The 110722-nt window shown below is 70.1% G+C and carries 107 protein-coding genes, 2 tRNA genes and 2 pseudogenes (1 of these 111 running past the window's edge); 49 read left to right on the top strand and 62 right to left on the bottom strand.

Going from position 1 to position 110722, the window contains the following annotated elements:
- Both MET2598_RS0113655 and MET2598_RS0113650 read right to left on the bottom strand, forming a co-directional pair.
- On the bottom strand, nucleotides 1-273 hold the beginning of the coding sequence (locus MET2598_RS0113655) for an amylo-alpha-1,6-glucosidase (protein WP_012335026.1). The gene continues 2022 nt to the left of window position 1, outside the view; only the first 273 of its 2295 coding nucleotides appear in the window; it begins with the start codon at nucleotides 271-273; its stop codon lies beyond the left edge, outside the window.
- A gap of 256 nt (nucleotides 274-529) precedes the next feature.
- Nucleotides 530-1660, bottom strand: coding sequence for a glycosyltransferase family 4 protein (locus MET2598_RS0113650; RefSeq protein ID WP_018261204.1), 1131 nt, complete (start codon nucleotides 1658-1660; stop codon nucleotides 530-532).
- A gap of 358 nt (nucleotides 1661-2018) precedes the next feature.
- On the opposite strand from MET2598_RS0113650, the gene rpmI reads away from it, so the two are divergent.
- The 6 genes from rpmI to MET2598_RS0113620 all read left to right on the top strand — a co-directional run bounded on the left by rpmI (nucleotide 2019) and on the right by MET2598_RS0113620 (nucleotide 8468).
- Nucleotides 2019-2219, top strand: coding sequence for a 50S ribosomal protein L35 (rpmI, locus tag MET2598_RS0113645; RefSeq protein WP_012335024.1), 201 nt, complete (start codon nucleotides 2019-2021; stop codon nucleotides 2217-2219).
- Nucleotides 2220-2271: 52 nt separating this feature from the next.
- On the top strand, nucleotides 2272-2649 hold the full coding sequence (rplT, locus tag MET2598_RS0113640; protein ID WP_012335023.1) for a 50S ribosomal protein L20: 378 nt from the start codon (nucleotides 2272-2274) through the stop codon (nucleotides 2647-2649).
- Between the two features lie 272 nt (nucleotides 2650-2921).
- Nucleotides 2922-4004: a phenylalanine--tRNA ligase subunit alpha gene (pheS, locus tag MET2598_RS0113635; protein ID WP_018261203.1), complete on the top strand. Its 1083-nt coding sequence runs from the start codon at nucleotides 2922-2924 to the stop codon at nucleotides 4002-4004.
- Nucleotides 4005-4083: 79 nt separating this feature from the next.
- Nucleotides 4084-6510: a phenylalanine--tRNA ligase subunit beta gene (gene pheT, locus MET2598_RS0113630; protein ID WP_018261202.1), complete on the top strand. Its 2427-nt coding sequence runs from the start codon at nucleotides 4084-4086 to the stop codon at nucleotides 6508-6510.
- Between the two features lie 74 nt (nucleotides 6511-6584).
- Nucleotides 6585-7223 (top strand): VOC family protein, encoded by a 639-nt coding sequence (locus tag MET2598_RS0113625; protein ID WP_012335020.1) that lies wholly within the window; start codon nucleotides 6585-6587, stop codon nucleotides 7221-7223.
- A gap of 852 nt (nucleotides 7224-8075) precedes the next feature.
- A complete protein-coding gene (locus tag MET2598_RS0113620) occupies nucleotides 8076-8468 on the top strand; it encodes a DUF4267 domain-containing protein (RefSeq protein WP_018261200.1) in 393 nt (130 codons plus the stop codon).
- 419 nt (nucleotides 8469-8887) lie between these two features.
- Here the strand turns inward: MET2598_RS0113620 and MET2598_RS43745 are convergent, their stop codons facing one another.
- Nucleotides 8888-9148 carry a DUF6538 domain-containing protein gene (locus MET2598_RS43745; protein WP_442919009.1) on the bottom strand — a complete coding sequence of 87 codons (261 nt, stop codon included), beginning with the start codon at nucleotides 9146-9148 and terminating at the stop codon, nucleotides 8888-8890.
- A gap of 995 nt (nucleotides 9149-10143) precedes the next feature.
- On the opposite strand from MET2598_RS43745, the gene MET2598_RS0113610 reads away from it, so the two are divergent.
- From MET2598_RS0113610 to MET2598_RS0113590, 6 genes are all read left to right on the top strand, one after another.
- On the top strand, nucleotides 10144-10458 hold the full coding sequence (locus tag MET2598_RS0113610) for a hypothetical protein (protein WP_018261198.1): 315 nt from the start codon (nucleotides 10144-10146) through the stop codon (nucleotides 10456-10458).
- A gap of 1560 nt (nucleotides 10459-12018) precedes the next feature.
- The gene (locus tag MET2598_RS39135) at nucleotides 12019-12399 is read left to right on the top strand and encodes a response regulator (protein WP_084673842.1); all 381 of its coding nucleotides are present in this window, start codon (nucleotides 12019-12021) and stop codon (nucleotides 12397-12399) included.
- A gap of 86 nt (nucleotides 12400-12485) precedes the next feature.
- Nucleotides 12486-12947: a Rha family transcriptional regulator gene (locus tag MET2598_RS39130; protein ID WP_084673841.1), complete on the top strand. Its 462-nt coding sequence runs from the start codon at nucleotides 12486-12488 to the stop codon at nucleotides 12945-12947.
- 123 nt (nucleotides 12948-13070) lie between these two features.
- Complete coding sequence (locus MET2598_RS0113600) at nucleotides 13071-13634, top strand: recombinase family protein (protein WP_018261196.1); 564 nt, start codon at nucleotides 13071-13073, stop codon at nucleotides 13632-13634.
- A 191-nt stretch (nucleotides 13635-13825) separates the two neighbouring features.
- Complete coding sequence (locus MET2598_RS0113595; protein WP_018261195.1) at nucleotides 13826-14383, top strand: hypothetical protein; 558 nt, start codon at nucleotides 13826-13828, stop codon at nucleotides 14381-14383.
- Nucleotides 14380-15081, top strand: a complete 702-nt coding sequence (locus MET2598_RS0113590; RefSeq protein ID WP_084673840.1) for a ParB N-terminal domain-containing protein — start codon at nucleotides 14380-14382, stop codon at nucleotides 15079-15081. The genes MET2598_RS0113595 and MET2598_RS0113590 overlap by 4 nt, the downstream gene beginning before the upstream one ends.
- A 763-nt stretch (nucleotides 15082-15844) precedes the next feature.
- Here MET2598_RS0113590 and MET2598_RS0113580 read toward each other — a convergent pair.
- The 5 genes from MET2598_RS0113580 to MET2598_RS0113565 all read right to left on the bottom strand — a co-directional run bounded on the left by MET2598_RS0113580 (nucleotide 15845) and on the right by MET2598_RS0113565 (nucleotide 18337).
- Nucleotides 15845-16054 carry a hypothetical protein gene (locus MET2598_RS0113580; protein WP_036270776.1) on the bottom strand — a complete coding sequence of 70 codons (210 nt, stop codon included), beginning with the start codon at nucleotides 16052-16054 and terminating at the stop codon, nucleotides 15845-15847.
- Nucleotides 16055-16102: 48 nt separating this feature from the next.
- On the bottom strand, nucleotides 16103-17317 hold the full coding sequence (locus tag MET2598_RS39125; RefSeq protein ID WP_157182150.1) for a tyrosine-type recombinase/integrase: 1215 nt from the start codon (nucleotides 17315-17317) through the stop codon (nucleotides 16103-16105).
- A 69-nt stretch (nucleotides 17318-17386) separates the two neighbouring features.
- Entirely contained in the window at nucleotides 17387-17743 is a 357-nt protein-coding gene (locus tag MET2598_RS41070; RefSeq protein ID WP_157182149.1) for a DUF6538 domain-containing protein, read from the bottom strand.
- An 82-nt stretch (nucleotides 17744-17825) separates the two neighbouring features.
- Nucleotides 17826-17910, bottom strand: a tRNA-Leu gene (locus MET2598_RS0113570).
- A gap of 121 nt (nucleotides 17911-18031) precedes the next feature.
- Complete coding sequence (locus MET2598_RS0113565) at nucleotides 18032-18337, bottom strand: FliM/FliN family flagellar motor switch protein (protein WP_012335018.1); 306 nt, start codon at nucleotides 18335-18337, stop codon at nucleotides 18032-18034.
- Between the two features lie 56 nt (nucleotides 18338-18393).
- Between MET2598_RS0113565 and lipB the strand changes: the two genes are divergently transcribed.
- Nucleotides 18394-19101: a lipoyl(octanoyl) transferase LipB gene (gene lipB, locus MET2598_RS0113560; protein ID WP_012335017.1), complete on the top strand. Its 708-nt coding sequence runs from the start codon at nucleotides 18394-18396 to the stop codon at nucleotides 19099-19101.
- Between the two features lie 63 nt (nucleotides 19102-19164).
- On the opposite strand, the gene MET2598_RS0113555 is transcribed toward lipB, so the two are convergent.
- Nucleotides 19165-19404 (bottom strand): hypothetical protein, encoded by a 240-nt coding sequence (locus MET2598_RS0113555; RefSeq protein ID WP_012335016.1) that lies wholly within the window; start codon nucleotides 19402-19404, stop codon nucleotides 19165-19167.
- A 186-nt stretch (nucleotides 19405-19590) separates the two neighbouring features.
- Between MET2598_RS0113555 and MET2598_RS0113550 the strand changes: the two genes are divergently transcribed.
- Nucleotides 19591-20205 (top strand): DUF1643 domain-containing protein, encoded by a 615-nt coding sequence (locus MET2598_RS0113550; protein ID WP_018261190.1) that lies wholly within the window; start codon nucleotides 19591-19593, stop codon nucleotides 20203-20205.
- Between the two features lie 7 nt (nucleotides 20206-20212).
- Here the strand turns inward: MET2598_RS0113550 and MET2598_RS0113545 are convergent, their stop codons facing one another.
- From MET2598_RS0113545 to MET2598_RS0113535, 3 genes are all read right to left on the bottom strand, one after another.
- Nucleotides 20213-21460 carry a L,D-transpeptidase family protein gene (locus MET2598_RS0113545; RefSeq protein WP_018261189.1) on the bottom strand — a complete coding sequence of 416 codons (1248 nt, stop codon included), beginning with the start codon at nucleotides 21458-21460 and terminating at the stop codon, nucleotides 20213-20215.
- A gap of 76 nt (nucleotides 21461-21536) precedes the next feature.
- Entirely contained in the window at nucleotides 21537-22241 is a 705-nt protein-coding gene (locus tag MET2598_RS0113540) for a haloacid dehalogenase type II (protein ID WP_018261188.1), read from the bottom strand.
- Between the two features lie 98 nt (nucleotides 22242-22339).
- Complete coding sequence (locus MET2598_RS0113535) at nucleotides 22340-23158, bottom strand: hypothetical protein (RefSeq protein WP_026190708.1); 819 nt, start codon at nucleotides 23156-23158, stop codon at nucleotides 22340-22342.
- 212 nt (nucleotides 23159-23370) lie between these two features.
- On the opposite strand from MET2598_RS0113535, the gene MET2598_RS0113530 reads away from it, so the two are divergent.
- The 3 genes from MET2598_RS0113530 to MET2598_RS38115 all read left to right on the top strand — a co-directional run bounded on the left by MET2598_RS0113530 (nucleotide 23371) and on the right by MET2598_RS38115 (nucleotide 28824).
- Complete coding sequence (locus MET2598_RS0113530) at nucleotides 23371-23970, top strand: superoxide dismutase (protein ID WP_012335011.1); 600 nt, start codon at nucleotides 23371-23373, stop codon at nucleotides 23968-23970.
- Between the two features lie 741 nt (nucleotides 23971-24711).
- Nucleotides 24712-27024: a glycosyltransferase gene (locus MET2598_RS38120; RefSeq protein WP_084673838.1), complete on the top strand. Its 2313-nt coding sequence runs from the start codon at nucleotides 24712-24714 to the stop codon at nucleotides 27022-27024.
- Between the two features lie 12 nt (nucleotides 27025-27036).
- On the top strand, nucleotides 27037-28824 hold the full coding sequence (locus MET2598_RS38115; RefSeq protein WP_198293014.1) for a glycosyltransferase: 1788 nt from the start codon (nucleotides 27037-27039) through the stop codon (nucleotides 28822-28824).
- Between the two features lie 169 nt (nucleotides 28825-28993).
- On the opposite strand, the gene MET2598_RS0113510 is transcribed toward MET2598_RS38115, so the two are convergent.
- Complete coding sequence (locus tag MET2598_RS0113510) at nucleotides 28994-29863, bottom strand: ChbG/HpnK family deacetylase (RefSeq protein WP_026190707.1); 870 nt, start codon at nucleotides 29861-29863, stop codon at nucleotides 28994-28996.
- A 94-nt stretch (nucleotides 29864-29957) separates the two neighbouring features.
- Here MET2598_RS0113510 and MET2598_RS0113505 point away from each other — a divergent pair, with 94 nt between their 5' ends.
- From MET2598_RS0113505 to MET2598_RS0113495, 3 genes are all read left to right on the top strand, one after another.
- Nucleotides 29958-30977 carry a glycosyltransferase family 2 protein gene (locus tag MET2598_RS0113505; protein ID WP_012335009.1) on the top strand — a complete coding sequence of 340 codons (1020 nt, stop codon included), beginning with the start codon at nucleotides 29958-29960 and terminating at the stop codon, nucleotides 30975-30977.
- Between the two features lie 43 nt (nucleotides 30978-31020).
- A complete protein-coding gene (gene murJ, locus MET2598_RS0113500) occupies nucleotides 31021-32550 on the top strand; it encodes a murein biosynthesis integral membrane protein MurJ (RefSeq protein ID WP_012335008.1) in 1530 nt (509 codons plus the stop codon).
- A gap of 303 nt (nucleotides 32551-32853) precedes the next feature.
- A complete protein-coding gene (locus tag MET2598_RS0113495; RefSeq protein WP_012335007.1) occupies nucleotides 32854-33765 on the top strand; it encodes a hypothetical protein in 912 nt (303 codons plus the stop codon).
- A gap of 196 nt (nucleotides 33766-33961) precedes the next feature.
- Here the strand turns inward: MET2598_RS0113495 and MET2598_RS0113490 are convergent, their stop codons facing one another.
- The 3 genes from MET2598_RS0113490 to MET2598_RS0113480 all read right to left on the bottom strand — a co-directional run bounded on the left by MET2598_RS0113490 (nucleotide 33962) and on the right by MET2598_RS0113480 (nucleotide 36814).
- Nucleotides 33962-34414, bottom strand: coding sequence for an RrF2 family transcriptional regulator (locus tag MET2598_RS0113490; RefSeq protein ID WP_012335006.1), 453 nt, complete (start codon nucleotides 34412-34414; stop codon nucleotides 33962-33964).
- A 74-nt stretch (nucleotides 34415-34488) separates the two neighbouring features.
- Nucleotides 34489-35313: an NADPH-dependent oxidoreductase gene (locus MET2598_RS0113485; protein WP_018261183.1), complete on the bottom strand. Its 825-nt coding sequence runs from the start codon at nucleotides 35311-35313 to the stop codon at nucleotides 34489-34491.
- A 175-nt stretch (nucleotides 35314-35488) separates the two neighbouring features.
- Nucleotides 35489-36814: an LLM class flavin-dependent oxidoreductase gene (locus MET2598_RS0113480; protein ID WP_026190706.1), complete on the bottom strand. Its 1326-nt coding sequence runs from the start codon at nucleotides 36812-36814 to the stop codon at nucleotides 35489-35491.
- 399 nt (nucleotides 36815-37213) lie between these two features.
- Here MET2598_RS0113480 and MET2598_RS42750 point away from each other — a divergent pair, with 399 nt between their 5' ends.
- Nucleotides 37214-37738, top strand: coding sequence for a hypothetical protein (locus tag MET2598_RS42750; RefSeq protein ID WP_083784735.1), 525 nt, complete (start codon nucleotides 37214-37216; stop codon nucleotides 37736-37738).
- Nucleotides 37739-37805: 67 nt separating this feature from the next.
- Here the strand turns inward: MET2598_RS42750 and MET2598_RS36440 are convergent, their stop codons facing one another.
- Nucleotides 37806-38075 carry a hypothetical protein gene (locus MET2598_RS36440; protein ID WP_018261179.1) on the bottom strand — a complete coding sequence of 90 codons (270 nt, stop codon included), beginning with the start codon at nucleotides 38073-38075 and terminating at the stop codon, nucleotides 37806-37808.
- 213 nt (nucleotides 38076-38288) lie between these two features.
- Between MET2598_RS36440 and MET2598_RS0113455 the strand changes: the two genes are divergently transcribed.
- The 5 genes from MET2598_RS0113455 (at nucleotide 38289) to MET2598_RS0113435 (ending at nucleotide 44889) form a co-directional block, all read left to right on the top strand.
- The gene (locus tag MET2598_RS0113455; protein ID WP_018261177.1) at nucleotides 38289-40910 is read left to right on the top strand and encodes an ATP-binding protein; all 2622 of its coding nucleotides are present in this window, start codon (nucleotides 38289-38291) and stop codon (nucleotides 40908-40910) included.
- Entirely contained in the window at nucleotides 40907-41299 is a 393-nt protein-coding gene (locus tag MET2598_RS0113450; RefSeq protein WP_012335002.1) for a response regulator, read from the top strand. Before MET2598_RS0113455 ends, MET2598_RS0113450 begins: the two co-directional genes overlap by 4 nt.
- Complete coding sequence (locus tag MET2598_RS0113445) at nucleotides 41296-42561, top strand: adenylate/guanylate cyclase domain-containing protein (protein ID WP_012335001.1); 1266 nt, start codon at nucleotides 41296-41298, stop codon at nucleotides 42559-42561. The genes MET2598_RS0113450 and MET2598_RS0113445 overlap by 4 nt, the downstream gene beginning before the upstream one ends.
- A gap of 245 nt (nucleotides 42562-42806) precedes the next feature.
- Nucleotides 42807-43790 (top strand): ABC transporter substrate-binding protein, encoded by a 984-nt coding sequence (locus MET2598_RS0113440; protein ID WP_012335000.1) that lies wholly within the window; start codon nucleotides 42807-42809, stop codon nucleotides 43788-43790.
- 55 nt (nucleotides 43791-43845) lie between these two features.
- Nucleotides 43846-44889 carry an ABC transporter substrate-binding protein gene (locus tag MET2598_RS0113435; RefSeq protein ID WP_157182146.1) on the top strand — a complete coding sequence of 348 codons (1044 nt, stop codon included), beginning with the start codon at nucleotides 43846-43848 and terminating at the stop codon, nucleotides 44887-44889.
- A gap of 326 nt (nucleotides 44890-45215) precedes the next feature.
- On the opposite strand, the gene MET2598_RS0113425 is transcribed toward MET2598_RS0113435, so the two are convergent.
- The 4 genes from MET2598_RS0113425 to MET2598_RS0113410 form a co-directional block, all read right to left on the bottom strand.
- Nucleotides 45216-47009 (bottom strand): PAS domain-containing protein, encoded by a 1794-nt coding sequence (locus tag MET2598_RS0113425; RefSeq protein WP_018261174.1) that lies wholly within the window; start codon nucleotides 47007-47009, stop codon nucleotides 45216-45218.
- A gap of 223 nt (nucleotides 47010-47232) precedes the next feature.
- Nucleotides 47233-47934, bottom strand: a complete 702-nt coding sequence (trmB, locus tag MET2598_RS0113420) for a tRNA (guanosine(46)-N7)-methyltransferase TrmB (protein WP_012334998.1) — start codon at nucleotides 47932-47934, stop codon at nucleotides 47233-47235.
- Nucleotides 47935-47985: 51 nt separating this feature from the next.
- Entirely contained in the window at nucleotides 47986-49164 is a 1179-nt protein-coding gene (gene metK / locus MET2598_RS0113415; RefSeq protein WP_012334997.1) for a methionine adenosyltransferase, read from the bottom strand.
- Nucleotides 49165-49258: 94 nt separating this feature from the next.
- A complete protein-coding gene (locus MET2598_RS0113410) occupies nucleotides 49259-49708 on the bottom strand; it encodes a helix-turn-helix domain-containing protein (protein ID WP_012334996.1) in 450 nt (149 codons plus the stop codon).
- 933 nt (nucleotides 49709-50641) lie between these two features.
- Between MET2598_RS0113410 and MET2598_RS0113405 the strand changes: the two genes are divergently transcribed.
- The 3 genes from MET2598_RS0113405 to MET2598_RS0113395 all read left to right on the top strand — a co-directional run bounded on the left by MET2598_RS0113405 (nucleotide 50642) and on the right by MET2598_RS0113395 (nucleotide 53571).
- Complete coding sequence (locus MET2598_RS0113405; RefSeq protein WP_018261173.1) at nucleotides 50642-51481, top strand: hypothetical protein; 840 nt, start codon at nucleotides 50642-50644, stop codon at nucleotides 51479-51481.
- Nucleotides 51482-51486: 5 nt separating this feature from the next.
- Nucleotides 51487-53025: a M48 family metalloprotease gene (locus MET2598_RS0113400; protein WP_018261172.1), complete on the top strand. Its 1539-nt coding sequence runs from the start codon at nucleotides 51487-51489 to the stop codon at nucleotides 53023-53025.
- Nucleotides 53026-53142: 117 nt separating this feature from the next.
- Nucleotides 53143-53571, top strand: a complete 429-nt coding sequence (locus tag MET2598_RS0113395; RefSeq protein ID WP_012334993.1) for a hypothetical protein — start codon at nucleotides 53143-53145, stop codon at nucleotides 53569-53571.
- Nucleotides 53572-53649: 78 nt separating this feature from the next.
- Here the strand turns inward: MET2598_RS0113395 and MET2598_RS0113390 are convergent, their stop codons facing one another.
- The 4 genes from MET2598_RS0113390 to MET2598_RS0113375 form a co-directional block, all read right to left on the bottom strand.
- Nucleotides 53650-54375, bottom strand: coding sequence for an aspartate/glutamate racemase family protein (locus MET2598_RS0113390; protein ID WP_018261171.1), 726 nt, complete (start codon nucleotides 54373-54375; stop codon nucleotides 53650-53652).
- A gap of 13 nt (nucleotides 54376-54388) precedes the next feature.
- Nucleotides 54389-55162: a ferredoxin--NADP reductase gene (locus tag MET2598_RS0113385; protein WP_012334991.1), complete on the bottom strand. Its 774-nt coding sequence runs from the start codon at nucleotides 55160-55162 to the stop codon at nucleotides 54389-54391.
- Nucleotides 55163-55366: 204 nt separating this feature from the next.
- On the bottom strand, nucleotides 55367-56095 hold the full coding sequence (gene phbB / locus MET2598_RS0113380) for an acetoacetyl-CoA reductase (protein ID WP_018261169.1): 729 nt from the start codon (nucleotides 56093-56095) through the stop codon (nucleotides 55367-55369).
- Between the two features lie 175 nt (nucleotides 56096-56270).
- Complete coding sequence (locus tag MET2598_RS0113375) at nucleotides 56271-57452, bottom strand: acetyl-CoA C-acetyltransferase (RefSeq protein WP_026190704.1); 1182 nt, start codon at nucleotides 57450-57452, stop codon at nucleotides 56271-56273.
- Nucleotides 57453-57706: 254 nt separating this feature from the next.
- On the opposite strand from MET2598_RS0113375, the gene phaR reads away from it, so the two are divergent.
- Entirely contained in the window at nucleotides 57707-58306 is a 600-nt protein-coding gene (gene phaR, locus MET2598_RS0113370) for a polyhydroxyalkanoate synthesis repressor PhaR (RefSeq protein WP_012334988.1), read from the top strand.
- A 65-nt stretch (nucleotides 58307-58371) separates the two neighbouring features.
- Entirely contained in the window at nucleotides 58372-58590 is a 219-nt protein-coding gene (locus tag MET2598_RS0113365; protein WP_012334987.1) for a hypothetical protein, read from the top strand.
- A gap of 202 nt (nucleotides 58591-58792) precedes the next feature.
- Here the strand turns inward: MET2598_RS0113365 and rpmF are convergent, their stop codons facing one another.
- Nucleotides 58793-58978: a 50S ribosomal protein L32 gene (gene rpmF / locus MET2598_RS0113360; protein WP_012334986.1), complete on the bottom strand. Its 186-nt coding sequence runs from the start codon at nucleotides 58976-58978 to the stop codon at nucleotides 58793-58795.
- 225 nt (nucleotides 58979-59203) lie between these two features.
- Here rpmF and MET2598_RS0113355 point away from each other — a divergent pair, with 225 nt between their 5' ends.
- The 4 genes from MET2598_RS0113355 to MET2598_RS0113340 all read left to right on the top strand — a co-directional run bounded on the left by MET2598_RS0113355 (nucleotide 59204) and on the right by MET2598_RS0113340 (nucleotide 62036).
- Nucleotides 59204-59650 carry a ComEA family DNA-binding protein gene (locus tag MET2598_RS0113355; RefSeq protein ID WP_018261168.1) on the top strand — a complete coding sequence of 149 codons (447 nt, stop codon included), beginning with the start codon at nucleotides 59204-59206 and terminating at the stop codon, nucleotides 59648-59650.
- Between the two features lie 90 nt (nucleotides 59651-59740).
- Nucleotides 59741-60355 (top strand): ribonuclease D, encoded by a 615-nt coding sequence (locus MET2598_RS0113350; RefSeq protein WP_012334984.1) that lies wholly within the window; start codon nucleotides 59741-59743, stop codon nucleotides 60353-60355.
- Nucleotides 60356-60474: 119 nt separating this feature from the next.
- The gene (lptC, locus tag MET2598_RS0113345) at nucleotides 60475-61197 is read left to right on the top strand and encodes an LPS export ABC transporter periplasmic protein LptC (RefSeq protein WP_018261167.1); all 723 of its coding nucleotides are present in this window, start codon (nucleotides 60475-60477) and stop codon (nucleotides 61195-61197) included.
- Entirely contained in the window at nucleotides 61194-62036 is an 843-nt protein-coding gene (locus MET2598_RS0113340) for an LptA/OstA family protein (RefSeq protein WP_018261166.1), read from the top strand. The genes lptC and MET2598_RS0113340 overlap by 4 nt, the downstream gene beginning before the upstream one ends.
- Nucleotides 62037-62209: 173 nt before the next feature.
- Here the strand turns inward: MET2598_RS0113340 and tam are convergent, their stop codons facing one another.
- The 4 genes from tam to MET2598_RS0113320 all read right to left on the bottom strand — a co-directional run bounded on the left by tam (nucleotide 62210) and on the right by MET2598_RS0113320 (nucleotide 64985).
- Complete coding sequence (gene tam, locus MET2598_RS0113335) at nucleotides 62210-62983, bottom strand: trans-aconitate 2-methyltransferase (protein ID WP_018261165.1); 774 nt, start codon at nucleotides 62981-62983, stop codon at nucleotides 62210-62212.
- Nucleotides 62984-63129: 146 nt separating this feature from the next.
- Nucleotides 63130-63567: a hypothetical protein gene (locus tag MET2598_RS0113330; protein ID WP_018261164.1), complete on the bottom strand. Its 438-nt coding sequence runs from the start codon at nucleotides 63565-63567 to the stop codon at nucleotides 63130-63132.
- A 133-nt stretch (nucleotides 63568-63700) separates the two neighbouring features.
- Complete coding sequence (locus MET2598_RS0113325; RefSeq protein WP_012334979.1) at nucleotides 63701-64114, bottom strand: DUF1236 domain-containing protein; 414 nt, start codon at nucleotides 64112-64114, stop codon at nucleotides 63701-63703.
- Nucleotides 64115-64265: 151 nt separating this feature from the next.
- A complete protein-coding gene (locus tag MET2598_RS0113320) occupies nucleotides 64266-64985 on the bottom strand; it encodes a sigma-70 family RNA polymerase sigma factor (RefSeq protein WP_018261163.1) in 720 nt (239 codons plus the stop codon).
- Between the two features lie 182 nt (nucleotides 64986-65167).
- Here MET2598_RS0113320 and MET2598_RS0113315 point away from each other — a divergent pair, with 182 nt between their 5' ends.
- Both MET2598_RS0113315 and MET2598_RS0113310 read left to right on the top strand, forming a co-directional pair.
- The gene (locus MET2598_RS0113315; RefSeq protein ID WP_018261162.1) at nucleotides 65168-65845 is read left to right on the top strand and encodes an HD domain-containing protein; all 678 of its coding nucleotides are present in this window, start codon (nucleotides 65168-65170) and stop codon (nucleotides 65843-65845) included.
- A gap of 117 nt (nucleotides 65846-65962) precedes the next feature.
- Nucleotides 65963-66181, top strand: coding sequence for a hypothetical protein (locus tag MET2598_RS0113310; RefSeq protein WP_018261161.1), 219 nt, complete (start codon nucleotides 65963-65965; stop codon nucleotides 66179-66181).
- 44 nt (nucleotides 66182-66225) lie between these two features.
- Here MET2598_RS0113310 and MET2598_RS0113305 read toward each other — a convergent pair whose 3' ends face one another.
- Nucleotides 66226-67017 carry a class II glutamine amidotransferase gene (locus MET2598_RS0113305; RefSeq protein WP_026190702.1) on the bottom strand — a complete coding sequence of 264 codons (792 nt, stop codon included), beginning with the start codon at nucleotides 67015-67017 and terminating at the stop codon, nucleotides 66226-66228.
- 251 nt (nucleotides 67018-67268) lie between these two features.
- Here MET2598_RS0113305 and oxlT point away from each other — a divergent pair, with 251 nt between their 5' ends.
- Complete coding sequence (gene oxlT / locus MET2598_RS0113300) at nucleotides 67269-68558, top strand: oxalate/formate MFS antiporter (protein ID WP_012333088.1); 1290 nt, start codon at nucleotides 67269-67271, stop codon at nucleotides 68556-68558.
- Nucleotides 68559-68730: 172 nt separating this feature from the next.
- On the opposite strand, the gene MET2598_RS0113295 is transcribed toward oxlT, so the two are convergent.
- The 8 genes from MET2598_RS0113295 to hisC all read right to left on the bottom strand — a co-directional run bounded on the left by MET2598_RS0113295 (nucleotide 68731) and on the right by hisC (nucleotide 77990).
- Entirely contained in the window at nucleotides 68731-68952 is a 222-nt protein-coding gene (locus MET2598_RS0113295; RefSeq protein WP_012334974.1) for a hypothetical protein, read from the bottom strand.
- Between the two features lie 224 nt (nucleotides 68953-69176).
- Nucleotides 69177-70025 carry a 23S rRNA (adenine(2030)-N(6))-methyltransferase RlmJ gene (locus MET2598_RS0113290; protein ID WP_018261159.1) on the bottom strand — a complete coding sequence of 283 codons (849 nt, stop codon included), beginning with the start codon at nucleotides 70023-70025 and terminating at the stop codon, nucleotides 69177-69179.
- A gap of 9 nt (nucleotides 70026-70034) precedes the next feature.
- Entirely contained in the window at nucleotides 70035-71318 is a 1284-nt protein-coding gene (locus tag MET2598_RS0113285; RefSeq protein ID WP_018261158.1) for a 2-oxo acid dehydrogenase subunit E2, read from the bottom strand.
- A 170-nt stretch (nucleotides 71319-71488) separates the two neighbouring features.
- Nucleotides 71489-74182, bottom strand: coding sequence for an alpha-ketoglutarate dehydrogenase (mdeB, locus tag MET2598_RS0113280; protein ID WP_018261157.1), 2694 nt, complete (start codon nucleotides 74180-74182; stop codon nucleotides 71489-71491).
- An 87-nt stretch (nucleotides 74183-74269) separates the two neighbouring features.
- Entirely contained in the window at nucleotides 74270-74533 is a 264-nt protein-coding gene (locus MET2598_RS0113275) for a hypothetical protein (protein WP_018261156.1), read from the bottom strand.
- Nucleotides 74534-74597: 64 nt separating this feature from the next.
- Entirely contained in the window at nucleotides 74598-75785 is a 1188-nt protein-coding gene (locus MET2598_RS0113270; RefSeq protein ID WP_012334969.1) for a patatin-like phospholipase family protein, read from the bottom strand.
- 176 nt (nucleotides 75786-75961) lie between these two features.
- Nucleotides 75962-76885: a prephenate/arogenate dehydrogenase family protein gene (locus MET2598_RS0113265; protein ID WP_018261155.1), complete on the bottom strand. Its 924-nt coding sequence runs from the start codon at nucleotides 76883-76885 to the stop codon at nucleotides 75962-75964.
- Nucleotides 76878-77990: a histidinol-phosphate transaminase gene (gene hisC / locus MET2598_RS0113260; protein ID WP_018261154.1), complete on the bottom strand. Its 1113-nt coding sequence runs from the start codon at nucleotides 77988-77990 to the stop codon at nucleotides 76878-76880. Before hisC ends, MET2598_RS0113265 begins: the two co-directional genes overlap by 8 nt.
- 207 nt (nucleotides 77991-78197) lie before the next feature.
- Between hisC and MET2598_RS0113255 the strand changes: the two genes are divergently transcribed.
- Together MET2598_RS0113255 and MET2598_RS0113250 are read left to right on the top strand one after the other, a co-directional pair.
- Nucleotides 78198-78500, top strand: coding sequence for a ribbon-helix-helix domain-containing protein (locus MET2598_RS0113255; protein WP_012334966.1), 303 nt, complete (start codon nucleotides 78198-78200; stop codon nucleotides 78498-78500).
- Between the two features lie 133 nt (nucleotides 78501-78633).
- On the top strand, nucleotides 78634-79530 hold the full coding sequence (locus MET2598_RS0113250; RefSeq protein WP_012334965.1) for a LysR family transcriptional regulator: 897 nt from the start codon (nucleotides 78634-78636) through the stop codon (nucleotides 79528-79530).
- A gap of 10 nt (nucleotides 79531-79540) precedes the next feature.
- Here MET2598_RS0113250 and MET2598_RS0113245 read toward each other — a convergent pair whose 3' ends face one another.
- The 7 genes from MET2598_RS0113245 to MET2598_RS0113215 all read right to left on the bottom strand — a co-directional run bounded on the left by MET2598_RS0113245 (nucleotide 79541) and on the right by MET2598_RS0113215 (nucleotide 86467).
- The gene (locus tag MET2598_RS0113245) at nucleotides 79541-80113 is read right to left on the bottom strand and encodes a phenolic acid decarboxylase (protein WP_330218345.1); all 573 of its coding nucleotides are present in this window, start codon (nucleotides 80111-80113) and stop codon (nucleotides 79541-79543) included.
- 189 nt (nucleotides 80114-80302) lie between these two features.
- Entirely contained in the window at nucleotides 80303-81871 is a 1569-nt protein-coding gene (locus tag MET2598_RS0113240; protein WP_018261152.1) for a GMC family oxidoreductase, read from the bottom strand.
- Between the two features lie 90 nt (nucleotides 81872-81961).
- Complete coding sequence (locus MET2598_RS0113235) at nucleotides 81962-82510, bottom strand: hypothetical protein (protein WP_018261151.1); 549 nt, start codon at nucleotides 82508-82510, stop codon at nucleotides 81962-81964.
- A gap of 40 nt (nucleotides 82511-82550) precedes the next feature.
- Entirely contained in the window at nucleotides 82551-82946 is a 396-nt protein-coding gene (locus MET2598_RS0113230) for a VOC family protein (RefSeq protein WP_012334961.1), read from the bottom strand.
- A 264-nt stretch (nucleotides 82947-83210) separates the two neighbouring features.
- Nucleotides 83211-84080, bottom strand: a complete 870-nt coding sequence (gene uraD / locus MET2598_RS0113225) for a 2-oxo-4-hydroxy-4-carboxy-5-ureidoimidazoline decarboxylase (protein WP_018261150.1) — start codon at nucleotides 84078-84080, stop codon at nucleotides 83211-83213.
- The gene (pucL, locus tag MET2598_RS0113220; RefSeq protein WP_018261149.1) at nucleotides 84077-84916 is read right to left on the bottom strand and encodes a factor-independent urate hydroxylase; all 840 of its coding nucleotides are present in this window, start codon (nucleotides 84914-84916) and stop codon (nucleotides 84077-84079) included. Before pucL ends, uraD begins: the two co-directional genes overlap by 4 nt.
- A gap of 150 nt (nucleotides 84917-85066) precedes the next feature.
- Nucleotides 85067-86467: a nucleobase:cation symporter-2 family protein gene (locus tag MET2598_RS0113215; RefSeq protein WP_018261148.1), complete on the bottom strand. Its 1401-nt coding sequence runs from the start codon at nucleotides 86465-86467 to the stop codon at nucleotides 85067-85069.
- Between the two features lie 160 nt (nucleotides 86468-86627).
- Between MET2598_RS0113215 and rnhA the strand changes: the two genes are divergently transcribed.
- Nucleotides 86628-87293 carry a ribonuclease HI gene (gene rnhA, locus MET2598_RS0113210; protein ID WP_018261147.1) on the top strand — a complete coding sequence of 222 codons (666 nt, stop codon included), beginning with the start codon at nucleotides 86628-86630 and terminating at the stop codon, nucleotides 87291-87293.
- 107 nt (nucleotides 87294-87400) lie between these two features.
- On the opposite strand, the gene MET2598_RS0113205 is transcribed toward rnhA, so the two are convergent.
- Both MET2598_RS0113205 and MET2598_RS0113200 read right to left on the bottom strand, forming a co-directional pair.
- Nucleotides 87401-88480, bottom strand: a complete 1080-nt coding sequence (locus MET2598_RS0113205) for a tartrate dehydrogenase (RefSeq protein WP_018261146.1) — start codon at nucleotides 88478-88480, stop codon at nucleotides 87401-87403.
- 73 nt (nucleotides 88481-88553) lie between these two features.
- Entirely contained in the window at nucleotides 88554-90374 is a 1821-nt protein-coding gene (locus MET2598_RS0113200; protein WP_018261145.1) for a chloride channel protein, read from the bottom strand.
- Nucleotides 90375-90568: 194 nt separating this feature from the next.
- Here MET2598_RS0113200 and MET2598_RS0113195 point away from each other — a divergent pair.
- A tRNA-His gene (locus tag MET2598_RS0113195) sits at nucleotides 90569-90645 on the top strand.
- Nucleotides 90646-91364: 719 nt separating this feature from the next.
- A complete protein-coding gene (locus MET2598_RS0113190; RefSeq protein WP_018261144.1) occupies nucleotides 91365-91703 on the top strand; it encodes a hypothetical protein in 339 nt (112 codons plus the stop codon).
- A 508-nt stretch (nucleotides 91704-92211) separates the two neighbouring features.
- On the opposite strand, the gene MET2598_RS0113185 is transcribed toward MET2598_RS0113190, so the two are convergent.
- A complete protein-coding gene (locus MET2598_RS0113185) occupies nucleotides 92212-93174 on the bottom strand; it encodes a PhnA protein (protein ID WP_018261143.1) in 963 nt (320 codons plus the stop codon).
- 190 nt (nucleotides 93175-93364) lie between these two features.
- Between MET2598_RS0113185 and MET2598_RS0113180 the strand changes: the two genes are divergently transcribed.
- Nucleotides 93365-94300 (top strand): YihY/virulence factor BrkB family protein, encoded by a 936-nt coding sequence (locus MET2598_RS0113180; protein WP_018261142.1) that lies wholly within the window; start codon nucleotides 93365-93367, stop codon nucleotides 94298-94300.
- Between the two features lie 413 nt (nucleotides 94301-94713).
- Here MET2598_RS0113180 and MET2598_RS0113175 read toward each other — a convergent pair whose 3' ends face one another.
- Nucleotides 94714-94911, bottom strand: a complete 198-nt coding sequence (locus MET2598_RS0113175) for a hypothetical protein (RefSeq protein ID WP_018261141.1) — start codon at nucleotides 94909-94911, stop codon at nucleotides 94714-94716.
- A gap of 34 nt (nucleotides 94912-94945) precedes the next feature.
- On the bottom strand, nucleotides 94946-95833 hold the full coding sequence (locus tag MET2598_RS36435; protein WP_442918993.1) for a spermidine synthase: 888 nt from the start codon (nucleotides 95831-95833) through the stop codon (nucleotides 94946-94948).
- A 29-nt stretch (nucleotides 95834-95862) separates the two neighbouring features.
- Here MET2598_RS36435 and MET2598_RS0113165 point away from each other — a divergent pair, with 29 nt between their 5' ends.
- The gene (locus MET2598_RS0113165) at nucleotides 95863-96066 is read left to right on the top strand and encodes a hypothetical protein (protein WP_018261139.1); all 204 of its coding nucleotides are present in this window, start codon (nucleotides 95863-95865) and stop codon (nucleotides 96064-96066) included.
- A gap of 32 nt (nucleotides 96067-96098) precedes the next feature.
- Complete coding sequence (locus tag MET2598_RS0113160) at nucleotides 96099-97607, top strand: ATPase domain-containing protein (RefSeq protein ID WP_018261138.1); 1509 nt, start codon at nucleotides 96099-96101, stop codon at nucleotides 97605-97607.
- A gap of 51 nt (nucleotides 97608-97658) precedes the next feature.
- On the opposite strand, the gene MET2598_RS0113155 is transcribed toward MET2598_RS0113160, so the two are convergent.
- Complete coding sequence (locus MET2598_RS0113155) at nucleotides 97659-98729, bottom strand: IS630 family transposase (protein WP_036270370.1); 1071 nt, start codon at nucleotides 98727-98729, stop codon at nucleotides 97659-97661.
- A gap of 272 nt (nucleotides 98730-99001) precedes the next feature.
- On the opposite strand from MET2598_RS0113155, the gene MET2598_RS36430 reads away from it, so the two are divergent.
- Nucleotides 99002-99733: a sensor histidine kinase gene (locus tag MET2598_RS36430; RefSeq protein WP_018261136.1), complete on the top strand. Its 732-nt coding sequence runs from the start codon at nucleotides 99002-99004 to the stop codon at nucleotides 99731-99733.
- Here MET2598_RS36430 and MET2598_RS36425 read toward each other — a convergent pair.
- The 5 genes and pseudogenes from MET2598_RS36425 to MET2598_RS0113140 all read right to left on the bottom strand — a co-directional run bounded on the left by MET2598_RS36425 (nucleotide 99725) and on the right by MET2598_RS0113140 (nucleotide 103034).
- Nucleotides 99725-100537: pseudogene (locus MET2598_RS36425) on the bottom strand (IS5 family transposase). The gene MET2598_RS36430 and the pseudogene MET2598_RS36425 sit on opposite strands and share 9 nt — an antisense overlap.
- Before the next feature lie 471 nt (nucleotides 100538-101008).
- Nucleotides 101009-101263: a hypothetical protein gene (locus MET2598_RS41055; protein ID WP_157182144.1), complete on the bottom strand. Its 255-nt coding sequence runs from the start codon at nucleotides 101261-101263 to the stop codon at nucleotides 101009-101011.
- A 96-nt stretch (nucleotides 101264-101359) separates the two neighbouring features.
- Nucleotides 101360-101881 carry a hypothetical protein gene (locus MET2598_RS41050; RefSeq protein WP_157182143.1) on the bottom strand — a complete coding sequence of 174 codons (522 nt, stop codon included), beginning with the start codon at nucleotides 101879-101881 and terminating at the stop codon, nucleotides 101360-101362.
- Between the two features lie 95 nt (nucleotides 101882-101976).
- A complete protein-coding gene (locus tag MET2598_RS41045) occupies nucleotides 101977-102390 on the bottom strand; it encodes a hypothetical protein (RefSeq protein ID WP_157182142.1) in 414 nt (137 codons plus the stop codon).
- A 455-nt stretch (nucleotides 102391-102845) separates the two neighbouring features.
- The gene (locus MET2598_RS0113140; RefSeq protein ID WP_018261133.1) at nucleotides 102846-103034 is read right to left on the bottom strand and encodes a hypothetical protein; all 189 of its coding nucleotides are present in this window, start codon (nucleotides 103032-103034) and stop codon (nucleotides 102846-102848) included.
- A gap of 131 nt (nucleotides 103035-103165) precedes the next feature.
- On the opposite strand from MET2598_RS0113140, the gene MET2598_RS41040 reads away from it, so the two are divergent.
- Entirely contained in the window at nucleotides 103166-103693 is a 528-nt protein-coding gene (locus MET2598_RS41040; protein ID WP_157182141.1) for a hypothetical protein, read from the top strand.
- Nucleotides 103694-103840: 147 nt separating this feature from the next.
- Here the strand turns inward: MET2598_RS41040 and MET2598_RS41035 are convergent.
- From MET2598_RS41035 to MET2598_RS0113115, 4 genes and pseudogenes are all read right to left on the bottom strand, one after another.
- A pseudogene (locus tag MET2598_RS41035) lies at nucleotides 103841-104089 on the bottom strand (IS3 family transposase); the annotation flags it as partial.
- A 248-nt stretch (nucleotides 104090-104337) separates the two neighbouring features.
- Complete coding sequence (locus MET2598_RS0113125; protein WP_026190699.1) at nucleotides 104338-105597, bottom strand: extracellular catalytic domain type 1 short-chain-length polyhydroxyalkanoate depolymerase; 1260 nt, start codon at nucleotides 105595-105597, stop codon at nucleotides 104338-104340.
- A gap of 65 nt (nucleotides 105598-105662) precedes the next feature.
- Nucleotides 105663-106082 carry a CopG family transcriptional regulator gene (locus MET2598_RS0113120; protein WP_018261130.1) on the bottom strand — a complete coding sequence of 140 codons (420 nt, stop codon included), beginning with the start codon at nucleotides 106080-106082 and terminating at the stop codon, nucleotides 105663-105665.
- 111 nt (nucleotides 106083-106193) lie between these two features.
- Nucleotides 106194-107057, bottom strand: a complete 864-nt coding sequence (locus tag MET2598_RS0113115) for a transglutaminase family protein (protein ID WP_018261129.1) — start codon at nucleotides 107055-107057, stop codon at nucleotides 106194-106196.
- Between the two features lie 1067 nt (nucleotides 107058-108124).
- Between MET2598_RS0113115 and MET2598_RS0113110 the strand changes: the two genes are divergently transcribed.
- Complete coding sequence (locus tag MET2598_RS0113110; RefSeq protein ID WP_018261128.1) at nucleotides 108125-109882, top strand: adenylate/guanylate cyclase domain-containing protein; 1758 nt, start codon at nucleotides 108125-108127, stop codon at nucleotides 109880-109882.
- Nucleotides 109883-110227: 345 nt separating this feature from the next.
- Here the strand turns inward: MET2598_RS0113110 and MET2598_RS39115 are convergent, their stop codons facing one another.
- Nucleotides 110228-110569: a hypothetical protein gene (locus MET2598_RS39115; RefSeq protein WP_442918992.1), complete on the bottom strand. Its 342-nt coding sequence runs from the start codon at nucleotides 110567-110569 to the stop codon at nucleotides 110228-110230.
- Nucleotides 110570-110722 lie beyond the last annotated feature (153 nt).

The raw sequence follows: 110722 nt of genomic DNA, 5'->3' as shown, positions 1-110722 counted from the left end.
CTGGATCACCGAGCCGAGCAGGAGCGGGCGCTGGCCCTCCACCGTGAGCTGGAGGCGCGACAGGAACCGGGTGTCCTGGAAGTACAGGCCCTCGGGCCCGGGGAAGACCCCGATGTCGCCGTAGCTGTCCAGCACCGCGAACGCGTCGCCGTGCTTGAGAGAGCGCAGGGGCCGCTCGACCAGGGAGGTCTGGGCCTCGATGTGGTACTGGGGCAGGGGCTCGTCGTCGGGGACGCCGGGAAAGGGGCTCCTCTCCTGCACGGTCGCGGCCATCGGGGCGGGTCTCCAGGTCTCGAGGGCAGGACGCGTCGGGCGCGCGGCCCGAATCACTGCGCCCCCATAGGCCCGCCAATGTGGGCCATCCTGCGGCTCGCGCCAGGGGCAGGAGGCCGCGAGGCGGCTTTCCCGACCTGGGCCCCCGGCTCAGACGCCGTCCGGACGATCACGTCCGGACGGCGATCACACGCACGAAGGCCCGGCCTCCGCGGGAAGGCCGGGCCTTTCGCCGTCCCGTGCGGGACGGATCGGGTCAGAGCGGCCAGAGGCCGGCCGGCTTCGCCCCGTGCACGCCGTTCGCGGCGCCCGCCCCGATCTCGGGGCGCCGCCCCGGCAGCTTGATCGCCGCCGCGTCGGCGGCGAGCAGCGACTCGTAGGCGTTGAGGTAGGTGTTGGCCATCACGGTCGCGGTGAAGCGCGTGTCGAAGTAGCGGCGCACCGCCTGGCGGCTCATGCCCTTCACGGTCTCGACGGCGGCCACGGCCTCGTCCATGGACTCGACCAGGACGCCCGACACGCCGTCCTTGATGACTTCCGGCACCGAGCCGTTGCGCCACGCGATCACCGGCGTGCCCGCCGACATCGCCTCGATCATCACCAAGCCGAACGGCTCCGGCCAGTCGATCGGGAACGCGAGCGCCAGGGCGTTGCCGAGAAACTCGTGCTTCTGGTCCTCGTTGATCTCACCGATATACTCGATGAGCGGGTGATGGGTCATCGGCTCGATGACCTCGTCCCAGTATTCCTGGTCGGCCTTGTCGACCTTGGCGGCGATCTTGAGCTTGACGCCGGCGCGCTTGGCCATCTCGATGGCGCGGTCGGGGCGCTTCTCGGGCGAGATGCGGCCCAGGAAGGCGAGGTAGCCGCCGTCCCTCGGCGCGGCCGAGAAGCGGCAGTTCTCCGTCGGCAGGCCGTGATGGATCGTCGCCAGCCAGTTGGCGTTCGACGGCATCGGGCCGCGCTGGTGGTCGGAGATCGACACGAGCGGCATGCCCGTGAAGGTCCGGTAGACCGGCATGAAGTCCGGCACGTCGAGGCGCCCGTGCAGGGTCGTGACGCACTTGTGGTTCAGGTCCTCGAACAGCGGATACTGCAGGAGGTCGATGTGGAAGTGGATGATGTCGAATTCGTCCGCCCGCCGGCGCAGGTGGTAGAGCATGGCGAGGTGGCTCGCCACGTGGTCGCGGATGCCGGCGAGGCGCAGGCCCTCGGGGGCGCAGGCGACCAGCTTGGCGCTCGTCTCCGAGTCGCCGCTCGCGAACAGGGTCACGTCGTGGCCCTGGCGCACCAGCTCCTCCGTCAGCCACGAGACCACACGCTCGGTGCCTCCGTAGAACTTGGGCGGCACGGCCTCTGCGAGGGGGGCGATCTGGGCTATGCGCACGACGAATTCTCCTGAGACGCCAATCGTTGGCGGGATCAAGCACGATCGGGCCTGAGCGGGACATGAACAGAACCGCGACGCCACGCTTATGGTTCCGGTGCGTCGCACAAGACGAGGGGCGGCGCGGCGTCGTCCCCGCTGCGCACAGGGCGCCCCGGGTCCCTGCCGCCCGGCGCGGGCGCCGCGGCGCCCGGCAAGCCGTGATTGCGGGCCGGGATCGGCTGTGCTAGAGCGCGCGCCTCGACCGAACCGCCCGGCCGTGAGGGCTGCCGTGGCGGTTCGCTTCGCTCCACGCAACCGATGCGCGTGACGGTCGGGCTCCTCCGGAGCCCGGTCCCCGCGCGTTCAGGAGAGCCAAATGCCCAAGCTCAAGACCAAGTCGGGCGCCAAGAAGCGCTTCAAGATCACCGGGACCGGCAAGGTCCTGTACGCCCAGGCCGGCAAGCGCCACGGGATGATCAAGCGGACCACGAAGCAGATCCGCAACCTGCGCGGCACGACCACCCTGTTCGAGGGCGACGCCGCCAACGTGAAGAAGTTCTTCCTGCCGAACGGCTGAGAGCTTCCGAGCCGCGATCCGTCTGTTTCGTAGAATTGTTCAGGAGATCATCATGGCACGCGTCAAGCGCGGCGTAACGAGTCACGCCAAGCACAAGAAGGTGCTGAAGGCCGCCAAGGGCTATTACGGCCGGCGCAAGAACACGATCCGCATCGCCAAGCAGGCGGTGGAGAAGGGCCTCCAATACGCCTACCGCGACCGGAAGAACCGGAAGCGCAACTTCCGCTCGCTGTGGATCCAGCGCCTCAACGCGGCGGCCCGGGAGCACGGCCTGACCTATTCGCGCCTGATCGACGGGCTCGCCAAGGCGGGCATCGTCGTGGACCGCAAGGCGCTCTCCGAGCTCGCCATCCACGAGCCGGCGGCCTTCGCGGCCGTGGTCGAGCAGGCCCGGGCGGCCCTGCCGGCCGAGACCGCGCAGGCGGCGTAGCGGCGGCGCTTCCGGGGGCTCGGCCCGCCCGGGGGCTGCATGGTTCGACGGCCCGCCCTCGCGCGGGCCGTTTCCGTTTGGGCGGCGCCGCGCGCCGCGGTTTGGGCGGCGCCGCGCGCCGCGGTTTGGGCGGCGCCGCGCGCCGCGGTTTGGGCGGCGCCGCGCGCCGCGGTTTGGGCGGCGCGCCGCGCGCGAGGCCGGGCGGCATCGCGGCGGCTTGACCGCCCGTGCCTCGCGGGGCAGGGCATCCGGCGCGATCCGGCAGGGACACGATGACCGATCTTCACAGCCTCGAATCCGACCTCCTGGCGCAGGTCGAGGGCGCCGCCGACGAGGCCGCGCTCGAAGGCGTGCGGGTGGCCGCCCTCGGCAAGAAGGGCGCCGTCTCCGAACTCCTGAAGACCCTGGGGAGCCTGTCGCCCGAGGAGCGCCGGGAGCGCGGCCCGCTGATCAACGGACTTCGCGACCGGGTCCAGGGCGCGATCCTGGCCCGCCGCGAGACGCTCGCCGAGGCGGCCCTCGCGGCGCGGCTCTCCGCCGAGCGCATCGACGTGACGCTCCCGGTGCGCGAGGGCCCCGAGACGCGCGGGCGCGTCCATCCGATCACCCAGGTGATCGACGAGATCACGGCGATCTTCGGCGACATGGGCTTCGCGGTGGCCGAGGGGCCGGACATCGAGACGGACGACCTCAACTTCACGGCCCTGAACTTCCCCGAGGGCCATCCGGCCCGGGAGATGCACGACACCTTCTTCCTGCCGCCGGGCCGCGACGGGACGCGCAAGCTCCTGCGCACCCACACCTCGCCGGTGCAGGTCCGCACGATGCGCAGCCAGCAGCCGCCGATCCGGGTGATCTGCCCCGGCCGCACCTACCGGCACGATTCCGACCAGACCCACACGCCGATGTTCCACCAGGTCGAGGGCCTGGTGATCGACCGCACGGCGACGCTCGCCCACCTGAAGTGGATCCTGGAGGAGTTCTGCAAGGCGTTCTTCGAGGTCGAGAGCGTGAAGATGCGCTTCCGGCCCTCGTTCTTCCCGTTCACGGAGCCCTCCGCCGAGGTCGACATCCAGTGCTCGCGCAAGGGCGGGGAGATCCGCTTCGGCGAGGGCGACGACTGGCTGGAGATCCTGGGCTGCGGCATGGTGCACCCGAACGTGCTGCGCCAGTGCGGCCTCGACCCGGACGAGGTGCAGGGCTTCGCCTGGGGCATGGGCATCGACCGCATCGCGATGCTCAAGTACGGCATGCCGGACCTGCGCCCGTTCTTCGAGGCGGACGTGCGCTGGCTCGACCATTACGGCTTCCGGCCCCTCGACATTCCGAGCCTCGTCGGCGGGCTCACGGGCTGAGGGCGGCGTCGCGGTTCCCCGTCGCCCCCCGCCCGGACGCGCAAGTCCCGACTCCCTTCCAGCCAACGGCCGGCGCCCCATGAAATTCACCCTCTCCTGGCTCAAGGACCACCTCGACACCGACGCGTCCCTCGACGTCATCGTCGAGACGCTGACCCGCATCGGGCTCGAAGTGGAGCGCGTCGAGAACAGGGCGGCGGACCTCGCCGCCTACCGGATCGCCGCCGTGCTCACCGCCGAGCCGCATCCCAATGCCGACCGGCTGCGGGTCTGCACCGTCGATCTCGGGGACGGGGCCGCGCCCGTCCAGGTCGTCTGCGGCGCGCCGAACGCGCGGGCGGGCATGCGCAGCGTCTTCGCGCCGCCCGGCACCTACGTGCCGGGCAAGAACATCACCCTGTCGGTCGGCACGATCCGGGGCGTCGAGAGCCGCGGCATGCTCTGCTCGGGGGCCGAGCTCGGCCTCTCGGAGGACCACGACGGCATCCTCGACCTGCCGGCGGACGCGCCCGTGGGCGAGACCTACGCGGCCTATGCGGGCCTCGACGACCCGGTGATCGAGATCAACCTGACGCCGAACCGGCCCGACTGCACGGGCGTCGCCGGCATCGCCCGCGACCTCGCGGCGGCCGGGCTCGGGCGGCTCAGGCGCGAGACCCTGCCGGCCCTGCGCGGGGAGGGGCCCTGCCCGGTCGCGGTGACCCGCGCCCTCGCCCCCGAGGACGGCCATCTCTGCCCCCTCTTCGGCCTGCGGCTCGTGCGCGGCGTGCGCAACGGCCCCTCGCCCGAATGGCTGCAGCGCCGCCTCAAGGCGATCGGCCTGCGGCCGATCAATGCGCTGGTCGACATCACGAACTTCATCACCTTCGACCGCGGCCGGCCGCTCCACGTCTTCGACGCCGCCAAGGTGAGGGGGGACCTCACGGTGCGCCGGGCGCGCGAGGGCGAGGAGCTCCTCGCCCTCGACGGCCGGACCTACCAGCTCGACGACGGGATCGTGGTCATCGCCGACGCGGCGGGGCCGGAATCGATCGCCGGCATCATGGGCGGGGAGCCTTCGGGCTGCGACGAATCCACCACCGACGTGCTGATCGAATCGGCGCTCTGGGACCCGCGCACCATCGCCCGGACCGGGCGGCGGCTCGGGATCATCACGGATGCCCGCTACCGGTTCGAGCGCGGCGTCGACCCGGCCTTCACCCTGCCCGGCCTCGACCTCGCGACCCGGATGGTGATCGAGCTCTGCGGCGGCGTCCCGACCGAGGCGACGGTCGCGGGCGAGAGGCCCGAGACCGACCGCGTCATCGATTTCCCCTGGACGGAGGTGCGCCGCCTCTCGGGGCTCGACCTGCCGCGGCCCGAGATGAAGGTGACGCTGGAGGCGCTGGGCTTCCACGTCTCCGGCAGCGGCGACCGGGTCAAGGTGCTGCCGCCCTCCTGGCGGCCGGACGTCGAGGGCAAGGCCGACCTCGTCGAGGAGATCGTGCGCATCGCCGGCCTCGACCGGATCGAGCCGAAGCCGCTGCCGCGGGTCGAGGCGGCGGTGATCCGCCCGGTCCTGACGGTGCTGCAGAAGCGCACCCGCCTCGCCAAGCGCGAACTCGCCGCGCGCGGCCTCGTCGAGGCGGTGACGTGGTCCTTCATCGCCAAGGCGGATGCCGAGGCGTTCGGCGGCGGGCGGCCGGACCTGGCGCTGGCGAACCCGATCGCGGCGGACCTCTCGGACATGCGCCCGAGCCTGCTGCCCGGCCTGTTGCGGGCGGGCCAGCGCAACGCCGACCGGGGCTACCCGGACGTCGCCCTGTTCGAGGTCGGGCAGTGCTTCGCCTCCGACGCGCCCGAGGGCCAGACCATGCGGGCGGCGGCCCTGCGGCGGGGCAGCGCGCGCGCCGCCGGCGCGGGCCGGCACTGGGACGGCGCGGCGCGGCCGGTCGACGCCTACGAGGCAAAGGCGGATGCGCTGGCGCTGCTCACGGCCCTCGGCGTGCCGGTCGGCGGGCTGCAGGTCGTGGCCGGCGGGCCGGACTGGTTCCATCCCGGCCGCTCCGGCACGCTGCAATTCGGGCCGAGGACCCCGATCGGGCATTTCGGCGAAGTGCATCCCCGGGTGCTCAGGGCGCTCGACGTGAAGGGACCGGTCGTCGCCTTCGAGATCGTGCTCGACGCCCTGCCCCTGCCCAAGCACCGGCCGACCAAGGTCAAGCCGGCCGCGAAGCTCTCGGATTTCCAGCCGCTGAGCCGCGACTTCGCCTTCGTGGTGGGCCGCGACGTCGCGGCCGGCGACATCCTGCGCGCCGTGCAGGGGGCCGAGCGGACGCTCGTCGCGGGGGCCGAGGTCTTCGACGTCTACGAGGGGCCGGGGATCGGGGCGGACCAGAAGTCCGTCGCGGTCGCGGTGCGGCTGCAGCCGGTTGACCGCACCCTCACGGAGGCCGACATCGAGGCGGTGAGCGCCCGGATCGTCGCCGAGGTGGCGAAGAAGACCGGCGCCACGCTGCGGGGCTGACGCCCGGCGCCGGGCGGGTCCGGGGAAGGGGCGATGACGGACGCGAGCGCCGGGAGGGGGCCGTGAGCGCGCAGATGCTGCGGCTCGACCATTTGGTGATCGTCGCCCCGACGCTCGCCGAGGGCGAGGCGCATGTTCAGGCGTGCCTCGGGCTGCCGATGCGGGCCGGCGGCCGCCATCCCCAGATGGGCACGCACAACCTCGTCCTGCGGCTCGGGGACGACCTCTATCTGGAGGTGATCGCGCGCGACCCAGAGGCACCGGCGCCGGCCGGGCCGCGCTGGTTCGGCCTCGACGACCTGGACGCGGTGCGGGCGGCCTGGGCGCGCGGGCGGCGGCTGCGCACGCTGGTGGCGCGGACGGGGGCGATCGCCGCGGTCGCGGCCGCGCATGGCGCCCTGGTGGGGTGCCCGGCGCGGATCTCGCGGGGGGAGCGGTCCTGGCTGTTCGCCCTGCGGCCGGACGGCACCCTGCCGGAGGACGGCGCCGTGCCCAGCGTGATCGACTGGGAGGGGCTCCCGGGCCCGGCCGGCGCGATGCCGGAGGCGGGGGCGCGGCTCGTCCGCCTCGACCTCGCGCATCCCGAGCCGGACCGGATCGCGGCGCTGCACGCGCGGCTCGGACTCGTCGACCCGCCCGCCTTCCGGGCGGGCCCGGACTTCGCGCTGCGGGCGCTGGTGCGCACGCCGGCGGGGGAGCGCGTCCTCACCTGAGGGGGCTCGTTCCCGGGTGCCCGTCGGCACCATGCGTCGGGTCGCGGAACCGGGCCGCCGCGGTGCAGCGCCCGCGCCCCCAGGTGTCCGCGCAGCTTACCCCTCTGATAGAGGTCAACTCAGGACTGAGAACAACCCGGCCCTGGCTCGGCACTGCATCGCGGCCACACGGGCCGCCCGTGACTCCGCCCTGAGTTCCGCCGCTTGGTCGAGAAGTCCCTGCTCGGTCAGGTCAGCCGCAAACCGCCAAAGCTCGCCTGCAATCCAGTCGTTCTTGATGGCTCTGAAGAGCAGGTTGCCCTGAGAAGGCTGCGAGAACCCGTGCGCGTCGTGTGAAGGCATGAAGCACCCCCGTCTGGCACGTTGCTAAGCGCCACCTTCCGAGATGCGCCTGGGCCAGTAAGGCTGCAGTCGGGTGCTGGTTCCATGACAGGGCCGCCCTCAGAATGTTTATCATACCGTACCTTCGGTGGATGGTGGCCGCTCTGAGGAGTCTCATGCTGACCTCGCAGACATCGTCCGCCAGCTTGAGGTCAAGGCTGCCGGGGTCTATGCCGGCAAGGGGCGCCCTGCATGGGGGCCTGCTGAGAAGGTCAGGGAGCTTCACGCCACCGGAACGGGTCCGGCCGCCATCGGCGAGGAACTCGGCATCGGTCGCGGGTCGGTGCACCGGGCGTTGAACCCGGAAGCTGCGTGATGGTGGCTGGACAGGAGCTTGAGGCGAAGCAGGCGCCTACCTCATGCGGCTGCCAGCCTCATGCGGCCGATCGGCCTCCTTGGCCTCAGGGCGCCTGAGCACGACACCGCAGGCGCCCTCCACGGTTGACCTCGCGCAGCCGGAGGAGGGTCAGCGTGGCTTCTGCCGACCAACACCTATCCACTTCAGGGCCGAGCTTCTGGGCCGTCCTGGGCCTCGCAGCGGTGTTCTTGTGCCTGAGCGGCCTGTTCATCGCAGCCCCGACCGCCGGAGCTTCGATCTTCGGCATACCGGCTCCTGGCAATGTCTCTGATGCGTACCTGCGTGCCATCGGTTTCCGAGACGCCGCCCTGGCCCTCTATCTGGCCGGGCTCGTCTGCTTCTCCTCCAGACGTGCGGTGGGCATCGTCCTGAGCGCAACCGTCCTCATTCCGGTCTGTGATGTCGCCCTCGTCTTGTCGGTGGGCACCGCCGCCTGGTGGCAGATCGGGCTTCATGCCATTAGTGCAACTATCTTGATCGTTATGTCTATCTGGGTGCTGAGATGAGGGATGAAACGGGTGTATTGGCCGCCGTAAGCCTCTAATCTGCCTCACATGTCGTCTATTATGTGCCTAATGGCTCTCGGAGGACGGCTACGAATCTTGGGGTGCATATGTCACGTATGTGCCGCGCACTGGGCGGTTCATTCCCGGCTGCGTCACGGTTCAGTCTGTACGGCAAGGCTGACACGGCGCGTCTACGGAGGGCATGGGGCGGTCCGATCAGGTGGGCGTTGCGGAGGCCGTCCTGGGCTCGTACCGGCGCCTCGCGGGGGCTCGTGTCGAGAAGGACAGGGAGAGCCCGCTGTGCGGGCAGTTGGAGGCACGCTGGGCCATTCGCGTCAGTCACGCTCAGGGCATCGTGGACGGCTCCCACCGGGGGCAGGTGGGCTATGCCTTCGAGGGGCGGGCTGCGCAGGACGTGCTTAGCCAGCGAGGGCTGTGACTTGGCGCTGCGTGAGCGGGGACGGTCCCCTGCTTCGCGCATCCCAGACCTGCGTCGGGGCAGCGTCCGCGCCAGCCTGACGGGTCCGGGCTTCAGCCGGCTCCCTGGTCCTGAGTGAGACGAGCACCACCGCAACGATCTTCACCGTGGCAGAGGCATCGGCCACGGGGAGCGAGACTTGCAGTGCCTCAAGCTTGAGAAGGTCGGCTGGGGTGCGCTGGCGAAGATACCAGACCCCGATGCGGAGTCCGTCCCGCGGCGTGCCATCGGGACGGCCATGCGGAGGACCGCTGTGCAGGAGCGGTCAACCCCGGAAGCCAATGTCTGGCACCAACCTTTTGGCCTGCAATGGCTTTCAAGGATGGTGCGGCCGAGAGGACTCGAACCTCCACTGGCTCCAATTATCTCTTCGCAGACAATAACTTAACGTGTTGAACCAACACCACTGTGTAGGAGTGCGGTGCAGGTGTCAAGAACGGGACGACCCGTGCCTGGAGGCACTGCTTCAAGACACTGGCGCGGGCGGCCAGGATTGAAGACAGCGTGGCCGATGCCATCGTTGGACTCGCACCAGAGAGCGAAGGCTGATGGCACGGTGACGCTGGCGACGATGCACGAAGCTATGTCCCGCATCCCTATTCCGAAGTGTTAGGGCGTGAACTCAGCAAGCTTGACGTTCGCAAGGACCGCTTCCGACTCTGAAGAGCCACCCGATATGCTCTCGACGAAGGGACGCTGACAGCGGCATAGCGGACCTTTGAAGGGTCTCTGCCGCGAGTACGGGCAGCGCGGATTGATTTGGCTTAATGCGGACGCATGGATGCCCGGCTAGGATGTCCGGTCCTCACGGAGCACTCCGCCGTACCTTTCAGACCAATCGTACACTCGAACCAGCCGTGCCCCGCCACGTTGAGTCTGATGATGCCCACAGAGGAATGATGAACAATCAAGCTTGGTTCACAGTCGAACAGGCCCGCCAGACTGAAGCGTGCGGTGTCTGGCTCGACTGTATGAAATGTGGCCACAGCATCTCCATGCCGCTCGACCGGTGGCCTGCGACTATGCCTGTGAGGGATGTCGCCCGGCACCTACGATGCAAAGCGTGCGGTAGCGCGAACGTCGAGACTTGGCCGGACTGGAGTGGGTCTCGGCCACAATACGACGCCTAGGTCTGGCGCCCTGCTGGCGCGCGCAGCCAACCCATTCGCATAAGCCTCAGCACGTAACGAGAGAAGGATGGCTACCGAGGGAAGCGAGGGGCTCAGGAAGGCCTACAGGGTCCGCTCAGTGGCCGCTCAGGGCCACCTCTGGCTAATCGAACAGGACGCTGGCGAGCATATCGGCTGGCACCCTGACACAGCTCGGCATCGCCGCCAGGAAGCCCTCAGCGAGGACGCTTGGGGCTACGGCCTCATTCCTATCGGCAAGGGCGGCCACCTGATGATGACTGTCGTGGAGCGGGAGGCCCTGAGCGAGCTGCTGAAGGGCACCAGGGAGCGGCAGGCCAGGGCGTTCAACCGATGGCTAGACAGTCTTGCTCCAGAAGCTTGACCGGAGCTTACTGTTAACTCTGTTGTTGAACCAGAGTAGATGCCCGCTATATACTAGTTAGGTGCGTATTGCGGACCTAGGCAGAGTCCTCAATCAGCATATCCAGTATCAAGATGCAGCTCAGCCCAGACAGACTTAAGCTTCTATCGAAACGCCTGCTAGACTTGATGGCAATTTACTGGGATATTCTGCAGGAGGAAGGACCCGTAGATGCTGAGGTCAAGGCAGCTATCAACAGAGAGATAGCTCGGGCTGAAATTATAGCCCATATAGCTGACACTATGTCCCTCCCAGCGTCTCCGGAGGAACTGGCCGAACTCAGACGCTTAATCGAGGAGATTAAGTCATCTGAGTTGATGGTGGCTATAACAGAACATCTAATGGGGGAAGTCTAGGCAATCTCAACACTAGATGGCCCTTTAGAGCCGCCAGGGCTGACCGTACACGGCCGTTTAGAGTGTCCAGGCTACTACCCTACCTGAAATCAAGAACGGCCGTCCTAGGCCACTACCCTGGCTCCAACCATGGCCGGTCTTTCTTTGCTCGCGGCGTGGCCGACCTCCCTTGCCGTCTCAGCTACCTTTGAACACAGGACGCTCGCCCCCGGGGCCACTCAGGAGCCCGTAGAGACTCCTGACAATGACCGACACCACCACCTTCAAGTTCGCCGGCCTGGATTTCCGGTGCGTGACCACTCATCCGAGCGACCACGTCTAGATACCAGCCCCCTGCAAGCGCCGGATTGCCTCGTGGATTAAAGCGCGGTGCCTCTGCCACTCGGTCAGAGTGGCCTTGAAGATGCCGAGGAGCCGTTCGGCTTGAGCCGTGTCGCGCCCTTCAGCCCACAGCCGTTCTATCCTCAGCTCCAGCTCCGTGATGCGCCTCTCACCCGCGGCAATGTCCTGCTCGGCCTGGGCGAGGTCCGCCTTCTCCTTAGCGAGCTGCGCTTCTCATCCGGCAGGAGCATCCATGCCAGATAACCCATGTTAATCCGACGTTGTTCCCACTCCACATTGAGCGCCGGGCGCTCCGAAAGTCCGAATTTGTGATGCGGCGGTCGATGCGCGCTCACGAGGCCACGGAGCCCCCATGAGCAGTCCTGAGATTGCGGACCTAACCGTGCAGGGCTACGACTCCGATGACCCGGAGGGTTCTTCCAGTGGGCACACCAGGAGCGCCCCCGGGAGATGAAGGCGGCCATGCACCGTCACGGGACGGAGCGTGACCCTCGCGGTTACGATCCACCATCACTTCCGAGAGCGCTTCAGCACCTCAGCCGACTGAGCAATGACCCTCCGAGATTTCCTGACGTGTTCCTCGCCGTCCTCTGCGGACTTGTGCGTGGCATCAATGAGCTCTCGCGTCTGCTCAGGGGTTAGCGGCTTCACCGGTACCGAGGGGTTGGTGGGTTCGGATGGTACGTCGGGGTTCATCGGGAAGCCCCCATGGTTGCTCCTGGTATTATCGCCCGTCTCGGGCGACCTTGCCAGACGATGTCAGGAATTGCGCGCCCATGCTCGTCGGTGCGAGGGTGCTCGCAGAAGGTAGGGAGGCACCATCTTGACCAGCCAACCCCTTGCGGGATGCCGCGTGCTCGTTGTTGAGGACGAGTACTTCATCGGGGATGACCTGAAAAAGTTTCTGACGGCAGCGGGAGCGACCGTCATCGGACCTATTCCCCAAATAGACCAAGCCATGAATCAGGTTAGGGCGGGCGAACTTGAGGTAGTAGTCTTAGATATCAATCTGCGTGATGAGATGTCATTTTCTGTTGCAGACGAACTGAAACGGCGGGGCATACCGTTTGTCTTCGCTACAGGATACGACGCGTGCGTAATACCTGATCGTTTCGCAGACGTGAAGCGATGGGAAAAGCCCTATGATCTAGAAGACCTCGTCGCTGGCATCGTGGGCCTGTGCCCTAAGACGCGCTCCACATAATTGTCTGCTCGGCCGTGCGTCGCCAGGACGGAGTTTCACTGCCGTCGTCCGGTGCGCAGCCTACTTAGCCGTGCTCTGAGCCCACCATGAGCAGCCTGGAAATCGCGGACCTTACCGGGAAGGAACACCGGAGCGTGGTGAGGGACATTCGCGTGATGTGTGAGGAGCTTGGCGTCTCACTGCTCACTTTTGAGCGGTGCTATCGAGCCGGGAACGGGCGAGACGAACTCTGCTGCTACCTCCCTAAGCGAGCCGGGAAGGCAGAGGGCCCAAATGTTCGTGGCAGATACGTGAGACGGCATTCGACAGACGAGCGTTGGCCTGAAGTCCCCCGTGGGGGCTCGCGCGATGACGTGTGGGTGCGCCAGCGCGGCTTCGTACAGGCATCACTTGCCCGCGAAGACCGGGCGCGTCATGCACCGCTGCGCAGGGCTGTAGCTCCCGCGAGTGTCGCTCTGCTCCCAGCAGTGAGGAGCCCGGCGCTAGTCCGCTGCGCCGCAGGAACTGACGATGCCGACCGCCAGACAGCGCGTCTCCACCCGAGCTAGGCGCCACATCACGGTGAACCCTGTGGTGACGCTCTGAGGTGACATGCTTTGGCGTCACATCGGGGTTTGACATGCTTCGAATGTGACGCCATCTTCTAGCGGTCTTAGACCCTGAGGTGACGCATGGCTCGCATCGGATATGCTCGTGTCTCAACCCTCGACCAAGACATTGAGAGCCAGATTGCCCGGCTCAAGGCGGAAGGATGCCAGCCAGTCAGGTCGGAGAAGGTGTCAGGAGCGAGCCGGGACGGGCGGACGGAGTTGGCGGCCATCCTCGACTTCATCCGGGAGGGAGACGAGTTGGTTGTCACGCGGGCGGACCGCCTTGGCCGTGACACTCGCGACGTGCTCAACATCGTCCACGAATTGGACCAACGTGGAGCCTTCCTGACCGTCCTAGACCCACACGTCTCCACGAGTGGCGAGACTGGGCGGATTGTGCTGACCGTGCTGGGCATGGTGGCTCAGATGGAGCGCCGGTTCATCAAGGAGCGGCAGCGAGAGGGCATCGAGGAGGCGAAGGCCAAAGGCGTCTACAAGGGCGGGACACGGCGTACCGATAGAGCCGCTGTGAGAGCCATGCACGCTGAAGGTAAGGGACCAGCCGAGATTGCTAGGACGTTCGGCATCTCACGGATGCAGGTGTACCGCATCATCAGGGACGAAGCCGGACAGGCAGTGCAATGAATGTGCCCTTATGACTGTGGACATGTGGAGTTGTTCCGTCCCTGTGCGTCAGGGGACGGCCACTAATCTCAGGAGTATGAATGTCGAGAGTATGTCGCGCACCGGGTTGTTCATCCCCGGCTGAGTCACGGTTCAGTCTTTACTGCAAGGCCCATAAGGCGCGTCTACGCAGACATGGGGCGGTCGACCAGGTGGGTGTTACGGAGGCCGTCCTGGGCTCGTACAGGCGCCTCGTGAGGGCTCGTGTCGAGAAGAACAAGGAGAGCCCCCTGTGGGGTCAGTTAGAGGCGCGCTGGGCCACCATCGTCAGCCACGCTCAGGGCATCGTGGACGGCTACCATCGGGGACAGGTGGGCTACGCCTTCGAGCGACGTGCTGCGCAGGAGGTGCTGAAGCTCGCGGCCGATGTGCAACCCAAGGCGGTCGTAGAGACTGCACTGGCCATGTTCCTCCTGCTGGAGGCGGAGCCTAGACGGTTTCGGTCTGACGCTGGCTTCCGGGCTCAGCTTGTCAGGAGGGTACGCGGCCTCACGGACATGAACGTTGGGACCTACTGGGACGACGAGAGCGGGACGGTGAAGCGCGTCTACAAGGAGGTGCCACCACGGGCCATCGTCGTGATGGGGCAGTGGCTTGCAGAGGCATTCGGGGGCGCACGGACGCATATGGCGAGACTTGAGGAGAAGGATAGACAGGAGCGGGAGAGCGCTCGCCAGGACTTCCATAAGGCTCTGGAGGAATTGCGATGATGAAGTCCGAGGTTCGTACGCTTTCAATCAATGCCATTGCACGAGACATCAAATACCAAGTCAGGAAGAAGGTACATCCACAGACGGTCGAGCAGTATCGCCTAGTCTACAAATCCGGGAAGGCAATGCCTCCTGTTAAGGTGGCCTTGGTTGACGGCGTCTACGTCCTTGTTGACGGTTGGCACCGAATGGCTGCCCTGGAGCGCAACGGCCATGAGATGGTCGAGGCTGAGGTGTCGGAGATGTCTCGTGATGAGGCTCGCTGGTATGCTGCCAAGGCCAACACTGAGCACGGCCTTCCTCTGAAAAGGTCGGAGAAGAGGGAGGTATTTCGAGCCTACGTTAGGACCAATCAGCACCTTGGCAAGCGCAAGGGCACTTTCAAGTCGTATCGAGACATGGGAGCCGAACTGGGCTATCCATTCGGTACAGTGCGGACTTGGATGATGAAGGACTTCCCTAAGACTGCGCGCAAGATAGGCGGCCACGATTTCGAGGGGACTGGCGGCCTACCAGATAGGCCAGAAGTCAGTGATGCCTTACGCCACTCTGCGGACGCTTTAGAGCAACTTACCAGAGCCTTTCAGAGCACGAGCGATGCCCGGGAGCGGGGTGCCATCATCGACATGATTGAAACCGACTTGGCGAAGATGAAAGGGAGCGGGAACTGGGCCGAGAAGGAGCCTGATGATTTTTGAGTTTTCTTTGATGTTTCAGTGGCTTAAGGCGGAAGCCGTTTAGAGCGAACACTTCTAGGCAACGGCTCCAGTATTAAGCCACTGAAATCGTGTGTGTTTACTCCTTTAGGTGGGCACGTCTCCACGATTGACGACCGGGACCCCAGGGCCATCCTGAACGCTCAGTTCGGGTCGGGCATCACCACTAAGCAGGTGGATGGCAAGGTCATCATCGTCTTCCCCGGTGGGAAAGAGATGTCGTTCAAGGGAGCACTGAAGGCTGGCCTGATTAGCGTCAAGGGCGCCTGAGGAAGACACCTCACTTCCATCGTCAGCAGCCCCCTTGTGGTCTCCTACCCGCGTCTGATGCGGTTGAGAGGCGGCTAGTAGCCGTAGCGGTCTCGGGAGCGGGGGCGGTCGTAGTCTCCAAAGCGGGTGCCACGATAGCTCCGGCGCTCCTCATAGTAGCCGTAGCCACGCGGGCGGCCGTAGTCATAGCCGAAGCGCGGGCCGCGATGCCCCCAGCCTTCCCCCCGCCCCTCGTGCTTCCAATGCTTGCCGTGTCCGCTTTCGTCCTTCCAGGGGTCGGCTGATGCTACGCTTGCCGAGGCCATCAGACTCACACCCACGGCGGCAGCTAACCAAAACGCCTTCATGTCGGGTTCCTCCATCACTCTTGGCGCAAGGAACGTCAGGCAAGGCAGGCGGTTCAAACCAGACCAGCCCGGAATGTCTTCTAACCCCCGTAGCGGTCCCTCACACGGTGAGGCGATTGAGTTCAGAGTCAGGCTCTTCCCCGCTTCACGGTCTTGAACCGCTCCCGCCCCTCCATCCCGTTCCACTCCTCCGTGAGGGCACAGGCCTGCTGCTTCACCACGAAGGAGGCGGCCAAGGCCCATCCGTCATCGCGGTCCAGCACGTCCCACACGCTGCTGGCCTCGAACAGGAGAGCGTTGAACTCGGCCACTGGGTCGAAGGGCTCAGGGCTGGTCATCATCCCACCAGGCGGCGCCACCACGACCAGGGGCGCTGTATCACGGGCTCACTCTCCGGGGGAGGCAAGGCCCTGGTCAGGCGCTCTGCCTGCTCCCGCCGGTGGTCCGCTGCCAAGATTGTACCTGGGAAACCGCTCCATCGCACCTGCCAGCATCAACAGAGAGGGCGTCTCGTACTGCCTTCCGACCGTAGCTACACGATGCCCCGTGATGGCATCCCTGATGCGCTCCTCAATCCCAGCCCCTAGAGCCCGCGTCTTCCACGTGTGACGCCAGCCATGGTTGGGGTCCACCTCAGTGTCTAGCTTCACGGCCTCTCGGACCCACTTCGCAACCTTCTGTGCTCTGAGTTCGCCAGGGGGCGTGCCGTTAGCCTTCGTGTGTCGCTTTGGATCGTAGAACAACGGACCTGTGCCCTTAGCCTTCACGAACCTTAGGAAGCCTTGTTCGACTAGATGGGGGTGGACAGGCACGGTCCGCGGGCGCCCGCCCTTGGTAACTCTTAGGTCCACCACAGGGACAGCACCTTCCTCACGGACGTCCTCTGCCCGGAGGTGAGTGAGTTCGGAGATGCGGGCGCCCGAGTAGGCGGCAAGCCAGGGGCACCAGCGTTTCGCTGCTGAGAAGGTAGGGTTCCTGGGGTCATCCGGGACGCTCAGAGCTGCCTTCAGGATGGCCGAGACCTCAGCTTCGCGGAACGTCCGTTCCCTTGCAGCGACACGCTTTGGCTCATCAAGGCGGACACCGCTCACAGGGTTGGTATCGACCAGCTTCCCGGCTGGGCGAGACATAGCCCACTTAAAGATGGAGCTTGCGGCCACCAAGTCATTCTTGTTAATCGCACGCACGCTCACACCCTCACTGTCCCGACGATGGACAGCCCAGGCGTAAACCTCATCTGGAGTCAACATGCGGGCATCCCCGCCCTTGGTGAAATCTGCTAGAGACCGGAGGCTAGCGCGGTACCGCTTGAGCGTGTTTGCTGCCTTCTTATCTTCCTGGTAAGCGAACCACCGCTCGTACAGGTCTGAAACTGTGAGAGCGTCCCGAGAGCCTGCGTGCTTCACCTCCGGTGCTTGAGCCTGTGCGGGAGGAGTCCACTCAGGGAACCGGGAGGCTTGTGGGTCGGGGCGGTAATCCCCATCCGCGTTTCGCCCAAGCTGCTCCGAAGCCTGCACCAGGGCACGGTCTACCGCTTCGATGAGACGGGTCCTGCTGGCCTCATCGGTGACCACGCCCTTGGCGGTGAGAAGGCCGTCCACACTCTCACCGACCCACTGTTCAAGCTTGCCCGCATCACGGGCTTGGCGGTGCAGGCGAAGCACCTGCTGTCAGACTTCAGGCTCACCCGGCTCATCAGAGAGCGTGCCCACGAAATCGTGGTAGGCGATGCCAGCGAGGGCTGTGATTTGGCGCTGGGTGAGCGCGGTCGGTCCCCTCCTCTGTGCATCCCAGAACTGCTTCAGGGCAGCGTCCGCAACAGCGTGACGGGTCCGGGCTTCAGCCGGCTCCCTGGTCCTGAGCGAGACAAGCACCATCGCACCGATCCTCACCGTGGCTAACGTATCGGCCACGGGAACAGTGACTTGGTGTCCCTTGAGATTGAGAAGGTCGGCGGGGGTGCGCTGTCGCAGATACCAGACCCCCGATGCGGGGTCTTTCCAAGGGCGTGCCATCGTGAGGGCCATGTGGTGGACCGCTGTGTAGGAGCGATCAACACCCTAAGCCATTGTCTGGCACCAACCTTCTGGCCCGTAAAGGCTCTCAGGATGGTGCGGCCGAGAGGACTCGAACCTCCACTGGTTGCCCAACTAGCACCTCAAGCTAGCGCGTCTACCAATTCCGCCACGGCCGCGGAGCGCTTCCTCGTCGGCAGAGCCGGCGGTTCGGGGGTGAAACCCGTCGAAGCGGCGCAGCCAATAGCAGATCGAATCCGGGGTCACAAGCGTCCCGGACCGAAAATCGTCCGGGCCGGATCACGGCGGGGTCGGGGCCTCGCTCAGGAGGGCGCCGGCGCCCTCGCCGACGCGCACGCCGGGCTCGCGCACCACGTCGGCCTTGCGGATCAGCTCCGTCACCTCCACGGAGATGCGGTTGCCCGTCACCACGATCTGCCCGCGGGCGATCGGGTGGTCGTTGGCCAGGATATCGACCATATCGGAATCGGTCGCATCGAGTTCGATCACCGCGCCGCGCCCCATGCGCAACAGCATGTGGATCGGCATCCGGGTCCGGCCGAGCACGACCGTGAGATCCACCTTGAGCTCTTCGAGAACCGCCACGTGCTCCGCCCCGCCACGCCACACGGATCCGAGCTTTTCGCCAAGAGGGTGAAGCCTTGGTAAACGCCCGCCTCTCCGTGCTGCCGCACGCCCTGCCGCCCCCGCCCGGCGCGCCGCCCGTCGAGTGGGCGGTGAGCGAGGGCCTCACCGCTTACCGGGAGGCCGAGGCCGCCATGGAGGCCCGCGCCGCCGCCATCGCGCGGGGCGAGGCGCGCGAGCGCGTCTGGCTGGTGGAGCACCCGCCCCTCTACACGGCCGGCACTTCGGCCAAGGAGGCGGACCTGGTGGCGCCCGACCGCTTCCCGGTCCACCGCACCGGGCGGGGCGGGCAATTCACCTATCACGGGCCGGGCCAGCGGGTGGCCTACGTCATGCTCGACCTCAACCGGCGCCGGCCCGACCTGCGGCTCTACGTGGCGGCCCTGGAGACGTGGCTGATCGCCACCCTCGACGCCTTCACGGTGCGGGGCGAGCGGCGGGAGGACCGCGTCGGCGTCTGGGTGCGCCGGCCCGAGAAGGGGGAGGGGGTCGAGGACAAGATCGCGGCGATCGGGATCCGGGTGCGCCGCTGGGTGACCTTCCACGGCATCAGCCTCAACGTCGAGCCGGACCTGACCCATTTCGACGGGATCGTGCCCTGCGGGGTGCGGGCGCACGGGGTCACGAGCCTCGTCGATCTCGGCCGCCCGGTGACGATGCCGGAGGTGGACGCGGTGCTGCGCGCGCGCTTCGAGGAGGTGTTCGGCGAGACGATCCTCGCCTGAGGCGCCGCACCCGCGCCGAGGGCGCCCAACCCGCGCCGGGGCGCCGGATTCGCGCCGGGCGGATCAGGTGCGCTGCGCGCCCGCGTTGCTCGGGGCGGTGTGGTCCGGGTCGGCGGGCCGGGGTGCCGTGGTGCCGGTGGTGCCCGGATCGGCGGGCCTGACCCGCTCGGGCAGGGTCTGAGCCGGGGCCGGCATGTTCGGCGCCTGCTCGCGGCTCTTCTGCGGCGTCTCCGTCGCCTGCGCCAGCATGGCCGCTCCGAGCAGGCTCAGCACCAAGGTCGTTCGTCGGTTCATGAGCTTCATGACAGGTGTTCCTCCGATCTGTCCGAGTAATGGCCGGCGCCGACCTCCGGTTCCGAGCGGCCGGACCGGCGCGTCAGCGCGCGGGCCGCGCCTGCGGCCGCGCCGGCACTGGCGCACGCGGGGATGCGGTGCGGTCCGGACCGGCGCGGCGGCCCCTCCGCGCCGTCGCGGCTGACGGGGGGCACCGTGGGCCTCGCGATCCAAGGCTCGGCCACCTTCAGCGCCTGCGGGCAGCACCGTCCGCGCCTCGACCGCTGGTGGTCGGACGCGCCCCGCGCCCTGGTCTGCGCGGCCAATCCGAGCCGGGCGGATGCCGCGCGCCAGGACCCGACCAATTGCCGCCTCGTGGCCCTGCTCCGGGGCCGGCCGGGGATCGGCGGCTACACGCTCGTCAATGCCGAGGACCGCATCACCCCGCATCCGGAGGCGCTGCGCCGCTGGCTCGCGGGCCTGCCCCCCGCGGCCCGCGCGGCGCGGCGCGAGGCGAACCTCGCCGTCATCCGGGCGCTCGCCGCGGCGGCGCCCCTGCGCGTCGCGGCCTGGGGGACGCTCCTGGCGCCGGGGCCGGACCAGGAGCGCCTCGTCGCGGCGCTCACGCTGGACGGGGCGCACGACCTCTACGCCTTCGGGCTGACGGCCGAGGGGGCCCCGATCCACCCGCTGGCGCGGGGGCGCTGGCGCGTGCCCCTCGGGGCGCCGCTGGTGCTCTGGCGCCGCGGCTCCGGCCGGGCCCGGCCCTTCCCGGAAGAAGCGTCGCATCCGGCCGCGCCCGGGCCCGAGGACGGGCCCTCCCGCCCGTGAGGGCCCGTCAGGGCAGGGCGCTGAGCCGCTCCTGGGCGCGCGCCCCCTGGGCCGCGGCGAGCCAGCCGGGATCGGCCCGCAACGGGTCGAACCGGGTCGGCTCGGCGCCGAGGCGCGGCGCGCCGACGAGGAGCGGCCGGCCCGCCGGGGCCGGCAGCGCCAGGGAGAGCCGCGTCGCGCCCTCCGCCAGGGGCGTGCGGGCGAAGAGGGACGGCTCGGTCGCGATCACCGGCAGCGGGATGAGCACCGGCGCGGGCGGGGGAGGCGCGGCGAGGCGGACGCGGTGGGCCGGGATCGTCACCACCTCGTGGCCCGCGAAGGCGAGCGCCTCCGGCCGGCTGACCTCGCCGAGGGGCGCGCCCCGGCGCAGCAGCGCGGCGAAGACCGGGTGCTGGCCGCCATCCGCGTAGGTGGTGCGCACCGCCTCGATCCCCCGCGCCACGAGGTCGCCGAGCCTCGCCTCCTCGGCGGCGTAGTGGGCCTGGGCGGCCGCCTCCACGGCCGGGTCCGGATAGGGCGCGAAGGCGTAGCGCCCGCCCGCGACGGTGACGAGCGGCTCGCGGCCGGTTGCCTCGAAGCGGTCCGCCCCCTCCTTGAGCTGGCGCCAGAAATCGATGTTGGGGTCAAGGCGATGCCGCGCCAGCGCGGCGGCGCTCATCCGGAACGGATAGGCCTGGAACTGGAAGGCGGCCTGCCCGCCCGCGAAGGCCTCGCGGGCGAGCGCGAAGATCTCGCCCACCTGCGCATCGGTCATGGCGAAGCACCCGGCCGAGGAGCAGGTGCCGTGCACCATCAGGGCGGATCCGGTGCCGCCATGCGCCCGGTCGTAGGCGTTCGGGTAGCCGACGTCGAAGGACAGGTAGTAGCGGGAATTCGGGTTCATCTGCGCCGGGCGGATGCTGTAGAACCCCTCCGGCGCCTGGCGGTCGCCGCTCCTCCGCTTGGGGCCGAGCTGGCCCGACCAGCGGCAGATCGGGAAGGTCTTGAGGTGCGCGAAGCGCCCGTCGGCGCCGCGCGTCCAGACCTCGATCTCGGCCTCCTTCTTGAAGGCGCGCATCAGGATCGGGGCGCCCGGCGCGGTGCCCCGCGCGGCCATCAGGGCGAGGGTCGGCCCCGGGATCGGGGCCAGGTGCTTGGCAGAGAGGTGCTTGGCAGGGAGGTGCTTGGGGGCGGGCGCGGCCCGGCCGGGGCCGGCCGGCAGCAGCGCCAGCGCGGCGGCGACCAGCGCCGGGATCCTCGCGCGAGACCTCGCCATCCGTCCTCCCGCTCCCCCTGCCGCCGCGGGGCTCTCGCACGCCATCGTGGGGATCTTGGGGCAGCCCGCGCCCGGCTCAGCCGGACAGGAGCGCGTCGAGCCGGTCGATCACCCGGACCGGGGGCAGGTCCGCGTACTCGTCGGGACGGCCCGCGCGGTTGACCCAGACCGGCGCGAGGCCGAAGGCGCAGGCCCCCGCCACGTCCCAGCGGTTCGAGGAGACGAACAGGATCTCCGGGGCGGCGAGTCCGAGATGCGCGGTGGCCAGCGCGTAGGCGCGCGGACTGGTCTTGAAGATCCCGGCCGGATCGACCGAGAGCACGGCGTCGAGCAGCGGCCCGAGCCGGGCGGCGCGCACGGCCTCGTCGAGCATCGGCCCGTCGCCGTTCGACAGGATCGCGGTCCGCAGCCCCCGCGCCCGCAGCGCTTCGAGGGTGGCGGGAACCTCCGGATAGGCGTCGAGGGCCCGGTAGGCGTCGAGGAGCGCCGGCCGCAGGGCCGGATCGACGCCCGGGTGCAGGGCGAGCGCGGTGTCGAGGGCCTGCTCGGTCAGGCGGCGGAACGGGGCGTAGCGCCCGATCAGCGACAGGACCCAGCTGTATTCGAGCTGCTTCTGCCGCCAGGTCTCGGAGAGGCTCGCCGCCTGCGGCCCCAGGCCGGCGGCGTGGCGCTGCACGGCGGAATGCACGTCGAACAGGGTGCCGTAGGCGTCGAAGACGACGGCGCGGACGGGGTTCATGGCAGGGAGCGAGGGGGAGGGCGAGAGGATGGGAGCGGGCATCGGCGACCTCGAATGCGGGAGCGGGCGGCAGGCCGGTCCCCCGGGACCGATCCCAGCATTCGCCGGGCCCGGTCGCAAAGGCCGCCCTCGGGCCCGGGTCAGGCCGCGCCGGAGCGCATCTCCCCGCCGGCCTCGCCGCCCTCGGCGATGAAGACCTTGAGCTCGTCGAGCGACGTGAACCGGTACTTGCCCCCCGGCGTCTGCGCGTCGATTGTGCCGTCCGCGTACATCACGTAGGTGTTGCCCCCCGACGCGTAGGTGCCGACGATGGCCGGCTCCTCAGGGGCAGCCGGCTCCGGCGCGGTCTCGGCGGCCTCGGCGGAGGGCGCCGGCGCGGGGGAGTCCGGCGGCGTCTCCGCCGGCGCGGGCTCCGGCTCCTCGGCCGGGTCGGGCTCGGCCCGGGTCAGGCGCAGCTCGGGTGCGGCCGCGTCGGCCGCGGCCGCGTCGGGCGCCGCGGCCGGAGCGGGCGCCGCGAGGGCCGCCGCCCCGGCCACCCCCGCCCCGCCGAGGGCCGCCGCGATGGCCGAGGCCGCCGCGGGCTCCGGCGCCGTCCCCTCGGGCGTGCTGGTTCCGGCGTTCCCTGGGCCCGCCGGGGCGGGACCGGCCGTCTGGAACGGCATCGCGGGCGGGGGCGGCAGCGGCTCCGCCGGCCGCGTCGCGGGGCCGGGGCCGGGAAAGGAGTGGGGTTCCGCGCGCGGGCCGGACGCGGCGGGCTGCGCCAGCAGGCGCTCGATCCGCGCGAGGCGCGTCACCGCCACCGCGAGGCCGAGGAGCAGCGCGCCGCCGCTGGCCCCGACCGTGCCGGCGATGACCATGGTCCAGCCGATCTCCAGCCGCACGTAGGGAATGCCCTGCACCACCGAGGCGAGCCCGCCCAGGATCATCAGCAGGGCGAGCGCGAACAACGCACCGATCATCACACCACTCGAACCGCGCGGCCTCGCCGCCTACGGCCGAGATTAAGCGCCCGCGGCGGGTTTTCAAAACCGGGCCGGCCCGCTCGCCCGGCCGACGGCCCCCGCGGCACGTTGCCGGAGGCCGCCGCGCGACTTACCTAACGCCCGGATCCCGCGCCGCAGCGAGGCTGCCGGCCGGCGGGTCCGCCGCCCTCTTGATGCGGAGACACACCATGGCCTTCACGCTGCCCGAACTGCCCTACGCCTACGACGCGCTGCAGCCCTACATGTCGAAGGAAACCCTTGAGTTTCACCACGACAAGCACCACAAGGCCTACGTCGATACCGGCAACAAGCTGCTCGAAGGGTCGGAGCTGGCGGGCAAGTCCGTCGAGGAGGTGGTGAAGGCGTCCTACGGCCAGAACCAGCCGCTCTTCAACAACGCGGGCCAGCACTACAACCACATCCACTTCTGGCAATGGATGAAGCCGAACGGCGGCGGCGCCATCCCGGGCGCGCTCGAGAAGAAGATCGCCGAGGATCTGGGCGGCGCCGACAAGTTCAAGGCGGATTTCATCCAGGCCGGCGTGTCGCAGTTCGGCTCGGGCTGGGCCTGGCTCGCGGTCCGGAACGGCAAGCTCGAGATCATGAAGACCCCCAACGGCGAGAACCCGCTGGTGCACGGGGCCAAGCCGATCCTCGGCGTCGACGTCTGGGAGCATTCCTACTATATCGACTACCGCAATCGCCGTCCCGACTATCTCAAGGCCTTCATCGAGAACTTGGTGAACTGGGAGCACGTGGAGAAGATGTACCACGAGGCGATCGCCTAAGGACCCTGAGCCGGCAAGCCTGCCGGATCCGTCGCCCGCCATCGCCGCGCGCGGCGCGGCATTCCCCCCTCCCCGCTGCCAAGATGCGCGGGGAGGGGCCGTCCCGCGATCATCGGACAATTCCTCGCCAGCGGGTCGATCGCTTCCGAGGTCGCGCTGCCCCGCTTTGCCGACGAGGTCGGCGCTACCGTCGCGCCGCGCGCGGATGGAAGTTGCTCGCGACCCGGCATCCGGAGCCGGCAGCCGCCCGGAAACGGACCGGCCGTGCACTCGCTCCGCCGGTCCGGCGGTGCGCGCCGGCCAGCCCCGTGGCGGCGTCCCATTCAACCCACCTCCCTGCGACGGCGAAGCGCTTCCGGTGAAAATCGGGCCCGCCCGTCGATGATCCACGCGCGGAGCAGGCTGGGATCACCGCCCCATCCGCTCGCGGTCTGGCGTCCATGTCTTTGGGGAATGTGAAGCATTTCCATGTGCCGTCCGGCATCCGGGAAGAAATTGTTCCTATATTCAGCTACCGTCATTGGGCCTGCTGGAAGTATGCGGCGCGGAATGTCCGTCGGCGCTTGCCATCCGGCAATTCGGCCATTATGAGGTCCCTGACCTCTCAGTTGTCGCGGGATAGAGATCTTTCTATTCCTGGCAATGATGTCAGTCTGCCATCGACAATCTGGTGTCATGCGCAAGACGAAAGTTCTGTGACATTTTCTATATGCAACAGACATCTATGTCATATGGTGGAATATGCACTACGATCAAGCTGATTTCGCAGATCCGCGCATGAATAACTCATCATTGCAGTATCAATGCGCCGGATTTGAGCCTTCGGTCAGCGTCGTCATATCAACCTTGAATCGTGCGACGTTGCTTGAAAAGACTTTGCGGGCGCTTCTGCAGCAAAACTACAGTAATTTTGAGGTCGTTGTAGTTAACGGCCCCTCAATCGATCACACAGAAGATGTGATATCAGTCTATAAGGAGAATATCGTCTTAGGAAGAATTGACGAGGCCAATCTTTCCCGCTCCCGCAACACGGGTATCAATCTTTCATCGGGCGAGTTGGTGTTATTTCTGGACGACGATGCCTTCGCCGAACCAGATTGGATTGTCAACATCGTAGAACCGTATGGTGATCACGAAGTCGGCGGAGCCGGAACGCGAGTGTATGACCATACCGGCTTCGAATGGCAAGCGAACCCATTCGTCGTCGACAAATTCTACCGTCCGGATTTCGTGCGGCGCCCGCCACTCTGGGCGTTTGAATTCTCCGATTCCGCGACGATTCCCCACCTCCTCGGTGCATCGAGCTCGTTCCGGCGCTCGGTCCTGCAGGAGGTCGGAGGATTCGACGAGGAGATCGAGTACTTTCTCGACGAGTCGGAACTCTGCCGTCGCATCGTCGAACGCGGGTACAAGATTCGACTCGTGGATTCCGGCGCCAGTGTCCATCATCAGTTCGCATCAGGCATCACGCGCGACGAACGCAGGCTCCTCACCCACCCCTACCCGGTGGTGAAGAACAAGTACTACGTCGCCCTGTCCGACTGGCGCCGCAACGGCGGACCGATTACCGAGTACCTCCAGGCCTGCGAGACGTGGCTGAGGGAGTTGGTGGACGGCGCGCGCTGGCAGGCCGCCCATCACGGCATCAGCTGGGCGGAGTATCGGTCCTTCCTCGCGGACGCGGAGCGGGGCGCCTCGGACGGGCGCCGCCGCGCCCTCGAGCAAACGCGCAAATCCGTGGCGATCAGCCCCGCCCGACCGGAGGCGATCCGTAAGTTCCCGGTCATCCACCCCGAGGGCGGCCGCCGCACGATCTGCTTCATCTCCCGCTGGACTCCGCAGCGCTCCCCCGGCGGGATCGCCCGCTACATCTGGGATCTCGCCACCGGCTTCGCGCGGAACGGCCACGAGACGCACCTGATCACGGCGACCGATGGGCCTTCGCGGATCGAGTTCCACGAAGGCCTCTGGATCCGCCACCTGTCCGAAGCGGGGCTGGCTCCCGGCGGGATCGCGCAGCCGGTCGCGGAGCGGATCGGCGCGCTGCGGTCGGGACCCGCACGGGCCAACGTGGCGTGGTCCAAAGCAGCGCATCAGGAAGTCCTGCGGCTCCGGCGAGACCGCTACATCGACATGGTGATCGCTCCTGTCTGGGACCAGGAAGGGCTCTACTGCGTGCTCGATCGTCGGCTGAACACGATCGTGTCGATGAATACCACCTTCCGGCGCTTCGCCGATCTCGAACGGAGTTCGCTCGATCGCGAGACGCTCGAGGAGCTGTCGACGCTCGAAGACATCTACGTCCATTCCGCGAGGCTGTTTCACGCCAACAGCCGGTCGTCGGCGGACCACCTGAAGGACGATTTCGGCATCGCTCCGTCCGCCAGGATCGTGACGGTGCCGCACGGGGCCGCGGATATCGAGCCCGCATCCCTGGAACGGGTGGCGAAGCGGCGCGCGGATCCGGATGGGATCGTTCGCGTCCTCTCCGTCAGCCGCCTGGAGCGCCGAAAGGGAACCGACCTCTTCCTCTCGGCCTGTGCGAAGCTGCTCGCCCGGCACCTCAACGTCGAGGTCGACGTCGTCGGCCGCGATTCCTACGGGCAGGATCCGACGCGCAGCCTCCGGCTGCAATTCGAGCGGCGGCGCGGTGATCTGGCGGGACGCGTCCGCTTCCACGGCCAGCTCTCCGACGCCGAGGTCGTCGCTCTCTACGAGCAGGCGGACATCTTCTGCGTCCCATCCCGCTACGAGTCGTTTGGGATCATCTTCATCGAGGCGATGCGCTACCGCCTGCCCGTCGTCGCACTCGACGTCGGCGGCGCCCGCGACATCGTCGAGGACGGCGCGACGGGCATCCTCTGCGGGGCCCGGTCCGCCGAGGTGGAGGCCGCCCTCGACCAACTCGTGACCGACCGGCCCCGGCGCACGCGCATGGGGGATGCGGGCCGCGACCGCTATCTCAGGCTCTTCGAGAACGAGCGCGTGATCAAGTCCTCGCAGGTGGCCTTCGCCAGCCTGGTGGGACCGGCCAACCTGAACAATCGCGCCTAGACGGTGATGATGATGCCGCGCAACAACTTCACCCCGCGCATCTCGATCATCACGGGTGTCGTCCATCGCGGCGACGCCATGAGCGAGACGGTTGCGTGCGACCTCGACGCGCTCGACATGCTTTCGGTCCGCGAGCGCCGCAATCTCGATGTCCAGATTTACTGCATGTCCTCGGACCTGATGGACACCCGCGTCCGCGTCGTCAACGATTGGCGCCAAATTTTGAAGGAAGAGCATTTCGCGACTTCAGATTTGTATTACTTTCATTTTGGTGTTTACAATGACGTCCATAATTGCATGAATCATACCCGACGGGACGCCAGACTCGCCATTTTTTTCCAGGGCATCACTCCACCTCAGTACTGTCCACCTCAGGCCGAGGATCTCATCTATCGCTCCTTTCAGCAGATCGAGAATTTCCACGTCGCCGATGCTGTTTTCGCGGCGTCGGAATACTCGGCAAACCAGCTGCGCGCGTACGGACTCGCGCGCCCCGCCACGGTAGTCCCGCTGTTCGGCCCCAATGCCGGCGCCATGGGTGAGGCCGGCGAAATAAGTTTCGAGGATGCCGGACGACCGCTGCACCTGCTCTATTGCGGGCGCTTCGCCCGAAGCAAGGGCGTGACGACCCTGCTGGAGGCCCTTGCCCTTGCCGAGCCGGCCCTCGCGCGCCCGGTCACGGTGACGCTGGCCGGCATCACCGAATTCTCCGACCAAGCTTACATCAGGGAGGTCGACGACTTGGCGCAAACGCTGCCCGAACGGGTCGCGCTGCGCTTCAAGCTGAACAGCAGTTCCGCCGAAATCCGGCGACTCTTCGCCGAGGCCGACGTCTTCGTCCTTCCCTCGTTCCACGAGGGGTTCGGCATGCCGGTCGCGGAAGCGTTCCTCGCCGGCACGCCGGTCATATGCACCACGGCCGGGGCCCTGCCGGAACTGACCGGCCACCTGGCCTCGACCTTCACGGCCGGCAAGGTCGAGGAACTGGCAACCTGCCTCTCCGGCTTCTGTGCCGCCTTCGAGGCGGGCGAGGTCGCTTGCGACAGGGGGCGGATGCCGCGCGAGGAATGGCGCTCGGCGGTGAAGCAGCATGCCGCCCGCTTCACGCGCGACGCCTACATCGAACGGATCACCGCCCGGCTCTCACCGCTCCTGGTTCCGACCCCGAGCTGGGCCGAGACCCGGCGCAGGGCGCTGCGGCCGGCCGCGTTGCCCACGAAGGGCGACGTGGCGGCCGATCCGATCGGCCCGGCGATCGTGGGAGCGCTGACGGCGGCCCGCGCCCTGCGCCTGGAGACCGAGATCGAGGAGAACCTCCGCCACCTCTTGCGCTGGGCCTTTCCGGTCGAGCAATCCGCCAGCGACGTGGAGTATTGGGTCGGGGTCTATCGGGAACTCGGGCGGGACGGCTTGATCAGCAGGTTGGCCAGTGCCGCGGAGGTCCGCTCGTCCGCGGCCGCGCGGCAGGCCGGCATCTTCGTTCGCGGGTGGGTCACGGCCCGCGCCGCGGTCCTGGACGAGCCCCCCGAGCCCCCGGCGGAGCGGAACCTGAACCGGGAACTCGAGATCGCCCTGCTGGCGGACGACGTGAATCAGAGCCCCTACCCCTTCCTCTTGCAATGTTATCGCCTTGTGCTCGGGCGCGAGCCGGACGAGGTCGGGCTCGCGCATCACCTGGAACTGCTGCGCGGCAACCGGCTGACGCGCCGCGACATCGTCGACGCGCTGAAGAACTCTGCCGAAGCGCTGGCGCAGGCGCGCGCAACCGCGGGCGGATCCGCCGCCCTGCCGAGGAGCTGACGCGAGGGCGCCGAGCGGCGCATGCCGGCCGGATCGCGCCTCTCCTCAGGACGTGTCGCGCCCGGCACGGCGGCCGCTCGACGTTCTCCCCGGGTCGCGCCCTCCTGGGGCCCGTCCGGCGCGGAGCGACCGGCAGTCCCGGCCCGCGCCGCCGGCCGGCCTCGCACCCTCAGGCGGCGCCGTCCGGGCCGCGCGCTCCGGGGGCTGGCGCGAGGCGCAAGCCCTCCCGCTCCAGGAAGGTCGCGAACCGCTCCGAGGCGAGGTAGGCGAGCTCCGCCGGCCGGCTCGCGACCACCGGGTCGAGGGCCCGCAGGGCGTCGTCCGCCTCGCCCGGATGGCACATGACGAGGGGCGCCGGGCCGAGCCGGGCGAAGGCCCGCTCGAAGGACTCCGCGAACCCGCTGCCGGGCGCGAAATCCGAGAAGCCCGAGAAGCCGCGGTTGGTCGGGAACCCCGCCCGGACCGCCGCGCGCCGGAAGCCGAGCGCGAGGGCGCGCACGAGCCCGGCCTTCGGGGCCGAGGGCCGGGCCAGGAGGGCGGCGAGGCGGTCGCCCGGATCGCGCAGCCAGGTCCGCCCGGCCAGGCCCCGCCGGGCGAGCACCGCGAGGAGCGCGCCCCGCAGCCCGGGCAGCACGTGCACGTGCTGGTGCCCGTCGACGAAGTCCGGCGGGCGGCCGAGGGCCCGCTCGAAGGCGTCGAGCTGGCGGGCGATCTCGCCCTCGGTCTCGGCGGCATCGAGGGCGCCCGCGAAGGCCGCCCGCATCAGCCGCCCCAGGGACGGCAGGGCGCCGCCGGGGGCGAGCCGCGGCATCGGCCCGAGCGGCGCGCCCGCCGTCAGCGTGAGGTGCAGGCCGAGCCCGACCCGCCCGGCGACCTCGCGCAGGGGCGGGGCCGCCGGGGCGAAGGAGGGCAGGTTCGTCATCGACCCCGTCGCCGAGATCCGGCCGGCCCGGGCGAGGGCCAGGATCCCGCGGCTCACCCCGGGGCTCAGCCCGTAATCGTCGGCGCAGAGCACGATCGGTCGCCGTTCAGGTGGCATGCGCTACAGCATTCCCTTGATCCGGCGCGCGGCGCCGGTTCTTGATCCCGCGCGAGGCCGGCCTTGCCCGGCACAGACATCGAGGAACGGCACCGTGGAGCTGTTCAGGCCAAGCGACCCGGTCGACCTCAGCGTCGTCATACCGGTCTACAACGAGAGCGCCAATGTCGGGCCGCTCCTCGCCCGCCTCCTGCCCGTGCTGGAGCGCATCGGCCCGGCCTTCGAGGTGCTGTTCGTCGATGACGGCAGCCGCGACGCCACCGCCGCGGTGATCGCCGCGCACCATGCGGGCGAGCCGCGCATCGGCGCGGTCTCCTTCAGCCGCAACTTCGGCAAGGAGGTCGCGATCGCGGCCGGGCTCGACCACGCCCGCGGCCGCGCCGTGGTGCTGATGGACGCCGACCTCCAGCACCCCCCGGAGCTGATCGAGACCTTCGTGGCGCTCTGGCGGGAGGGCAACGTCATGGTCTACGCCCAGCGCATGGACCGGGACGGCGAGAGCCGGCTGCGGCGCGGCTTCGCGCGGCTGTTCTACCGGCTCTTCGCCACCTTCGGCGAGATGCCGCTGCCCGAGGGGGCCGGGGATTTCCGGCTGATCGACCGCAAGGGCGTCGAGGTGCTGCGGGCGCTGCCCGAGCGCGCCCGCTTCTCGAAGGGGCTCTATTCCTGGATCGGCTTCCGCTCGGTGGGGGTGCCCTACGCGGTCGAGGCGCGCCACCACGGCGAGACCAAGTGGAGCTTCCGCAAGCTGTTCCGCTTCGCCTTCGACGGCATCACCTCGTTCTCGACCGTGCCGCTGCGGGTCTGGACCTATCTGGGCGGGGCCATCGCGGCGCTGGCGTTCCTCGCCGCCCTCTACTTCGTGGGCGAGTACCTGTTCCGCGGGCCGAACGTGCCGGGCTACGCCTCGCTCATCGTGTCGGTGATGTTCTTCTCGGGCATCCAGCTGATGTCGCTCGGCATCATCGGGGAGTATATCGGGCGGATCTTCGCGGAGGTGAAGCGGCGCCCGCTCTACGTGGTCGCCGAGCGGATCGGCCCGGCCGCCGCCGCGCAGGCCGCGCCGTTCCCCGACGATCGCCGCGCTCGCGCCACCTTTCCGGGGGCAGTGTGACCGGGCGGGCGCCGTCGCGCCCGCATCAGGACGAGTCGTGTCGATGATCCGCAGCATCCTCTCGGTCGGCGGCTGGACCCTGGTGTCGCGGGTCACGGGCTTCCTGCGGGACGTGGTGATGGCCGCCGTGATGGGGGCCGGCCCGATCGCCGACGCCTTCGTGGTGGCCTTCCGGCTGCCGAACCACTTCCGGGCGATCTTCGGCGAGGGGGCCTTCAACGTCGCCTTCGTGCCGACCTATGCGGGGCTGGACGGGGCCGGGGAGCGGGAGGACGCGCGGCGCTTCGCGGACCGCATCTTCACCCTGATGCTGCTGATCCAGGTCGCGCTCCTCGCCCTGGCGCTGCCGATGATGCCGCTCGTCGTGCGGGCCCTCGCCCCGGGCTTCGCGGAGGAGCCGGAGAAATTCGCCCTGGCGGTCGCGCTCACCCGCATCACCTTCCCGTACCTGCTGTTCATCACCCTGGTGACGCTGCTCTCGGGGGTGCTCAACGCCCGCAAGCGCTTCGCGGCGGCGGCGGCCGCCCCGGTCCTGCTCAACCTCTCGCTGCTGGCTTCCCTCGCCCTGGCCTTCCTGTTCCCCAACGCCGCCTACGCGGCCGCCTGGGGCGTGGCGGTCTCCGGCGTGCTGCAATTCCTGCTCGTCTGGGGCGACGCCGTGCGGGCGGGGGTGGCGCCCCGGCTCGCGCGCCCGACCCTCGCCGATACCGGCATGGTGCGCTTCTTCCGCATGCTCGGGCCGGCGGTGATCGGCTCGGCGGGGGTGCAGATCGCGATGTTCGCCGACACGATCATCGCCTCCTTCCTGCCCGCCGGCGCGGTCTCGGCCCTCTACTACGCGGACCGGCTCTACCAGCTGCCCTTCGGGGTGATCGGCATCGCGGCCGGCACCGTGCTGCTGCCGGAGATGAGCCGGCGCCTCGCCTCCGGCGACGCCGCCGCGGCCCACGCGGCGCAGAACCGCGCCACCGGCTTCTCGCTCGCCCTCTCGGCGCCGTTCGCGGTGGCCTTCCTGCTGGTGCCGGACCTGATCATGACGGCCCTGTTCCAGCGCGGCGCCTTCGACGCCGAGGCGGCGGCCCGGGCCGGGGCGGTGCTGGCCGCCTACGGCCTCGCCCTGCCGGCCGCGGTGCTGATCCGCAGCATCGTGGCGAGCTTCTACGCGCGCCAGGATTCGCGCTTCCCGGTCGTCGCCTCGCTGACGGCGGTCGCCCTCAACGTCGCCCTCAAGGTGGCGCTGACCGGCCCGCTCGGCGTGACCGGCCTCGCGCTGGCCACCGCGGCGGGCGTCTGGGTGAACGTGCTGATGCTGTTCCTGGTCGCCCGCCGCCGCGGCTGGACCGCCCCGAGCCGGGCGCTCGCCGTCACGGCCTGCGGGGTGCTCGCCGGCTGCGCCGTGCTGGCACTCGGCACCCTCGGCGGGCTGCCCCTGCTGGAGCGGCTGATGCCGCCCCTGCCGCGCTTCCGCGAGCTCGCGATCCTCTCGGCCCTCGGCGGCCTCGGCCTCCTCGCCTACGCGGCGACGCTGCTCGCGGCCCTGCGCCTGTTCCGGGTGCCCCTGCGGCGGGTGTGATCCGGGCTCCGACCGGTCCGGCGGAGACCGCTCGGCCTGCGCGGCGGGCGCCGTCCCCGGGCGGGGGAGCGGCGCGGCCCGCGCCGCGTCGGCCGGGATCCCGGCGCGGCGGGCCCGTGCGCGGCGAGGCGGGCCTCGCCGCGCGAAGCACCCTCCGTCCGCCGCAGGATCCTCTCGCGACGCCGGGTGCGGCCACGCCCTTCTCCTGCGCAAAGACGTTCTGTAAAAAGAACGTTCTCGTTGATCTTTCGGTCCATCGGATCGACAATCCGGCCGCGTTGCCGCTCCCGGAAGGAGACCCCGATGCACGGGTCAGCCGCGATCCCGCCTCCGGTGGACGGGCGCCACCACCTCGTGGTGGGTGCCACGGCCGGTGCCCTCTGTCTCACCTCCCACCTGCTGCGGCGCGATCCGCGCGCGCAGGTGACGCTGGTCGAGGGGCGCCCGGACCTCTGCCGCCTGCTGCGCCGGGAGGATTACGCCGCGATCCTGAGGACCGGCGTCGCGGACGGTGCGCGCTGGTGGCCGGAGGGCGCGTCGACCGCGTCCGAGCCGCGCGCGAGCGGCGCGCTGCGCGAGGCCGCCACCCGCCTCCACGTGGCGGAGGGGGTGTGTCTTCGCCTCGGCCGCACGGTCGGCTGCGTCGCGGCCCTCCTCGACGACGGCACCACGATCCTGGCGCGCACCGCGACGGTGACGGCGGCCGCTCCCGCGCCGCCGCGCGGCGTCGAGGCATGCGGGCCCTTGCGGGTGCTGCGCCTCGACCCCGCCGACCTGCCTCTCGGCACCGGCGTTGCCTCCCTCGCCCGCTGGCTGCGGCGCGTGCTCGGCGAGGCGCGGGCGCGCGGGATTCCCTGGACCGAGGCGGTGGACGGCGTGCGCCTGCATGCCCCGGCGCTCTGGCACCACCTGCCGCCCGCCGCGCGAGGCAGCCTGCTGCGGCACGGGCGGCGCGCCTTCGACGCGCTGGCGCGCCGGCCGGCGGAGATCCCGGCGGCGCGGACGAACCACCCGTTGCTGGCGCAGGTGCGCGCGGCCGGTCCGCAGGACGCGCTGTTCTCCGCGGACCTCTCCGACCTGATGCCCTACGCCCCCGTGCCGGACCTCCTCGACCTCGACGCGGCCTGCGCGTGGCTCGCCGCCCGCATCCTCGACGGCGGCGCCCGCGGCCGGTCGCGGCCCGTCACGGCGGCCGTCGGCCGCGCCAGCCCCTGATCCGACATCCGACGGATTGCGTCGCCATCTCCCATTTCGGCCATGCGGATGTCGGCCTCGCTCAAGCGCCGCGCGGGCTGGTCATCCCGAATCCGCTTGATCCCTTCGGGATGGCGGATTTGGGCTTCGCTCAAGCGCCGCGCGGGCTTGTCAGACGCTGTCCGGACGTGATCGTCCGGACGGCGGATGAGGCGGATCAGATCTGGTAGGTGATGCTGCCGCCCTCGTCCGCCGCCGGCAGGTCGCGCATCTGCGCGAGCGTGAGCGTGTCGAGCACCCCCGCGATGCTGTTGCGCACCTCCAGCATCACGAGGCGCACCGCGCAGGCCCCCTCGTCGGGACAATCCTCGCAGGGGCGGTAGGCCGTGCGGCTGGCGCAGGGAACGGGGGCGAGCGGCCCGTCGAGCACGCGCACCGCGTGGCCGACCCGGATCTCCTCCGGCGGCCGCGCCAGGGCGTAGCCGCCGCCGGGCCCCTTGCGGCTGTGCACGAGGCCGGCATTGCGCAGCTCGCCCAGGATCGCGTCGAGGAACTTCTTCGGGATGTTGTTCGCCGCCGCGACCTCGGCGACGCCGATGCGGGTCCCCGGCGGCAGGGCCGCGAGGTGGACGAGCGCCTTGAGCCCGTACTTTCCCTTGTTGGTGAGCATCCCGGCTCCGCGCGGCCCCGAGGAGGATGACGTTGTCGATGGGCTCGCCGAGCGTCCCCGGCGCCGTTCCCGCGTCAGCGCAGGCCGAAGCCGAGCCGCTCCAGCGCCGCCCGGATCCTGTCGCGGCCGCTCAGCGCCTCCGGGCCGCGCACGCGGTCGAGGGCCGCCCTCGTCCAGCCCACCGGGGCCAGGCGCTGGCCTTCCTGGAAGGCGGCGAGCGTGCGGTCGTAGGCGGCGACCGCCGCCGGGTCGGCGCCCGCCCCGTAGCGCTCCCTGTGAAGGACGAGGCTCTGAGGCAGGCGCGGCTTCACCGAGGCCGGGCGCGCCGGATCGGCGTGACCGACGCAGTGGCCGAACACCGCCAGCACGTTCGAGGGCAGGCCCAGGATCTCCGCCACCGCCGCCGGATCGTTGCGCAGCGCCCCGATATAGACCGAGGCGAGGCCCAGGGATTCGAGCGCGACCGTGGCGTTCTGCGCCGCGAGCGCGGCGTCGATGATGCCGACGAACAGCGTCTCCAGATAGGCGAGCCCGTCGGTCGGGCGGTCCTTCTCGCGGCCGATCGCGGCGAGGCGCGACAGGTCGGCGAGCCAGACCAGCACGAGGGGCGCCTCGACCACGTGCCGCTGCCCGCCCGCCACCGCGGACAGGCGCCGCTTGGTCTCGGGGTCCTCCACCGCGACCACGCTCCAGGTCTGGAGGTTGGAGGAGGAGGCCGCCGACTGCGCTGCCGCGACCAGCGTCTCCAGCGTGTGCGGGGGCAGGGGATCGGGCCGGTAGGCGCGCACGGAGCGGTGGGCGAGGAGCCCCGCCAGCGTGTCGTTCCAGGCGACCGGGAGGTCGGCGCCCGCCGGCCCGTAGCGCTCCGCCAGCGCCGCGCGCGATCCCGTCCCCACCATGCTCGACCCTCCCTGCCCGGGCGGAAGCCTAGCGCAGCGGACGCCTCGCGGGAATAGTCTACTTTGTATAAAGACTATTAAGATTCAGGCCGGCCGACCCGGCTCCGTCGCGCCGCGTGGGGCGGTGCAGGGGGATCGAGCGCGCGTGCGCGACGGGCGGGCCTCGCGGCGGGCCTCACGGGAAGAAGCGGTTCGCCGGCCGCGGCAGCCCCAGGTGCTCGCGCAGCGTGCGCCCCTCGTACGCCGTGCGGAACAGCCCGCGCCGCTGCAATTCCGGCACAACCTTGCCGGTGAAGTCGTCGAGGCCCTGCGGCACGTCCGAGACCATGATCGTGAAGCCGTCGCTCGCCCCGGCCTCGATCCAGGCCTGCATCTCGTCGGCGATGCGCCGGGGCGTGCCGACCATCGCGAGGCCGGCGTAGCCGCCGAGGCGCTGCGCCAGTTGGCGCACGGTCAGGCCCTCGCGGCGGGCGAGGGCGATCGCCCGCTCGCGCCCGGTCTTCGACTGGTTGGTCTCCGGAATCGCGGGCAGCGGCCCGTCCGGATCGAAGGCGCCCGCATCGACCCCGAGCGCGATCGACAGCGCCGCGAGGGCGCTCGCCTCGTGCACGAGGCCGTCGAGGGTGGCGCGCTTCTCGCGCGCCTCCTCGTCACTGTCGCCCACCACCACGAAGCAGGCGGGCAGGATCTTCAGGTGTTGGGGATCGCGCCCGATCCTCGCCATCCGCCCGCGCACGTCCTCGGCGAAGCCGCGGCCGTCCTCCAGCGTGGCGGCCGCACCGAAGATCACCTCGGCGGTCTCGGCCGCGAGCTGGCGGCCCGCCTCCGAGGCGCCCGCCTGCACGATCACCGGCCAGCCCTGCACCGGCCGCGCGACGTTGAGGGGACCGCGCACCGCGAGGTGCTCCCCGCGATGGTCGAGGACGTGCATCCGCTCGGGGGCGAAGAACACGCCGCTCTCCACGTCGCGCAGGAACGCGTCGTCCGCGAAGGAATCCCACAGGCCCTTCACCACCTCGACGAACTCGTGCGCGCGCTCGTAGCGGTCGGCGTGCTCGGGATGGTGCTCCAACCCGAAGTTCTTCGCCGCGTCCGGGTTCGAGGTCGTGACCACGTTCCAGCCCGCCCGTCCGCCCGAGAGGTGGTCGAGGGAGGCGAACTTGCAGGCGACGTGGTAGGGCTGGTCGTAGGTGGTCGAGGCGGTGGCGACGAGGCCGATCCGCTCCGTCACCACGGCGAGCGCGGGCAGCAGCGTCAGCGGGTCGAACGACGTCACGGTCGCCGAGCGCTTGAGCGCCTCGATCGGCATGTTCAGCACCGCGAGGTGGTCGGCCATGAAGAAGGTGTCGAACTTCGCCCGCTCCAGCGTCTGCGCGAAGCGCGCGAGGTGCGCGAAGTTGAAGTTCGCGTCCGGGTAACCCCCCGGATAGCGCCACCACGCAGTGTGGATGCCGACCGGGCGCATGAAGGCGCCGAGATGCAGGGTGCGGGCTCTCGCCATGGCGGTCTCCGGGCGCGCCGGGAGGCTCACCGGCGTCGGGCTGCGGATCGGCGGGAGCATGGCGGGGCCAAGCGCCGCGTCAACCGGGATGGTCTTCTGTCGGAAGAGGTTGGGCGAGACGGCGGATCTCCGGCGCCCGCCGGGACCGCGCCGCCGGGTGGCTCGGCGGCATCGCGCGGGCGGCCGCCCAGCCGTGCCGCGTCGGGCAGGGCTGATCCGGGATCCGGTCGATCGCAGCGGATCCCGGATCACGCGCCCGCGCGGCGCCTGAGCGATGCCCGAATCCGCCATCCCGAAGGCATTTTGGCGGATGTGGTGTGAGGCTCGACGCGGAAGGGCTCACGCCCCCGGCCAAGCCGGCACGAAGCCGGGGAGGGTCCGCCTGATGAAGGCCTTCACCTGCGGGTCCTTGCAGGTCTCGACGAAGCGGCGCAGGCGGGGATCGTCCTTGCGGTCCTCGCGGGCGACGAAGCGCAGCACGAACTGGTCGTCCGCCGCCCGGTCAACGAGGAGGGCGGTGTTCGGGTCGCCCCCCGCCGCGAGCGGGCAGGTGAGGTTGACCATCGCCGGCGCGACGTCGTGCGCTGCGCCGGCTGCCACGGCGCGGCGGGGGAAGGCGGGGCGGCGGACCGGCTCGTGGGCGGGCGGGGCACGCTGGCGGGCGCCGAGCCGGTGCGGACCATCGGCAGCTTCTGGCCCTACGCCACGACCCTGTTCGACTGCGTGCGCCGGGCGATGCCCTTCGACGCGCCGCAATCCCTCTCGGACCCCGAGGTCTACGCCGTCTCGGCCTGCCTCCTGCACCGCAACGGCATCCTGCCCGGGGACGCGGTCCTCGACGCGCAGAGCCTGCCCCGCGTGGCCAACCCGAACCGCGACGGCTTCGTGCCCGACGCGCGGCCTGACGTGCCGGCGGGCCGTTAGCGGCAGCGCGATGCGGCCCGCTCGATCCGGCCGATGCATCCGCGCGCGGTCCCGCGGACCGCCTCGCTCATCGGTCCGATGCCCGGCCCTCGGCCTCCAGGCGATGGATCACGTCGAGGATTGCCCGTCGATGGTGCTGCCATTCGGCCAGCGTGGCGCCCAGCATCTCCAAAAGCTGCTCTGCCTGGGCGGTGTCGTGCCCCTCTGCCCGAAGCCGCCTGATCCTGAGATCTTGTTCGGCGACGCGTCGCTCACCCGCCACGATGTCCTGCTCGGCCTTGACGAGGCCCGCCTTCTCGCGGGCGATGCGTGCGTCTCGTTCGGCAGGCGCATCCATGCCGAACAACCTGTGCCAATTCAGCCGGGTTCCTCCCCCGGCGGATCTCACGGTTATGGGCCCCGCGGGCGTCGACCGTGATCCGAGCGAGGAGGGGGAGGACGCGCCCGGCGCGCCGGCCGCGCGGTCGCCTCCGGACCCGCGGGCGCACCGCTGACGGCGCGCGCCCGCCATGGCATAGTTCCGGCCTCGGCCGAAGCCTGAGCGAGGCGAATGCATGATCTGGGGCCCGCGGCGCCCGCCGGCCGGAATCCGGCCACGACCGTGAGGGTCGCCGCGCCCGAGGCGCAGGCCGGACCCCTCCCGGCGGGCGCCCGCGCCGGGCGTCGCCGGCGCATCCCGCTCTCGGCCAAGCTCGCCGTGGCGCTGGTCGGCCTCGTGACGGTGGTGCTCGTCGTCAACGGCGCCGTGAACCTGCTGCTGAACTACGACGAGGCGAAGCGGACCGCGATCCGGGTGCAGCAGGAGAAGGCCCACGCCGCCGCCGCGCAGGTCGACGCCTTCATCGCCGAGATCGAGAACCAGATCGGCTGGACCACCCGGGCGGAGTGGCGCCGCATCCCGGTCGAGCAGCAGCGCTACGACTTCATCCGCCTGCTGCGGCAGGCGCCCGCCATCACCGAAGTGTCCTACATCGACGCGGCGGGGCGCGAGCAGCTCAAGGTCTCCCGCCTCGAACCCGACGCGGTCGGGAGCGGGCGCGACCTCTCGCAGGACGCGCGCTTCCTGCGCGCCATCGGCGACAAGGTCTGGCTCGGCCCGGTCACCTTCCGGCGGGGGTCCGAGCCCTACATGACGATCGCCATCGCGCATGCGGGCAGGAATCCGGGAGTCACCGCCGCGGAGGTGAACCTCAAGCTGATCTGGGACGTCATCGCGGCCATCCACGTCGGCGAGAAGGGCCACGCCTTCGTGGTGACCCAGCAGGGCCGCCTGATCGCGCATCCCGACCTCACCCTCGTGCTGCGCGACACCGACCTGTCGCAGACGCCGCAGGTGCGCCGGGCCCTCGACGGCGCGGCGGCGGCCCCCGAGATCACCCGCGACCTCGGCGAGCGCTCGGTGCTCACCGCCCACGCGCCGATCCGGCGCATCGGCTGGATCGTGTTCGTCCAGTCGCCCCTCGCCGAGGCCATGGCCCCGGTCTTCACCTCGCTCTACCAGACCCTCGGCCTCCTCGGCCTCGGCCTCCTGCTCGCCAGCATCGCCGGAACGCTGCTCGCCCGCCGCATGGTGGTGCCGATCCGCCGCCTGCAGGAGGGGGCGGAGCGCCTCGGGGGCGGGGACCTCTCCGAGCGCATCGCCATCCGCACCGGGGACGAGATCGAGACCCTGGCGGACCGCTTCAACCTGATGGCCGTCCGCATCCAGGATTCCTACGAGACCCTGGAGGCCAAGGTCGCGGAGCGCACCCGCACCCTCGACGAGGCGCTGCGCCAGCAGACCGCCACCGCCGAGGTGTTGAAGGTGATCAGCCGCTCGGCCTTCGACCTCGACGCCGTGCTCGCCACCCTGGCCCGCTCGGCCGCCGAATTGTGCGGCGTTCCCAGCGGACTCGTGGTCCTGCGCGAGGGCGACGCCTACCGGATCAGGGCCGGCGTGGGCCTCGCGTCCGACGGCCCGGCGCGGTGCGACTGCCCCGAGAGCGGCGGGATTCCGTGCGGCAGGGGAGCCCTCTGCGGGGAGATCCCGGCCGGGACGGCCCTCGCCGCGATGGTCGCCCGGGTCGCGGGGTCGGGCCGCGTGGAGCAGGACGAGGAGCCGGCCGGACCGGACGGGGGAGGCCGGGCCTGGCTCGGCGTGCCGCTCCTGCGCGACGGCCCCGTCGAGGGCGTCTTCGTCCTGGCGCGGGAGGGGCCGGGCGCCTTCCCGCCCCGGCAGGTCGAGCTGGTGCAGACCTTCGCGGACCAGGCGGTGATCGCGATCGAGAACGCGCGGCTGTTCGCGGCCCTGCAGGAGCGGACGCGGGACCTTTCGTGCTCCCTGGAGGAGCTGCGCGCGGCCCAGGACCGCCTCATCCAGTCGGAGAAGCTCGCCTCGCTGGGCCAGCTCACCGCCGGCATCGCCCACGAGATCAAGAACCCGCTCAACTTCGTCAACAATTTCGCGGCCCTGTCGGCCGAGCTGGTGGACGAGCTGCGGCAGGCGCTGGCCGGCGCGCCCCTCGCCGATTCCGTGCGGGGCGAGGTCGACGAACTCGCCGGCCTCCTCAAGGGCAACCTCGCCAAGGTCGTGCAGCACGGGCGGCGCGCCGATTCGATCGTCAAGAACATGCTGCTGCACTCGCGCGAGGGGACGGGCGAGCGGCGCGAGGCCGACCTCAACGCCCTGGTGGAGGAGAGCCTCAACCTCGCCTATCACGGCGCAAGGGCGGAGAAGCCCGGCTTCAACGTGACCCTGGAGCGCCGCCTCGACCCCGCCGCCGGGACGGCCCTACTCTACCCCCAGGAGATGACCCGCGTCCTTCTGAACCTGATCACCAACGGCTTCTACGCCCTGCGCCAGCGCGGGAGCGAGACCCCCGGCTTCGCCCCGACCCTGGTTGCCGCCACCCGGGACCTCGGGGATAAGGTCGAGATCAGGATCCGCGACAACGGCACGGGCATCCCGGACACCGTCAGGGCGAAGATGTTCACCCCCTTCTTCACGACCAAGCCGGCCGGGGAGGGCACGGGACTCGGCCTGTCGCTGAGCTACGACATCGTGGTGAAGCAGCACGGCGGCACGATCGAGGTCGCGACCGAGCCGGGCGCCTTCACCGAGTTCACGATCACGCTGCCGCGCGCCGGCGCCGCGGCGCCTCCGGGGAGGGGACCATCGGGGAGGGGGCCATGAGCGTGCTGATCCTGGTCGTCGACGACGAGCCGGACGTGGCGGAGCTGTTCCGGCAGCAGTTCCGCCGCGACTTGCGCGCGGGCCGCTTCACCCTCGCCTTCGCGCAATCGGCCGAGGAGGCGCTGGCCCGCATCGCCGCGCCGGGCGACGCCACGCTGATCCTCGTGCTCTCGGACATCAACATGCCGGGCACGACCGGCCTCGACCTCCTGCCGCTGGTCAAGCAGGCCTGCCCCGCGGTGCCGGTGATCATGATCACCGCCTACGGCGACGCCCAGACCCGCCGGGTCGCGCAGGAGCGCGGGGCCGAGACCGTGCTGGTCAAGCCGATCGACTTCGCGGCCCTGCGGCAGGAGATCGACCGCCGCCTGGCCGGTACCGCCGCATGAGCGCCGCGCCCGCCAAGATCCTCGTCGTGGACGACGAGCCGGACCTGGAGGCGCTGATCCTCCAGACCTTCCGCCGCCGGATCCGGGAGGGCACCGTCCGCTTCCTGTTCGCCCGCGACGGCGTCGAGGCGCTCGACCTCCTGACCGAGCACCGGGACGTCGACCTCGTCGTCTCGGACATCAACATGCCGCGGATGGACGGCCTCTCGCTCCTCGCCAAGCTGCAGGAGGCGGACGAGAAGCTCTCGACCGTGATCGTCTCGGCCTACGGGGACATGGCGAACATCCGGGTCGCGATGAACCGCGGCGCCTTCGACTTCCTGACCAAGCCGATCGACTTCGCCGACTTCGAGACCACCGTCGACCGGACGGTGCTGCATGTCAGGGCCCTGCGGGAGGCGCGCCGCCGCCAGGCCGAGGCGGAGCGCGCCCACGCGACGCTGTCGCGCTACTTCTCGCCCAACCTCGCCGAGCGCTTGGCGGCCGACGCCTCCTCCCTGGCGGCCGGAGGGCACCGGCGCGACGTCGCCTCGCTGTTCACGGACGTCGCCGGCTTCACCACGCTGGTGGAGAGCCTCGACCCGGCGCTGATGGCCGAGCTGCTGAACGGCTACCTCGCCACGATGACCGGCCTCGTCTTCCGGTACGAGGGCACCGTCGCCAAGATCGTGGGCGACGCGATCCACGTGCTGTTCGGCGCCCCCGGCGAGCAGCCGGACCATGCCAGCCGGGCGGTGGCCTGCGCGCTCGCCCTCGACGAGGCCGCCCAGGCCCTGCGCGCCGCCTGGGCGGAGCGGGGCGTCAGCCTCGGCGCGACGCGCATCGGCGTCCATGCCGGGCCGGCGATCGTCGGCAATTTCGGCGGCGACCGCTTCTTCGACTACACGGCCTACGGCGACACGATCAACATCGCGGCGCGGCTGGAGGCCGCCAACAAGGTGCTCGGCACGCGGATCTGCGTGAGCGCCGCCGTAGCGGAGCGGGCGGAGGCGTTTCGCGGGCGGCCGATCGGCGACCTGCTCTTGCGCGGCAAGTCGGCCCCGCTGCGGGCCTACGAGCCGCTGAGCGAGGCCGCATACGCCGATCCGGCCACCGCCCGCTACGCGCAGGCCTTCGCGAAGCTCGCCGCCCAGGATCCCTGCGCCACGCAGGCCTTCGCGGCGCTGATCGGGCAGCGCCCCGACGACCGGCTCGCGAGCTTCCATCTCAGGCGCCTCCTCAACGGCGAGACCGGCACCCGCATCGACCTCGGCGGCGCCTGAGCGGCTTCGCCGGGCGCCGTTCCGCTCCGGATATTGCGCCCGCATCCTTCCTGCCGCCCGCCCGGCGGCCCTCTCGGCGGACGATGCCGCGCCCTTCGGGCGCGCCGCGGCGCAGCATCCCTCGCGACGCCGCGCCGAGTTGCGGCCGCCCCTGCGCCGGGACATCTTGTGAAAGCTTCGGCACGACAGAATTCTGCGGGACCGCGACTGGTCTCGTCGGATCGGGCCGGCAAGGGAGAGGGGACATGGATCGGCGTCGATTTCTGTCCGGCCTCGGCCTCGCCCTGGTGCGACCGCGCGGGGCCGCGGCGCAGCCGGCCCCGCTCCCCGCCCTGGGCCTCCTGTGCAGCGAATCGCCGGAGCTTTGGACCTCGCGCGTCGACGCCTTCCGGGCCGGGCTCGCGGAGGCCGGATACGTCGAGGGCCGCGACGTGCGGTTCAGCTACCGCTGGGCGCGGGGGCGGAACGACCGCCTCGACGGGATGGCCGAGGATCTCGTGCGCGAGGGCGTCGCCGTCATCGTGGTCCTCGGCAACACGACCTCGGCGCTCGCCGCCAAGCGCGCGACGGAGCGGATCCCGATCGTCGTGCGGATGGCGGTCGACCCTGCGAGCATCGGGCTCGTCCAGAGCACGAGCCGGCCCGGCGGCAACCTGACCGGCTGGACCACCCTCGGCGCCCAGATCGGGCCGAAGCAGCTCGAGCTCCTGCGGGAGCTCATCCCGCCCGGGGTGGTGGTCGCGGTTCTCGTCAACCCGACGAACCCGATCCTGGCCGACCGCCAGGCGAGGGAGGTTCCCGAGGCTGCCCGCGCCCTCGGCTTCGAGCCGCTGGTGGTCACGGCGAGCGGCGACGCCGACATCGCCGCGGCCTTCGCGCGGCTGAGCGGCGCCGGAGCGCGCGGGCTGATCCTCGGCGCGGACACGTTCTTCAACAGCCGCAACGACCTGATCGCCGCGCAGGCGCGCGACGCCGCCGTGGCGGCGATCTCCGCCTACCGCGAATTCGCGCTCGCGGGCGGCCTCATGAGCTACGGCGGCAGCGTCGCCGAGGCGTCGCGCCGGGTCGGCGCCTATGTCGGCCGCATCCTCGGCGGCGAGCAGCCCGGCGACCTGCCCGTGCAGCAGATCAAGAAACTCGACCTCGTGCTCAACCTGAGGACGGCCCAGCACCTCGCCATCAAGATCCCGCTGCCGGTCCTCGCCCGCGCGGACGAGATCCTGGAATGAAGCGCGGCGTCGCCCGGGCGACGGATCCGCATCGTCGATGATCGGGGACACGCCCATGCCGGACCGGACCGCGCCGTATGCCCGGGACCCCGCCCGAGACCCCGCCCCGCCCCTCGCCGGAGGCGTCGCGCGGCGGCACCTGCTCGGGGCCGCCCTCGCGGCCGCCCTTTCCCGCGCCGGCCTCGCCCGAGGCGACGGCGCGCCGGTGCGCATCGGCTGGCTGACCGCGCAGCGCGCCGCCAGCCTCACGCCCTACATCGCCGCCCTGCGCGACGGGTTGGCCGCGGAGGGGCTCGAGGAGGGGCGCAACCTCGCCATCGCGTTCCGCTACGGAGACGACGATCTCGGCCGGGTCCCCGCCCTCGCCGGGGAGCTGGCCGCCGCCAAGGTGGCGGCGCTCCTGGTCCAGGGCGCCGCCGCCCCGATCACCGCCGCGCTGCGCCTGCCGGTCCCGCTCGTCTACGTCGTCAGCGGCGATCCGGTGGCGGCCGGCCTCGCGGAGAGCTACGCGCGCCCGGGCGGCGGCATGACCGGCGTCACCCTGATGGCGGCCGAGTTCAACCGCAAGCGCCTGGACCTGCTGCGCGAGATGATCCCCGGCCTGCGCCACGTGGCGATCATCGGCAACCCGGAGCATCCCGGCGAGCAGCTGGAGCGCGCGGTCTCCCTCGACGCCGGGAGCCGGCTCGGCCTGCGGATCGACTACCACGCCACCGGGACGCCCGAGGACCTCGCCGCGGCGCTGGCGCGCCTGGCCGCCGCGCCGCCGCAGGCGCTGTCCGTCTTCGCGGACGGCTTCACCCTGCAGAATCGCCAGCGCATCATCGAGGCGGCCGCCGGCCTGCGCATCCCGGTGATTTCCGGCTGGCCGAGCTTCGCCGAGAGCGGCGCGGTCTGCACCTACGGGCCGCGCATCGCCGCCTCCTACCGGCGTCTGGCGAGCTACATCGCCCGGATCCTGAAGGGGGCGCGGCCCGGCGACCTTCCGGTCGAGCGCCCGGACGTGTTCGAACTCGTGATCAACCTGAAGGCGGCCCAGGCGCTCGGCCTCACCGTCCCGACCGCGATGCTGGCCCTCGCGGACCGGATCATCGAGTGATCCGCTGTCCGGACGATCACGTCCGGACCGCGGGTGAGAAGACCGCGCGGCCCGTGAGCGGAGCCGACATCCGCATCGCGAAGCGATCAACCGGATCCCGGATCACACGCCTGCGCGGCACCTGAGCGAAGCCCCAATCCGCCATCCCGAAGGGATCAAGCGGATTGGGTATGACACGGCATCCTGGTGATCGGTTCAGCACGGGAACCGGCCAAAGCCGTCGTTGCCTGTCCGATGTCGGCCCTGCCGCACGGCGAAGCCGATCCCGTCGCTCGCGCACCGGACGGCAGGCCCGAGAACCCGGCCGGATCCGGCCGCCGGAACCCTCAGAGCTTGGCCAGGGGATTGAGGGCCACGTTGCGCTTCGGCAGGGGGGCCAGCATGGTCAGGCGCAGGCCGTCCGGCGCGTAGTCGATCGCCACGTTCGCCTGGACCTGGGTCGAGAGCACCCGCTGCAGCAGGCGGGAGCCGAAACCCTGGCGGGTCGGCGGCGCCACCGGCGGCCCGCCCGACTCGCGCCACTCGAAGCGCAGCACGACGCGGTCGTCCTCGGGCTCCAGGGACCAGCGCACCCGCACCCGCCCGGCCCGGCCCGAGAGGGCGCCGTACTTCGCCGCGTTGGTGGTGAGTTCGTGGATCGCCATGCCGATCGGCACCGCGATCTCGGAGGCGAGGTCGACGGCCGGGCCCTCGAGGGTGACCCGCCCGTCCGCCTCCGGCGTCATCGGCCCGTCCGCGTAGGGCGTCAGCTCGTTCTCCAGGAGGCCGCGCAGGGAGGCCGTCTGCCAGACATCTTCGGTCAGGACCGAATGGGTGTGGGCGAGGGACATGATCCGCCCGACGAAGGCCTCGTAGAAGCTCTCGATGCTCGACGCGGTGCGGGCGGTCGAGCCGACGATCGCCTGCACGGTGGCGAGGGTGTTCTTCACCCGGTGGTGGAGTTCGCGGATCAGGAGCGTCTGGCGCTCCTCGGCGAGGCGCCGGTCGGTGATGTCGGCGACGACCCCGATCAGGCGGCGGGGCAGGCCGCCCGGGTTGTCGCGCTCGAAGCGCCCGGCCATCTCGATCGTGCGCCACGTCCCGTCGCTCGCCCGGCGGATGCGCCCGGTGGCGTGCAGCACGCCCTCGCCCTGGAGGGCGTCCGCGACCGCGGCCCGGAACGGCCCCTTGTCCTCCGGGTGCATCACCTCGCGGAAGAACTCGGTCATGCTGATCGTGCCGTCCTGCGGGCGGCGGCCGAAGATCTCCCACATGCGCTCGTTCTCCCAGAGCGCCTGGTCGTCGAGGAGGTGCCACTCGAAGATGCCGAGCGCCGCCACCGAGGTCGCGACCCGCAGCCGCTGCTCGCGGTCGTGCAGGGCGCGCCGGGCCTCCTCGCGGGCGGTGACGTCCTGGACGACGCCGATCATGCCGACGACCGCCCCGTCCGGGCCGAGCTGGGCGCGGCCGCGGACCGAGATCCAGACCTCCTGGCCGTCCGGGGGGCGGCGGTAGCGCAGGTCGACCGCGTAGGCCCGGCCGAGGGGCGCGGCCTCCTGCACGAGGGCGCGGGCGCGCTCCAGGTCGTCCCGGTGCAGCCGCGGCTCCAGGGTCTCCGCGGCGACGGAGGGCCCCGGGGCGAGGCCCAGGATCTCCGCGGCCCGCTCCGAGAGGGTGATCTGGCCGCTGGCCCGGCTCCAGCTCCAGTCGCCGAGCCCCGAGAAGGCCAGGGCGAGGCGGGTCTGCTCGGCGCGGGCGGCGGCGCCGTGATCCTCCGCCGGCTCGACGGTCAGCACCCGCTGCCCGTCCCGCGACGGGCCGGCCCGCACCGTCACCCAGACGGTGCTGCCGTCGCCGCGCCGCCAGCACTGCTCGATCCCGGCCCCCGACACGGGATCGGCCGGGGCGCCGGCGGCATCGACGAGGTCGGCGAGGCGGCGGCCGAGCAAATCCTCCGGCGCGGCGGCGAGCAGGGCGCAGAGCCGGGCATTGGCCGCGACGAGGCGATCGTCCGGGCCGGACAGGCAGGCGATCCCGACGGGGGCCGCCTCGAAGGCGAACCGCAGGAGCGCGTCGCCGGTGTGGCCCGGGGCCGGCGCGTCCCCCGGCCGGTCGGGCTGCTGGTCAGGCCTGTGGTCCAAGGCGCGCCCCACTGGTCTCACGCCGGGTCCGGCCGGCCCCGCCGGGTCCCCCGGCCGTCTGGAGAGGCGATCCACGCGCTCCTCGCACACCCGCGTCCGGTCGGCCCACCCGCGGGCCGCGTCGTCTCCCCGCCGCACCGCCCCGGTCGCGAGGCTTGGGCGGCGCGGATGATGACCGGCATGGCCGGCAGCCACAAGCTCCCTCGCGGAACCGCCGCCCGCGTCAGACCCGCGCGAAGCTGAGATAGGTCGGCCGGCGGCCCTGGGCGACGGCCTTCGCCTCGTAGCGGGTGCCCGGCCAGTCGGGCCAGGGCCGCGTCCACTCGTCGGCCCGCGCGGCGGTCCAGCGCAGGAAGGGGCTGCGGGCGGCGCGCACCAGGGTCCAGCCGGCGTAGTCGTCGATGTCGCTGGCGAAGCGGAAGACGCCGCCGGGGCGCAGCACCCGGGCGATCTCCGCGAGGCTCTCGTCGGAGACGAAGCGGCGCTTGCGCTGGCGGCGCTTGGGCCAGGGATCGGGATAGAGCAGGAAGAGCCGCTCCACGCAGGCGGCGGGCAGCCGCGGCAGCAGCTCCATGGCGTCGCGGTCCCAGAGCCGGACATTGGCGAGGCCGTCGTCGTCGACGGCGCGCAGGAGCTTGGCGACGCCGTTCACGAAGGGCTCGCAGCCGATGAAGCCGGTCTCCGGATGGGCGCGGGCCTGGGCGGCGAGGTGCTCCCCGCCGCCGAAACCGATCTCCAGCCACAGGGAGGCGACCGGGTGCGGGAACAGGCCGGCCGGGTCGATCGGTCCCTCGGCGGGCAGGCGCAGGCGGGGCAGGAGCGCGGCGATGCGCTCCTCCTGCCCCGCGCGCAGGCGCTTGCCCTTGCGGCGGCCGTAGAAGGCGCGGCCCCGCTCGGGGGCCGCCTCGGTCTCGTCGTCGGTCATCGAACTCTGGCGCTGCGGTGCGGAGCCGCCCCGTAGCACCGGAGGCGCGGCTCAGGCCAGGGCCGACTTCAGGGTCGCCACGAGGTCGGTCTTCTCCCAGGAGAAGCCGCCATCCCGGTCGGGCTCGCGGCCGAAATGGCCGTAGGCCGAGGTGCGGGCGTAGATCGGCTTGTTGAGGCCGAGATGCGTGCGGATGCCGCGCGGCGACAGGTCGAGGATCTCGCCCAGCACCTTCTCCAGCTTCGCCTCCTCGACGCGGCCCGTGCCGTGCAGGTCGACGTAGATCGACAGCGGCTTGGCGACGCCGATCGCGTAGGCGAGCTGGATCGTGGCGCGCCGCGACAGGCCCGCCGCCACCACGTTCTTGGCGAGGTAGCGCGCCGCGTAGGCGGCCGAGCGGTCGACCTTCGTCGGGTCCTTGCCCGAGAAGGCGCCGCCGCCGTGGGGCGCCGCGCCGCCATAGGTGTCGACGATGATCTTGCGCCCGGTCAGGCCGCAATCGCCGTCCGGGCCGCCGATCACGAACTTGCCGGTCGGGTTGACGTGCCAGACGGTCCGGTCGGTGACCCAGGAGCCGGGCAGCGCCGCGCGGATGTAGGGCTCGACGATGGCGCGCACGCCCTGCGAGTCGAGGCTCTCGTCGAGGTGCTGGGTCGAGAGCACGATCTGGGTCGCCTCGACGGGGCGCCCGCCCTCGTAGCGGACCGTGACCTGGCTCTTGGCGTCGGGGCCGAGCTTGGCGGCCTCGCCGACCCGGCCCTTGCGGGCATCCGCGAGGTCCTTGAGGATCTTGTGGGCGTAGTAGATCGGTGCCGGCATCAGGGCGGGCGTCTCGTCGGTCGCGTAGCCGAACATGATGCCCTGGTCGCCCGCGCCCTCGTCCTTGTTGCCGGACGCGTCGACGCCCTGGGCGATGTCGGCGGATTGCGCGTGCAGGTAGATGGCGACGTCGGCGTTCTTCCAGTGGAAGCCGTCCTGCTCGTAGCCGATATCCTTCACGGCGGCGCGGGTGAGCTCCTCCAGGCGCGCGAAGGTGACCGAATCGGGCCCGCGCACCTCGCCCGCGATGACGATGCGGTTCGTGGTGGCGAGCGTCTCGACGCCCAGGCGCGCCTCCGGCATCTCGGCCAGGTAGGCGTCCACGACGGTGTCGGAGATGCGGTCGCAGACCTTGTCCGGGTGGCCCTCGGAGACCGACTCGCTCGTGAACAGGTAATCGGAACGTGCCATTGCTGAATAAACCCCCTGTCAGGCCGGGCGTGTCCGTCCGATCGTCTGCCCGACGCCTCCGGTTGGGGCGTTGTGGCAGCCGACAAACAGGAGGTCAACCCGACGAACCGGAGTTGTTCTCTATACCGAACGGGGCCGTGGTGTCGAGGGCGCGGTCGAGGGCCCTGACCACGGCGGCGAGGCGCCGGCGATCGTCGGTGAGGAGGTGCGCATCGGCCGCGCGGGCGACGGCCCCGGCGAAACCCGTCCAGGATTCCGCTCCGGCGAGCGGCGGCTGGGGGCGCTCCCGCAGGCCCGGCCCCGTCCCCTCGTCCCGCGGCATTCCCTCGAAGAAGTACCCGATCGGTACGTCGAACAGGCGGCCGACCGCGTCGAGGTCGGCGGCGCTCATCCGGTTGGCGCCCTTCTCGTACTTGCCGAACTGCGACGCCGAGATGCCGAGGCGCCCGGCCACCACGTCGCGGGGGATCTTCGCCTTCAGGCGCAGCTGCTCGATGCGCTGGCCGATATGCGCGTCGCGCGCGTCAGCGGGTTTGCCAGCCATGGGGGCTCGCCGTAGGGGGGCGCGGGCGGCGCCGTCGCGGAGGATGTCCGGATTGTTGATTCCCGATGGTTGACGAAAGGTAAACGCTCGGCGGTGGAACCGGTGCGGGGCGGGAGAGGCCGACGTTTATCCGGTGCCGACAGGCCGACCATCTTTCGATCCGGCACCACCACTTCGCGACGATACAAGAGTGTTTCGAGGCCGCGAGCCTTCATCGGCTTGTTCTTTATCGAATATCTGGCTGAAAGAACGGGCTTGCATCGTCTTGTTCGCCGCCTCGGCGGAGAAAAGAGCAAGGTGCCAAACGCGATATGCGATCGTTTGCTGACAATACGGTCGGTAAAACACTCGGACGGCGCCGCCATGGCTGCGCTGAATCGATCAACATCACGGCTCTTGGCCTCCCCTGGACAGAGGGGTCGGCCGATTGATCCTCAGCCTCCGAGGCTCCTCCTGGCGATCGGCCTCCATGCGGACGTGAGGGTCCCGCCCGAAGACCGCGTCCCCGTCGATCTCGGTGCCGGCGGCGAAGCGGGACCATGACGGCCCGCCGCATCGGGGATGATGTGGATGCAACGATCCGGTGCCGTGCTGCGCGGCGGCGTCGGCCCGCAGCGCAACGGCGTGGCGTCCCCGGCAGGGCTCGAACCTGCGACCCCAGGTTTCATCCCACTTCGGCTTTCGCCGCCGCCTTCCGGCGTTCGTGGGCTGGACTATCCCTTCACCGTAGGCCCGAGAGCCCTTAGGTGCCGCCCGTCTAGTCTCTACACCTTCCCGGCCGGTGGGCCGGGCTTGGCTCGGGATCGGCGTGATCCGGGATCGACGCTTTCCCCGACTTTGAGCGGATCCGCCGCGCGGTTTCCCGGCGCGACGCCCAATTGCGGTTTAGGAAACCTGTGCTCTGTCCAGCTGAGCTACGGAGACCCACGGCGCGTGCATAGCATCTCGGAGGCACGCCGCCAACCGGGAGGCGAGGGAAGGCGGGCCGGCCTCGCCGCGATCCTCATCCTCGCCCTCGGCGCCCCGCAGGCCGGCGCCCGGCCCGCCGCGGAGGAAACCTGCGGGGGCCGGGTCGCCCGGGAGGACAGGCTCGCGGGCGTGGCGCCGAGCGGCGAGCTGCGCCTCGCCTCGGGGCGGACGGCGCGGCTCGACGGGGTGCGGCTCCCGGCGGATCCGAGCCTCGCGGCGGCCGCCCGGGCCTGGCTCGATGCCCGCAAGGGGCAGCGCCTCGCGACCCGGGAGGACCCGGCGCCGGACCGCTGGGAGCGGGTCGCGCTCGACGCGGTGGCGGAGGAGCCGGGCGGGGACCCCGTCGACCTCGCGGGCGGACTCCTGGCCGCGGGGCTCGCGCTGGTCGATGCCGGCGAATCGGATAGGCTCTGCCGGCCGGGACTGCTCGCCGTCGAGGCGGCGGCCCGGCAGGCCCGGCGCGGCCTCTGGGCCGGCGACCTCCCGCTGCGGGCGGAGGACGCCGCCGTCCTGGCGGCCCGGGTCGGGCAGTTCGTTGTTGCGGAGGGCCGGGTGCGCAGCGTGGGCGAGCGGCGCTCCCGCACCTATCTCAACTTCGCCCCTTTCGGAGAGGAAGGTCTGACGGTCACGGTGACGAAACGCACTTGGCGGACCCTGCTCGAACGTGGTTTGACGGCGGCCGCGCTTCGGGGGCGGCGCGCGCGGGCTCGCGGCGTCGTCGAGCTCTGGCGCGGCCCGACCCTCGACATCGGCGCGGCGGAGATGATCGAGATGCTGGACGAGGAGCGGGCGCAGCGCCGTTGATCGCAATGGACGGGCTCATCAGGCGCAACACGATCGAGGCGGCGCTCCGCGCCGCGGGGGCGCTCCGCGCCGCGGGAGCGCTCGGCGCCACGATGGCGCGCGCCGCGGCGCGAGGCGGCGTCGCGGCGCTCGTCCTCGCGGCGGCCTCCTGCGCGGGCGACCAGACCGGAACCCTCACCCCCGTCTCCGTGACGGTGCCGCCCGAGGCGCCGCGCGCCACCGGCGGGCGCGAGCGCGGCGGGACGGATGCGGACCACGCCAAGCTCGTCGCCTCCTTCGGCGGCGAGTACCGGGCGCCCGCCGCCCTGCGGCTGGTCAGCGAGGTCACCGACCGGCTCGTCAAGGCGACCGAGCGCCCGGACGAGACCTACGCGGTCACGCTGCTCGATTCCCCCGCCATCAACGCCTTCGCGCTCCCGAACGGCCGGCTCTACGTGACGCGCGGGCTGCTCGCCCTCGCCAACGATTCCTCCGAACTCGCCGCCGTGCTGGCGCACGAAATCGCCCATGTCACCCTCCGGCACGCCAATGCCCGCACCGAGATGGCTCTGCGCTCGGAACTGGTGAGCAAGGTCGTGGCCGACGTGCTCAAGGACCCGGCCACCGGCGCCCTCCTGCAGGACCAGTCCCGCTTCGTGCTCGCCAAGTTCTCGCGCGCCCAGGAATTCGAGGCGGACCAGACCGGCGTGCGCACGCTGTCGCGGGCCGGCTACGACCCGTTCGGGGCGGCGCGCTTCCTCACCAGCCTCAACCGGGCCACGGCGCTGCGGGCCGGCAGCGGCATCCCGACCGAGCCCGACCTCCTCGCCACCCATCCGAGCACCCCCGAGCGCATCACCCAGGTGACGCAGGCCGCCCGGCGCATCGGCGCCCCCGGGCTCGGGGCGGAGGAGCGCAACCTCTACCTCGCCTCGATCGACGGCATCGCGTACGGCGACAATCCGGGGGACGGGCTGGTGCGCGGGCGCCGCTTCGTGCATCCGCGCCTCGGCGTCACCTTCGAGGCGCCGGACGGCTTCGCCCTGGAGAACACCGCCCGGGCCGTGCTCGGCACCACTCCGGAGGGCCATCGCCGCCTGCTCTTCGACGCCGTCGAGACCCATGCGAGCCAGGGGCTGGAGGAGGTGCTGCGGGCGACCTGGACCGACGCGATCGAGGCCGGTAGCGTCGAGAACCGCATGATCAACGGCTTCCCGGCCGTGACGGCGGCCTCGAAGGGCAAGGACTGGTTCTTCCGCCTCGCCGCGATCCGGGTCGGGACCAACACCTTCCGGATGATCATGGCCGCCAAGGGCGCGACCGACCCGCGCGACGGGTTCGAGCGCTGGCTCGCGAGCGTCGCGGCGGTGGGTCCCGAGGAGGCGCGGCGCCTGCGGCCGGCGCGGATCCAGGTCGTGGCCGCCGCGGCCGGCGACACCGCCGAGGCCCTGGCGCGGCGCATGGCGACGGGCGACCGCCCCCTCGACTATTTCCTGGTCATCAACGGCCTGGAGCGGGGCGCGGCCCTGCGGTCCGGGCAGTCCTACAAGCTGATCGTCGAGTAGGGCCCGGTTCCGGGGGCGTGATGCCGCACGCCCTTCTCGGGGTGGGACGGCCCGCGCTATCTGCTGCGGGCCGAGAAGCGGACCCGCGAGTCCGCCCGGCCGAACCGGAGGAACCCGATGCCCATCCGCCCCGCGCCGGCGCTCGCCGCCGTGCTCGCCCTGTGCAGTGCCGCCGCCGCCCAGCCGATCCGCAACGCGCCGCCGCCGCGGGCGCTCGAGACCGCGGCCTACGTCTTCGCGGCGGCCAATGTCTGCGGCTACCGGATCGGGGTCGAGCCCTTCGAGACCCTGCTCGGCCGCTACAACGTCACGGTCGAGGACGTGCGCCCGCCGCGCGGCCCCTTCGGGGCGAAGGTCCAGGCGATGTTCACCCTGATGTCCAACCAGATGATGGCGAACCGGGAGGAGGCCTGCCGGATCGTCGCCACCGAGTTCGGGCCGGAGGGCAACGTCGCCAAGGGGATCCTGCTGCCGGCGGCCGCGCAGGCGCCCGGGGACGGCGCCCCGGCGGCCCCCGCCGAGGGCGCGCCCAGGATCGTGCAGTAGCGCCCGGCCGCCGCCCTTCGGCCCGGCCCCTCGGGGGCCGGGTGCGCGGCCCCTCAGCGGGGCCGGGTGCGCGGCCCCTCAGCGGGGCCGCGCCAGGAGGTCGGCCAGGGCGGCGCTCAGGCCGACGCTCTCGCTCGCGGCCGGGAGGGTGCGGCCGGTCCGCAGCGCGGCGGCGGCGAGCGCCATGCGGGCGCCGGCCTCGGTCGAGCAGATCAGCGGCACCGGCACGTCGGGCTGGAGGCGGGCGGCGAGGCCCGCGAGCGCGGCCCCCCCGAGCACCACCACGTCGGCCCCGTCCTCCGCCGCGCAGGCCCGGCAGGCGGCGGCGAGGCCGGCGAGGGCCGCGTCCGGATCGCGGGCGATCTCGCCCCCGGTCGGCGCGACGGTGCGGATGCCGGCGATCCGCTCGGACAGGCCGAGGGAGGCCGCGAATTCCTGCAGCATCGGCCGCCAGGCCGCGCCGCCGGTGACGATGCCGACGCGCCGCCCCCGGGTGCAGGCGAGGTGGAGCGCTCCCTCCGCCATGCCGATGACCGGCGCGGGCGAGACCTCCTTGAGGGCGAGGAGCCCGGGATCCCCGAAGCAGGCGAGGTAGACCGCGTCGCAGCCGCCGCCATGCTCGGCCAGGGCGTCGAGGGCGGCGTGAGCCGCGATCGCCGCGGTGGCCCGCGTCGCCACGTAGCGCCCGCCGAAGCGGCCCGTCGCGGCGACGATCTCGACCTCCGGGGCGAGGCGGCGCACGACCCCCGCCACGAGGTCGGTCACCCCCTCGGTGGTGTTCGCGTTGATGAGCAGCAGGCGCACGGGTCCGCCCCGCTCACTTCTCGACGAAGGCCTTCTCGATCACGAAGTGGCCGGCCTCGCCGTGGTTGCCCTCGACGTAGCCGCCCTCGGCGAGCAGGGCGCGGGTGTCGCGGATCATGTCCGGGCTGCCGCACAGCATGAAGCGGTCGGTCTCGATCGACATCGACGGCAGGCCGACATCCTGGAACAGCTTGCCCGAGGTGATCAGGTCGGTGATGCGGCCGCGGTTGCGGAACGGCTCGCGCGTCACGGTCGGGTAGTAGATCAGCTGCGCCCGGACCATGTCGCCGATCAGCTCGTGGTTGGGCAGGTCCTGCGTGATCGTCTCGCCGTAGGCGAGTTCCTGGACCTGCCGGCAGCCGTGGACGAGGACCACCTTCTCGAAGCGGTCGTAGGTCTCCGGGTCCTTGATGATCGACAGGAAGGGGGCGAGGCCGGTGCCGGTCCCGAGCAGGTAGAGGTGCTTGCCGGGCAGCAGGTTGTCGAGGACGAGGGTGCCGGTCGCCTTGCGGCTGACGATGATCGGGTCGCCGACCTTGAGGTGCTGCAGCTTCGAGGTGAGCGGGCCGTTCGGCACCTTGATGGAGAAGAACTCCAGCTCGTCCTCGTAATTGGCCGAGACCACCGAGTAGGCGCGCAGCAGCGGCTTGCCGTCCTGCTTCAGCCCGATCATCGTGAACTCGCCGTTGCGGAAGCGGAACGACGGGTCGCGGGTCGTGCGGAAGCTGAAGAGCGTGTCGGTCCAGTGGTGGACGGACAGCACACGCTCCTCGTTGAAGTTGCTCATCGGGCGGATTCCTGGGTCGTCAACCGTGTGCCGGGTCTTCTCGCACCTGCGGCAGACCCGTCAAGGTGCCGGAGGACGCACCGGGTCTGCACGTGGCTCAAGGGCCCGCGTCGGAAGGCTGCCTGCTGGAATCGTTCCGCGGCGACGGTGCGGCGTCGCACCGGACCGGCCCCGCCCCCGCACCGGGGAGCGGGGCCGCCGCGCTCAGGCGAAGTACTGGCCGCCGTTGATGGTCAGGGTCGAGCCGGTGATGAAGCCGGCGTGGTCGCTCGCCAGGAACTCCACCGCGCGGGCGATCTCCTCGGCCTCGCCGAGGCGGCCGACCGGGATCTGCGGCAGGATCTTGGTCTTGAGCACCTCCTCGGGCACCGCCTTGACCATCTCGGTGGCGATGTAGCCGGGGGCGATCACGTTCACGGTGATGCCCTTGTTGGCGTTCTCCTGGGCCAGGGCCTTGGCGAAGCCGATCACGCCGGCCTTGGCGGCCGAGTAGTTGGTCTGGCCCATCTGGCCCTTCTGGCCGTTGATGGACGAGATCAGGACGATGCGGCCGAAGCCGCGCGACCGCATCCCGTCGATCACCGGGCGGGTGCAGGTGAACATCGAGTCGAGGTTGGTGCGGATCACCGCCTGCCACTGCTCGAAGGTCATGCGGTGGAACATGCCGTCGCGGGTGATGCCGGCATTGTTGACCAGGATGTCGACCGGGCCGAGTTCCGCCTCGGCGGCGCGGATGCCGGCCTCGCAGGCGGCCGGATCGCCGACGTCGAACTTGAACACCGGGATCCCGGTCTCGGCCTTGAAAGCATTCGCGGCCTCGTCGTTGCCGCCGTAATTCGCCGCCACCTTGTAGCCGGCGTCCTTCAGACCCTTCGAGATCGCGGCGCCGATGCCGCGCGTTCCGCCTGTGACCAGTGCGACGCGTTCTGCCATGTGCCTCTCCTTGAGGGAACCGTGTCCTTCCCTAGAGAGCGGCGGGCGCTTCGAGAAGAGCCCGCACGTCCCTTATGTGTTGGTATTTTGCCGGCCTGACCGAAGCCTTATCCTGCTCGCGGCCGGGCCGCGAGGGAGAGAAACTCCCCCGCGGCGGGCAATGCGGTCGCGCCGCTCAGCGTTCCACGCACATGGCGACGCCCATGCCGCCGCCGATGCAGAGGGTGGCGAGCCCCTTCTTGGCGTCGCGCTTCTGCATCTCGTGCAGCAGGGTCACCAGCACGCGGGCGCCCGAGGCGCCGATCGGGTGGCCGATCGCGATGGCGCCGCCGTTCACGTTGACCTTGGAATCGTCGAAGCCGAGTTCCTTGTTCACCGCCAGCGCCTGGGCCGCGAAGGCCTCGTTCGCCTCGATCAGGTCGACGTCCTGCGGCTTCCAGCCGGCCTTCTCCAGGGCCTTGCGGGAGGCCGGGATCGGCCCGGTGCCCATGACGGCGGGATCGACGCCGGCCGTCGCCCAGGAGGCGATGCGGGCCAGCGGCTTCAGGCCCCGCTTCGCGGCCTCGGCGGCCGACATCAGCACGATGGCGGCGGCGCCGTCGTTGATGCCCGAGGCGTTGCCGGCCGTGACCGTGCCCTCCTTGGAGAAGGCCGGGCGCAGCTTGGCCATCGCCTCGACGGTCGCGCCCTCGCGGATGTACTCGTCGGCATCGACGACCACCTCGCCCTTGCGGGTCTTGATGGTCACCGGGACGATCTCGTCCTTGAAGCGGCCCGCCTTCCTGGCGGCCTCGGCCTTGTTCTGCGAGCGGGTCGCGAAGGCGTCCTGCTCCTCGCGGGTGAGCTGCCAGCGCTGGGCGACGTTCTCGGCGGTGTTGCCCATGTGGTAGCCGTTGAAGGCGTCCAGCAGGCCGTCCTTCAGCATCGTGTCGACGAGGGCGAGGTCGCCCATCTTCTGGCCGCCGCGCAGGTGCTGGGCGTGCGGGGCCATCGACATCGATTCCTGGCCGCCCGCCACGATGACGGTGGCGTCGCCGTTGGCGATCTGCTGCAGGCCGACCGCGACGGTGCGCAGGCCCGATCCGCAGAGCTGGTTGAGACCCCAGGCCGTCGCCTCCTGCGGGATGCCGGCGGCCATCGCCGCCTGGCGGGCCGGGTTCTGGCCCGCGCCCGCGGTGAGCACCTGCCCGAAGATGACCTCGTCCACGTCCTCGGGCGACACCTTGGCGCGCTCCAGCGCCGCCTTGATGGCGATGGCCCCGAGCTGGTGGGCCGGCAAGGTCGCGAAGGCGCCGTTGAACGAGCCGACCGGCGTGCGCGCCGCCCCGACGATGACGATGTCCTGCTTCTCTGCCATGCGCACCTCCACCATGATCGCCCGCGCTCGCGAGGCGTTTAGGCCGATGAACGCCTTGCTCCGGGCGAAGTCAAGCAGCCTCTGAGGGGGTGGCGGAGTGCGGACCGGGCATGGTTTGCGTGGACACCGCGCAGATTGCTATTTTCGCCAGCACAGGAACGCCTTAAGGTCTCAGACCGGAACATCGCCCGTGTGCGGGCCCGGACGGCGGCGCTCCGCCGGCCGCATCTTGACCCAGAGGAGAGCCCGTCGAGATGGCGGACAGCGGCAAGTCGACACCCACCGTCATCAAGAAGTACGCCAACCGGCGTCTCTACCACACCGGCACGTCGACCTACGTGACCTTGGAAGACCTTGCCGCCATGGTTCAGGCCGGCGAGGATTTCGTGGTCTACGATGCGAAATCCGGTGAGGACATCACGCGCTCGGTGCTGACGCAGATCATCTTCGAGCAGGAGAACAAGGCAGGGGCGGAGAATCTGCTCCCCGTCGCGTTCCTGCGCCAGCTGATCCGGTTCTACGGGGACAGCATGCGGGCGCTGGTGCCGAGCTACCTGGAATTCTCGATGGATCATCTGGCGCGCGAGCAGGATGGCCTGCGCGAGAAGATGTCCCAGACTTTCGGGGCGAGCGCCTTCCAGCACGCCATGGAGGAGCAGGTGAGGGCCAACATGGCCTTCTTCAGCGAGGCGATGCGGATGTTCACCCCCTTCACGCCGGGGGCGCCGACCGAGAAGCCCGCCGAGGCCGCGCCGCCCGCGGCCCAGCCCGGGGCCTCCCGCGGGGAGCTCGACGACCTGCGCCGGCAGATGCTGGAGATGCAGAGCCGGCTCGACGCCCTCGCCAAGAAGTAGGCGGGGCGCGGCACCCGGCCCGCCGCTTGCGCGTTGAGCCTCCGCGGGGAAGAGGAGGCGCGGCGATGTCCCATTCCGAGACGGAGAGGGCGGGCGAGGGAACCCGGGCGCTGGTTCCGGTGGGGGAGCCGCCGCCGCGGCGCGCCGTGCCGGAGCGCCCGCTGGCGCCCTTCCTGGTCCAGCTGCTCGACGGGACCGCGGGCCTGCTGCGCCCGCCGCGCCAGCGCCGCAGCCGCGAGGCCTCGGCCCGCTACGAGGCCGGCGCGCGCGCCGGTGCCAAGTAGCGCCGGTGCCAAGTAGCGCCGGTCGAGGCACGCGGCCGTCCGGTGACGCCTGCGCCAAGTGACGCCTGCGCCAAGTGACGCCTGCGCCAAGTGACGCCTGCGCCAAGTGATGGCGCCAACGCGCGAAGCCCCTCACCCGGGCGGGCGAGGGGCGGATGGCGTCAGCGAGAGATCCGCGGGGCGGCGCGCCCCGGGCCGTTCCTCACGCCTCGGTCTTGACCTTCAGCACCTGCCGGCCGCGATACATGCCGGTCTTGAGGTCGATGTGGTGCGGGCGGCGCAGCTCGCCCGAATCCTTGTCCTCGACGTAGGTCGGGGCCTTGAGGGCATCGGCGGAGCGGCGCATGCCGCGCCGCGACGGGGAGGTCTTTCGCTTCGGAACGGCCATGACACGTCTCTTGCAACAAAACGGGCGCGGGGCTGCCCCGGGCGGAGCTGCCGCGCACCCCTGATCTCATCGGAGCGCGGCTTATACAGAGGTGGATCGGACCTGGCTAGCCCGTCCGGTGGATTTCTCGGACCGCCCCGCGATGTTAAGGGCCGGTTCAAGCGTCGCCGGCCCAGATGCGCGGGCCGGTCAGCATCCGGCGCGAGCGACCCGCGGAGGTCCTTCATGATCCAGACCCGTGCCTTCTCCCGCCTCGGCCGCGTCCTGGCCGCGGCGACGCTCCTCGCCGCGACCGTGCCGGCCCTGGCGCAGGCGCCCGCCACCGCCCCCGCCCCCAAGCCCGCCCCCGCGGCGCCTGCTCCGACGGCCAAGCCCGGCCCGGCCCCGGCCCCGTCGGCGGCGAAACCCGCCGCCGCTCCGGCGGCCAAGCCCGCCGCGGCGCCGGCCGCCGCCCCGGCCACGACCCCGCCGGCCAAGGCCGTGCTCATCGACATCAACAGCGCCACCAAGGAGGAGCTCGACACCCTGCCGGGCATCGGCCCGGCCCGGGCCGAGGCGATCATCAAGGGCCGGCCCTACCGCGGCAAGGACGAGCTGCTCTCGCGCAAGATCATCCCGACCAACGCCTACGAGGGCATCAAGGACAAGGTCATCGCCCGCCAGAAGAGCTGAGCCGGCGCCCGCTTGCGGGCGGTGGGGGAGGGTGTTAGGCGCCGGGGAGCCGCCGCACCGCCGGCGGCGCGCGCCCGGATCCGACATCCCATGCCCCACCGCCTGCACCGCGGCGACCTGCCCGACGATTACGCTCCGGGCCCGGCCATCGCGGTCGACACCGAGACCCTCGGCCTCGAGCCCCACCGGGACCGCCTCTGCGTGGTCCAGATCTCCCGCGGCGACGGCGAGGCCGACCTCGTCCAGATCGCCAAGGGCGGGCCCGAACCCGTGGTGCTCAAGCGCGTCCTGACCGATCCCGCGGTCACCAAGATCTTCCACTTCGCCCGCTTCGACCTCGCGGTGCTCTTCCACCGGCTCGGCGTGATGCCGGGGCCGATCTACTGCACCAAGGTCGCCTCGCGGCTCTCCCGCACCTACACCGACCGGCACGGGCTCAAGGACCTCGTGCGGGAGTTGCTCGGAATCGAGATCTCCAAGCAGCAGCAATCGTCCGATTGGGGCGCCGAGACGCTGAGCCCCGCCCAGATCGAGTACGCGGCCTCGGACGTGCTGCACCTGCACGCCCTGCGCGCCAAGCTCGACGCGATGCTCGCCCGCGAGGAGCGGACCGCCCTGGCCGAGGCCTGCTTCGCCTTCCTGCCGACGCGGGCGCGGCTCGACCTGCTCGGCTGGGACGAGGTGGACATCCTGGCGCACAGCTGAGCGGCGGCGCGCCTCGGCCACAACTTCGACACCGGAGCGGGGCATCGCAACCGATGGACCTGCCGGCGTCGCGGCAGCGGATCCCAGCCGGAGCGCGTTCGCCTGTGGGCAGTCCCGTGATGCAAGCCGTCGAGATCCCGGGCCTCGCCGCGCCCGCGCTCGATTCGCGGCGCCTGCGCGCCCATCGCCGGGCGCAGGCGCACAGCGCGCGGGTGCGCTTCCTGCGGCGGGCGATTCCCCTCGGCTCGGCGGCGGCGATCCTGGCGGTGGCGGCGGTGACCTGGCTCGACCCGTTCGGGGCGCTCGGGGTGACCGTGACCCTCGGCGAGGTCAGCGTCTCGGGCTCGAAGGTGACGATGGAGCGCCCGCGCCTCACCGGCTACCGCGGCAAGGACGGCCGGCCCTACGAGGTGACGGCCCGCGCCGCCCTGCAGGACGTGCGCCGCCCGACCGTGATCGAGTTGCAATCCATGCGCGGGCAGATGCAGTCCGACGAGGCCGGGACGCTCTCCCACCTGGAGGCGCAGAGCGGCGTGTTCGACACCCAGCGTGAATCGCTCGACCTCAGCCGCAGCATCCGGCTCTGGACCGACAAGGGACAGGAGGCGCGCCTCTCCTCCGCCCAGGTGAATTTCAAGGCCGGCACGCTGACCTCCCGCGAGCCGGTGAGCGTGACGCTGCCGAACGGCACGATCCAGGCCGACGCCCTCGACGTGGTCGAGAACGGCAAGACGATCTCGTTCATCGGCAACGTGAAGACCGTGTTCGACGGGGGCGTGACCGGGTCGGGTGGGCCGGCCCTGCGCACCTCCGCGGCCGAGGTGAAGGACGACCAGCCGTGACCTGCCGCCGCGCCGCCCTCGCCGCCCTGCTCCTCCTCGCGAGCCCGGCCCTGCCGCACGCCGAGGCGCCCAGGAAGGAGCGCAATTCCGGCTTCGGCGCCTTCGGGAGTTCCGGCAAGGAGCCGATCAAGATCGACGCCGACCGGCTCGACGTGTTCGACCACGAGAACAAGGCGGTCTTCGCCGGCAACGTGGTGGCGGTGCAGGGCGAGAGCACGATCCGCTGCTCCAGCATGACCGTCCATTACCAGCGCAACCGCGACAAGGGCGCCAAGGACGAGGCCAGGGCCGAGGAGGCCAAGCCCGCTGAAGCCAAGCCCGCTGAAACCAAGCTGGCCGAGACCAAGCCGGTCGGGGCCAAAGGCGCGGATACCAGGGCCGCCGATCCGAAGGGGGCGGAGAGCAGGACCGGACAGGCGAAGCCGGCCGCGAGGCCCGCCGAGGTCAAGCCTGCCGACACGCGGGCCGCGGAGGCGAAGCCGGTCGACCCGACCGACAGCGGGGCGATCCGGCAGGTGGTCTGCGCCGGGCCGGTGACGGTGGTGAACAAGGATCAGGTGGCGACCGGCGACAACGCCGTGTTCGACAAGGCGGCGAACCGGGTGATCCTCACGGGCAACGTGGTGCTGAGCCAGTGCCAGAACGTCACCCGCGGCAACCGCCTCGTCTACGACATGAATACCGGCCGGGCGAACATGGACCCGACCGCGGGCGGGCGCGTCTCGGCGATGTTCGTGCCGGGCGGCAAGGACGAGAAGGCGGGCAAGCCGGCCGGCTGCCCGGCCCCGGCGGGCCAGGCCGGCAAGCCCGCTCCGAAGCCCCGCGCCCAGGCGAACTGATCCGGGATCCGGTTGATCCGAGCGGAGCCCGGATCACGCGCTCGCGCGGCGCGTGAGCGACGCCGAGATCCGCCATCCCGAAGGGATCGATCGATTTTGGGATGAGCGGCCGGGCACGATCCGCCCGCGTCGCGCCGGAAGGTTGCCGCCGCCCTGGACGCCTCCCGACCGCGCTAACGCCGCCGCGCCACCAGGAACAGCCGTGGGAAGGGCAGGAGCACGCGCCCATCCGCCTGCGGCGGGTAGGCCTCCGCCAGGGCCGCCTCGTAGCGGGCGAGGAAGGCCGCCTGATCCGCGGGGTCGAGGGGGTCGAGGAAGGGGCGCAGGCCGGTGCCGCGCACCCACTCGACGATGCCGCGATGGCCCGCCAGCGGATGCACGTAGGTGGTGCGCCAGAGATCGACCGTGCAGCCCGCCGCCGAGAGCCACGCGTCGTAGTCGCGGAAGCTGCCGAGCCGGGTGCGGGCGGCGGCGGCCTGGGCGAGGCGCTCCGCGAAGGGCGCCTCGCCGGCGATGCGGCGCATCAGCCGGTGGGACGGCTCCTCCAGGTTGTCGGGCATCTGCACGGCGAGGCAGCCCCCGGGCGCGAGCATCCGGGCGAGCCGCGCCAGCAGCCCCGCATGGTCGGGCAGCCATTGCAGCACGGCGTTGGCGAAGAGCAGGTCGGGCGGCTCCGCCGGGGTGAAGCCCGCGAGGTCGGCCTCGACGAAGCGCACGGCCGGCAGGCGCTCCCGCGCCGTGGCCAGCATGTCGGGCGAGGAATCGAGCCCGGTCACGGCGGCCCGGGGGAAGCGCGCGCAGAGCAGCGCCGTGCTGTTGCCCGGGCCGCAGCCGAGATCGATCACGCGGGCGGGAGATTCGAGCGGCACGCGGGCGAGCAGGTCGGCCGCCGGGCGCGTCCGCTCATCGGCGAATTTCAGGTATTGCGCCGCATTCCAATCCGCCATGGCCGCCTCCCTGAACGCGACTTTACAGGGACTTCCAGGTCAGGCCAACGCATCATCCGGACGAACACCCGGATCGTCGTCCTCTCCCGCCGGGAATGACAGGGGCAGGATTGACGGCCGGCAGGGTCGCGGGGGGGCAGCCGGGGTCAGGACGCGTCCGGCTCGGCCGCGCCACCGGCCCCTCGGCCGGTCGCTCGGCCCGTTGCCTGGCGGGGCATTTGGCGGGGCGCTTGGCTCGGCACTTGGCGGGGCGCTTGGCTCGGCACTTGGCGGGGCGCTTGGCTCGGCACTTGGCCGGGCACTTGGCCGGGCATTTGGCCGGGCAATTGGCGCAGGGCGGCCGCGACCGCCTCGGCACCGGCCTCCTGCGCCTTCAGGCGGCGCTCCAGGCGGCGCAGCTGCGGGTCGAGATGCGGGGGCAGCACGGGGTCGCCGAGGTAGTCCGGCTTGTCCCCGTCGCGGTGATAGGAGGCGCGCAATTGCCGGGCGAGGTGATCGCGCACCCGGGGAGGCAGGACGGGCCGGTCGTCCTGCGCGTCGCTCTCCCGGGCCCTGCCGGGATCGCCCTCTTCGCTCGAGGTCATCCTGGTTCCTCCGTGGAGCCGGTCCGGGACACCCGCACCGGCGGGGGCGCGAAACGGGAAGCCCCGGCCCGCCGGGGAGGGCCGGGGCTTCGGCGCCGCCCGGGGGCGGCGCGCTCGGTCGGCGGTCGGGCCGTCAGTCGAGGATCTGGACGACGCGGCGCGAACCCGGATCGACCAGGACGACGCGGTCGTTGACCACCGTGTAGCGCCGGCCGCGCACGCCGTACTCGGAGGGGACCTCGTAATAGGTCACGCCCGAGGAGGGCAGCACGGCGCCGACGCGCACGTCGCCGTCGTAATCGTAGGAGCGCACGCGGCGGTTGGTGACGTATTCGCGGAACCGCGGACGCTCGTCGATGCCGAGCAGGCCGCCGACCGCGCCGGTGGCTGCCCCGACCGCGCCGCCGACGATGCCGCCGATCGGACCGGCCGCGTCCGCGCCTTCCTCGGCGCCGCGCTCGGCCCCGCGCACGAGGCCCTGGGCCTGGGCGGCCATCGGCAGGGTGAAGGCCAGGGCGGCCGCCGCCAGAAGCGTCTTGGTCTTCATGGGAAATTCTCCGTTTCGGTCCAGTCCACCCCGGTCGAGCGGGGCGGGATTCGGCCGGGGTAACGCGGCGACGCGCGGAACGGTTCAGTGGAAAATCGCGGCACCGCTGCGGGAAGGGCGGGCGTTTTGCGCGCCTGCGCGGGGCCGGGCGCTACTCCTTGGGCATGGCCGACTGGATCAGGCGGTCGGTGCCCAGATCCTCTTCGTCGTAGCCGAGAAGTTCGGCGAGCCGGCTGCGCGCGCGGCTGACCCGGCTCTTCACGGTGCCGACCTTGCAGTTCATGATCGCCGCCGCCTCCTCGTAGGAGACGCCCTCCGCCCCCACCAGCACCAGCGCCTCGCGCTGGTCCGGCGGCAGCTTGGCCAGCGCGCTCTGCAGGTCCTCCACGTCGAGCCGGTCGCCCTGGTGGGGCGCCGTGGCGAGGCGGGCCGCGTAGGAGCCGTCCTGGTCCTCGACCTCGCGCACCCGCTTGCGGTGATCCGAGTAGAAGATGTTGCGCAGGATGGTGAACAGCCAGGCATTGAGGTTGGTGCCGGGCTGGAACCGCGCCCGGTGCTGCCAGCCCTTCAGCAGCGTGTCCTGCACGAGGTCGTCGGCCCGCGCGGCGTTGCTGGTGAGCGACAGGGCGAAGGCGCGCAGGGAGGGCACCGCCTGCAGCAGCCCGTCGCGGAACTCGGGCCGGACCACCTGGCCCTCGGCGGCGAGGGCCGCCTCCAGCCGGGCGACCAGCTCCGCGAAGCGCCCGCTCGGATCCTCCGCCCCGAGCGTCTCGTAGGCGACCCGCAGCTGGTTTCCGAGATGGCTGCGGATGCTGGCCGAGAGGCCGGGCCGCGACTCGCTCTGGCGGTCGTGCGCGCTGTCCTGCGTCATGGGCCTCCGCATCGGGTTCGGCACGGCGGGCGGGGCACGCCCGCACCCTTCGACAGATGGGTCGCGCGGCGGCTGTGGAAAGCCCGGGCGCGCGGGGAGACGACGCCTGGACGGCGCCCTCCCGCCGCGCCTCCCTGCCGGAGCGCCGGGCATCCTCCCGGCGCCATCGCCCGACGGACCGCATGACCCGCGCCGACCACGCCGCCTTCGCGGCCGCTTTCTCGCCCTTCGCGGATCTCGCGGCCGCGCTCGCGCCGCACCTGCCCGAGTGCCGCGACGGGTCGCACGACCTCGCGCACCTGGTCCGGGTCTGGCGCAACCTGCGGCGGATCCGGGAGCGGGAGGGCGGCGATCCCGAGATCCTGGCGGCGGCCTGCCTCCTGCACGATTGCGTCGCCGTCGAGAAGGACGCGCCGGACCGCGCCGACGCCTCGCGCCGCGCGGCCGCGCGGGCCTCGGCCCTGCTCGCGACGCGGGGCTGGCCCGCGCCGCGGATCGGGGCGGTCGCCCACGCGGTCGAGGCCCACAGCTTCTCGGCCGGGATCCCGCCGGCCACGATCGAGGCGATGATCCTGCAGGACGCGGACCGCCTCGACGCGCTCGGGGCGGTCGGCGTCGCGCGCTGCTTCTACGTCGCGGGCCGGATCGGCTCCGCCCTGTACGACAGCGCCGATCCGGACGCGCGTCGCCGGCCGCGCGACGACCGGCGCTTCGCGCTCGATCACTTCGAGACGAAGCTCCTGCGCCTGGCCACCGGCTTCCAGACCGCGACCGGACGGAGCATGGCGGCGGCCCGGCACGCGGAGATCGCGCGCTTCCTCGCTGCCTTCCGGGCGGAGATCGGCGTGGCGGGAGCGTGATCGGGCACGGCGCGCGACCCGGGCCGGGATGGGCTGTGCGCCACCGCACGGTCGCGCGCCGCGCGCCCGGGCAGGCTGCACCCGCTTGACGACCGGCAGGGCGAGGGAGAGCCCATCATGGGCACGAGATTCTTCAAGCGGCGCGCCACGGAGCCGCTCTCGGCCGAGCAGATCAACAGCCTCGACCTCATCGAGGAGGCGGCCAAGGAGGACTTGTCCTTCGACGAGCTCGACGAAGTCGCGGCCGGCTTCGGCTTCGCGGCCCCTCCCGAAGCCCAGGACCCCTCCGCGACCGCATCGCCGAACTTCGGCGGACAGGGGCCGCGGCGCGGCTGAGGGGCCGCGCCGAAAAGCCCGCCGCCCGCCCCCGCCGATCCGGCTCAGCCTCCGACGCCCGCCCCCGTCTCGTCCCCGTCCGGCACGCCGAGGCGGAAGGCCAGCACGGTGCCGGGCGCGAGGTCGATCCAGCGCTCGTCGCGGGTGAGCGGCTGGGTCGCCACCACCGTCACGATGTCGTCGGGCGTGGTCTCCTCGGAGAAGTTCACGCACCAATCCTCGTCGATCAGCGTGGCGGTGCCGAACGGCGCCCGGCGGGTGAGGTAGCACAGACGCTTGCCGCAATGCGCGTAGAGCGTGCGGCTGTCGGTGAGCAGCATGTTGAACACGCCGAGCCCGTGCAGCTCCGCCGAGAGGGCGCGCACGGCGCCGTCGAGCAGGGTCGGCCTCGGCAGCGTCTTCCAGCGCGCTTCGAGCCGCCCCAGCATCCAGCAGAAGGCGTGCTCGCTGTCCGTGGTGCCGACCGGCTTGAACCGCTCGAGCGGCAGCCGCTTCACGCCCTTCAGTTGCCCGTTATGCGCGAACGTGAAGGTGCGGCCCCACAATTCCCGGCTGAACGGGTGGGTGTTCTCCAGGGAGACCCGGCCGCGATTGGCCCGGCGCACATGCGCCACCACGATGCGGCTCTTGATCGGGTATTGGCGGATCAGCCGGGCGATCTCCGAGCGGGCGCTCGCCTGCGGGTCGTGGAAGCTGCGGCAGCCGCGCCCCTCGTAGAAGGCGATGCCCCAGCCGTCCCCGTGCGGCCCGGTCTCGCCCCCGCGCCGGGCGAGGCCCGCGAAGCTGAAGCGGATGTCGGTGGGCACGTTCGCGCTCATGCCGAGCAATTCGCACATCGCGCGGACCTGACGAGGGAGGGGGGCACCGGGCAAAGGGTGCGCACTCTCCCCGAAGCCGATGACGCGCGCAATCCCGGCCGGTCCCGCTTCATCGAAATTTCAAAGTACATCAAAAAAAATCTCTTTGCATTCGTGATCAAGCGAAAAATACTGAATGACGGGCGGGTGCGACGCGCGCCGCCGCGGCGCGCGGGCACCTCGCGCGACCCGTTCCGCCAACCACCGGATCCCAGGGAGAGACGCCGCAGATGACGTCCGTTGCCGCCACCCGGGCCCAGGCCCCCGCGATCGCGGGCCGCTGGCTCCAGCTGACCCTCGGGGTGATCTGCATGGTCGCCGCCGCCAACATCCAGTACGCCTGGACCCTGTTCGTCCCCGAGATCCAGAAGACCTTCGGCTGGGACCGCGCCGCCATCCAGGTCGCCTTCACCCTCTTCGTGGTCACCCAGACCTGGCTCACGCCGGTCGAGGGCCACTTCATCGACCGCTACGGGCCCAGCCGCGTCGTCATGGCCGGCGGCCTCTTCACCGGCCTGGCCTGGATCATCAACTCCTACGCCACGTCCCTCAGCGGCTACTACCTCGGCGCCGTGGTCGGCGGCATCGGCGTCGGCTGCGTCTACGCCACCTGCATCGCCAACGCCCTCAAGTGGTTCCCCGACCGGCGCGGCCTGGCCGTCGGCCTCACCGCGGGCGGCTACGGCGCCGGCTCGGCCCTCACCATCCTGCCCATCGCCAGCATGATCGCCGAGGGCGGCTTCCAGCAGGCCTTCTTCGTCTTCGGCCTGATCCAGGGCGCCCTGATCATCCTGGCCTCGGTCGGCCTGCGCGCGCCGGGCCGGAGCGAGGTCACCTACTCGGCGAGCGTGCTGCAGAGCCGGCGCGACTACACCCTGCCGGAGGCCCTGCGCACCCCGGTGTTCTGGGTGATGCTGCTGATGTTCACCTGCACGGTGACCGGCGGGCTGATGGCGGTGGCCCAGCTCGGGGTGATCGCGCAGGATCTCGGCGTCAAGAACTTCCAGGTCAACCTGTACTTCGTGACCATGGCGGCGCTGCCCTTCGCGCTGATGCTCGACCGGATCATGAACGGGATCTCGCGGCCGTTCTTCGGCTGGATCTCGGACCGGATCGGGCGCGAGAAGACGATGTTCATCGCGTTCTCGCTGGAGGGGCTCGGCATCGTGGCGCTGGGGTATTTCGGCTCGAACCCGTGGGCGTTCGTGATCCTGAGCGGGATCGTGTTCCTGGCCTGGGGGGAGGTCTACAGCCTGTTCAGCGCGACGGCGGCGGACACGTTCGGGTCGAAGCACATCGGGAAGATCTACGGGGTGCTGTACTGCGCCAAGGGTCTGGCGGCGCTGCTGGTGCCGGTGGGCAACCTGCTGATGCAGGCGACCGGGACCTGGGCCACGGTGCTGTACACGGTGGCGATCCTGGACCTGATCGCCGCGACGCTGGCGCTCGCGGTGCTGCGCCCGATGCTCAGGCGCCACCACGCCGCCAACGGGGTCGTGCTGCCCGAGGCCGCCCATTGAGGCCCGCGCCGCCCCGGACGTCCGGGGCGGCGCCCGGCCGGACGCCGCGTCATCATACGCCATCCGGTTGATGGCGTCGCCATCTCCGATTTCGGCCATGCGGATGTCGGTGTCGCTCAGGCGCCGCGCAGGCTCGTGAGCCGGGATCCGCTTCGATCAAGCGGATCCCGTGTCACACCAGGAGGTCGAGCACCTGCTTCTGCATCTCGTTGGCCTGGCGCAGGATTGCGACCCCGACCGAGATCTCGGTCCCGGCGGTCGCGAGCGTCACGGCGGCCGGAAGCACGCCGCCGGACTCGCCGGCCGGGGCGGTGGCGACCTGCGCGGCGGCCGCGTCGGCGCGGCGGGTCGCGGCGAGAAGGCCGGACGTGGCGGTGGCGACGGCGTCGATCATGGGCGGGCTCCCCTCGCCGCTGAGCCAAGCACGCCGCCCCTAACGCCCGGTAACCGGAACGCGCGGATCCGCCGAATCATGCCGACGGCTCAGGATGCCGACGTATCGAGCCGTTGCTCCGTCCCGAATTTTCGATTTCGAGTCAAAGGCTTTTCGATTTCGAGTCAAAGGCTTGGCGAAAATTCGAGAGCAGCGCCACCGGTCATGTCGAATGACCGGCGGTATCAGCCCGCCCGACCGAGCGGCGCGCAGCGGAAGGCGCCGTAGCCGGCCCGGGCGAGGCGCTCGGCCAGGGCCGGCAGCACGGTCTCCATCTCGGCGGCGAGCGTGAAGGGCGGGTTCACGGCGATCAGGCCGCTGCCCGAGAGCCGCGTCGGGTCGTCGGGGCGGTCGATCAGGAGGTCGATGCGCAGGGCCGGGCGGTCGAGCGCCGCGGCCAGGGCGGCCGCCATCCGGTCGACCGCGCCGATATCCTTGATCGGGTACCACGCGAGGTAGAGCCCGGTCGGCCATTTCGCGACCGCCTTGGCGAGGTCGCGCCCGAGCCGGTCGATCTCGCCCGGCACCTCGTAGGGCGGATCGATCAGCACGAGCCCCCGCCGCTCCTTCGGGGGAATGAGCGCGGGCAGGGCGGTCCAGCCGTCGAGCGCCATCACCTTGCTGCGCCCGTCGCGGGCGAAGCGCTCCCGCAGCAGGGCGCCGTCCGCCGGGTGGAGTTCCACGAACACGCCCCGGTCGCCCGGGCGCAGGAAGTGGCGGATCAGGGCCGGCGAGCCCGGATAGGCGTCGGGTCCGTGCCGCGCCCGCACCGCCGCCACCGCCTCCCGGTACGGGGCCAGCAGGGCCTCGACGGCGTCCGGGAACGGCGCGGCGAGGCGGCCCCAGCCGTCCTGCCACTCGCCCGTGCGCGCGGCCTCGTCGGCGGCGAGGTCGTACCAGCCGATCCCCGCATGGGTGTCGACGGCCCGGAACGGCGTGTCCTTGCGCAGCAGGTAGGCCAGCACCCGGGCGAGCACGCAATGCTTGAGAACGTCGGCGTGGTTGCCGGCGTGGAAGACGTGGCGGTAATTCACCCGGCGATCCTACAGGATCGCCCGGCGGATGTCGGCGAGGGTCTCGGCCACGTGGCGCAGGAAGCGGGCCGCCGCGACGCCGTCCACCACCCGGTGGTCCCAGGACAGCGTCAGGGGCAGGATCAGCCGGGGCTGGAAGAGCGCGCCGTCCCAGACCGGCTCGATCCGGGCCGGCGCCGCCCCCAGGATCGCGACCTCGGGCGCGTTGATGATCGGCGTGAACCCGTCCCCGCCGACGCCGCCGAGGGAGGAGACCGAGAAGCAGCCCCCCTGCATCGCCTCGGCCTTCAGGGTGCCGGCGCGGGCCTGCGCGGCGAGCTCCGCCATCTCGGCCGCGATGGCGACGATGCCCTTGCGGTCGCAGTCGCGCACCACCGGCACGACGAGGCCGCGCGGGGTGTCGGACGCGAAGCCGACATGGACGTAGTCCCTCAGGATCAGGTCGCCGCCGTCCAGGGCGGCGTTGAAGCGGGGATGAGCCCGCAGGGCCGCCGCCGCCGCCTTCAGCAGGAAGGCCGTCATGGTGACCTTGACGGCAGGCTGGCGGGGCTCGCCGTTGAGCTCGCGCCGGAAGGCCTCGCTCTCGGTCACGTCCGCGTGGTCGAAGTTGGTGACGTGCGGGATGGTGAGCCAGTTGCGCGCGAGGTTCGGCCCCGAGAGCTGCTGGAGCCGCGAGAGCGGCTCCCGCCGCACCGGCCCGAACTTCTCGTAGGCCACCTGCGGCCAGGCCGGCAGGCCGGCCCCGATGCCGGTGGCCGGGACCGGCGCGGGCGGGGCCGGCGGGCGGGCAAGGCTCCCGCGCACGTAGGCCTGGACGTCCTCGCGCAGGACCCGGCCGGCGGGGCCGGTCGCCGGCACCGCGTCGAGGGGCACGCCGAGTTCCCGCGCATAGGCGCGCACCGCCGGGGTGGCGTGAATCGAGGCCGCGCCGTCGGCGGGCAGCGGGTCGGCGGCGGGCGGCTCGGGCGGGCTGGGCGGCTCGGGGTAAGCGGGGCGCGGCGCGGCGGGGGCCGCCGCGGGCGATTCGCGCGGCGCGGGGGCGGGGGCCTCGCCGGAGGTGTCCAGGGTCAGGATCGGCGTGCCGGCCGAGACCTTGCTGCCGATCGCGACGAGGAGTTCGGCCACCACGCCCGCCACCGGCGAGGGCACCTCCATCGTGGCCTTGTCGGACTCGAGGCTGATCAGCCGGTCGTCCACGGCGATGCGGTCGCCGGGCTTCACCAGGATCTCGACGATGGGCACGTCGGCGAAGTCGCCGATGTCGGGGACGGTGACGGGCAGGCGGGTGCTCATGCGGCGGGGTTCGGGTGAGAGGCGCGGGAGGCCGACGACGCGGCCGCGGGGTCCCCCTCCGGGGAGGAGCCCTGGGGTCCCCTCCGGGGAGGAGCCCTGGGGTCCCCTCCGGGGGAGGGACCCCGCGGCGATGCCGGCGAGCGGGTTGCGGAAAGCTGGTCGTGAGCGGATCACACCGTCCAGGGCGGCGGGGCCTCGGGATCGAGCCCGTAGCGGGCCACCGCCTCGGCCACCTTCGCGCGCGGCAGCGCGCCCTCGTCGGCCAGCGCCGTCAGCGCCGCCACGACCACGTGCTGCCGGTCGACCTCGAAGAAGCGGCGCAGCCGGTTGCGGGTGTCGCTGCGGCCGAACCCGTCCGTGCCGAGCGCCACGAAGCGGCCCTCGACGTAGGGCGCGATCAGCTGCGGATAGGCCCGCACGTAGTCGGTCGCCGCGATCACCGGGGCGCGGCCCGGCAGGAGTTCGGCCACGTGGCTGCGCGGGGCCGGCGCCTCCGGCTTCAGCCGCGCCGCCCGCGCGGCCGCCTGCGCGTCCCGGGCAAGTTCGCTGAAGCTCGTGGCGCTGAACACCGTCGCCCCGATCCCCCATTCCTCGGCGAGCATCCGGGCCGCCGCGATCACCTCGGGCAGGATCGCACCCGCGCCGAGGAGCCGCACCTCGCCCTCCTGCCCGAAGGCGGCGCAGCGGTAGAGGCCGCGCAGGATGCCCGCCTCGACCCCCGCCGGCATCGAGGGCTGGGCGTAGTTCTCGTTCATGGCGGTGACGTAGTAGAACTCGTCCTGCCCCTCGGCCATCATCCGCCGGGTGCCGTGGTCGAGGATCACCGCCATCTCGTACGCGAAGGCGGGGTCGTAGGCGCGGCAATTCGGGATGGTCGAGGCCACCAGCAGGCTCGACCCGTCCTGGTGCTGCAGCCCCTCGCCGCCGAGCGTGGTGCGGCCGGCCGTCGCCCCGATCAGGAAGCCCCGCGCCCGCTGGTCCGCCGCCGCCCAGATCAGGTCGCCGACCCGCTGGAAGCCGAACATCGAGTAGTAGATGTAGAAGGGCAGCATCGCCAGCCCGTGCACGCTGTAGGACGTCGCCGCCGCCACCCAGGACGAGATCGCCCCCGCCTCGGTGATGCCCTCCTCCAGGAGCTGCCCGTCGCGGGACTCCTTGTAGTACAGCATCGAGCCCGCATCCTCGGGCTCGTAGAGCTGGCCCTGCGGCGAGTAGATGCCGACCTGCCGGAACAGGTTGGCCATGCCGAAGGTGCGGGCCTCGTCGGCGACGATCGGCACCACCCGCGGCCCGAGCTCCTTGTGGCGCAGCAGGCCGCCGAGGATGCGCACCGCCGCCATCGTGGTCGACATCTCCTTGCCGTCCGCCTCCAGCGCGAAGGCGCTGGTCGCGGCAAGGTCAGGCACCGCGACCGGGTCGGCGGTGCGGCGGCGCTTCGGCAGGACGCCGCCCAGGGCCTGCCGGCGCGCGCGCAGGTAGCGCAGCTCCGCGCTCTCCTCCGGCGGCCGGTAGAAGTCGAGGCGCTCGACCTCCGCGTCCGAGAGCGGCAGCGCGAAGCGGTCGCGGAAGGCCTTGAGCGCGTCGGTGTCGAGCTTCTTGGCCTGGTGGGCGGTCATGCGCGACTCGCCCGCCCCGCCCATGCCGTAGCCCTTCTTGGTCTTGGCCAGGATCACGGTCGGGCGGCCCTTCGTGGCCTTGGCCGCCGCGAAGGCGGCGTAGAGCTTGCGGAAATCGTGGCCGCCGCGCTTGAGCCGGTCCACGTCCGCGTCCGACATGTGCGAGACCAGCGCCTTCACCTCCTCGTCCTCGCCGAAGAAGTGCGCGAGGTTGTAGGCCCCGTCCTTGGCCCCGAGGGTCTGGTACTTGCCGTCGACGGTGGCGGCGAAGCGGCGCAGCAGGGCGTGGTTGGTGTCGCGGGCGAAGATCGCGTCCCACTCCGAGCCCCACAGCACCTTGATGACGTGCCAGCCGGCGCCCCGGAAGGTGCTCTCCAACTCCTGGATGATCTGGCCGTTGCCGCGCACCGGCCCGTCCAGGCGCTGCAGGTTGCAGTTGATCACGAAGGTGAGGTTGTCGAGCTTCTCGCGGGCCGCCAGGGCGAGGCCGGCGATCGATTCCGGCTCGTCCATCTCGCCGTCGCCGAACACGCCCCAGACGTGGCGGCCCTCGGTGTCGGCCAAGCCGCGGTCGCGCAGGTAGCGCATGAACCGCGCCTGGTAGACGGCGTTGATCGGCCCGATCCCCATCGAGCCGGTCGGCACCTGCCAGAAATCCGGCATCAGCCAGGGATGCGGGTAGGAGCAGAGGCCCGACCCGGCGATCTCCTGCCGGTAGTGCCGCAGGTTCTCCTCCGAGAGCCGCCCCTCCAGGAAGGCGCGGGCGTAGACGCCCGGGGCCGAGTGGGGCTGGAAGAAGACGAGGTCGGCGCCCGCCCCGGTCGCGTCGCCCGCCTTGAAGAAGTGGTTGAAGCCGAGCTCGAAGAGCTCGGCCGCGGAGGCGTAGCTCGCCACGTGGCCGCCGAGTTCGCCGTAGGCCATGTTGGCCCGCACCACCATGGCGAGGGCGTTCCAGCGCATGATCGAGGTCAGGCGTTCCTCGAGGGCGAGGTCGCCCGGATAGGGCGGCTGCTTCTCGAGCGGGATCGTGTTGCGGTAGGGCGAGTAGGGCGGCGCCTCGTCGACGAGGCCGATCGCCTTGGCCTTCTCCTCCAGCCGGTCGAGGAGGAAGCGGGCCCGCTCGGGCCCGGCATGGCGCACCACCGATTCGAGGGAGGCGAGCCAATCGGCGGTCTCGCCCGGATCCGGGTCGGCGACGCCGCGGGGCCCCACGATCGGCGTCGGGTTGGGCTTGGCGCTGGCGCTCATCGGCTCTCCTCCCGGGATCTTCGCATCTTGAAAAACGGCATTGCGCATGCGGGGGCGAACTGCAAGCGCCGGACCGCGGCCGGCGCGTCAGGCGCGGATCTCGGGGCCGAGCCGCGCGACGGCCAGTCTCGGCACGGCGAAGCCGACCAGGTTGGAGATCGCCATGCCCCGCATCGGGCTCTCGACGGCCGCCGAGAGGTTCCATGCCGCCACGAGATCCAGCCGCGAGCGGAAACCGACCTGAACGTCCCCCGTTCCGCAGGCCAGGGCGTCGATCCCGACCTGGGTCGTCTCCGAGAGGGACGGCGCATCTCGTCCTCTCGGCCGCCCGCGGCGCGTCGTCTCGTCCAATGCCGTGCGGGGCTCGGCTCGGCAAGGATCCGCGGCGGGATCGCCGCGGGTCCGCGCCTGATCGCTACCGCAGCTCCGCCTGCCTCTCCACCTGCGCGTCCCGCGGCAGAGTCGTCTCCCACAGCGACCCGGAGCGGGCCTTCGCGTAGCCGTCCTCGAACAGGCTGCGCATGTAGGCGGTGTCGAAGCCCTGGTCGGCCGCGACCTCCGGGATGCCCCGGTCGATGTAGGTCAGGTTGAAGCCGATCCCGTTGCGGCGGGCGAAGGCCGCGGTGCTGGCGAGCGTCGCCCGCGAGCGGGCGCGGCCCACCGTCGAGAGGGTGCGGGACGCGATGGAGAGGGTCCGGTTCTGGACGAGGTCGAAGCTCGGCTCGATGCGGCCGTTGATCACCACGTAGATGTTGGGCTTGCCGCGGCCGCGGACGATGCGGGAATCCTGCGACAGGAAGGATTCCGGCAGGGTGAAGACCGGCGTCGCCACGGCGCCGTCGACGTGCATCTCCTGGAAACCGTGGCTGCCCGCCTGGGCGTCGATCAGCATCGGCGGGAAGACCGCCGGCACGCTGGCGGAGGCCGCGAGCACGTCGCGGAACAGGGCGACGGCGTTCGGCTGGCCGCTCGCGGCGATCGCGCCCATGTCCCAGATCACGGCGCGCTGCGCGTCGAGATTCGTCGTCACGACGAGGAGCCGGCGGCCCTTGCGGTGCTCCTCGGCCACCTGGGCGAGGATCTCGGGCGTGACGTAGCGCCCGACGAGGTCGCGCAGGCGCTGGTCCGCGAAGAGCCCGTCGCCGAGCAGGATGTTGAGCGGGTTCGGGGACTGGACCAGGGTCGAGGCGATGCCGCTGGTGTAGATCTCCCGCAGGGTCGGGTCGTAGGCCGGTCCCAGGAAGGCGAAGGGTGCGATGAGGGCGCCGGTCGATACCCCCGAGACGAGGGTGAAGACCGGCCGCCGGCCGGTCTCGCTCCAGCCGTTGAGCACGCCCGCCCCGTAGGCGCCGTCCCCGCCGCCGCCCGAGAGGGCGAGGTAGGTGAAGGGCTCCTTCTGGGCGACGGCCGCCCGGCTCACCTCCGCGAAGGCGGAGGCCGGGGCGTCGGCCCAGTAGCGGATCGTCGGCGCCTGGCCCGGCACCGTGGCGACCGCGGCCTCCGCGGCCGTGTAGGGCGCCCGCGGGATCGAGGAGCAGGCCGCGATCGGCGCGGCGACCAGCGCGGCGAGGAGCCCGCGCACCGGATGCGATCGATGGAACACCGGGAACTCCGCCGTCAGGCTCGTGCGCCGCCCCGGCCGGACTCTGGGGGAGCCGGCCCGGAATGGCAACGCTTATGGCAAAGCTTGAGGACGGAAAGGGTTCCCTCGGGCCGGGGCGTGGCGGCGATGCATCGGCGGGAGGGGGGCGGACGAGCGCCCCTCCGCGAGGCCGGCCCTCAGCCCTTCCGGCGCCCGAAATCCGGCTCCGCCGTCTCCTGGCCCATCGCCACGATGCCGCGGCGGATGGCGCGGGTGCGGGTGAACAGGGCGTGCAGCGCGTCGCCGTCGTCCCAGCGGATCGCCCGCGCCAGCGCCGCGAGGTCCTCGTTGAAGCGGCCGAGCATCTCCAGCACCGCCTCCTTGTTGGTCAGGAAGACGTCGCGCCACATGGTCGGGTCGGAGGCGGCGATGCGGGTGAAGTCGCGAAACCCGCCGGCCGAGAACTTGATCACCTCGGACTGGGTCACGGTCTCGAGATCCGCCGCCGTGCCGACGATGTTGTAGGCGATGAGGTGCGGGACGTGGCTGGTGATGGCGAGCACGAGGTCGTGATGGGCCGCGCTCATCGTCTCGACCACCGAGCCCATCCCTTCCCAGAATGCCCGCACCCGCGCCACCGCCGCCGGATCCGTGCCCTCGGGCGGGGTGAGGATGCACCAGCGGCCCTGGAAGAGGGTGGCGAAGCCCGCATCGGGCCCGGATTGCTCGGTGCCCGCCACCGGGTGGGCCGGCACGAAGGCGACGCCCTCGGGCAGGTGCGGCGTCACGGCGGCCACCACCGCGCCCTTCACCGAGCCGACGTCCGACAGGATCGCGCCCGGCCGCAGGGCGCCCGCCAGCGCCGCCGCGACGGGCCCGACCGCGCCGACCGGCACGCACAGGATGACGAGATCGGCCCCGGCCGCGCCCTCCGCGGGGTCGTCCGTGGCGTGATCCGCGAGGCCGAGCGCGCGGACGCGCTCCAGCACCGCCGGGTCGCGGTCGATGGCCACGATGGTCTCCGCGAGGCCGTACTGGCGCGCCGCGCGGGCGATCGAGGAGCCGATCAGCCCGAGCCCGACCAGGGCGAGCCGGCCGATCCGCTGGGGGGCCTCACGCATCGGGGTGGTCCTTCACGAAGGCGCGCAGGGCCGCGATCACCGCCTCGTTCGCCTCGGCCGAGCCGATCGTCATGCGAAGCGCGTGAGGCAGGCCGTAGGCGGCGACGCGGCGCAGGATCAGGCCGCGGGCGGTGAGGAAGGCGTCGGCCTCGGCGGCGCCGCGTCCCGGCGCGTCGGGGAAGTGGATCAGCACGAAGTTGCCGACGCTCGGCGTCACGGACAGGCCGATCTCGGTGAGCGCGCGGGTCACCTTCGGCAGCCATTCCTCGTTGTGGGCCACGGCCGCCGCGATGTGGGCGTCGTCCGCCACCGCGGCGGCGCCCGCCGCGATGGCGGGGCTGCCGAGGTTGAAGGGGCCGCGGATGCGGTTGACCGCGTCCGCCACGGCCGGCGGGGCCACCATCCAGCCGATCCGCAGGGCCGCGAGCCCGTAGGCCTTCGAGAAGGTGCGGGTCATGACTACGTTCTCGGATTCGGCCACGAGTTCGAGCCCGGCCGCGTAGTCGTTGCGGCGCACGTACTCGGCATAGGCCGCGTCGAGCACCAGCAGCACGTCGCCGGGCAGCCCGGCGTGGAGCCGGCGCACCTCGTCGAAGGGCAGGTAGGTGCCGGTCGGGTTGTTCGGGTTGGCGAGGTAGACGATGCGGGTGCGCGGCGTGACCGCGGCGAGGATCGCGTCGACGTCCGCGGTGTGGTCGCGCTCGGGGGCGACGACCGGCGTGCCGCCCGCCGCCAGGATGGCGATGCGGTAGACCAGGAACCCGTATTCCGAGTAGATCCCCTCGTCGCCCGGCCCCATGAAGGCGTAGGTGAGGAGCGACAGCAATTCGTCCGAGCCCGCCCCGCAGACGATGCGCGCCGGGTCGAGCCCGTACTTGCCCGCGATGGCGCGGCGCAGGGCCGTCGCGCTGCCGTCGGGGTAGAGTTCGAGGTGGGACGCGGTCTCCCGCATCGCCGCGACCGCGGCGGGGCTCGGCCCGAGCGGCGTCTCGTTCGAGGACAGCTTGTGGAGCTTCACCCCGGCCGGCGCCGCGCTCTTGCCCGGCACGTAGGCCTCGATCGCGAGGACACCGGGGCGCGGGACGGGGCGGAGGGCGGCGGACATGACGGGTCTCGGCAGCTTCGACGGAAGCCGCCCGTCTAGAACATGTCGGCAGCCAGGGGAACAGCCGCGGCGGCGGGCCTCCCCGGACGCCGGAGCCGGCCGCGACGCTGCGGCAGGGCCGCGACGCTGCGGCAGGGCCGCAGCCGCGGCGGCTTGCCCGGCGGCCACGGGGTTGGCTAGGCTTCCTCCGAACTCGGGAGGACGCCCATGTGCCGCATCTTCGCGGAGCAGCCGCCGGAGAACTACGCCTGCGAGACCCGCTCGCTGCGCATCGGCGGCCACTGCACCTCGCTGCGGCTGGAGACCGCCTTCTGGACCATCCTGGAGGACATCGCCCGGCAGGAGAATCTCAGCGTGGCCAAGTTCGCCACCAAGCTGCACGACGAGGTGATGGAGCGCCACGGCGAGGTGCGGAACTTCGCCTCCCTGCTGCGCTGCTGCTGCCTGATCGCCCTCGCCCGGGGCGGGACCGGGCGGTTCGGGGCGCCGGTGCTGATGGCGGCGGAGTGACGGGGGCGGCCGCCCCCGTCCGGGTCGCCGCGCGGGCCTGCGCGCCAGCCGGCCCCCTCGGCGCCGGGCGGCCGGACGGGCTCGCCTCTCCGGCGCGGGAGCGGCGGCGCGGCCCCATGGCGGTCCTTCCCGCATGAGGTCCGTCCCGAGAACCAGCGTCGAGCAATGGGCCGTGCTGCGCGCCGTGGTCGAGGCGGGCAGCTTCGCGCGGGCGGCGGAGCACCTGCATCGCAGTCAATCCTCGGTGAGCTACGCCGTCGCCCAGCTGCAGGAGCGCCTCGGCCTCGCGCTCCTGGAGAGCGAGGGGCGCCGCGCGATCCTGACGGAGGCCGGCCGCGCCCTGCTGGCCGAGGCCGCGCCGCTGATCGACGACCTGGTCCGGCTGGAGGAGCGCAGCCGCTTCCTCGCCGCCGGGCACCAGGCCGAAATCCGGCTGCTGATCGACAGCCTCTTCCCGCGGCAGCGTCTGTGCGACGCCCTCGCGGCGTTCCGCGACGCGCACCCGCATGTCCGCGTCGACCTGCGGGAACTCGTGCGGCAGACCGCCCCCGACCCGCTCGACGCGCCCTTCGACCTCGCCGTCACGGTCTGGGATCCGCGCGCGCGGGCCTGCCGGCGCTTCCTCACCGTCGAGCTCTTGGCCGTCGCCCATCGCGACCACCCGCTGCACGCGCGGGGGGGCGGCCCGCTGACCCAGGCCACCCTGTCGCGCCACTGGCTCGTGTTCATCCAGGGGCAGGGCTGGCCGGGGCAGGGCCGGGGCCGCGCCACGGAGGGGCCCGCCCCCGCCGAGCGGCAGATCTGGCACGTCGACACGGTCGAGGCGGCCGTGGCGGTGGTGTGCCGCGGGCTCTGCTACGGCTGGCTGCCGCGCCATCTGGTGGCCGAGGACATCGCCGCGGGGCGACTCCTGCCCCTGCGGCTCGCGGCCGGCAGCACGCGGCTGATCCCGCTCGGCCTGATCCACGCCGACGAGGAGCAGGCCGGCCCGGCGACCCGTGACCTCGCCGGCCTGCTGATGCGCGACTGATCGCCGATCGTCAGTTCTGCCGCGCGGCGTACCCGTCCGGCAGGTCGGCCGGCGCGCAGGCGATCACCTCCTGGTTGTCGATGCCGCAATCCTCTAGGAACGTGACCGAGGCGAACTCGTCGACCACCAGCTTCGGGTAGGTCGGGCCGGCATCGCGGTACTGGCGCATCCTGTCGAGATGCTCGTTCTGAAAGCAGACGGTCCGCTTCGGATCCTGGGCGATCCATTGCGGGAAGAAGATCACGCCGTGGATGCGGCGCTCCTCGAAGTTCACGGCGACGCTCACCGTCGTCCCGGTCGGCTCATCCCAGGAGATCTTCACCACCTCGTCGGAGAGTCGGACGATATGGGCGACCTGATCGCGAACCCAGCGGCCGCCGACGATGCCGCTGTGGATGCGGTAATCGATCGTCCGCTCGTTCTTGATATACATCTCGTACTGCCAGCCGTTCTCATAGGTATAGATGAAATGCTTGCCCAGGAAGGGGGCAATCTCTTCTCTCCTGGTGGAGGCAAACAGGTCCGACATCGCAATCTCCTCGGCTCGGCCCGGCACGGGCATCGCTGGGGAGAGGGCTACCATCGAGATTGTCGGGTCAAAAGCGCAATTTCCGGCGGTTTCTCATCGGGAAATCCGATGATGGCGGGCCGACGCGCCCGGGGGCCTCGGCGACGCTCCTCCTCGTGCGGATCGGCGCCGGCCGCGACGCGGCCGATCCGGCCCGGGCGGTGCGATCGCCAGCCCGGGCCCGCTCGCGCGGCGCGGCCCGGATCAGATCTCCCGCCGCTGCATCGCGCCCGCGATGTGGTCCGCCTGCCGCAGCGCCAGGGCCACGATGGTCAGCGTCGGGTTGCAGGCCGCGCCGCTGGTGAACTGGCTGCCGTCCGAGACGAACAGGTTCCCGACGTCGTGGGTCTGGCCGAACTTGTTCACGACGCCGTCGCGCGGCCGCGCGCTCATGCGGTTGGTGCCCATGTTGTGGGTGCTCGGATAGGGCGGGGTCGGGTAGGTCACGGTCGCGCCCACCGCCTCGTAGACCGCCGCGCCCTGCCGGTAGGCGTGGTCGCGCATCGCGACGTCGTTCGAGTGGTCGTCGAAGTGGACGTGCGCGACCGGCATCCCGTGCGCGTCCTTCTGCACCGGGTCGAGGGTGATGCGGTTCGACTCCTGGGGCATGTCCTCGCCGACGAGCCACATCCCGGCCATGCGCGGATACTGCTCCATGGCGCTGGTGAAGCTGCGCCCCCAGGCGCCCGGGTTGAGGAAGGCCGCCATGAAGGGCAGGCCGAGGGAGAGCGTCTCCATCTCGTAGCCGCCCGCGAAGCCGCGCGACGGGTCGTGGCGCGCCTCGTCGCGGATGATGCCCGCCATGGTGGTGCCGCGGTACATGTGGACCGACTTCTCGAACACGCCGTAGACGCTGCCGGTCATGTGCCGCATGTAGTTGCGGCCGACCTGCCCGGAGGAATTGGCGAGCCCGTCCGGGAACAGGGACGAGGCGCTGTTGAGGAGGAGGCGCGGGCTCTCGATCGAGTTGCCGGCCACCGCGACGATGCGGGCCTTCTGGCGCTGCAGCGTTCCGGTCTCGTCCGCGTAGACGACGCCCGTCACCTTGCCGGAGGCATCGTGCTCGATGCGGAGCGCCATGCAGCCCGGGCGGACCTCCAGGTTGCCGGTCGCCTCGCCGCGGGGGATCTCGGCGATCAGCGTCGACCACTTCGCCCCCGACTTGCAGCCCTGGAAGCAGAAGCCGATCTGCTGGCAGGCGCCGCGGTCGTGGCGCTCCTGGCTGTTGATCGCCATCCGGCCGGTATGGACCTCCCGGTAGCCGAGGCGGCGGGCGCCGGCCTCAAGCACCTTGTAGTTGTTGTTGCCGGGCAGGCCCGGGATGCCGTTGGTGCGGGTCACGCCCATCCGGTCCTCGGCCTTCTCGTACCAGGGGTCGAGTTCGGCCCGGGTGATCGGCCAGTCGAGCAGGTTGGCGCCCGGGATCGCGCCGTAATGGTCGCGGATGCGGAACTCGTGCTCCTCGAAGCGCAGCGAGGCGCCGGCCCAGTGCACGGTCGAGCCGCCCACCGCCTTGACGATCCAGGCCGGCAGGTTGGGGAAGTCCCGCGCCACCCGCCAGGAGCCGGAGGTGGTGCGCATGTCCGTCCAGGCGAGCTGGGCGAAGCTCGCCCACTCGTCGTTGACGAAATCCTCCATGTTGTGCCGGGCGCCGGCCTCCAGGATCACGGTCCTGATGCCCTTGAGCGCCAATTCGGTGCCGAGCGTGCCGCCGCCCGCGCCCGAGCCCACGATGACGACGAGCCCGTCGTCGTTCAGGTCGAATCCGGCCATGGTTTCCTCCGCTGGCGCCGGCGGGCCGCGTCGTCCGCGGTCTCGCGCCCGGGCGCGCCTCATTCTTCGTTGGCGTCGGGCGGCCGGTCCTCAGACCTTCGGCAGCCAGTCGATGTCGTTGAAGCCGCGGGCGATGTAGCCGCCCTTGTCGGCCGAGGAGCCCTCGTAGCCGAACTTCGCCCACAGGTCGGGCTGGTTGTAGAGCGAGACGACGAGGTCGGCCCGGAGCGCCTTGAAGAAGGGCGTGTGCGCGACGGCCTGGAGCAGGACGACCCGGTCGGCCTCCCAGCCGACCTGCGCGTAGGGCACCTTGTGGCGGGTGCGGGCGTCCTCGTCGAGGCGGCGGATCCCCTCGGTGAGGAGCTGCCGCGTCGCCGGGTCGGCGGCGGCCTTGGCGTCCCAGGGCTTCACGGCCGCGATGTAGGAGCTGTCGGCGAGGAAATCGTGCGGGTAGATGTCCCGGGCGATCTTCACCAGCGTCTTGAGGTCGGAGGGGGTCAGGGCGGCGGCGCCCTCGGCCCAGGCCTCCTCGACGCAGAGGCCCGCGCCGGAGGCGATGGCGGCGGCCGGGGCCGCCGCGGCGGCGGATTGCAGGAAGCTGCGCCGGCTCACGCGCCGGCGCGGATCGACTTCTCTCATGGGGTTTCCTCCGGATGTAGTGTTGTTTGGAATCGGCGGCTCAGCCGAAGCGCCCGCCCTTCTGGATGACCTCGATCCGGTAGCCGTCCGGGTCGGTCGCGAAGAAGAACCGGGCGAGCGTGCGGCCCTGGTGCTGGAAGTCCTTCACGGGGGTCGCGGGCAGGCCCTCGCGCACGAAGCGCGCATGCTCGGCCTCGACGTCGTCGACCACCACCGCGAGGTGGCCGTAGCCGTTGCCGATCTCGTAGGGCTCCTGCCGGTCGAAATTGACGGTGAGTTCGAGTTCGAAGGGCGAGGCCGGGTCGCGCAGGTAGACGAGGGCGAAGGTGTCGAACTCGAACCGGTCCGCGACGTCGAGCCCGAAGGCCTTGGCGTAGTAGTCGCGCGAGCGGGCCTCGTCGCGCACGCGGATCATCGAGTGAACGGGCTTGGCCATCCGGGGACCTCTCCTGAGGGAACCGGCCCTGCCGGCCGGCGCTGGGCGGGAGAGTAGCGCGGCGCCGCGGCCCGTGGTGGTAGCCGGCTGTGGCGGGGAGGGGCGGCGCGCGGGGCGCCGGCGGATGCGCGCCCTCGGGCGGCGAGCGCCTCCGCGCTTCTCTCGAGCGGATGCCAGCGCCGGGCCCGCCCGATCCGCCGGGACGGCGCCTTCGGGACGGCGCCTTGCCGAGGTGAGATCCGCTTCGGTCGCGCGGAGTCCGGATCAGCTGCCGCGATACACCGTGTAGCTCCACGGCGTCGCGATCATCGCCACGTGGTAATGGCCCTCCGGCTCGTCGATGCCGAAGCGGATCGGCACCGTCTCCAGGAAGAGGGTGTCCACGGAGGGGGCGACCCGCTCCCGGAAATAGGGGCCGATGTCGAACTCGATCTCGTAGCGCCCGACCCGCAGGGGCGCCCCCGAGAGGAGCGGCGTGTCGGTGCGGCCGTCCGCGTTGGTGGTGCGGGTGTCGAGCAGGGTGCGGCCGGCGCGGCCGAGCGCGTAGAAGCGCAGGGCGACCCCGGCGGCGGGCCGCCCGCCATGCGTGTCGAGCACGTGGGTCGAGAGCTTGCCGGTGGTCGGGGGCGGGCCCGGCCCGTCGACCCGGTCCACGAGGCGCAGCCGCGCGATGTGGCCGATCTCGGTCAGCGCCGCGGCGAGTTCCGCCTCCGGCGCGCGGGCGAGCCGCGCCTCGAACCCGTCCAGGATGGCGTCGAGGCTGCGGCGGCGGACGCAGAGCACGAAGGGGAAGCCGAACCGCGCCCGGTAGGCTGCGTTGAGGCGCGCGAAGGCCTCGGCCTCCGCTCCTCCCAGCCGGTCGAGGCCCGCCCCCGCGTGCTCGGCGGCGGAATCGGGCGCGAGCGCCCCGGACCCGGCGAGGTCGGGGAAGCCGCGCACCAGGGCGCGCTGCGCCTCCGGGTCGGCGGCGCGGATGGCCTGCGCCAGGGCGGCGTCCAGGGCCGCCACCGTCGCGAAGGGGCGGGCCGCCGCGGCCCGCTCCCCCACCCAGGACGCCCCCTCGAACAGGTCCCCCGCGAAGGCGGCGAAGACCTCCGGCGGGGCGGCGTTGAGGACGTCGAGCGTCGTCCTCATCGGCCCACCGTGCACTCGATCTGGCCGTGCGGCTCGTCGGTCGCCACGAAGACCTGATTGTCGTTGTCGAGGCCGAAGCGCGCGAGGTCGACCAGCAGGTAATGCTTGTTCGGGCAGGCCATGCTGATCGTCTCGATCTCGGGCACCGCCGCCAGCGCCGCCCGGCCCATCCGGTAGAGGCTGTCCTGGATGCTGTGGCTGTAGGTGGTGGCGAAGACCTTGAGCAGGCTGTCCAGGATCCGCGCATTGGCGGCCGGGTAATCCGCCGGCGGGCGGCCCCACAGCCAGGACGCCTCCATGCTGGTGGCGGCGAGCCGGTCGTGCGTCTCGGAGAGCGTCGTGTAGGGGTCCTTGACGTAGTTGGCCCAGCCCGATTCCGTGGTCTTCAGGAAGGTGAAGCCCGAGAGGCCGGACTCGATGGTGAGCGCGCCGCCCCGGGCCATCGTCACCTTGGCGACGGAGGTGCCGTTGCCGTCCAGGGTGAAGGCGTGCGGGTGGGGCTCCCCGTCGAGTGCGAGCCTGGACCAGCGGGTCTCGTGGGCGGTGACGGTCGCGGTCTCGACCATCGCGTAGGCGTCGATCAGGCGCCGGGCCACCGCCCGGCAGAACTCCTCCGGCGCCAGGGTCATGCTCTCGCGGGCCACGATGTTCACGACGTTCTTGACCGTGTCGGTGGAGACCGTGGTCGAGTTGTCCGCCCGGGTGAAGGCCGGGTCGAAGCCGCCGGTCAGCATGGCCTGGACGGTGAGTTCGCGCACCTCGTGGCGCGCCCCGTCCCGGTGCACCCGCATCACGCGGACGCGGCCCTTGCCGTAGGTCTTGTGCAGGAGGGTCATGGCTCGCTCGGTCTCCCGGGTCGCTCGGGCGGGTCATACGACATCCGACTGATGGCTTCGCCATGCGGATGTCGGCTTCGCTCAGGCGCCGCGCTCAGGCGCCGCGCAGGCTTGTGATCCGGGATCCGCTTCGATCAAGCGGATCCCGGATCAGACGTGCTCGGCGACGGCCGCCACCGCGGCGGCGTCGCGGCGCGCGGCCTCGGCGCCGCCGAGCCCGTTGAAGAAGGCGTTGAGCAGCACCGCCGCGATGGCGGAGAGCAGGATGCCCGATTCGAGGAGCGGGTGCAGCGCGTGCGGCAGGTTGCGGAAGAAGCTGGGCGCCACGAGCGGGATCATGCCGAAGCCGACCGCGATCGCCACCACGAACTGGTTCCTGGGCCGGGTGCGGAAATCGACCGCCGTGAGGATGCGCGCGCCGGTCGCCGCGACCATGCCGAACATCACGAGGCCGGCGCCGCCGAGCACCACCTGCGGCACGGCCTCGACCAGGGCCGCCATCTTGGGCAGCAGCCCGAGCCCGACCATGATCAGCCCGCCCGCCACGGTGACGAAGCGCGAGCGCACCCCGGTGACCCCGACGAGGCCGACATTCTGAGAGAAGGACGTGTACGGGAAGGTGTTGAACAGGCCCCCGAGCAGGGTGCCGAGCCCGTCCGCCCGCAGGCTGCGCGCGAGGTCCTCCCGGTCGACCGGCCGGCCCGTCATCTCGCCGAGCGCCAGGAACATGCCGAGCGACTCGATCATCACCACCACCATCACCACGCACATCGTGGCGACGGGCACGAGGCGGAAGGTCGGCAGGCCGAAATGGAAGGGCAGGACGAGGCCGAACCAGGGCGCCGCCGCCACCTTGTCGAGGTGCATCAGGCCGAGGGCGGCCGCGAGGAGCGAGCCCGCCACGATGCCGACCAGCACCGCGACGTTGGCGAGGAAGCCCTCGCCCCACCTGATGAGGGCGAGGATGACGAGGAGGACGAACAGGGCGATGCCGAGCCCGGCGAGCTGGCCGTAGGCCGGGTTGGGGAAGCTGCCCGGCACGCCGTCGACCACGCGGGTGAGCGTCGGCAGGCCGCCGCCGGCCCAGTTGATGCCGACCCGCATCAGCGAGATGCCGATCACCAGGATGACGGTGCCGGTGACCACCGGCGGGAACAGGGGCAGGAGCCGGCCGACATAGGGGGCGACCAGGAGGCCGAAGATCCCCGCCCCGATCACCGCGCCGTAGATGCCGAGGAGCCCGATCTCCGGGGCGGCGGCCATCGCGAGCATCGGGCCGACCGACGCGAAGGTCACGCCCATCATCACCGGCAGCCGGATGCCGATGCCCGGGAGCCCGACGCATTGCACCAGGGTGGCGAGGCCGCTGGCGAAGAGATCGGCGCTGATCAGGAAGGCGACCTCCTCGGGCCGCAGGGTGAGGGCGCGGCCGATGATGAGCGGCACCGCGACGGCGCCCGCATACATCACCAGCACGTGCTGCAGCCCGAGGGGGACGAGCCTGGCCAGCGGCAGCCGCTCCTCCACCGCATCGGCCGTCCGTGTCGTCATGGCAGCACCCCTCTCGGCAATCGACCGGCCGGTGGCGCCGGTCTCCTTACGGAAGCGCCGGCAAGGAGCGTGCCAGGGATGGGGCCGCGCGGTGGCGGATTCGTTCAGCGTCTCGTGGCAAGATGCGACGCCCGAGTCACGGTGAAAGAGTCGAGTGCCCATGCGAACCATCGTCTACGCCGACGGCGGCTGCGACCCCAATCCCGGCCCGGGCGGCTGGGGCGTCGTGATCCTGGCGCCGGAGGGCCCGGTCGAGCTCTGCGGCGGGGACCCGCGCAGCACCAACAACCGCATGGAGCTGACGGCGGCGATCAGCGCGCTCGAGCATTTTCCCGAGGGCGCCGCGATCGAGATGCGCTGCGACAGCCAGTACGTGGTGAAATCCGTCACCGAGTGGCTGCGCGGCTGGAAGGCCAAGGGCTGGCGGACCACGACCGGCGAGGTGAAGAACCGCGACCTGATGGAGCGCCTGGACGCGCTCAACGCGCGCCGGGACGTGCGCTGGGTCTGGGTGCGGGGCCACGCGGGCGAGGAAGGCAACGAGCGGGCCGACCGGCTCGCCGCCGAGGGCCGCCGCCGGGGCCTCGGGCTGCCGCCCCGCGAGGACGCGCCCGCCGCCCCGGCCCCGAGGCCCGAGGCGCCCCGCGGCCCCTCGCTCCCGATCGACGGCGCCCTCGGGCTGCTGCTCAGCCGCGCGGCGAAGCAGGCGGGCGTGACGCCCCAGGCGCTCATGGAGGAGGCGGTGCGGCTCGCCCTCGATCTCGGGCCGGAGGGCGTGGCGCGCGTGCGGGCGGAATTGCGGGCCCGCAAGGCGCCCGCGGCGTGAAGGCGCCCGCGGCGTGAGCGCATCGGCGGCGACGGGGTGACCGGCCGCGCCGGGGGCCCCGACGGGCCGCCGGGTCGCGGGATGAGGCAAGCGGCCGCTCTCGCCGCTCAGCCCAGCGCCTCCGCCACCGCCTGCCCGCAGGCCCCCGTGTCGGCGTTGCCGCCGAGATCGCGGGTGCGCAGGGTGCGCTCGGACAGGACGCGCTCGATCCCCGCCACGATCTCGGCGGCGGCCTCCCGCTCGCCGAGATGCTCCAGCATCATCGCGCCCGACCAGATCTGGCCGATCGGGTTGGCGATGCCCTGGCCGGCGATGTCCGGGGCCGAGCCGTGGACCGGCTCGAACAGCGACGGGAAGCGGCGGTCCGGGTTGATGTTGCCGGAGGGCGCGATGCCGATCGTGCCCGTGCAGGCCGGCCCGAGATCCGACAGGATGTCGCCGAACAGGTTCGAGGCCACCACGACGTCGAACCGGTCCGGGTTCAGCACGAAATGCGCCGTCAGGATGTCGATGTGGTACTTGTCCCAGCGCACCTGCGGGTAGCGGGCCGCCATCGCCTCCACCCGCTCGTCCCAGTAGGGCATCGTGATCGAGATGCCGTTCGACTTGGTGGCCGAGGTCAGGTGCTTCTTCGGCCGCGACTGCGCCAGCTCGAAGGCGAAGCGCAGAACCCGGTCGGTGCCGTGGCGGGTGAAGATCGATTCCTGCACGGCGAATTCCCGCTCCGTGCCGGCGAACATCCGCCCGCCCGCGTTGGAATACTCGCCCTCCGTGTTCTCGCGCACGACCCAGAAGTCGATGTCGCCGGGCTTGCGGTGGGCGAGCGGGCAGGGAACGCCGGGCATCAGCCGCACCGGGCGCAGGTTCACGTACTGGTCGAAGTCGCGGCGGAACAGGATCAGCGAGCCCCACAGCGAGACGTGGTCCGGGATCTTCTCCGGCCAGCCGACCGCGCCGAAGAAGATCGCGTCGTGTCCCTCGACCTGCGCGCGCCAATCCTCCGGCATCATGCGGCCGTGCTTGGCGTAGTAATCGTAGGAGGAGAAGTCGAACCAGCTCTGCTCGAGGGTGAAGCCGTGGCGCTTGGCCGCCTGCTCCAGCACGCGGATCCCCTCCGGCACCGTCTCCTTGCCGATCCCGTCCCCGGGGATCACGGCGATGCGGTAGTGGCGGGGCGTGGCGGACATGGCGTGTCTCCCGGATCGGTTTGCTCCCCGGCCTCGCGCATCCGGGCGCGCCGGTCAATCGCAAGCCGCGGGCTCAGCCCACCTCGCCGACCGTGGCGGCCCGCTGTCGGTCGAGTTCCTCGCTGTAGCGGCGCAGGGTGTGCTTCTCGGTGAGCAGGCCGATCACGCGGGCGTGCTGGGGGCTCTCGACCACCGCCAGGGCCTCGCTCTCGGAACTGTCGAACAGCGCGGCGGCCTCCTTGGCGTTCATCTGCGGCAGCAGCACGTCGGTGTGGCAGCGCAGGATGTCGGCGACCCGCATGGTGCCGGCCTTCTCGTCGATCGGGGCGGCGTGCGCCTCGGGCACCAGCACGATCCCGGCATAGAGCCCGGCCTCGTCGGTGGCGACGACCTGGCTCACGGAGCCGAGCGGGAAGGCGCGCCGGAAGGCCGCCAGCGTGGTGTCGGCCCGGACGGTGCGCACCTCCCGGCGCATCATCTGGCCGACCGTGAGGCTGCGGATCCAGCCGATGTCGTGGGCGCTGCGGATGCTCTCGCCCCGCAGGTGGAAGCGCCAGGTGGCGAAGGAGTAGCCGAAGGTCTTGCGCACCGTGAGGGAGGAGGCGATCACCGCCGCCAGCACCAGCGCGGTCACGGCGAAGTCCCCGGTCATCTCCAGGGCCAGGAAGGTCATGGTGAGCGGCCCGCCGATCACCGCGACCGCGAGCGCGCTCATCCCGACGATGGCGTAGGTGGTGGGCGGCAGCGCCGTGGCGATGAGCGGCGGCATCAGGATCGCGTAGGCCTTGCCGGCGACGGCGCCGAGGAAGAGCGAGGCGAAGAACAGCCCGCCCCGGAAGCCGGTGCCGATCGAGACCGCGGAGGCGAGGGCCTTGGCGCAGAACAGCCCGATCAGCGCGCCCGCGCCGAGGACGGGCCCGTCCTGCGCGAGGTTGAGGTGGAGCGCCCCGTGCCCGGCCGAGAGCACCTGCGGCGAGGCGGCGAGCGCCAGGAGCCCGACCAGGACGCCGCCGAGGGCCGGGCGGGCAACGGTCGGCACGCCGCTGCGGCGCACGCTGGCCTCGATCAGGGTCACCCCCTGCATGATCAGGATGCCGAGGCCGGCGCAGAGGAGGCCGAGCCCGAGCGTCGGCAGGTAGTCGGCGGGGGTCACGGGCGGGGTCGGGTCGAGGGTGATGGCGGGCGGATGCGGCAGGACGGAGCCGGCCACCAGGGCGCCGACCAGGGCCGAGACCACGACCGGGGTGAGGGAGGCGACCGCGTAGGTCCCGATGATCAGTTCGAAGGCGTAGAAGGCGCCGGTGAGGGGGGCATCGAAGGCCGCCGCGATGGCGGCGGCCGCCCCGCAGCCGACGAGCACCCGCATGTCGGAGCGCCGCAACTCGAAGCCGAGCCCGAGGCGGGAGGCGAGCCCGGCCGAGAGCTGGGTGTAGCCGGCTTCCAGGCCGACCGAGGCGCCGCAGCCGTTCGAGATCAGGTTCTGGAGCGCGACGAGCACGGAATCCCGCAGGCTGAGGCGCCCGCCATGCAGGGCGTTGGCCTCGATCGGGTCGACCACCGGCCGCCCCGGCCCGCGCCGGAGCCGATTGCCGAAGCGGAGGACGAGGCCGAGCAGCAGGCCGCCGAGGGCCGGCGCGGTGAGGACGAGGAGGGCCGGCAGGGCGGGCGCGGCGCTGAGCCTCCCGTCCGCGGAGAGGCCGAAGATCAGGCGGTGGAGCCCCTGCGTGGCGAAGGCCATGGCGCTGACCGCGAGCCCGGCGAGGCAGCCGACCAGGATCGCGAGGCCGACGAGCCCGACCTCGCTGCCGCGCACCAGGGCGCGCAGGCCGCCGGGGGCCTGGACGACGGGGCCGTCGGTGAGGGAGCGTCGGAGGGTCTCGGGCTTCGCCGTCATCGGGCCGTGGGGGCGGGTGGCGGGCGTCCGGGCCGCGGGGCGGGACGGCACCGGGTGTTTAGGGGGATGCGGCGCCGAGGTCGACGGGTTTTCGCGCCGCGTCCTGCGATCACGGGCGGCCGCATTTCCGGACCGGAATCGCCCGCGCCCGCTTGTCAGCGGCCTCCGCCCGGATTACACAGCGCCCCACGTCGGCCGCCATAGCTCAGTTGGTTAGAGCGCTAGATTGTGGATCTAGAGGTCCCCCGTTCGAGCCGGGGTGGCGGTACCACCTAATTCAGATTTACTTTCAGAGCCTTACATAGGGTCGCCTCGCTGGGCGGCTATCGCGTTTCTTCGATGTGACGGCACCGTGACGGCACGAAATACACCGATCTGATCGACTGCGGCATTCAAGCGCGCCAGGACTGCGTCCACGAGGCGGTGCGGTTTGAATGCGAGTGGAAGGCTGGCGGCTGGATGAGGGTAGCGGCTGCTCACGCTTGCTCGGCGATCAAGTTGGAATGCGAGAGGCATATCGCTCAGGCTTGCAAACTTTTAATCTGCAGGTCCTGGGTTCGAGTCCCAGCGCGCTCACCACAGATTTTGCCCGCCCGGTCAATGACTTGGCGGGCTTTTTCATGACCCTCCCTTGCCCTTTCCGTGTTGCAACGGCGTGCAACTCGACTCCTGAATTTACAACGGGTTACGACCGGGCGTCGGAGGCTCCATGCAACACGGATGCAACACGAAGCCAGCCTTCTCAGCGCTCCGGAGGCAGCTCACAGGGCTCCTCTCGTCATGTCGGTCGAGCAATGCGCCGGCTCTCACAGCGCCTCAGGACGGGCGTGGGCGACCATCTATCGGACGTGCTGGCCGGGGCGCAGGGGAGGGCGAACTGCCCACCATGTAGCCGCCGCTCGCTTCTCAAGCAGTGAACTCCGGCCCAGTCCTGGTGCGTCCGGGAGCGTCCCGGCGTAGCCTGCCGTGTGGCTGCGGAGGGCGAAGCTCATGGGTCCCGCACTGCTTCTTGAGACGCTCGAAGCCCGCATGACTGCGGTCGCCCAAGCCCTCGAGCACTTGACCTCGGGTGGCAATCCCGCGGCCGAAATCGAGAACGTCCGAGCCCAGCTTCTCGAGATCCTGCAGCTCGTCGAGCGTGATCCCGGCATCAATGCCGCGGCGGATGATCTCTACTCCTGCGCCCGCGCGTACGCCGCAGCGGAGGCGGATGAGCCAGGGGTAATGGGCCGCCGAAAGCGGCTCCTGAACGAGGCGTACTCACGGCTCTGGCACAGGCTCGGAATGGCGCACCTGGGCTCGGATGGTGTGAGAACGGCACCGGAGTGAACGAGTCGGCCGAGCTGATACCAATACGCCGCGACCAGGGGCGGGTCGACGTTCGACGGCCTGCCAATGTTCACCAACCATTCCGGGCTTGCCCAGGCGGTGGCCGGGCCGGATCACTCCCGGCTTGTTCGGCTATGCGCCACTTCCAGACCTTCGAGCGGTGAAGCCGGGAGGGCCGCTCGACATCCAACAGCGGCCCTTCGAAATCGGCAGTTGCACCTCTGGCACTGCCGCCGATTCGCGTAAGGGCGGCATATGGAACGCGAAACGACCTCTCGGGGCAGTTATCCTGAGTTTCTCGCGCAGGGCTCGGCGGCGCTCGCAGTAGAGATCTGACCTTGCCCCCTGGCCTTCCCTCATTCTGAAGCTAGCGGTCTCGAAGGCGCGCTTGTCGATGCGCGCGGTCTCCTCGACGACGGGGAACAAGGTCGTCTCGCCGGCCTCGACCTGTGCGCCCGAGACCGTCCCGACGGCTCCCGGCCCGGCCAGGCCAAGCTGTCGCCGCTTCTCATGACCGGCGCTGCAGTGGGCCGAGCCTCAGCCCCGTCAGGGTCGGCTCGACCGCACCCAGCCGGCCGCCGAACCACGACGCCACGGCACCGAGCAGGAGAGCGAGGAAGCCGAACAACGCACCACGAGAGACAGCCTTGCGCGTGACCTCGGCGGCCCGCCTGGCCTGCTCCTTGGCGTTGTCGACCGCCTGCCGGTACTGCTGCTCGTATTGCTGGACTTGCTGCTTGGCTTGGTCGGGCGAGATGTTCTGCGCCTTGGCCAGCGCGTCGGCCGCCCGGTTCCGAGCCGCCTCAGCCTGGGCCTGGTCGCCGGTCACGGCCGCGCGTACCGCCGCAACCGCAGCATCCTTGGCGGCGGCGGGATCCTGGCCGGCCGAGGCTCCACGCACCGACTGCTCGATGGACGAGAACGGGTCACTGACCTTCGACAGGGACGGCGCAGCCGCCTGTGCCGCCGTTTGCACCGCGCCGCCGGCCGTGTTGGCAAGCCCGCCGGCGACGCTGCTGAGCGAGTTGAAGGCACCGCCCAGCACGCCACCGACCGTCGAGGACAGCAGGTAGAAGATCACCAGGGTGGTCAGCGCCCAGGCGGTGAGACCATGCCAAGCCGCCGTGTTCTCCTTCGGCTTGCCCGAGAGCCGGCCTGCCGCGTAGGCACCGGCGAACGAGGCGATCACGCCCGAGAGCGTCCACCAGATCCCCGCCCCAATCGAGAAAGTAGTCGCCGAGGGATTATCGCCGCCGGCTGCGTCGAGCGAGGCCGCCCCGATGCCGAGACCCAGCAGGTTGATCAGCAGCTGCACGACGAGAGCGACGACGACGCCCGCGAGGACCGCGCCCCAGGACACCTGGTTGAGCATGATCGAGCGCACGTCCTCGGCCGGCGTTGCCGGGCTCGTGTGCGGGGCGTCGTGGTCACCGCGGTTGCGCGGGGTGTCAGGGCGAAGATTGTCAGCCATGGCCAGCTCCGAATTGTGATGCTCGGCCACACGCTGTGGCGCCGTTTCAGAAGCGAAACGGCCCGACTATGAGGAAGTTCGTTTTCCTTGACGGAAATGAACGGTCAAGATTATTATGTGCCGGGGTGAATGAGCTACGCTGGGACGACGTAATCGTCCTGTTCTCGGCCGATGATTGTATAAGGTTTGCATGAGTGAACCGGTCTGCGACGCGGCTGAGCCGAGTGCCATTTCTGGAGAGGGCTGGGGCAGCATCCTGCGGCGGCTCGCTCGCTCGCTGACAGGCGAGGACATCTGGCTGCGCTCGGCGGGCGTCGCCTTCTACACCCTGCTGGCTGCTGTTCCGGCCCTGGCCGTCCCGGTCTCGGTGTACGGCCTGGTCGCCGATCCGTCCGCCGTGCGCGATCCCATCCAGATGCTGGGCGGGTTGCTGCCGCCCGAGACAAGCCGCTTCCTGGCCGATCAGATGCAGGCCGTGGCAACCAGCTCCAAGGCGAACCTCGGCGCGGGGCTCGGCGGCGCTGTTCTCGCAGCACTCTGGGGTGGTCGCTCAGGCGCCTCCGCGATGGTTGCCGCCGTTACCGTGGCTTACGGCGAGCGCGAGCAGCGCAGCTTCTTGCGACGCGAGCAGGTGGTCCTCACGGTCGGGCTGACGACGCTCGTGTTCGTCGCGCTGGCCTTTGTCCTGGTCGCGTTCCTACCGCTCGCGGTCGCTGCGATGGAGATGACGCGTGAGCAGCAGACGCTGATCCGGCTCGGACGCTGGCCCGGGCTCGCCGCCCTGATGGTGCTGGGTCTCGGCCTTCTCTACCGATCTGCGCCGAGCCGGCGACCGGCCAAGTGGCGGTGGGTGAGTGCGGGTGCGGTCGTTGCCACCGGCCTGTGGCTCGCAGGCTCGGCCGGGTTCTCGTTCTATGTGGAACGCGTCGGCTCCTACAACCACGCCTTCGGCACGCTTGGGGCAGTGATGCTTCTGCTGACCTGGCTGTTTCTTTCAGCGTTCGTGGTCCTGCTCGGTGCGGAGCTGAATGCGGAACTGGAGCGTCAGACGACGCGGGACACGACCGAGGGTGTGGAGCGGCCGGAAGGCCAGCGTGGGGCCACCGCAGCCGACACGACAGCGTGAGGCGGAGTAACCAGATGCCGCATGGGAGGATTGTGGGCTGCAAGTGAATGTAGCTGTTCTACAGGCGGCAAACCAACCCTGCCAGGCCGGGGCCGCCGGCGCTCGCAAAAGCGCGCGTATGGAACGAGAGAAGCCCGCCCAGGATAAGAGGCGGGCTGAAGGTCGCGACTGGTGCAGCGATCGCGTCTCCGCTGTTGAGCGCTTCCGCAACGGCGACATCAAGCACATCCCAATCGTAGCCGCAATCTTAGCACTGTAACGTCCAAAATATCTTCGCCGGTCCTCCGACCAGATGCTGATCGGGTTTGCACTGGGACGTAACCGAACCAGCGCGTGCAGATGAGCTGACCGCGGTATGATCAAGCTGTGGTACGCTTGCCTTCAAGGAGGCCGGGGATGCGGGACGAACTCCGTCACTTGATCAGCGTGATCTGGAGGGCATCGTTCTGGATGAAGGGTTCGCGCGCGAGCTGGCCGAGATCGAGCACCAGTGTCAGCAGGACGGCAATCCGTCTGTCGCGTGCGGGATGCAAGCTCTCAGCCGCATGCACCGGGTCAAGGGCATAGAAGGGCGCGCCAAGCTTGCAGGGCTCTGCGCGCAGTACGCTCACATCCTACACGAGAGCGCCTAGAGGTCCGGGATCCTCATCGCGCCACCCGATGGCGTGTCTCAGCCCCTTGCCGAGTGCGTCGCGGCCTTGGTGAAGGATCGCCGTGGTCGGGATATCCAGCCTGAGCGTTGCCCTCGACACGTGCCGAGCCTGGGGCCGTGGGCCACGCGAACGGGGCGGACGAGCCCTTCGCGTGGGTGGCGAGCCAGAGGACGTGCCGGCGGCCGCTCGTCCCGTTCGAGCGCACTCGGATCTCGTCCACCTCGAAGCCCGTGTTCTGCAAGCGCGCCTTGAACTTGCGGTCCGGGCTGCCCGACCACACAGCCAAGATGCCGTTCGGGCGCAGCGCGTAGCGGGCGCGCTTCAGGCCCCAGACATCGTAGAGGCGGTCGTTCTCCGGGCGCGTCAGCCCGTCGGGTCCATTGTCGACATCGAGCAGGATAGCATCGTAGTCGGCCGGCACCTGCTGGATCACGCGCTTGACGTCGTCCTCGCGCACTTCGACCCGCGGATCGTCGAGGCTGCCCTCGAACACGTGGCTCAGCGGACCACGCGCCCACGCCACGACGGCCGGCACCAACTCTGCCACGACGATCCGTGCGTCCGGTCCCAGCGCCGTGAGCGCCGCGCGCAACGTGAAACCCATCCCAAGCCCGCCGATCAGGATCTTGGCCCGTGGGCGATCCTGCAGACGAGCACAAGTCAGGGTCGCCAGTGCGGCCTCGGATGTGCATTCACGATTGCTCATCAACTCGATGGAGCCGACGCAAATCTTGAACTCATGACCGCGCTGCATCAGGCGCATCGGTTCGCGTTCGCCCGGAATGGCGACGCTATCCAGTTGAACCCATTCGATCACAGGAGGGAGCCTCGGATTGGCTTGAGGAGGAGTGCTGTCCAGCAGAGAGCCGTTGATGGCCACGAAAGCCTGATCGTGCCAAGCTGTCAGCGATGACCGACAGCAGCCTGTACCCCTTCGCGATCGAAGTTTCACCGCTCACTAAGCCTAAGGGCCACTTCGGCTGGGCGATCCGCAAGCACGGCAAGCTCCTGGAACGGTCTGACCGGCCGCATGAGAGTGAGGCCAAGGCACACGCTCAGGCGCTCGCGGCGGTGGAGCGGGCAATCCGGGGCGAAGATACCCGCCGGCGCTGAGCGTGCGTGCTACCCACCAGGGATAGGCTTCCATGACCCCGCCTAATGAGCCGAGCCGGAAGGCCCTCTTCGGCATCGTCGGCCTCGACGACGTTCTGGGCGGCGGCCTCACCCGCGACCGCCTCTACCTGCTCGAGGGCGAGCCCGGGACAGGCAAGACCACGATCGCGCTGCAGTTCCTGCTCGAGGGCGCCAAAGCCGGCGAGGTGGGCCTCTACATCACCCTCTCCGAAACCAAGCAGGAGCTGTGCGACAACGCCGCCTCCCACGGCTGGAACATCGACGAGCACATCAGCGTGTCCGAACTCGTTTCGCCCGAGAGCCGCTTCGAGGAGAGCCAGCAACAGAGCCTGCTCTACTCCTCCGACCTTGAACTCGGCGAGAGCACGCACGCCATCCTCGAGGCCGTCGAGGCGCACAAGCCTGCCCGCATCGTGCTCGACAGTCTGTCGGAGATGCGGCTGCTTGCCGGCAGCTCCCTGCGCTACCGCCGGCAGATCCTGGCCCTCAAGCACTACTTCGCCGGCCAAGGCGCCACCGTGCTGATGCTCGACGACCTCACGGCCGACATCTTGGACAAGTCCGTTCACAGCGTCGCCCAGGGCGTCATTCACCTGGAGGAGCTCGCACCCGAGTACGGGGCCGAGCGGCGGCGGCTGCGCATCGCCAAGTACCGCGGCCAGCGCTTCCGCGGCGGCTACCACGACTTCACCATCGCGACAGGCGGCGTGCAGGTCTTCCCCCGCCTGATCTCGCTGGAGCACAAGACCACCTTCGCGCGCACCCAGCTGGCGAGCGGCATCAACGAACTCGATGCTCTCCTGGGTGGCGGCATCGAGCAGGGGTCGAGCACCCTGATCCTGGGACCGGCCGGCACCGGCAAGTCGCTGCTGGCCATCCAGTACGTGCGCGCGGCCGTCGCCCGCGGCGCGAAGGCGGTGATGTTCGTCTTCGACGAGGAACTGGGCGTCCTGTTCGACCGGACCCGGCAGATGGGGATCGACCTCGAGGCGCTGTGCGACCAGGGACGGCTCTTCATCGAGCAGGTCGACGCCGCCGAGCTGTCGCCGGGCGAGTTCGCGCATCAGGTGCGCAGCTGCGTCGACAGGCACGCGGTGAAGACCGTGGTGATCGACAGCCTCAACGGCTACCAGGCCGCGATGCCGCAGGAGAACGCGCTGATCCTGCACATCCACGAGCTGCTGCAGTACCTCAACCGCCAGGGGGCCGCGACCTTCCTGACCGTCGCACAGCACGGGCTGGTCGGCGACATGAGGACGCCGGTCGACCTCACCTACCTGGCCGACACGGTCGTGTTGCTGCGCTACTTCGAGGCGCTCGGGCAAGTCCGGCGGGCGATCTCGGTGGTGAAGAAGCGGACCGGCACGCACGAGGATACGATCCGGGAATATCGCATCGGCTCGTCCGGTCTGACGATCGGCGCACCGTTGGTGGGCTTCCAGGGCGTGCTACGGGGCGTGCCGGTCTTCGTCGGCAAGGAGAAAGACCTCGGCTCGTTGCAGAGCGACGGCGCCTCGTGACGACCGAGGAGGACCTGCTCTCCGAGCGAGCGCTGATCCTAGTGCAGTGACTCATTCGGATGGTGCAGCGGTGCCGTTGACGGCGTCGAGGATGGCGGCGGCCGGCTTGGTCCAGACGAAGGGCTTGGGCCTGTCGTTGTGCTCGGCGATGTAGCGATTGATCGCGGCCTGAAGGTCCACGATCCCGCTGAAGCTGCCACGCTTTAGCCTGCGCCGGGTCAGGGCCGAGAAGAAGCCTTCGACCGCGTTCATCCACGAGGCCGAAGTCGGAGTGAAGTGGAAGGTCCAGCGCGGATGCCGGGCCAGCCAAGCCCGCACCTTCGGGTGCTTGTGGGTGGCATAGTTGTCCAGGATCACGTGGATTACCTTGCCGGCCGGCACCTCGGCTTCGATGGTGTCGAGGAAGCGCAGGAACTCGTCGTGGCGGTGCCGCTGCATGCAGCGGCCGATCACCGTGCCGTCCAGCACGTTGAGCGCCGCAAACAGCGCCGTCGTGCCGTGCCGGACGTAGTCGTGGGTCTGGGTCTCGGGGCGGCCCGGCCTCACACCTCGGCTCGGGCGGGTGCGCTCCAGGGCCTGGATCTGGCTCTTCTCGTCCAGCGATAGCACCACGGCGTGGCGCGGCGGATCCATGTACAGGCCCACGATGTCCTCGACCTTCTCGGCGAAGGCAGGATCGTTCGAACGCTTGAAGCTGCGCACGCGATGCGGCTGCAGGCGGTGCGCGTCCCAGATGCGCTGGACGGAGCGCAACGAGATCCCGACGGCGTCCGCCACGGCCCGACCTGTCCAATGAGTGACCTCGCCGGGCGGCTCGGAACAGGTGAGGGCGAGCACCCCGGCGACGGTGTCGGCGGAGTGGGGCGGCTTGCCGGGCGGGCGGGTCTTGTCGCGCAGCAGACCCTCGACACCCTCCTCGGCGTAGCGCTGCTGCCAGCGCCAGACGGCGGGCCGGCTGACGCCCGCCTGCCGGGCGACTTCCAGGACGGGGAGGCGCTCGGCCGAGAGCAGGACGATACGGGCGCGCTGGATGTGCTTGAGGGGCCGCGCCCGATCGGTGACGATGGCGGACAGACGCGTTAGGTCGGTGGCACTCGGGATCACACACACAGTCTGAGCCATGCCTCAGACTCGCACGGCTCACGCCTCCGGTGAACCCTCTGAATGCGTCATTGCACTAGCGCCTATCGGCCGTGACGCCGTTCTCGCCCAAGCCCTCCTGGCGGAGGCAGGGATCCGCGCCATCTCCTGCAGCCACCTCCACCAGCTGCCCGGGATGACCTCGGAGGGAGCCGGGCTGGTGATCATCGCCGAGGAAGCACTCCGGGAGGGTGATCTCTCGCCGATCAGCCGCTTCGTTGCCGGTCAGCCAACCCTGGTCGGATCTCCCCTTCGTGCTGCTCACGCGGCACGGCGGCGGCGCTGAGCGCACCGCGAGGGCGCTGTGGCTGTCGGAGGTGCTTGGCAACGTCATCTTCCTGGAGCGCCCGGTTCATCCAACGACGCTGGTGAGCGTGGTGCGGACGGCGCTGCGTGGGCGGCGGCGGCAGTATGAGGCTCGGGCCCGCCTTGAGGAACTGCGCGAGAGCGCGGCCAAGCTGAAGGAGGCTTTGGCCGCTGAGAGGCGCAGCGCGCAGCATCAGCGACTGCTCCTCAATGAGCTGAACCACCGGGTGAAGAACACGCTGGCGACGGTGCAGTCGATCGGGAGCCAGACGCTTCGCAATGCCGCCACGGCGATGGAGGCGCAGGAGGCGCTAGAGACGCGGCTGCTGGCCCTGTTACGTGCTCACGACGTGCTGATCCGGGAGAGTTGGGAGGGAGCTGACCTGTCGGAGATCGTGACCCAGGCGATTGCACCCTACGACCAGGGTAGCAGCCGGTTCCGGGCGATTGGGCCGGAAGTGCGCCTGTCACCGCGCATGGCGTTGGCTCTGTCGATGGCGTTCCAAGAGTTGTTCACCAACGCCGTGAAGTACGGCGCCCTCTCGAACGGGGTGGGAAGCATCACGATAGCCTGGTCAGTGATCAATGACGCTGAGGCTCCGCGGCTCGTGCTCCGCTGGGTCGAGCAAGGTGGACCTGCGGTGGTGGTGCCTAAGAGTCCGTCCGATAACTCAGGTTGAGCGGGCGATGCGTCGGATGAGGATCATGACAGCAGCCGCGTAGAGGAAAGCCTTGGCCGAGGCGAGGGTGGCCTCCGGATCTTTCCAGAGGCGGCGGTTGCGGCTGATCCAGGCGAAGAAGCGTTCAACCACCCACCTGCGGGGATGCACGGCGAAGCCGACCTATCCGGCCGGCTTGCGCACGATCTCGACCGCGATGAGGGTCGCCGCTGCGGGCGCGTCTCCGGCGTAGCCCGCATCCGCGAACGCCTTGGCGATGAACGGAAACAGGCGGCGCGACAGGCGCAGCACCGGGCCCGCGCCATCGCGATCCTGCACGTCCGCGGGCTGCGGCTCCAGCACGAGGGCGCGACCGTCCGTGTCGACGAGCGCCTGACGCTTGCGGCCCTTCACCTTCTTGCCCGCGTCGTAGCCGCGTGGGCCGCCGCTCTCGGTGGTCTTGATGCTCTGGCTGTCGAGCACCGCGGCCGTGGGTGAGGCCTCCCGCCCGGTGCGCTCCCGGTCCGCGATCACGAGATGATGGTTGATGCGCGCAAACACCCCCTGATCGCGCCAGCGGCTGAAGGAGCCGTAGGTGGTCGAGCGCGGCGGCAGGTCCTTGGGGATCAGGCGCCAGGCGATGCCGCCACGCAGGACGTAGAAGATCGCGTTCAGGATCTCCCGCGGTGTCCAGATGGGTGGGCGACCACACGGGGCCGGGGCAGGAAGGAGCGGACCGATCACGGCCCACTCCGCGTCGGTCAGGTCGGTTTCGTAGCGCAGGCCCGTGCGGCTATGCTGCCGCCGGGTGGTCGGGGTCCACATGGCAGGTCCGGGTCGGGCTTCAGCACCCTCCCGGAATCACCGCCATCCCGGCCACTCAACCCCCCAAGCGCCCTTATCGGACGGGCTCTAAGCGGCGCGGGTTCGGTTCGCGGCTGATCGAACGGAACTTGGCCCGTGATCTCGATGGCTCGGTCGAGATCGCGTTCATCACGTCCGGAGTGACCTGCAGGGTTGATGCACCGCTGTCGTGAGCGGGACGACTCACCGGCGGTGTGACGTGTCTCTGAAAGGTATCCCCATTCGAGGCGCGGCCGTGAGACGCTTTTCGCGTCGCAAGAGGTTGTCTTCCGACTTACGAGACGGCGCGTGGACGTGGTCTGAAGCCATACCAGAGGCTGGGCCGGCGGGTCGCGAATTTCGAAGGGATGCAACCTCGCACAGGCGACTTGCCGAGAAGCTTCTCAGTATGAACGAAATATCCTCATCCGTGAAAAACGGTGAAGATCTAGTTCAAAGGGGTCTGACCCCAAACGCAGCATCATTACTCGTTCCGTACATGTTGGAAATATCACTCGCCGTTTGTTTCGAGAGCGTATGGCTAGAGACGAGGTCTTTCAAAATATCTGTCAATTCCTGTGATGTCACTCGATTGACTTGCAGGCCGCCAATCAGCCTGTCAGCGATGCCCATCATAACCAATTCGTGCTTTATTTGGGCTGTTGATGGTATTGGTAGTCTGCGTCCGAAGCGCTTGGAAGGCTGCATGATCGTTCTCCTTATTGTCACATCTTGACAGGTCATTCTGGGGGCGACCCCGCCCTGAACGGCTTTATCATTTGTCTACCGCTTAAGGGAACGACCTTACGGATGCAGCGTTCCGTCAAATCGAGAAAATTGTTGCGTATGAGCGGCTTGAAACGGCAGCAGCATGCTGTTGAACTCCGTCTGACCTGCTGCGGTACTGACGCGAGCACGGCGAACAACTTCTCGGTCGAACCACGGCCGGAGTACGTGATCGAGCTGCACACATCGCGCCTCCGGCTGTACGCCATATGTGGCTCCGGACTTGAGCGGAGCCATTAGCATGGTCGACCAGAACGCGCCTGTGGCGAGGGCGCAAGCGGAGCCGCACACGCCCAGTACAGTCCTGAAACGTTGGTTTGAGCCGGCTACACAGCTCGAACTTTGCCATGCAAAACGATGCAACAAGCTGATGAATTCAGGATGACAGTAGGAAACGCGCGAATATCCGCCGTCGTGCATTTGCGAAATCGGCTTCTGAGTTGGGAGATTTCCTTGTTCGGAAGCTTTCCTTGCGAAGCGCCATACGCGTTCGTACGTTGCTTCAAGATCTACCCATGCCTGACAGGCAGATGCAAACATGTCGAACTCATTAAAATCCTATGCGGTTGCACATCACCGGCAGCAAAATCAGAACGCATCGCACTCCGATTGGTGGATGTACTAGCAGTGTCTCGTCACCGCTGGTCCCATGGATCATCGATAATGCCGTGAAAGCGGGCGACCGCATCGCGGAGTGCCTGAGCACCACCCCTCAGCTGGTCTCCTTCGACCCAGAGTTCGCGCGGTGTCTCGGAAGCACTCATACGCAGGACGTTGACAGCTCTGGTTCGGATGGGAAGATTCAGATCTGTGTTCCGATTGAGACTAAAAATTAGTCCACTACCTACCTTATTACACATATTGCTGACACTAGAAATTTCTTTCCAGGCTATCCAATCTGTCGATATGCGCCTGTCAAATATTCCTCTGATGCCGACTGAAACAACGGTTCCAAAGCTTAGAAGATCAATCGCAATAACTACCGCATAGATACCGAAGAAAAAAACTCCAAATATTACGGTAAATTCGCTCACCCCACCTGCTTTCATACTCCCCAGTCCGTCCCTACCTAGGCGAAAATAAATCATTGTGACAGCCGATACAAAGCACGAGACGACTATAAGTAGGCTGAAAAAGCCCCTCGATTTAGATCTTGCAAAATCAATTTGGCCTGTGTCGGGCACGAAGAGCAACCTTCCTTTATTGAGCACATTACCACATCCTGAGCCTTTAGATATAAGTTTCTATAAAGCAGGTGATGTTCAAGCTTCAGCACGAAAATTATGAAGTGCGCAAGTGGAAATATCAACGCGAAGCGCTTGAATTGATTGGCCAATCCTCTCAGGGCATCATAGGGCGACGGGGAGCTCGACATCGCCTCTCGAACCGATGGTCGGTTATGATGCGGTGAGTGACACATGCTGGCCGAGCTGACGGCGACGAGTTCGGCGATCCGATGCTCCACGTCGGCGAGCGTGTCCTCGGCTCTCCTGATGTGCGTTCCTCACGCTTGTAGCAGGCGGAGGGCGCGGAGCCGCGCGAGGTCGCCCTTGATGGTGCCAAGCCGGGCCTCGGCGCGGGCGGCATTGTGGCCGTGCGGACAGCGCTGGGCCACCACGAGGCCAAGCAGGGTGCGGCAGCACTCCATCGTAGAGATGCACTCCTCGATCGAGGCGATTAGGTCGGCGGCCATCTCCGGGCTCCCTGGCCGGGTGTAAGGGCGCTCTCTCTCAGCCCCGCCTCTTCCGCGCGACCTATGTCTTGAGAAATATCCACGGACGATGGATCGATGTGATACGATGCCTTCCTACAAAGGATGTCGTCATGACCAGCTCTGATCAAATCGACATTAGAAATTCAGCTCCGAAAATTGCCGCAGAATTCTTGGTGGGCGCAGCTGGTTTGGTTTTGTGTATTGCATTTCTGTATATAAGACCGGGACAGAATGGCTCGAATAGTATGACATACGGCGTGATAGGAGAATTTGCTTCAATATTTGGCGCGATACTGTTCGGTTTTTATTGTGCTATAATTGTGAAGAACGTGATTTTCAAGGGTGTAGTTATTTCCGTAGGACGTAGGGGAATATTTGATAGGAGAGTTTCGACAGGATGGATTCCCTGGAACGCAATACGGGACATTAGTGTTGTAGATCGACACACACAGAAAGTTCTTTTGTTTAAACTCTCCAGAACCGACGAAGCTGTGAAGGCCCTTCGAAGGAAGATGAACGATGTCGTGAGAAATAACGCGTCCGGAACGCCACAAGAATTTTACGTCGGAGCAGGCGCCCTAACGGGCGGCTTCGCGGGGCTCCGGAGCGCGGTGACCCGTTTCCACGATATCGTTTGAGCGTTTCTGGTCATGAATCAGAGGCGACTGCGGGAGAGGCGACTGCGGGGTGAGGTCGATGGCCTCGCCGTAGACGAGACACTCGGCGCGGGCGGTGAAGAGGTCGGTGATGCGGACGGTGCTCATTTGGCGGCCTTCAGGATTTCCGGCATCGTCTCGGCCGAGACGGCGGCGTTCCGCCCGCAGGCGTTGAGCATCGCGTCCTAGTGCCGTGATGCGCTCGCGCTCGTCCGTCGTTGGGCCAGCCCGCAGGCCCTGATGACATTCGGACTGGCGCACCCAGTGCCTGAGTGTCTCGCCCGAGCAGCCGATCTTGGCGGCGGTCGACTGGATCGCAGCCCACTGCGAGCCGTGCTCGCCCTGGTGCTCTCGGACCATCCGGACCGCCCCCCTTCTCCCTCAGGGGAGAAGGGGGGTGTGCTTCGTCATGGCTCCATCCTCTCAAGGGGTGGAGCCTCCGATAAAACCCGGGGCGGTTCAGCGCTGGCCGACGTGAGAGGGCCCGCGCGGGGCAGCATGCCCTCTCGGTGCCTCTCAGCGATGTCTGGCGGCCAGGCACCGGCCCCGCGGCACCAAGGCGGTCCGGGGCAGCGCCTCGTCCCACCACATCCCAAGCCCTCGCATTTGCACACGCTCAGTCGAGCTTAGTGTTGGGTCGCGCTCCTGGCACGCGCGTGGGCCAAGAAAAAGCGCACCATCTCCCGACTGGCATCGGGACCGCGCGGGTCGGTGTACGAGCCGCCCGCGCTGCCACCGGACCAAGCATGGCCGCCGCCGTGCAACACCCACTGCTCCAGGATCCCTCGCCCGCCACCATCGGAATGGACCGTACGCGTATAGGCCATTCCCCCTGGCGTCTCGCCGCGCATCACGGCTTCGGCCAGCGTCGTGTCGGATTTTGCCTGTGCGATGACATGGTCCCCGTTGACGGGATTGACCGTTCGATCGCCGTCGCCGTGGAAGACGATGGTTGGCACTGCCGGCCCGTCCCGCCTCGGCTGAACCGCACCGCCTCCATTCATGGCGGCGAAGGCCGACGGCATGTCCTTGGCGGCGCCACACGCCAGCCCCGAGTGCACGCCGACGGCCGCGAACAGATCGGGATAGGTCGCCCCCATGATCGCCGCAGCCGCACCGCCCGCGGACAGACCAGCCACGTAGACCCGGGTGGGATCGGCCGAGAACTCCTCCACGACGGCTGTCGTGATGCCGGCGATCAAGGAGGGCTCCCCCCCGTGGCGCGTCTGGTCTGCGGTGTTGAACCAGTTCCAGCACTTCTGCATGTTCGCCGATTGGGGCTGGCGGGGATAGGCGACTAGGAAGGTGTGTTCCTCGGCCAGGTCGTTCATCCGCGTGCCAACGGCGAAGTCGTCCGGGTTCTGGGTGCAGCCGTGCAGCATGACCACCACCGGGAGTGCCTGACCGGTGTAGCCGCTCGGGACGAACACCTTGTAGGTCCGGCTGCCCGCGGCATTCGCGAAGGTCCGCTCCTCGAACCGGGCACCCTCCGGCACGGGTACCACAGTCGGACGCCCGGACCCGAGGCCCTCTCCCAGGCCGGAGAAGGCACGCGGTGTGGCGAGGCGATCGCGAAATGCCTGCATGGTCTCGGAAAGGTCGGGAAAGCCTCTGGGCTGGTCGGCGCGCGCAGACCCGTCAGCCGATTGCCCCTCCGCCTCGCTCGGTGCCGTCCAGGCGCCCTTCGGTCCTGCGGGAGCCACCATGTCGATGGTCGGCCAGGAGCGCTTGGGAGTCCGATCGCGCCTCATCGCCTTCCACTCTGGGGCATCGTTGCTCGTGCGCGGCGCCGTGCGACCCTGCAGCAGCGCCATCGCCTCCGCGAGCTTGCCCGCCTGGGTGAGACGGGTCACCTCGGCCATGTCGATCTTGTCGAAACTGTTCATAGTCATGATCTTTCGATGCCTGGAGCAGCCGGGAGCGCCGGCCAGAGGCGGTATGGTGTGAGACGTCAGGTGATCCGGTCGGCGAGCGCGGCTTTCACCGCAGCGCTCGCGTGAAAGGCGCCGAGCACCTGGACCGAGGCGATGGCCGCGCGGGCGAGGTCGGGCGTGACGTCGTCGGCGATGCTGGCGAGGCCGAGAACCTGGATGTGGAGGGGGCGCCCGCTGTCCCGCGCCGCCTCCAAGTCCCGCCGGGAGAAATGCGCCAGGCCCAGGCTGAGCTGCCTGCGCGCCACGGAGGTGCGGATCGCCTCCTCCTGCCGGTCGAGCTGGTTGCGCACCGCCGTGCGGATGAAGTCGGCGCGGTTGGCGTAGAAGCCGTCGCGCACCATCAGGTCGACGCGCCCGAGATCCACGAAGCCGAGGTTAACGGTGATCTTCTCGCTGTCGGGCGTCCTGGGCCGCAATTCGTGCAGGTTGCCCGTCATGTGTGCCATCTCCTGACCATCCGATTGGATGGAGAGGAGATGGTGGCCCGCGGTGCGGACGGCAAGGGGGCCGTCCTCTCGCGGGTCGGTCCCTCTCGCCCGCGGGGTCGCTCACCGGGCGGTGACGCTGACCGCGACGCTCATGCCCTGGAAGGCGTTCGTTGCGCCAAGAAAGCTGCCGGCCACCGGCATGGCCTGCCGGATGTCGCGGGCGACGGCGACCGGGATCAGGTTCGCACCGCCCATGCTGCCGTTGGTCGGATCGAACGTGATCCAGCCCGCGCCCGGCACGTAGACCTCGCCCCACGCGTGCGTCGAGCCGGCATTCGCGGAGCCCACCAGGATCTGGGTCGGATCATGGAGGTAGCCCGAGACGATCCGGGCCCCGAAGCCGAGGCTGCGCACGGCTTCGACGAACACGGTCGCAAGATCTCGGCAGGACCCCTGAGCGATGGACAGGGTCTGGCTCGGCGACTGCGTGCCTTCGTCCTCGCGGACCTGGTATGTGACGCTCTGGGCGACACCGGCACTCAGATCCTGCAGCAGCGACAGGGTGTCGGTCGGGTTCCTCGCGATAAAGCCCTCCGCCCAGGCTCTCAGCCCTCCATCGTCAGGGTATTGTTGAACCGTCAGGAGGCCGAGGTCGCCCCACTCGTCGTCGGAGTAGCGGAAGGGGTAGGAGATGGCGGAAGCAGCGATCGGAAAGACCGGGTAGGCTGCAGCCGAAAGAACGACTTGCGCGACGCTCTCGATCACGAGCGTATCCGACGGCTGGCTGAACGTGGCCGTTGCCACGGCATTGCCGAACACGTCGTTGGCCCAGCTCAGCGTGGCTCCGGGCGTCAAAGTGATGTTGCTGGTCACCAAGCGCACGTCGAGGTTTTCGCGCGGTCGCAGCATCAGCCGATGCGGCCCGAGGGTCACGGGGTAACGGTAGCGGTAGATGGTTCGGTGCTGGATGTGCAGGTCGACCATCGCTTGCTCCTCGTGCCCGCCGGAACAGCACGGATGCTTTCGGCCGCGATCCTCGTCACCACGCCTCCAAACCGATCGGTCTGTTCCGGCGCTCCTCGAAGCTGCGGCTTGCGACGCCTCCGCTCTAAGGGACATGGACGAGGACGGCTACCATGGTGGTCACGCCAAGAAAGATTGTCTAGATGACGGACTTCTCGATTGAACTGAGCGTTGCTCCAGGCCGAACGTGCGGCCAATGCACGGTCTGTTGCCGAGTTTTGGAGATCAAGGCACTCAGCAAACCCGTGGGTATCCTGTGTCGGCATAACACTGGCACGGCGTGCGGGATCTATCACGAGCGCCCGGAGGCATGCGCGCGGTGGCACTGCCTCTGGCGCAAGATCGGCGCCTTGCCGGATGAGCTACGGCCCGATCGGGCGGGAGTGGTGTTCTCGTTAGAGAGTCAGCCACCGGTCGCAGATGCTCCCGAGGGGACCTGTATCGTGGGTCGCGCCGTGGACGAGGTGCGAGCGTTCGGTCAATGGGAGGCGGTCGAAGCGTTCGCCATGTTCATCCGAGAGGGATCATTGCCGGTGTGGAGGGTGTTTGACCGATCTGCGACCTTGCTGCACCCGGGTCGGCATAGCTTGACCGGGTGACGCACCACCCCGGCCATTCCTGGGAACGCACGAACCTGCTCTGGGTCCAGGGTTGTTCCAATAGGGTTTGCTCCTGTGGAACGTTCCAGTGCGGCTGGATCGTGGTGCAAGCAAAACGACGGTTTTTCAGCCACTTAAACCTGTAAAGATTGCGTGTCAGGAAATCAAACGGGTGCTTCCGCATGTATCCTTTGAAGCGGTGTTGTGCCGACGCGGCCTATGGGACCGACTGCGACAGGCAACTCCCGATCCGCAGCAGAAGCTCATTGTGAGGCTTCGCAGCCGGCGCAGGGCTCTACACCAGCGCCTATGGCGGACACGGGGCGGTCATAGCAGGGCGAAAGCGTGCAAGTCGGGGAGTGGCAGATCATGTCGCGCTCTCGACGAGCCATCATCTTGAGCGCACTCTAGGCTTCGTGGAGCGGGCTCGTGGTGGAGCATCCGGAACGCGTGGAGCGGCGCCTGGCAGCTATCTTTGCTGCCGACGTAGCCGGCTATTCGCGTCTGATGAGCGAGGCCGAGGTTGTGACCCTCCGCGCTCTGATGGCGCATCGCGAGATCATGGAACGTCTCATCGCTGAGCACGCGGGACGAGTCGCAAACACGGCGGGCGATAGTCTCCTGGCTGAATTTCGAAGCGTAGTAGATGCCGTCGAATGTGCCGTGGCTGTGCAGGAGCGACTCGCCGAGGCGAACGCCGGCGTTGGCGAGGAGAGAGCGCTTCGCTTTCGGATCGGTGTACACGTGGACGACGTGGTTGTCCGGGGGGGTGATCTGCTGGGCAATGGCGTGAACGTGGCGGCGCGCCTAGAACAGATCGCCGAGCCTGGCGGGCTGTGCATTTCGGGAAGGGCCTACGAGGAGATCGAGGGAAAGCTGGAGTTTCCTTTTGAGGACCGAGGCGAGCAAGAGGTCAAAAACATAGCTCGCCCTATCAGGGTCTACGCGTTGGCGGGAGCTACTGTAGATCCGAATGCATTGAAAGAATTTCCAATCCCCGACAAACCCTCAATCGCAGTGTTGCCTTTCACGAATATGAGTGGAGATCCCGAACAGGACTATTTCGCGGACGGCGTCGTGGAAGAGATTACGGCCGCTTTGTCGCGAGTTCGGTCGTTCTTCGTCATAGCCAGAAACTCGACCTTCACCTACAAGGGTAGGGCCGTCGACGTCCGCGAAGTCGGTCGGCAGCTTGGCGTCCGCTACGTGCTGGAGGGAAGCGTCCGTCGATCGACTAATCGGCTGCGGATCGCCGCCCAGCTGATCGATGCAGCCGACGGCCACCACATCTGGGCCGACCGGTGCGACGCCGAGATGGCGGACATTTTCGACCTGCAGGACCGCGTCACCGAGGCGGTGGTTGGAGCCATCGAGCCGACGATCACCCTGAGCGAGATCGAGCGGATCAGGCGGAAGCGCCCGGACAACCTGAACGCCTACGAGTGCGTCATGCGGGCGCTGCCCGCCGTCTGGTCGCAGCACGCTGATGACACGAACGAGGGCCTTCGGCTGGCAGAGCGGGCCATCGCCCTGGATCCGAGCTACCCACTTCCGAAGGCGCTCGCGGCGTGGTGTTACGCCCAGCGCGTCACCTACATGCGGACGCCAGTTCCGGCCGAGGACCGCGAGAGAGCACTCATGCTGGCGCAGCAAGCGGCATCCCTCGACAACGATGATCCGCTTGTACTTACGGTCCTGTCGGCGGCCTATAGCTTAGTCCGCGAGTACGACCTCGGCCTCACCGTCATTGAAAAAGCTCTCAGACTGGACCCCAACTCGGCCTGGGCATGGACCCGAAGCGGCTATCTGAACGTCTACAAGGATCGGCCCGAGGTTGCGATCGAGCACTTCCAGCGCGCGCTCCGCCTCAGCCCAGTCGATCCTATGCGCTTCAATGTTTTCTTTGGGTTTGGAAGTGCTAATTTCGCTAAATCCGACTACAATGAGGCAGCTCGCTGGGCGAGTAAAGCTATTGAGGAGAAGCCGACCGCAGTCTGGGCATATCGTCTCCTGACAACTTCTTATGCCAATGCCGGTCGCCTGGATGATGCGAGAAGTGCTCTAGGAAAGTTCTTGGAGGCTTACCCAGGCATGACGGTAGCGAAGGCAGTCGAAGCGACGCCGGGCAGTGCCGATTTCAGAAGCCGTTATGCTCATGGTCTACTGGAGGCAGGTCTACCTCCCTGAGCATTGACAAAAGGGGTAGCTGCGCCGGCTTGGCCGCCGTAGCATGTCCAGAAAACGACCGATTCCTCACGGCTCGGGAAGCCGCGCCGGCTGACGCGCTTGACGCGTGAGCACGGCGTGCCGGCGGATGTCGGGGAAGTGTGACGGGAAATCAAATGTCGGGAAAACCCTCGCAACCGGACATTCCTGACAGCTGCTGCGAGAGGCTGCCTCGGGTCATGAGCCCAACTGGGTGGGCTTCAGCAAGGCAGTTGCGGGCAGCGTGCGGCACCGTCAACGGCCAAGACGCTCGATCAGCCATCCTTAACGTCATACTCGGAAGGGGTGCGATGAGAGGAGATGGCGTCAGTGTGGATGACCATCGGCCGGCATGAGGTCGTCTCCCCACTCGCTGCCCTCACCGGCTGTTCGAGCCGTCTGCTGAGCTGCTGCTTTCTTTCCAAGCTTCTTCGCGGGCGCGGGCTGGCCTGCAGCCGCTGTGGCGGCCGTCAATTGCAAGACCTTCCGGATCGCCGGCAAGCTGCCTGCTCGTGCTTTGGCGAACAGCAAGCCGACTGCTTCGCGACGGCGGCGAGCATGGCCGTGCAGGAGAGCATCGCGATAATCACGCTGCAGGCGAGCTACCGAGATCCGAAGTGCCGCGGCGATTGTCTCCGGTTTCTCGCCCACGGCGGTCATTTCCTCCACGACGAGCTCAGGGTCAGTTGCTGGGACAGGCGGGGGCGACGGCTTACGTCCCGCACCCAGCCTTGCACCCCCGCGCCCATTGCCCAACGACTTTGTCATCGCAGTCTCCCTACGATCAAGCGCATCAGCGGGAAAAAAAGATCTGCGAATGAG

The sequence above is a fragment of the Methylobacterium sp. WSM2598 genome (assembly GCF_000379105.1).
In the GTDB taxonomy this organism is placed as follows: Bacteria; Pseudomonadota; Alphaproteobacteria; order Rhizobiales; family Beijerinckiaceae; genus Methylobacterium.
The sequence above is the reverse complement of the archived record's forward strand: the minus strand, read 5'-3'. Positions and strand labels throughout refer to the sequence as shown.

Bases quoted from the DNA above. Each gene is read 5' to 3' on its own strand.
- MET2598_RS0113310 (WP_018261161.1), top strand. From the start codon at position 65,963: ATGGGCACGAGATTCTTCAAGCGGCGCGCCACGGAGCCGCTCTCGGCC.
- MET2598_RS0113350 (WP_012334984.1), top strand. From the start codon at position 59,741: ATGCCCCACCGCCTGCACCGCGGCGACCTGCCCGACGATTACGCTCCG.
- pheS (WP_018261203.1), top strand. From the start codon at position 2,922: ATGACCGATCTTCACAGCCTCGAATCCGACCTCCTGGCGCAGGTCGAG.
- MET2598_RS0113190 (WP_018261144.1), top strand. From the start codon at position 91,365: ATGGGTCCCGCACTGCTTCTTGAGACGCTCGAAGCCCGCATGACTGCG.
- MET2598_RS0113325 (WP_012334979.1), bottom strand. From the start codon at position 64,114: ATGAAGACCAAGACGCTTCTGGCGGCGGCCGCCCTGGCCTTCACCCTG.
- MET2598_RS0113375 (WP_026190704.1), bottom strand. From the start codon at position 57,452: ATGGCAGAGAAGCAGGACATCGTCATCGTCGGGGCGGCGCGCACGCCG.
- trmB (WP_012334998.1), bottom strand. From the start codon at position 47,934: ATGACCGACGACGAGACCGAGGCGGCCCCCGAGCGGGGCCGCGCCTTC.
- rnhA (WP_018261147.1), top strand. From the start codon at position 86,628: ATGCGAACCATCGTCTACGCCGACGGCGGCTGCGACCCCAATCCCGGC.
- MET2598_RS0113320 (WP_018261163.1), bottom strand. From the start codon at position 64,985: ATGACGCAGGACAGCGCGCACGACCGCCAGAGCGAGTCGCGGCCCGGC.
- MET2598_RS0113455 (WP_018261177.1), top strand. From the start codon at position 38,289: ATGCATGATCTGGGGCCCGCGGCGCCCGCCGGCCGGAATCCGGCCACG.
- pheT (WP_018261202.1), top strand. From the start codon at position 4,084: ATGAAATTCACCCTCTCCTGGCTCAAGGACCACCTCGACACCGACGCG.
- MET2598_RS0113330 (WP_018261164.1), bottom strand. From the start codon at position 63,567: ATGACCTCGAGCGAAGAGGGCGATCCCGGCAGGGCCCGGGAGAGCGAC.
- MET2598_RS0113450 (WP_012335002.1), top strand. From the start codon at position 40,907: ATGAGCGTGCTGATCCTGGTCGTCGACGACGAGCCGGACGTGGCGGAG.
- phaR (WP_012334988.1), top strand. From the start codon at position 57,707: ATGGCGGACAGCGGCAAGTCGACACCCACCGTCATCAAGAAGTACGCC.
- MET2598_RS0113490 (WP_012335006.1), bottom strand. From the start codon at position 34,414: ATGCTCACCAACAAGGGAAAGTACGGGCTCAAGGCGCTCGTCCACCTC.
- MET2598_RS0113215 (WP_018261148.1), bottom strand. From the start codon at position 86,467: ATGACGACACGGACGGCCGATGCGGTGGAGGAGCGGCTGCCGCTGGCC.
- MET2598_RS0113205 (WP_018261146.1), bottom strand. From the start codon at position 88,480: ATGTCCGCCACGCCCCGCCACTACCGCATCGCCGTGATCCCCGGGGAC.
- MET2598_RS0113265 (WP_018261155.1), bottom strand. From the start codon at position 76,885: ATGCGTGAGGCCCCCCAGCGGATCGGCCGGCTCGCCCTGGTCGGGCTC.
- MET2598_RS0113590 (WP_084673840.1), top strand. From the start codon at position 14,380: ATGATGAAGTCCGAGGTTCGTACGCTTTCAATCAATGCCATTGCACGA.
- MET2598_RS0113385 (WP_012334991.1), bottom strand. From the start codon at position 55,162: ATGAGCAACTTCAACGAGGAGCGTGTGCTGTCCGTCCACCACTGGACC.
- MET2598_RS0113600 (WP_018261196.1), top strand. From the start codon at position 13,071: ATGGCTCGCATCGGATATGCTCGTGTCTCAACCCTCGACCAAGACATT.
- rplT (WP_012335023.1), top strand. From the start codon at position 2,272: ATGGCACGCGTCAAGCGCGGCGTAACGAGTCACGCCAAGCACAAGAAG.
- MET2598_RS0113395 (WP_012334993.1), top strand. From the start codon at position 53,143: ATGCCCATCCGCCCCGCGCCGGCGCTCGCCGCCGTGCTCGCCCTGTGC.
- MET2598_RS0113355 (WP_018261168.1), top strand. From the start codon at position 59,204: ATGATCCAGACCCGTGCCTTCTCCCGCCTCGGCCGCGTCCTGGCCGCG.
- MET2598_RS0113540 (WP_018261188.1), bottom strand. From the start codon at position 22,241: ATGCCCGCTCCCATCCTCTCGCCCTCCCCCTCGCTCCCTGCCATGAAC.
- MET2598_RS0113120 (WP_018261130.1), bottom strand. From the start codon at position 106,082: ATGACGGGCAACCTGCACGAATTGCGGCCCAGGACGCCCGACAGCGAG.
- MET2598_RS0113545 (WP_018261189.1), bottom strand. From the start codon at position 21,460: ATGGCGAGGTCTCGCGCGAGGATCCCGGCGCTGGTCGCCGCCGCGCTG.
- uraD (WP_018261150.1), bottom strand. From the start codon at position 84,080: ATGAGGACGACGCTCGACGTCCTCAACGCCGCCCCGCCGGAGGTCTTC.
- MET2598_RS36440 (WP_018261179.1), bottom strand. From the start codon at position 38,075: ATGGATGCGCCTGCCGAACGAGACGCACGCATCGCCCGCGAGAAGGCG.
- MET2598_RS0113510 (WP_026190707.1), bottom strand. From the start codon at position 29,863: ATGCCACCTGAACGGCGACCGATCGTGCTCTGCGCCGACGATTACGGG.
- metK (WP_012334997.1), bottom strand. From the start codon at position 49,164: ATGGCACGTTCCGATTACCTGTTCACGAGCGAGTCGGTCTCCGAGGGC.
- rpmF (WP_012334986.1), bottom strand. From the start codon at position 58,978: ATGGCCGTTCCGAAGCGAAAGACCTCCCCGTCGCGGCGCGGCATGCGC.
- MET2598_RS41055 (WP_157182144.1), bottom strand. From the start codon at position 101,263: ATGCAGCCTTCCAAGCGCTTCGGACGCAGACTACCAATACCATCAACA.
- mdeB (WP_018261157.1), bottom strand. From the start codon at position 74,182: ATGAGCGCCAGCGCCAAGCCCAACCCGACGCCGATCGTGGGGCCCCGC.
- MET2598_RS38120 (WP_084673838.1), top strand. From the start codon at position 24,712: ATGCACTACGATCAAGCTGATTTCGCAGATCCGCGCATGAATAACTCA.
- MET2598_RS41045 (WP_157182142.1), bottom strand. From the start codon at position 102,390: ATGAAAGCAGGTGGGGTGAGCGAATTTACCGTAATATTTGGAGTTTTT.
- MET2598_RS0113485 (WP_018261183.1), bottom strand. From the start codon at position 35,313: ATGGTGGGGACGGGATCGCGCGCGGCGCTGGCGGAGCGCTACGGGCCG.
- MET2598_RS0113365 (WP_012334987.1), top strand. From the start codon at position 58,372: ATGTCCCATTCCGAGACGGAGAGGGCGGGCGAGGGAACCCGGGCGCTG.
- MET2598_RS0113230 (WP_012334961.1), bottom strand. From the start codon at position 82,946: ATGGCCAAGCCCGTTCACTCGATGATCCGCGTGCGCGACGAGGCCCGC.
- tam (WP_018261165.1), bottom strand. From the start codon at position 62,983: ATGGCGGATTGGAATGCGGCGCAATACCTGAAATTCGCCGATGAGCGG.
- MET2598_RS39130 (WP_084673841.1), top strand. From the start codon at position 12,486: ATGAGCAGCCTGGAAATCGCGGACCTTACCGGGAAGGAACACCGGAGC.
- pucL (WP_018261149.1), bottom strand. From the start codon at position 84,916: ATGACCCTCCTGCACAAGACCTACGGCAAGGGCCGCGTCCGCGTGATG.
- MET2598_RS0113140 (WP_018261133.1), bottom strand. From the start codon at position 103,034: ATGGCCGCCGACCTAATCGCCTCGATCGAGGAGTGCATCTCTACGATG.
- MET2598_RS0113625 (WP_012335020.1), top strand. From the start codon at position 6,585: ATGCTGCGGCTCGACCATTTGGTGATCGTCGCCCCGACGCTCGCCGAG.
- MET2598_RS0113115 (WP_018261129.1), bottom strand. From the start codon at position 107,057: ATGGTCGACCTGCACATCCAGCACCGAACCATCTACCGCTACCGTTAC.
- MET2598_RS0113255 (WP_012334966.1), top strand. From the start codon at position 78,198: ATGTGCCGCATCTTCGCGGAGCAGCCGCCGGAGAACTACGCCTGCGAG.
- MET2598_RS41040 (WP_157182141.1), top strand. From the start codon at position 103,166: ATGACCAGCTCTGATCAAATCGACATTAGAAATTCAGCTCCGAAAATT.
- MET2598_RS0113155 (WP_036270370.1), bottom strand. From the start codon at position 98,729: ATGGCTCAGACTGTGTGTGTGATCCCGAGTGCCACCGACCTAACGCGT.
- phbB (WP_018261169.1), bottom strand. From the start codon at position 56,095: ATGGCAGAACGCGTCGCACTGGTCACAGGCGGAACGCGCGGCATCGGC.
- MET2598_RS0113440 (WP_012335000.1), top strand. From the start codon at position 42,807: ATGGATCGGCGTCGATTTCTGTCCGGCCTCGGCCTCGCCCTGGTGCGA.
- lptC (WP_018261167.1), top strand. From the start codon at position 60,475: ATGCAAGCCGTCGAGATCCCGGGCCTCGCCGCGCCCGCGCTCGATTCG.
- MET2598_RS0113305 (WP_026190702.1), bottom strand. From the start codon at position 67,017: ATGTGCGAATTGCTCGGCATGAGCGCGAACGTGCCCACCGACATCCGC.
- rpmI (WP_012335024.1), top strand. From the start codon at position 2,019: ATGCCCAAGCTCAAGACCAAGTCGGGCGCCAAGAAGCGCTTCAAGATC.
- MET2598_RS0113165 (WP_018261139.1), top strand. From the start codon at position 95,863: ATGACCGACAGCAGCCTGTACCCCTTCGCGATCGAAGTTTCACCGCTC.
- MET2598_RS0113160 (WP_018261138.1), top strand. From the start codon at position 96,099: ATGACCCCGCCTAATGAGCCGAGCCGGAAGGCCCTCTTCGGCATCGTC.
- MET2598_RS0113200 (WP_018261145.1), bottom strand. From the start codon at position 90,374: ATGACGGCGAAGCCCGAGACCCTCCGACGCTCCCTCACCGACGGCCCC.
- MET2598_RS0113530 (WP_012335011.1), top strand. From the start codon at position 23,371: ATGGCCTTCACGCTGCCCGAACTGCCCTACGCCTACGACGCGCTGCAG.
- MET2598_RS0113445 (WP_012335001.1), top strand. From the start codon at position 41,296: ATGAGCGCCGCGCCCGCCAAGATCCTCGTCGTGGACGACGAGCCGGAC.
- MET2598_RS0113610 (WP_018261198.1), top strand. From the start codon at position 10,144: ATGGCTACCGAGGGAAGCGAGGGGCTCAGGAAGGCCTACAGGGTCCGC.
- MET2598_RS0113240 (WP_018261152.1), bottom strand. From the start codon at position 81,871: ATGGCCGGATTCGACCTGAACGACGACGGGCTCGTCGTCATCGTGGGC.
- MET2598_RS41050 (WP_157182143.1), bottom strand. From the start codon at position 101,881: ATGTTTGCATCTGCCTGTCAGGCATGGGTAGATCTTGAAGCAACGTAC.
- MET2598_RS0113285 (WP_018261158.1), bottom strand. From the start codon at position 71,318: ATGAGCACCCGCCTGCCCGTCACCGTCCCCGACATCGGCGACTTCGCC.
- MET2598_RS0113480 (WP_026190706.1), bottom strand. From the start codon at position 36,814: ATGGCGAGAGCCCGCACCCTGCATCTCGGCGCCTTCATGCGCCCGGTC.
- MET2598_RS0113410 (WP_012334996.1), bottom strand. From the start codon at position 49,708: ATGGCTGGCAAACCCGCTGACGCGCGCGACGCGCATATCGGCCAGCGC.
- MET2598_RS0113580 (WP_036270776.1), bottom strand. From the start codon at position 16,054: ATGACCAGCCCTGAGCCCTTCGACCCAGTGGCCGAGTTCAACGCTCTC.
- MET2598_RS0113180 (WP_018261142.1), top strand. From the start codon at position 93,365: ATGAGTGAACCGGTCTGCGACGCGGCTGAGCCGAGTGCCATTTCTGGA.
- MET2598_RS0113435 (WP_157182146.1), top strand. From the start codon at position 43,846: ATGCCGGACCGGACCGCGCCGTATGCCCGGGACCCCGCCCGAGACCCC.
- MET2598_RS0113295 (WP_012334974.1), bottom strand. From the start codon at position 68,952: ATGATCGACGCCGTCGCCACCGCCACGTCCGGCCTTCTCGCCGCGACC.
- MET2598_RS0113535 (WP_026190708.1), bottom strand. From the start codon at position 23,158: ATGATCGGTGCGTTGTTCGCGCTCGCCCTGCTGATGATCCTGGGCGGG.
- MET2598_RS0113495 (WP_012335007.1), top strand. From the start codon at position 32,854: ATGCACGGGTCAGCCGCGATCCCGCCTCCGGTGGACGGGCGCCACCAC.
- MET2598_RS0113245 (WP_330218345.1), bottom strand. From the start codon at position 80,113: ATGGTAGCCCTCTCCCCAGCGATGCCCGTGCCGGGCCGAGCCGAGGAG.
- oxlT (WP_012333088.1), top strand. From the start codon at position 67,269: ATGACGTCCGTTGCCGCCACCCGGGCCCAGGCCCCCGCGATCGCGGGC.
- MET2598_RS0113125 (WP_026190699.1), bottom strand. From the start codon at position 105,597: ATGAACAGTTTCGACAAGATCGACATGGCCGAGGTGACCCGTCTCACC.
- MET2598_RS0113250 (WP_012334965.1), top strand. From the start codon at position 78,634: ATGAGGTCCGTCCCGAGAACCAGCGTCGAGCAATGGGCCGTGCTGCGC.
- MET2598_RS0113315 (WP_018261162.1), top strand. From the start codon at position 65,168: ATGACCCGCGCCGACCACGCCGCCTTCGCGGCCGCTTTCTCGCCCTTC.
- MET2598_RS41070 (WP_157182149.1), bottom strand. From the start codon at position 17,743: ATGGCCCTCACGATGGCACGCCCTTGGAAAGACCCCGCATCGGGGGTC.
- MET2598_RS0113185 (WP_018261143.1), bottom strand. From the start codon at position 93,174: ATGGCTGACAATCTTCGCCCTGACACCCCGCGCAACCGCGGTGACCAC.
- MET2598_RS0113235 (WP_018261151.1), bottom strand. From the start codon at position 82,510: ATGAGAGAAGTCGATCCGCGCCGGCGCGTGAGCCGGCGCAGCTTCCTG.
- hisC (WP_018261154.1), bottom strand. From the start codon at position 77,990: ATGTCCGCCGCCCTCCGCCCCGTCCCGCGCCCCGGTGTCCTCGCGATC.
- murJ (WP_012335008.1), top strand. From the start codon at position 31,021: ATGATCCGCAGCATCCTCTCGGTCGGCGGCTGGACCCTGGTGTCGCGG.
- MET2598_RS38115 (WP_198293014.1), top strand. From the start codon at position 27,037: ATGCCGCGCAACAACTTCACCCCGCGCATCTCGATCATCACGGGTGTC.
- MET2598_RS0113555 (WP_012335016.1), bottom strand. From the start codon at position 19,404: ATGAAGCTCATGAACCGACGAACGACCTTGGTGCTGAGCCTGCTCGGA.
- MET2598_RS0113400 (WP_018261172.1), top strand. From the start codon at position 51,487: ATGGACGGGCTCATCAGGCGCAACACGATCGAGGCGGCGCTCCGCGCC.